Origin of the sequence: Helicobacter pylori (genome assembly GCF_014498195.1) — a bacterium.
Taxonomy (GTDB): Bacteria; Campylobacterota; Campylobacteria; order Campylobacterales; family Helicobacteraceae; genus Helicobacter; species Helicobacter pylori_DO.
This window is the reverse complement of record NZ_JACTGH010000008.1, coordinates 1-96,538: the sequence shown is the minus strand read 5'-3', so window position 1 is coordinate 96,538 and position 96,538 is coordinate 1. Positions and strand designations below refer to the sequence as shown.

Annotated in this window: 88 protein-coding genes, 5 tRNA genes, 1 other RNA gene and 4 pseudogenes; 61 read left to right on the top strand and 37 right to left on the bottom strand. The window is 39.4% G+C overall.

Annotation, left to right across the window (positions count from 1 at the left end; genetic code table 11):
- Positions 1-180: 180 nt before the first annotated feature.
- Positions 181-1,752 carry a phosphoethanolamine--lipid A transferase EptA gene (gene eptA, locus H7N67_RS05105; RefSeq protein WP_187939269.1) on the top strand — a complete coding sequence of 524 codons (1,572 nt, stop codon included), beginning with the start codon at positions 181-183 and terminating at the stop codon, positions 1,750-1,752.
- 49 nt (positions 1,753-1,801) lie between these two features.
- The gene (gene lpxE / locus H7N67_RS05100) at positions 1,802-2,338 is read left to right on the top strand and encodes a lipid A 1-phosphatase LpxE (RefSeq protein ID WP_232263019.1); all 537 of its coding nucleotides are present in this window, start codon (positions 1,802-1,804) and stop codon (positions 2,336-2,338) included.
- 4 nt (positions 2,339-2,342) lie between these two features.
- Here the strand turns inward: lpxE and nspC are convergent, their stop codons facing one another.
- The 3 genes from nspC to H7N67_RS05085 all read right to left on the bottom strand — a co-directional run bounded on the left by nspC (position 2,343) and on the right by H7N67_RS05085 (position 5,962).
- Positions 2,343-3,560, bottom strand: coding sequence for a carboxynorspermidine decarboxylase (nspC, locus tag H7N67_RS05095; protein ID WP_187939267.1), 1,218 nt, complete (start codon positions 3,558-3,560; stop codon positions 2,343-2,345).
- Entirely contained in the window at positions 3,557-4,522 is a 966-nt protein-coding gene (gene cheV1 / locus H7N67_RS05090; RefSeq protein WP_000785454.1) for a chemotaxis protein CheV1, read from the bottom strand. Before cheV1 ends, nspC begins: the two co-directional genes overlap by 4 nt.
- Before the next feature lie 99 nt (positions 4,523-4,621).
- Positions 4,622-5,962, bottom strand: a complete 1,341-nt coding sequence (locus H7N67_RS05085) for a COG3014 family protein (RefSeq protein ID WP_187939271.1) — start codon at positions 5,960-5,962, stop codon at positions 4,622-4,624.
- 176 nt (positions 5,963-6,138) lie between these two features.
- Between H7N67_RS05085 and ffs the strand changes: the two genes are divergently transcribed.
- Positions 6,139-6,236: signal recognition particle sRNA small type (ffs, locus tag H7N67_RS05080), an RNA gene on the top strand.
- Positions 6,237-6,266: 30 nt separating this feature from the next.
- Here ffs and H7N67_RS05075 read toward each other — a convergent pair.
- The 6 genes from H7N67_RS05075 to dnaG form a co-directional block, all read right to left on the bottom strand.
- Positions 6,267-8,630 carry a VirB4 family type IV secretion/conjugal transfer ATPase gene (locus H7N67_RS05075; protein WP_187939266.1) on the bottom strand — a complete coding sequence of 788 codons (2,364 nt, stop codon included), beginning with the start codon at positions 8,628-8,630 and terminating at the stop codon, positions 6,267-6,269.
- Between the two features lies 1 nt (position 8,631).
- On the bottom strand, positions 8,632-8,895 hold the full coding sequence (locus H7N67_RS05070) for a hypothetical protein (protein WP_021308243.1): 264 nt from the start codon (positions 8,893-8,895) through the stop codon (positions 8,632-8,634).
- Entirely contained in the window at positions 8,895-9,176 is a 282-nt protein-coding gene (locus H7N67_RS05065) for a TrbC/VirB2 family protein (RefSeq protein WP_001272686.1), read from the bottom strand. Before H7N67_RS05065 ends, H7N67_RS05070 begins: the two co-directional genes overlap by 1 nt.
- 146 nt (positions 9,177-9,322) lie before the next feature.
- The gene (locus H7N67_RS05060) at positions 9,323-10,150 is read right to left on the bottom strand and encodes a DUF5718 family protein (protein ID WP_187939265.1); all 828 of its coding nucleotides are present in this window, start codon (positions 10,148-10,150) and stop codon (positions 9,323-9,325) included.
- 89 nt (positions 10,151-10,239) lie between these two features.
- Positions 10,240-11,292, bottom strand: coding sequence for an MnmA/TRMU family protein (locus H7N67_RS05055; RefSeq protein ID WP_187939264.1), 1,053 nt, complete (start codon positions 11,290-11,292; stop codon positions 10,240-10,242).
- Positions 11,289-12,968, bottom strand: a complete 1,680-nt coding sequence (dnaG, locus tag H7N67_RS05050; RefSeq protein ID WP_187939263.1) for a DNA primase — start codon at positions 12,966-12,968, stop codon at positions 11,289-11,291. Before dnaG ends, H7N67_RS05055 begins: the two co-directional genes overlap by 4 nt.
- Positions 12,969-13,253: 285 nt before the next feature.
- Here dnaG and groES point away from each other — a divergent pair, with 285 nt between their 5' ends.
- From groES to H7N67_RS05010, 8 genes are all read left to right on the top strand, one after another.
- On the top strand, positions 13,254-13,610 hold the full coding sequence (groES, locus tag H7N67_RS05045) for a co-chaperone GroES (RefSeq protein WP_000671920.1): 357 nt from the start codon (positions 13,254-13,256) through the stop codon (positions 13,608-13,610).
- A gap of 25 nt (positions 13,611-13,635) precedes the next feature.
- Positions 13,636-15,276, top strand: a complete 1,641-nt coding sequence (gene groL, locus H7N67_RS05040) for a chaperonin GroEL (protein WP_001040281.1) — start codon at positions 13,636-13,638, stop codon at positions 15,274-15,276.
- Between the two features lie 307 nt (positions 15,277-15,583).
- The gene (gene hopZ / locus H7N67_RS05035) at positions 15,584-17,596 is read left to right on the top strand and encodes a Hop family adhesin HopZ (protein ID WP_187939262.1); all 2,013 of its coding nucleotides are present in this window, start codon (positions 15,584-15,586) and stop codon (positions 17,594-17,596) included.
- Between the two features lie 779 nt (positions 17,597-18,375).
- Positions 18,376-18,451 (top strand) — tRNA-Lys (locus H7N67_RS05030).
- Positions 18,452-18,461: 10 nt separating this feature from the next.
- Positions 18,462-18,536 (top strand) — tRNA-Glu (locus H7N67_RS05025).
- 41 nt (positions 18,537-18,577) lie between these two features.
- Positions 18,578-18,653, top strand: a tRNA-Val gene (locus H7N67_RS05020).
- A gap of 40 nt (positions 18,654-18,693) precedes the next feature.
- Positions 18,694-18,770, top strand: a tRNA-Asp gene (locus H7N67_RS05015).
- Between the two features lie 63 nt (positions 18,771-18,833).
- Positions 18,834-18,909: transfer RNA gene (locus tag H7N67_RS05010), tRNA-Glu, on the top strand.
- 13 nt (positions 18,910-18,922) lie between these two features.
- On the opposite strand, the gene panC is transcribed toward H7N67_RS05010, so the two are convergent.
- Both panC and pyrF read right to left on the bottom strand, forming a co-directional pair.
- A complete protein-coding gene (panC, locus tag H7N67_RS05005) occupies positions 18,923-19,753 on the bottom strand; it encodes a pantoate--beta-alanine ligase (RefSeq protein WP_187939261.1) in 831 nt (276 codons plus the stop codon).
- Entirely contained in the window at positions 19,754-20,437 is a 684-nt protein-coding gene (gene pyrF / locus H7N67_RS05000) for an orotidine-5'-phosphate decarboxylase (protein ID WP_187939260.1), read from the bottom strand. It abuts the gene before it with no gap.
- Between the two features lie 121 nt (positions 20,438-20,558).
- On the opposite strand from pyrF, the gene H7N67_RS04995 reads away from it, so the two are divergent.
- The 7 genes from H7N67_RS04995 (at position 20,559) to H7N67_RS08090 (ending at position 24,632) form a co-directional block, all read left to right on the top strand.
- Entirely contained in the window at positions 20,559-21,224 is a 666-nt protein-coding gene (locus H7N67_RS04995; protein WP_187939259.1) for a carbonic anhydrase, read from the top strand.
- Positions 21,211-22,041: a 3-deoxy-8-phosphooctulonate synthase gene (kdsA, locus tag H7N67_RS04990; RefSeq protein ID WP_187939258.1), complete on the top strand. Its 831-nt coding sequence runs from the start codon at positions 21,211-21,213 to the stop codon at positions 22,039-22,041. Before H7N67_RS04995 ends, kdsA begins: the two co-directional genes overlap by 14 nt.
- Positions 22,042-22,050: 9 nt before the next feature.
- The gene (gene ribH, locus H7N67_RS04985; RefSeq protein WP_187939257.1) at positions 22,051-22,521 is read left to right on the top strand and encodes a 6,7-dimethyl-8-ribityllumazine synthase; all 471 of its coding nucleotides are present in this window, start codon (positions 22,051-22,053) and stop codon (positions 22,519-22,521) included.
- Between the two features lies 1 nt (position 22,522).
- Entirely contained in the window at positions 22,523-22,939 is a 417-nt protein-coding gene (nusB, locus tag H7N67_RS04980; protein ID WP_000235738.1) for a transcription antitermination factor NusB, read from the top strand.
- Between the two features lie 294 nt (positions 22,940-23,233).
- Positions 23,234-23,995, top strand: a complete 762-nt coding sequence (locus H7N67_RS04975) for a YaaW family protein (RefSeq protein ID WP_000323694.1) — start codon at positions 23,234-23,236, stop codon at positions 23,993-23,995.
- Between the two features lie 84 nt (positions 23,996-24,079).
- Positions 24,080-24,220: a hypothetical protein gene (locus tag H7N67_RS04970; RefSeq protein ID WP_187939256.1), complete on the top strand. Its 141-nt coding sequence runs from the start codon at positions 24,080-24,082 to the stop codon at positions 24,218-24,220.
- A gap of 289 nt (positions 24,221-24,509) precedes the next feature.
- Positions 24,510-24,632, top strand: a complete 123-nt coding sequence (locus tag H7N67_RS08090) for a hypothetical protein (RefSeq protein WP_015645638.1) — start codon at positions 24,510-24,512, stop codon at positions 24,630-24,632.
- A 218-nt stretch (positions 24,633-24,850) separates the two neighbouring features.
- On the opposite strand, the gene flgG is transcribed toward H7N67_RS08090, so the two are convergent.
- The 4 genes from flgG to pdxJ all read right to left on the bottom strand — a co-directional run bounded on the left by flgG (position 24,851) and on the right by pdxJ (position 29,422).
- Entirely contained in the window at positions 24,851-25,639 is a 789-nt protein-coding gene (flgG, locus tag H7N67_RS04965; RefSeq protein WP_000946437.1) for a flagellar basal-body rod protein FlgG, read from the bottom strand.
- An 830-nt stretch (positions 25,640-26,469) separates the two neighbouring features.
- Entirely contained in the window at positions 26,470-27,492 is a 1,023-nt protein-coding gene (tsaD, locus tag H7N67_RS04960) for a tRNA (adenosine(37)-N6)-threonylcarbamoyltransferase complex transferase subunit TsaD (protein WP_187939255.1), read from the bottom strand.
- Positions 27,493-27,708: 216 nt separating this feature from the next.
- Positions 27,709-28,632, bottom strand: a complete 924-nt coding sequence (pdxA, locus tag H7N67_RS04955) for a 4-hydroxythreonine-4-phosphate dehydrogenase (RefSeq protein WP_187939254.1) — start codon at positions 28,630-28,632, stop codon at positions 27,709-27,711.
- A gap of 1 nt (position 28,633) precedes the next feature.
- Positions 28,634-29,422, bottom strand: coding sequence for a pyridoxine 5'-phosphate synthase (gene pdxJ, locus H7N67_RS04950; protein WP_187939253.1), 789 nt, complete (start codon positions 29,420-29,422; stop codon positions 28,634-28,636).
- 126 nt (positions 29,423-29,548) lie between these two features.
- On the opposite strand from pdxJ, the gene wecA reads away from it, so the two are divergent.
- The 4 genes from wecA to H7N67_RS04930 are packed head-to-tail and all read left to right on the top strand — an operon-like array spanning position 29,549 to position 32,757.
- Positions 29,549-30,556, top strand: coding sequence for an undecaprenylphosphate N-acetylglucosaminyl transferase WecA (gene wecA, locus H7N67_RS04945; RefSeq protein ID WP_187939252.1), 1,008 nt, complete (start codon positions 29,549-29,551; stop codon positions 30,554-30,556).
- Complete coding sequence (gene lpxF, locus H7N67_RS04940) at positions 30,556-31,152, top strand: lipid A 4'-phosphatase (RefSeq protein ID WP_120958728.1); 597 nt, start codon at positions 30,556-30,558, stop codon at positions 31,150-31,152. The genes wecA and lpxF overlap by 1 nt, the downstream gene beginning before the upstream one ends.
- Before the next feature lie 9 nt (positions 31,153-31,161).
- Complete coding sequence (locus tag H7N67_RS04935; RefSeq protein ID WP_187939251.1) at positions 31,162-31,590, top strand: hypothetical protein; 429 nt, start codon at positions 31,162-31,164, stop codon at positions 31,588-31,590.
- 48 nt (positions 31,591-31,638) lie between these two features.
- Positions 31,639-32,757: a glycosyltransferase family 8 protein gene (locus H7N67_RS04930; protein WP_042636817.1), complete on the top strand. Its 1,119-nt coding sequence runs from the start codon at positions 31,639-31,641 to the stop codon at positions 32,755-32,757.
- Between the two features lie 31 nt (positions 32,758-32,788).
- Here the strand turns inward: H7N67_RS04930 and metI are convergent, their stop codons facing one another.
- From metI to ribE, 4 genes are read right to left on the bottom strand one after another with little or no spacing between them, the layout of a single operon-like run.
- Positions 32,789-33,436: a methionine ABC transporter permease gene (metI, locus tag H7N67_RS04925; RefSeq protein ID WP_187939250.1), complete on the bottom strand. Its 648-nt coding sequence runs from the start codon at positions 33,434-33,436 to the stop codon at positions 32,789-32,791.
- 1 nt (position 33,437) lies between these two features.
- On the bottom strand, positions 33,438-34,421 hold the full coding sequence (locus H7N67_RS04920) for a methionine ABC transporter ATP-binding protein (protein ID WP_187939249.1): 984 nt from the start codon (positions 34,419-34,421) through the stop codon (positions 33,438-33,440).
- A gap of 21 nt (positions 34,422-34,442) precedes the next feature.
- On the bottom strand, positions 34,443-34,715 hold the full coding sequence (locus H7N67_RS04915; RefSeq protein ID WP_001044044.1) for a FlhB-like flagellar biosynthesis protein: 273 nt from the start codon (positions 34,713-34,715) through the stop codon (positions 34,443-34,445).
- Complete coding sequence (ribE, locus tag H7N67_RS04910) at positions 34,716-35,336, bottom strand: riboflavin synthase (RefSeq protein ID WP_187939248.1); 621 nt, start codon at positions 35,334-35,336, stop codon at positions 34,716-34,718.
- Between the two features lie 74 nt (positions 35,337-35,410).
- Here ribE and H7N67_RS04905 point away from each other — a divergent pair, with 74 nt between their 5' ends.
- The 9 genes from H7N67_RS04905 to mrdA all read left to right on the top strand — a co-directional run bounded on the left by H7N67_RS04905 (position 35,411) and on the right by mrdA (position 42,766).
- Entirely contained in the window at positions 35,411-36,175 is a 765-nt protein-coding gene (locus tag H7N67_RS04905) for a TatD family hydrolase (RefSeq protein ID WP_000469304.1), read from the top strand.
- An 83-nt stretch (positions 36,176-36,258) separates the two neighbouring features.
- Entirely contained in the window at positions 36,259-37,383 is a 1,125-nt protein-coding gene (locus H7N67_RS04900; protein ID WP_187939247.1) for a lytic transglycosylase domain-containing protein, read from the top strand.
- Positions 37,383-38,327 (top strand): septal ring lytic transglycosylase RlpA family protein, encoded by a 945-nt coding sequence (locus tag H7N67_RS04895; RefSeq protein WP_187939246.1) that lies wholly within the window; start codon positions 37,383-37,385, stop codon positions 38,325-38,327. The genes H7N67_RS04900 and H7N67_RS04895 overlap by 1 nt, the downstream gene beginning before the upstream one ends.
- Complete coding sequence (locus H7N67_RS04890) at positions 38,324-38,818, top strand: KdsC family phosphatase (RefSeq protein WP_050841497.1); 495 nt, start codon at positions 38,324-38,326, stop codon at positions 38,816-38,818. The genes H7N67_RS04895 and H7N67_RS04890 overlap by 4 nt, the downstream gene beginning before the upstream one ends.
- Positions 38,793-39,386, top strand: coding sequence for a hypothetical protein (locus tag H7N67_RS04885; RefSeq protein WP_147745687.1), 594 nt, complete (start codon positions 38,793-38,795; stop codon positions 39,384-39,386). Before H7N67_RS04890 ends, H7N67_RS04885 begins: the two co-directional genes overlap by 26 nt.
- A complete protein-coding gene (gene lptA, locus H7N67_RS04880; RefSeq protein WP_187939245.1) occupies positions 39,386-39,943 on the top strand; it encodes a lipopolysaccharide transport periplasmic protein LptA in 558 nt (185 codons plus the stop codon). Before H7N67_RS04885 ends, lptA begins: the two co-directional genes overlap by 1 nt.
- Positions 39,940-40,566, top strand: coding sequence for a ribosome biogenesis GTP-binding protein YihA/YsxC (yihA, locus tag H7N67_RS04875; RefSeq protein ID WP_001937540.1), 627 nt, complete (start codon positions 39,940-39,942; stop codon positions 40,564-40,566). The genes lptA and yihA overlap by 4 nt, the downstream gene beginning before the upstream one ends.
- A 9-nt stretch (positions 40,567-40,575) precedes the next feature.
- Complete coding sequence (locus tag H7N67_RS04870) at positions 40,576-41,019, top strand: hypothetical protein (RefSeq protein ID WP_187939244.1); 444 nt, start codon at positions 40,576-40,578, stop codon at positions 41,017-41,019.
- Positions 41,000-42,766 carry a penicillin-binding protein 2 gene (gene mrdA, locus H7N67_RS04865; protein WP_187939243.1) on the top strand — a complete coding sequence of 589 codons (1,767 nt, stop codon included), beginning with the start codon at positions 41,000-41,002 and terminating at the stop codon, positions 42,764-42,766. The genes H7N67_RS04870 and mrdA overlap by 20 nt, the downstream gene beginning before the upstream one ends.
- 496 nt (positions 42,767-43,262) lie before the next feature.
- On the opposite strand, the gene H7N67_RS04860 is transcribed toward mrdA, so the two are convergent.
- Both H7N67_RS04860 and H7N67_RS04855 read right to left on the bottom strand, forming a co-directional pair.
- Positions 43,263-44,078, bottom strand: coding sequence for a MetQ/NlpA family ABC transporter substrate-binding protein (locus H7N67_RS04860; protein ID WP_150202284.1), 816 nt, complete (start codon positions 44,076-44,078; stop codon positions 43,263-43,265).
- A gap of 145 nt (positions 44,079-44,223) precedes the next feature.
- Positions 44,224-44,820: a peroxiredoxin gene (locus H7N67_RS04855; protein WP_187939242.1), complete on the bottom strand. Its 597-nt coding sequence runs from the start codon at positions 44,818-44,820 to the stop codon at positions 44,224-44,226.
- Between the two features lie 239 nt (positions 44,821-45,059).
- Between H7N67_RS04855 and H7N67_RS04850 the strand changes: the two genes are divergently transcribed.
- On the top strand, positions 45,060-46,061 hold the full coding sequence (locus H7N67_RS04850) for an ABC transporter substrate-binding protein (protein WP_187939241.1): 1,002 nt from the start codon (positions 45,060-45,062) through the stop codon (positions 46,059-46,061).
- Between the two features lie 23 nt (positions 46,062-46,084).
- Here H7N67_RS04850 and H7N67_RS04845 read toward each other — a convergent pair whose 3' ends face one another.
- Positions 46,085-47,251, bottom strand: a complete 1,167-nt coding sequence (locus H7N67_RS04845; protein WP_187939240.1) for an FtsW/RodA/SpoVE family cell cycle protein — start codon at positions 47,249-47,251, stop codon at positions 46,085-46,087.
- A gap of 159 nt (positions 47,252-47,410) precedes the next feature.
- Between H7N67_RS04845 and flgB the strand changes: the two are divergent.
- The 6 genes and pseudogenes from flgB to H7N67_RS08245 form a co-directional block, all read left to right on the top strand.
- Positions 47,411-47,891: pseudogene (gene flgB / locus H7N67_RS04840) on the top strand (flagellar basal body rod protein FlgB).
- Positions 47,892-47,904: 13 nt separating this feature from the next.
- Positions 47,905-48,390: a flagellar basal body rod protein FlgC gene (gene flgC, locus H7N67_RS04835; protein WP_000480088.1), complete on the top strand. Its 486-nt coding sequence runs from the start codon at positions 47,905-47,907 to the stop codon at positions 48,388-48,390.
- A gap of 127 nt (positions 48,391-48,517) precedes the next feature.
- Positions 48,518-48,847, top strand: a complete 330-nt coding sequence (gene fliE / locus H7N67_RS04830; protein ID WP_001147918.1) for a flagellar hook-basal body complex protein FliE — start codon at positions 48,518-48,520, stop codon at positions 48,845-48,847.
- A gap of 23 nt (positions 48,848-48,870) precedes the next feature.
- Positions 48,871-48,996 (top strand): transcriptional regulator, encoded by a 126-nt coding sequence (locus tag H7N67_RS04825; RefSeq protein ID WP_080223727.1) that lies wholly within the window; start codon positions 48,871-48,873, stop codon positions 48,994-48,996.
- A 6-nt stretch (positions 48,997-49,002) separates the two neighbouring features.
- Positions 49,003-50,850 (top strand): peptidoglycan D,D-transpeptidase FtsI family protein, encoded by a 1,848-nt coding sequence (locus tag H7N67_RS04820; protein WP_187939239.1) that lies wholly within the window; start codon positions 49,003-49,005, stop codon positions 50,848-50,850.
- A 326-nt stretch (positions 50,851-51,176) separates the two neighbouring features.
- A pseudogene (locus H7N67_RS08245) lies at positions 51,177-51,242 on the top strand (AAA family ATPase); the annotation flags it as partial.
- 55 nt (positions 51,243-51,297) lie between these two features.
- Here the strand turns inward: H7N67_RS08245 and tsf are convergent.
- Together tsf and rpsB are read right to left on the bottom strand one after the other, a co-directional pair.
- Positions 51,298-52,365 (bottom strand): translation elongation factor Ts, encoded by a 1,068-nt coding sequence (gene tsf / locus H7N67_RS04815; RefSeq protein WP_187939238.1) that lies wholly within the window; start codon positions 52,363-52,365, stop codon positions 51,298-51,300.
- Positions 52,365-53,159, bottom strand: a complete 795-nt coding sequence (gene rpsB / locus H7N67_RS04810; protein WP_000258279.1) for a 30S ribosomal protein S2 — start codon at positions 53,157-53,159, stop codon at positions 52,365-52,367. The genes tsf and rpsB overlap by 1 nt, the downstream gene beginning before the upstream one ends.
- A 248-nt stretch (positions 53,160-53,407) precedes the next feature.
- On the opposite strand from rpsB, the gene H7N67_RS04805 reads away from it, so the two are divergent.
- The 16 genes from H7N67_RS04805 (at position 53,408) to H7N67_RS04730 (ending at position 72,943) form a co-directional block, all read left to right on the top strand.
- Positions 53,408-56,236, top strand: a complete 2,829-nt coding sequence (locus tag H7N67_RS04805; protein WP_187939237.1) for a RecB-like helicase — start codon at positions 53,408-53,410, stop codon at positions 56,234-56,236.
- A 23-nt stretch (positions 56,237-56,259) separates the two neighbouring features.
- On the top strand, positions 56,260-57,576 hold the full coding sequence (gene nhaA / locus H7N67_RS04800; RefSeq protein WP_187939236.1) for a sodium/proton antiporter NhaA: 1,317 nt from the start codon (positions 56,260-56,262) through the stop codon (positions 57,574-57,576).
- Between the two features lie 47 nt (positions 57,577-57,623).
- The gene (gene yajC / locus H7N67_RS04795) at positions 57,624-58,007 is read left to right on the top strand and encodes a preprotein translocase subunit YajC (protein WP_120993130.1); all 384 of its coding nucleotides are present in this window, start codon (positions 57,624-57,626) and stop codon (positions 58,005-58,007) included.
- Entirely contained in the window at positions 58,004-59,581 is a 1,578-nt protein-coding gene (gene secD, locus H7N67_RS04790; RefSeq protein WP_187939235.1) for a protein translocase subunit SecD, read from the top strand. The genes yajC and secD overlap by 4 nt, the downstream gene beginning before the upstream one ends.
- A gap of 8 nt (positions 59,582-59,589) precedes the next feature.
- Entirely contained in the window at positions 59,590-60,561 is a 972-nt protein-coding gene (gene secF, locus H7N67_RS04785) for a protein translocase subunit SecF (protein ID WP_187939234.1), read from the top strand.
- A gap of 9 nt (positions 60,562-60,570) precedes the next feature.
- Positions 60,571-60,909, top strand: coding sequence for a DUF6394 family protein (locus H7N67_RS04780; protein ID WP_000383774.1), 339 nt, complete (start codon positions 60,571-60,573; stop codon positions 60,907-60,909).
- Between the two features lie 9 nt (positions 60,910-60,918).
- Positions 60,919-63,339, top strand: a complete 2,421-nt coding sequence (gene leuS, locus H7N67_RS04775) for a leucine--tRNA ligase (RefSeq protein ID WP_187939233.1) — start codon at positions 60,919-60,921, stop codon at positions 63,337-63,339.
- Positions 63,336-63,848 carry an LPS assembly lipoprotein LptE gene (gene lptE / locus H7N67_RS04770; protein ID WP_042636839.1) on the top strand — a complete coding sequence of 171 codons (513 nt, stop codon included), beginning with the start codon at positions 63,336-63,338 and terminating at the stop codon, positions 63,846-63,848. Before leuS ends, lptE begins: the two co-directional genes overlap by 4 nt.
- A complete protein-coding gene (locus H7N67_RS04765; protein WP_187939232.1) occupies positions 63,838-65,007 on the top strand; it encodes a bifunctional folylpolyglutamate synthase/dihydrofolate synthase in 1,170 nt (389 codons plus the stop codon). Before lptE ends, H7N67_RS04765 begins: the two co-directional genes overlap by 11 nt.
- A complete protein-coding gene (gene csd2, locus H7N67_RS04760; protein ID WP_187939231.1) occupies positions 65,007-65,933 on the top strand; it encodes a M23B family cell shape-determining DD-metalloendopeptidase Csd2 in 927 nt (308 codons plus the stop codon). Before H7N67_RS04765 ends, csd2 begins: the two co-directional genes overlap by 1 nt.
- An 8-nt stretch (positions 65,934-65,941) precedes the next feature.
- Positions 65,942-66,880 carry a peptidoglycan DD-metalloendopeptidase Csd1 gene (gene csd1 / locus H7N67_RS04755; RefSeq protein WP_120809108.1) on the top strand — a complete coding sequence of 313 codons (939 nt, stop codon included), beginning with the start codon at positions 65,942-65,944 and terminating at the stop codon, positions 66,878-66,880.
- Positions 66,881-66,894: 14 nt separating this feature from the next.
- The gene (locus H7N67_RS04750; RefSeq protein ID WP_000384498.1) at positions 66,895-67,209 is read left to right on the top strand and encodes a bactofilin family protein; all 315 of its coding nucleotides are present in this window, start codon (positions 66,895-66,897) and stop codon (positions 67,207-67,209) included.
- A gap of 3 nt (positions 67,210-67,212) precedes the next feature.
- Positions 67,213-70,212: a transcription-repair coupling factor gene (gene mfd, locus H7N67_RS04745; RefSeq protein WP_187939230.1), complete on the top strand. Its 3,000-nt coding sequence runs from the start codon at positions 67,213-67,215 to the stop codon at positions 70,210-70,212.
- A 124-nt stretch (positions 70,213-70,336) separates the two neighbouring features.
- Positions 70,337-70,840: a ubiquinol-cytochrome c reductase iron-sulfur subunit gene (locus H7N67_RS04740; protein WP_000763657.1), complete on the top strand. Its 504-nt coding sequence runs from the start codon at positions 70,337-70,339 to the stop codon at positions 70,838-70,840.
- A gap of 10 nt (positions 70,841-70,850) precedes the next feature.
- Positions 70,851-72,089: a cytochrome b gene (locus H7N67_RS04735; RefSeq protein WP_187939229.1), complete on the top strand. Its 1,239-nt coding sequence runs from the start codon at positions 70,851-70,853 to the stop codon at positions 72,087-72,089.
- On the top strand, positions 72,086-72,943 hold the full coding sequence (locus H7N67_RS04730; protein WP_187939228.1) for a cytochrome c1: 858 nt from the start codon (positions 72,086-72,088) through the stop codon (positions 72,941-72,943). The genes H7N67_RS04735 and H7N67_RS04730 overlap by 4 nt, the downstream gene beginning before the upstream one ends.
- A 117-nt stretch (positions 72,944-73,060) precedes the next feature.
- On the opposite strand, the gene H7N67_RS04725 is transcribed toward H7N67_RS04730, so the two are convergent.
- From H7N67_RS04725 to H7N67_RS04710, 4 genes are read right to left on the bottom strand one after another with little or no spacing between them, the layout of a single operon-like run.
- On the bottom strand, positions 73,061-73,792 hold the full coding sequence (locus tag H7N67_RS04725) for a type II restriction endonuclease (protein WP_187939227.1): 732 nt from the start codon (positions 73,790-73,792) through the stop codon (positions 73,061-73,063).
- Positions 73,785-74,681 (bottom strand): SAM-dependent methyltransferase, encoded by an 897-nt coding sequence (locus H7N67_RS04720; RefSeq protein WP_187939226.1) that lies wholly within the window; start codon positions 74,679-74,681, stop codon positions 73,785-73,787. Before H7N67_RS04720 ends, H7N67_RS04725 begins: the two co-directional genes overlap by 8 nt.
- 12 nt (positions 74,682-74,693) lie before the next feature.
- Positions 74,694-74,897: a hypothetical protein gene (locus tag H7N67_RS04715; RefSeq protein WP_187939225.1), complete on the bottom strand. Its 204-nt coding sequence runs from the start codon at positions 74,895-74,897 to the stop codon at positions 74,694-74,696.
- Positions 74,897-75,769, bottom strand: a complete 873-nt coding sequence (locus H7N67_RS04710; RefSeq protein WP_187939224.1) for a class 1 fructose-bisphosphatase — start codon at positions 75,767-75,769, stop codon at positions 74,897-74,899. Before H7N67_RS04710 ends, H7N67_RS04715 begins: the two co-directional genes overlap by 1 nt.
- 70 nt (positions 75,770-75,839) lie before the next feature.
- Between H7N67_RS04710 and rpe the strand changes: the two genes are divergently transcribed.
- Positions 75,840-76,493, top strand: a complete 654-nt coding sequence (rpe, locus tag H7N67_RS04705; protein WP_187939223.1) for a ribulose-phosphate 3-epimerase — start codon at positions 75,840-75,842, stop codon at positions 76,491-76,493.
- The gene (locus tag H7N67_RS04700) at positions 76,471-77,334 is read left to right on the top strand and encodes a 3'-5' exonuclease (RefSeq protein ID WP_187939222.1); all 864 of its coding nucleotides are present in this window, start codon (positions 76,471-76,473) and stop codon (positions 77,332-77,334) included. Before rpe ends, H7N67_RS04700 begins: the two co-directional genes overlap by 23 nt.
- 56 nt (positions 77,335-77,390) lie before the next feature.
- On the opposite strand, the pseudogene H7N67_RS04695 reads toward H7N67_RS04700, so the two are convergent.
- The 5 genes and pseudogenes from H7N67_RS04695 to H7N67_RS04675 all read right to left on the bottom strand — a co-directional run.
- Positions 77,391-77,711, bottom strand: a pseudogene (locus H7N67_RS04695) (hypothetical protein); the annotation flags it as partial.
- A 116-nt stretch (positions 77,712-77,827) separates the two neighbouring features.
- Positions 77,828-78,124, bottom strand: coding sequence for a hypothetical protein (locus H7N67_RS04690; protein ID WP_000539097.1), 297 nt, complete (start codon positions 78,122-78,124; stop codon positions 77,828-77,830).
- Positions 78,125-78,142: 18 nt separating this feature from the next.
- Positions 78,143-79,450 carry an NFACT family protein gene (locus tag H7N67_RS04685; protein WP_187939221.1) on the bottom strand — a complete coding sequence of 436 codons (1,308 nt, stop codon included), beginning with the start codon at positions 79,448-79,450 and terminating at the stop codon, positions 78,143-78,145.
- On the bottom strand, positions 79,447-81,021 hold the full coding sequence (locus tag H7N67_RS04680; protein ID WP_187939220.1) for a DNA repair protein RecN: 1,575 nt from the start codon (positions 81,019-81,021) through the stop codon (positions 79,447-79,449). Before H7N67_RS04680 ends, H7N67_RS04685 begins: the two co-directional genes overlap by 4 nt.
- Positions 81,022-81,033: 12 nt before the next feature.
- Positions 81,034-81,888 carry an NAD(+)/NADH kinase gene (locus tag H7N67_RS04675; protein WP_187939219.1) on the bottom strand — a complete coding sequence of 285 codons (855 nt, stop codon included), beginning with the start codon at positions 81,886-81,888 and terminating at the stop codon, positions 81,034-81,036.
- A gap of 185 nt (positions 81,889-82,073) precedes the next feature.
- Between H7N67_RS04675 and H7N67_RS04670 the strand changes: the two genes are divergently transcribed.
- Positions 82,074-82,802 carry an outer membrane protein gene (locus tag H7N67_RS04670; protein WP_187939218.1) on the top strand — a complete coding sequence of 243 codons (729 nt, stop codon included), beginning with the start codon at positions 82,074-82,076 and terminating at the stop codon, positions 82,800-82,802.
- Positions 82,803-82,812: 10 nt separating this feature from the next.
- On the opposite strand, the gene H7N67_RS04665 is transcribed toward H7N67_RS04670, so the two are convergent.
- On the bottom strand, positions 82,813-84,585 hold the full coding sequence (locus tag H7N67_RS04665) for a DUF262 domain-containing protein (protein ID WP_187939217.1): 1,773 nt from the start codon (positions 84,583-84,585) through the stop codon (positions 82,813-82,815).
- A 123-nt stretch (positions 84,586-84,708) separates the two neighbouring features.
- The gene (locus H7N67_RS04660; RefSeq protein ID WP_156604767.1) at positions 84,709-85,851 is read right to left on the bottom strand and encodes an alanine dehydrogenase; all 1,143 of its coding nucleotides are present in this window, start codon (positions 85,849-85,851) and stop codon (positions 84,709-84,711) included.
- A gap of 204 nt (positions 85,852-86,055) precedes the next feature.
- Here H7N67_RS04660 and rocF point away from each other — a divergent pair, with 204 nt between their 5' ends.
- On the top strand, positions 86,056-87,024 hold the full coding sequence (gene rocF, locus H7N67_RS04655) for an arginase (protein WP_187939216.1): 969 nt from the start codon (positions 86,056-86,058) through the stop codon (positions 87,022-87,024).
- 347 nt (positions 87,025-87,371) lie between these two features.
- Positions 87,372-89,897 (top strand): TonB-dependent receptor family protein, encoded by a 2,526-nt coding sequence (locus tag H7N67_RS04650; RefSeq protein WP_187939215.1) that lies wholly within the window; start codon positions 87,372-87,374, stop codon positions 89,895-89,897.
- Positions 89,898-89,986: 89 nt separating this feature from the next.
- Here the strand turns inward: H7N67_RS04650 and H7N67_RS04645 are convergent, their stop codons facing one another.
- Entirely contained in the window at positions 89,987-90,694 is a 708-nt protein-coding gene (locus H7N67_RS04645; protein ID WP_187939214.1) for a YgjP family zinc-dependent metalloprotease, read from the bottom strand.
- Positions 90,694-93,672 (bottom strand): type I restriction endonuclease subunit R, encoded by a 2,979-nt coding sequence (locus tag H7N67_RS04640; RefSeq protein WP_187939213.1) that lies wholly within the window; start codon positions 93,670-93,672, stop codon positions 90,694-90,696. Before H7N67_RS04640 ends, H7N67_RS04645 begins: the two co-directional genes overlap by 1 nt.
- 58 nt (positions 93,673-93,730) lie before the next feature.
- Between H7N67_RS04640 and H7N67_RS04635 the strand changes: the two are divergent.
- A pseudogene (locus tag H7N67_RS04635) lies at positions 93,731-95,976 on the top strand (type I restriction-modification system subunit M); the annotation flags it as partial.
- A gap of 8 nt (positions 95,977-95,984) precedes the next feature.
- Positions 95,985-96,538: restriction endonuclease subunit S (locus H7N67_RS04630; protein WP_187939270.1), on the top strand; the 554-nt coding region annotated here is incomplete at its 3' end.

Genomic DNA, 96,538 nt, shown 5'->3' with positions numbered 1-96,538 from the left:
AACTTTGATTTTTAATAGAATGCACTAAAAAGCGAATGGATCTAGGTGAAACGATATTCAAATACCTAACAGATATGCACTTACATCTCCGCCCTAAAGGACGGAGTTTTTCGTGCTAGTGGGATAAAATCCCCATACCTACGATATAATCATAAGATTGATTGATTTTAAGGGGCGTGTTTGACATCATTATTCCATCTGAAGTTTTTAAAGCCCCTAAGTTGTCTGCAAGCCGGTTTGCTCTATAGCCTTATTTTTGGCGTTTTATACCATTTCCCCTTATTCGCTTATGTTTATAAAGAAAGCAACCAGGTTAGTTTTATAGCCATGATTATTATCGTGCTTTTTTGCGTTAATGGCGCTCTCTTTTTGGCGTTAGGCTTGATCTCTGCTTCTTTGATGCGCTTAAGCGCGGTTGTTTTTAGTTGGCTCAATTCCGTCGCTTTCTATTTCATTAGCACTTATAAGGTGTTTTTAAATAAGAGCATGATGGGTAATGTCTTAAACACCAACACGCATGAAGTTTTAGGCTTTTTGAGCGTTAAATTATTCATTTTTATCGTTGTTTTTGGGGTGTTACCTGGCTATATTATCTATAAAATCCCCCTTAAAAATTCTTCTAAAAAAGCGCCCTTTTTAGCGATCTTGGCGTTAGTGTTTATCTTTATCGCTAGCGCTTTAATGAACGCTAAAAATTGGCTGTGGTTTGACAAGCATGCGAAATTCATAGGGGGCTTAATTTTGCCCTTCGCTTATAGCGTGAACGCTTTTAGAGTGAGCGCTCTTAAATTTTTCGCCCCCACCATCAAGCCGCTCCCTCTCTTTTCGCCCAACCATTCCAATTCGTTTGTGGTGCTAGTCATTGGCGAAAGTGCCAGGAAACACAATTACGCCCTTTATGGCTATCAAAAACCCACCACCCCAAGATTAAGCAAGCGCTTAGAAAATCATGAACTCACCCTTTTTAACGCTACTTCTTGCGCCACTTACACGACAGCGAGTTTGGAATGCATTTTAGATTCTTCTTTTAAAAACAGCTTGGGTGTTTATGAAAACTTGCCCACTTACTTGACTAAAGCGGGTATCAAAGTCTTTTGGTATAGCGCGAATGACGGCGAAAAGAACGTTAAGGTTACAAGCTATCTTAAAAACTATGAATTGATTCAAAAATGCCCCAATTGTGAAGCGATCGCCCCTTATGATGAATCCTTACTCTATAATTTACCCAACCTTTTAAAAGAACACTCTAATGAAAATGTCTTACTCATCTTACACCTTGCCGGCTCGCATGGCCCCAACTATGACAACAAAGTGCCTTTAAATTTTAGGGTGTTTAAGCCCTATTGCTCAAGCGCTGATCTGTCTTCTTGCTCCAAAGAAAGCTTGATTAACGCCTATGACAACACCATTTTTTATAACGACTATCTGTTAGACAAAATTATTAGCATGCTTGAAAAAGCCAAGCAGCCCGCTTTAATGATTTATTTAAGCGATCATGGCGAAAGTTTGGGCGAAGAAGCGTTCTATTTGCATGGCATTCCTAAAAGCATCGCTCCTAAAGAGCAATACGAGATCCCCTTTATCGTTTATGCCAATGATCTTTTTAAAAAGGAGCATTCCATTATCCAAACCCAAACCCCCATTAATCAAAACACCATTTTCCATAGCGTTTTAGGGGTGTTTGAAGATTTTAAAAACCCTAGCGTTGTTTATCGCCCTTCTTTAGATCTGCTCAAACACAAAAAAGAGTGAAATAACACGCATGAAAAAATTCTTATTTAAACAGAAATTTTGTGAAAGCCTGCCGAAAAGCTTTTCTAAAACTTTATTAGCCCTCAGTTTGGGGTTGATTTTATTAGGCATTTTTGCGCCTTTCCCTAAAGTCCCTAAACACCAAAGCGTGCCTTTGGCGCTTCATTTCACCGAGCATTATGCGCGCTTTATCCCTACGATTTTATCTGTGGCGATTCCCTTGATTCAAAGAGATGCGATAGGGCTTTTTCAAGTCGCTAACGCCTCTATCGCTACAACCCTTCTCACGCACACCACCAAAAGAGCCTTAAACCATGTAATAATCAATGAGCAGCGTTTGGGCGAGCGCCCTTATGGGGGTAATTTCAACATGCCAAGCGGGCATTCGTCTATGGTGGGGTTGGCGGTGGCGTTTTTAATGCGCCGTTATTCTTTTAAAAAATACTTGTGGCTCTTACCCCTAATCCCTTTAACCATGCTCGCTCGCATTTATTTAGACATGCACACCATTGGTGCGGTGTTGGCCGGGCTTGGTGTTGGAATGTTGTGCGTGGGTCTTTTTACAAGCCCCAAAAACCTTAATTAAAGCTTTAATTCCTGTTTTTATAATCTTCATAAGAAAAGTTTTTAAGGATCTTAAAACCTTGCGAGTCTATTTTAGCCAGACTTGGGAGCGGCACGCCGTTAAACGAGTTGTTTTTGACAATCGTATAATGGAGCATGTCTTGAAACACGATTTTATCGCCCCTTTTTAAAGGCGTTTCAAAACTAAAGCTCCCCATAAAATCCCCCGCTAAACAAGTAGGGCCACCTAAAAAGTAAGAAAACGCCCCTTGATTTTCGCCCTTTTCAACTTCAATAATTTCTTCGTCATTTTCTACAGAAACCTTAAGAATACTAGGGCGATAAGGCATTTCTAAGCAATCGGGCATGTGAGCGCTAAAAGAAGCGTCTAAGATCGCAATTTCTTGATCGTTTTTAACGATGTCTATCACGCTTGCGATTAAAAACCCGCATTGCCACCCTATGGCTTCCCCGGGCTCTAAAATCACTTCTATATCGTGGTAGTGTTCTTTAAAGTCCTTAATCGTTTGGATGAGCAAATTCACATCATAATCGCTCCTAGTGATATGATGCCCCCCACCAAAATTCACCCACGCCATGTTTTCTAAATAAGGCTTGAAATGCCTTTCCACATGCTCTAAAGTCCGGCACAAAGCGTCGGCGTTTTGCTCGCAATGCGTATGGAAATGCAACCCGCTCACCCCCTCTAAGCCATGCTCTTTCACCCCCTTTTCAAATTCGCTAGGCGTAATCCCTAACCGGCTCATTTTAGAGCATGGGTTATAAATCGCTGGGGTTACTTCGCTATAAAGAGGGTTAATCCTCAAACCCATTTTAATGGGGCTTAAGCCCAAGTTTTCTAACTGCTTGTTTTTGTCTAAAATCCTGTCTTTATAGGTAGCGTATTGGTAAAAAGAGTTGAAAATGATGCTTGTCGCTAGGGGTAAAATCGCGCTCATTTCAGCCTCTTTAAAGGCCGGGCTATAAACGCAAATTTCCTTATGGCTCTCTCGCCCCCCAAACTCTTCAAAAGCGAGCTTAGCCTCATAAAGACCGCTCGCGCAACACCCGTTCAATTTTTGCCTTAAAATCCCAAACTCACGCCAAAACGCATACCCCTTTAAAGCGAGCAAAACCTTTGCCCCACTTTGTTGGCGCACGATTTCTAAAATCTTGGCGTTTTTTTCTAAGCGTTCGCTCTCTAGCGCATAGCAAGGGGTGGGGATAGCGCTGTATTTTTTCATGCTAATTCCAAAAATTGCTTAACCACCCGCTGGATGTCTTTAGGGTTAGACTTGGAGATGAAATCATCGGCCTTTAAGCTCCTGGCCATGTCTTCATTAGAACTGCCGCTCATAGAAGAATTGACCACAATGGGGATTTTTGAAGTCAAAGGATTGTTTTTAACCTGCTTGATCACTTCAAAACCGCTCGCTTCTGGCATTTCTAAATCGGTAATAATCAGGCCAATATTACTCACATCGGTTGTGGGGTTGAACAAATGCTCTAATAAGGTTTTACCATTGATAAAATCAATGTGCTTGACGCCCAGCTTGTCTAAAATCATTTGCATGGTTTTTAAAACGCTTGGGGAATCATCAGCGAGTAAAACGCATTGGTTAGAATGGATTTTAGAAAGCGTCTCTAAATCGTTGTGTTTTTCATCTTCAATCCAAGGGAACACGTCTATAAGCATTTTTTCAATATCCACCACTTGCACCAAGCGCCCGTCAAAATAGCGCGTGCGGCTCACGAGCTTGTTATTGCCTGCAGATCCCCCTAACCCGGCGCTTTGCTCCATTTCAGTCCATTTCTTGCTCAAAATCCTATCCGCTTCATAGATCCTAACCCCTATGGTCCAGCGAGAAAACTCACAAATCATGACAATATCGTCTTCGCCTTTTTCTTTTTCTATCCTATAAGGGCGTAAATCCTTGTTTTTGTTTTGGCTGTCATAATAAAACCATTTTTTCATATCAATCAAGGGAATGGTGAGCTCTCTTATAATGATTAGCCCCTCAACGAGCGAATTGTTTTCGTGGCTAATGATGGTGAGATTGCCATGGTATTTCACCACTTCACGGATCTTAAAAACATTGACCGCATACAAATCCTTGTTTTTACCCAGCCTGAAACACAACAATTGCAACTCGTTATTTTTATGCAAACTCGTAACTTGATCAATGCCCGCTAAACTATCAGCCATGACTTCCCCTTAATTTAGGTTTTCGTATCGTTTTATAATTATATCGTGTTTGTGTTTAATGCCAACGACACTTAAAAACTATCTTTGGGGTTTTTTAAATCATTTTAAATGACTCAAAACAAACCCATTTTTAAAACTGCGGATGTATAAAATATTATGGTGGTTAGAGCAAAAGATTTGTGGGGCTGCTACAAACCCAGAAAGCAATTCCCTAGCGTCAATGACTTTAGGGTTTTCAAGCGATCTTTTACAAGGCTTTAATGAAAACGAAAAAGCGTCAATGGAATCAGCTCGAACTTCATAATTTTCAAAAGCTTTGTTTTTGATGCGCATGAGATAGATTTTATGGGCAAAAATGCTCGTGTTCCTGGTATCTGCAAAGGTGCTAACACCTGAATACAACGAAGTTACTAGCCCGCCAACAAACCCTAAATAATAGTTCGCCACCGCTTGCATGCCCACTTTAAAAGTGGCCGATAAAATGGCTCTGGTGATAATGTAGGGCAATTGCTTCCTAAACTCGCTAGCGACTACTGCATCTATTGAGGCTAAAGTGTCAAAGGGCGTTACTTTTTCTCCATCTTTAAGAGTGAAATTTTGATAAAACGCTTCCCCTTTTTCTAGCTTGGGCAAGGCTATACTCACGTTATAAACCGAATCAATCATAAAAATAGGCACATCAATTTTAAATTCGCTTTTTTGCGGCTCTTTACCATCTTCAATGATGATCCAAGTGAAATGGCTCCTGTTAGGGTTTTTGAAAAAAACCAAGTCTTTAGCCACGAAAGGGCTTTGACTGATCCCATAGGCTTCATTAAGATAGCCTAACCCCTTATTCTTATCCCCATCTAAAGCGTAAAACAACCCTGAGAGATACGAAACCGCCGGGTTAAGCAAACCTTGATAAGCTTCGTATTTGTCTAAATTAGAATAGGTGTTGTTTAAAATCTCGCTCACTTCCACCCTAGAGCGTTCCATATTAATATTGTGCTTTTTGCTAGAATCGATCTCTTTAATGGCTTTTTGAACTTCCTCATAATAAAATTCCTTAGCCCTGCGCTGGCGTTCATTCGCGCGGTTGAATTGCACCCTAGCTTTCGCGCTATCGTTTAAAAGCATGTAGTCTATCGCTTTGTAATAATTGATTAAAACGCCCTCATAAATATTCCCCCCATAAGCGCGCACGTTATCATTAATCATGGTAGCGCCCACATAACCAGCCCCTCTTGTGAAAGCGCTTTGGGTTTTATCAAAGCGTTGCTCGGCTTGATCTAACACCCCTAAAGAAGTCTTATAATCCCTTGCGTATAAAGCGCTCAAGCCGTTTTGCAAGTCCCATAAAAGAGCGTTCTTTTTTTTCTTAGTGAATTGTTTGGAATATTCATAAGCTTGTTTGGGGCTTTCTTCATAATAGAGCGTGTTAAAATGTTCTAAGTCCATACGATAGCCTATGCAACCTGTTAATGATATTCCTAAAATTACCGACATCAACAGAACGAATATTTTCAATCTAACCCTTTTAATTTTTTTGCTTGTTTGCTTGACTAATTTGAGCGTATCATAACATTTTTAATGAAAACATAAGCTTTTTATGGTTAAAATGATCCCTAAGCTCTTATTTGGACCTATGCAATAGGATTTTAGGGTAACGCTTCAGGGTAGGAATACAGCAGAGTCCCCTAATTTCTTGTGTGCCTTAGCCATCTGAATAGGAGTGCTTCAAAATGATATTGACTTTTTAAAACTAGCTCTTCAAAAGTTTCTCACGCCACTCTGTAGGGTGGTCTTTTTGTAACGCTTTCACTTTATTGACATGGCTAGAATCCGAATTAAAGATTTTCAAATAACGCCCCAAGCCCTCCAAACTCACATCAATCATGTTGGAACTCCCATTACCCAGATTTTTGACTAAAACCTGCCTGGCATACAAAGGGGTGTTTTCTAAAAAAGAAATTTCAGTCTCGCTCAAAGGCACATTGAAATGGTGTTTCAACTCCCTAGCGTTTTTTTGCGGATACAAAATAAGAGTCCCCATGTTGCTTAAAAAACTATGAGCGTTTTTAACCCCGCTTAATTGGTAAATATCTTGCAAAGCCAACACCACCACGCCATTAGCTTTCCTGGCTTGCGTGATTAAAGCGTTGATTTTAGCGTTCAATAAATCGTTTTCCACATAGGATTTAAACTCGTCTAAAAAAACCAAAAAACCGCTGTCGTTTTTCCTGGATTCTTCTAAGATTTTATAAAACAAGTAATAGGCTAAAAGCCCTAAGTCTTTAGGGTTTTGGGTGATAGCGTCTAAGTTGATTACATTTAAAAAAGCACTGGAGTTGAACGCGTCATTCAAAGCGTTAAAAAGGGGGTTATTCAAATACGGCTCTAAACTCAAGCCCAATTGATTAGATGAGGTTCTTTTAAGCGTTTCTTTAAAATCCAGCAAACTAAAGGCTTTAGGGTATAAGGTCTCATAAAGGCTCTTAATCGCGCTAAAAACCGCATTCATATCTTCCAAGGCTTCTTTATCCCTTGAAGGGGCAAGATCAAACATGCTCAAAAAGAAGGATTGCAAAAATTCTAAATTCTGCAAATTAGGCTCTAAACAAAAGGGGTTGATGCTAAAAGATTGGCCGTCATGGTAATGCCCTTTAAAAAATTTTGTGAAAGAATACAGCCCTTGCATCCTATCAAATGCTAAAAGGCGCATGTTTTGGTATTTTAAAGTGCTCATCATTAAAAAGCTAATCAGCGTGCTTTTACCGCTTCCGGTTGCCCCTATAACTAAAGTATGCCCATTCACCCTAGCGATTTCTTTAGCGTTATTGTGGCTCACTTCTTGGTTGTGGAAATTGAATAAAAAAGGGGAATAATCCAAATTTTTAAACACGCTCAAAGGGCTATTCCCCCATGAATTAGCCTTAAAACCTAAATTTTGCCTTTCAAACACCATTAAACACGCTAGGGCTTTAGAGGTTAAAAAACGCAAGCGGTGGTTTAAATGGATGCGTTCAGGGAAAAAGGAAAAATACCCCCCTTTCAAGCCAAAAGTTTCTATAACGCCCACTAAATTTTCTTTAAATAAAAGCCCTAAAACTAAGCTTGTTTGAGCGTCTAAATCCTCTAATCTAGGGGCTTTGATAAGAATGTTTAGGGCGAATTTTTGCATGGATAGGCGTTTGGTTTTGACTAATTCTTGGTATTCTAGCAGCTCGTTTTTAACGAGATTGGACATGCTAAACTTGGCCCTCTCTTTTAAAAAACTCAGCGTTTTATGCACACTCATAGGCTCTATAGAAAAGATAATGTCTAAAGGCGTTTCTTGGTATAAAAGCGCTCCCACCGCTATAGAAGTGATGCGTTCGCTCTCATAAGCTTTAATGCCAATCAAGCGGTTGTAGGTTTTTTGATTAAAACTTTCTTGAATGAAATAATCTTTTTCAAAAGTGGTAGAACTAGCAATATAGCTATCGCTCAAATACCCCCCTACTAGGGGCTTTAGGGGGAGATCAAACCCGTTAATGTATTCCGCATAAAAATTCAAAACCTCTTTAGAGCTTAAGAGTTTGGGGGCATAATTTTTGAGCTGGATTTCTAAGCTTTTTAAAGTTTCTTGCAAAAAATGCGCTTTATAAGAGAGAATATCCTTAAAATTTTCCCTATTGGCATGCATGAGAGATTTTTTCTTATGCTCCAAAACGCCCTGTAAGGAATGCGCGCTTTCTAAAACTAAAAAATACTGATTTTCATACACTTCTTTGTTTTCAAATTGATTCAAAATCGCTTGCAAATATTTAGAGTCAGATTGAATGTTTTGTTTATAATCAATTTTACGCCTTTTAACCACCAGGCGCGCCACGACTTTTTCTAAAGAATCCAACGCCATTTGGCGCTCGGTGAAAAGATCTTGCAATTGCTCTGTGCTTAAATGGGTGTAACTCACCCCTTCTAAACGGAGGATGCCCACTAAGTTTTCGTTTTTAGTGAGCAAGAAATGCTCATCATACAAGCCTAAAATGTTGTTTTCTTCGCTCATAGAATAGCTTTTAGGCAAAACCCCTAAAAAATAGTTTGAAACTTTTTGTTTGACAGCGTTCAAAAGCTTTTCTAACATCCTACGCTCTATAACATTTGGTTTTAGTCTTTATTTTGCTTTTAGCGATAATAATATCTGCAATGTCTTCATCAAAAAATTCCAGCACGCTAAAGAGCACTAAAAACCCTAAATACAATAAAAAAGCGCTCAACAAATCAATCCAAGGGAGCAAGATAAAAGGCGCAAAAACAGAAATCAAATAAGACTTGGCGTTCAGCCATAAAAATTTTTCTTTAACCGAAATTTCACGCAAATTCTTCACGCTCGCTGAGAGGATAATCATTAAAAAATTCCCATAAACCAATTCGCCAAACTCGGGGCTTTAAAGAATAAAAAGATCCCAAACACCACGCCAAGGATCGTGAATAAAATCTCTTTCCACCGGTCTAAATTCCTCCACACATAAATAGCGATCCCTATGAAAATCACCATTAAAATCCCCTTAGCGATGGGGCTTTTGAGCTGGGCTTCTAGGGCGTTAAAAAACCCCTCTAAACCTTCAGCGAACAAACTTGAAACGCACATGCCTACTAAAAAAATGATTTTTAAAAAATGAGCGGACATCAAAACCCTTTTGTTTAATTTTAATTAACTTTATAACGCTTTATTATCTCAAAAAAACCATAAAAATTCTCTAAAAGGGGGTTAAAAGGGGTGCATTTAATCTTTAAAAGGGTAAAAAAGCAAAGCCAAAGAGTGTAAAAGCCTTACTATTCTACGATTTGATAGACATAAGAAAGATTAGCGTGTTCTTTGGTTTGTAGGGCGTCTTCTTCTAAGAGGTTTTGAATCTTTTCAAAGCTGTATTGTAAATGGTTGTAAGCGATAATCACCACCTCATCGCCTTTTTGTAAGAAATGCTCTTGTGCAAAAGGCATATAAGGGGTAGCCCCGATCGCAAAAATCATTTTAGTAGGGAAATTATGGCGTTCTAAAAAAGGTCTTAAAGCCTCTAAAGAATCGCCATCTTGTTGGTGGTTCAATCTGTCTTTGATCCAGTCTAAAAGCTTTTGATAAAAAAACTCGTATTTGAGCAATTTGCTGTTTTCCCCATAAATGTGCCAAACATTATTGTATTTCAAAAAAGATGCGATAGAGAAATTGTTACACACCCCCCCATAAGCAAACCTGTCAATAGGCAATTTCTGCCCTATACCTTTAGAAGCTGGTGAAAAATTCTTTTTTTGGGAGAGCTTTGTGGCTTCTAAATTACGCACAGAAGCGTCATTAAACGCCATGAAAAAATTAGGCACAAGCTTGGTTACCAAATGTTTTTCATCGTATTTAACATCGCATTCTAAAGCGATTTCTGGCTCTGCTTGCACTTTCAAATTCAAATCATTTGGCAAAATAATCTTATGGTTATTAATGCAACAACGCCCCAAATAGCAATTCTCATACGGGATATAAAAAGGGAACAACCCCTTAGGGGCGTCCTTTTCTTCGCTTTTCATGTTAATAAAACTATGACTCTCTCCTGCTTGCTCCAAATGCCCTGCAAAATTCCCCACCACACCAAAACCTAAAAACTCTTGCATGCAAACCTCCTAGCAAATAGCTTAATGATTAGAGCTTTTTCCATTATAGCATAAAAGAAAACCCCTAAAACCCTCAAAAAAACTCCCTTTTAAGCGAATAAATACTCTCTAGCGCTCTCTTTATCCAAAGGGTAAAGCTCGCGTTTTTCGTTCCCTATTTGAATGAGATAAGCTTGATTTTTTAAAGTCTTAGCATAGCCTAGAGCGATACGACCGGCCAATTCTTTATCTTCTTTGCTAGCGTTTTTATCCACTAAACTCAAAGGGCCTTTACAGCTTAGCAATTCAATCTTATCCATTAAGGGGTGTTGAATATCCAACTTATGGTTTTCTTCTTCATTCCTTGCCACCACCAAACGAGCGTTATGGGGTAGGACAAAATAGCGCCCAATTTTAACAATCACGCTGTCTTCAAACACCATTTCTCTGTATTCTTTCAAATTCTTAATCTTATTACTCACTTGAATGTCCGTAAGCAAGCACCCCCCACCTGGCTTTTCATAATATTTCAAGCCGTAATCTTTGATCATTTGCAATTGCCTAGTGCGCCCCCTACCGCTCACATCTAAAAGCTTTTCCCTATCAACAAAACCCTTTTCTTCCATAAAAGTAGGCTCTAAGAGTTTAGCGCTCATGGGTCTTAAGAGCAATTCGTCTAAAAATTGCGGTTTTTCACCGCTTGCTTGCGTTCGGTCTAAAATGGGATCAAAACGAGCCTCTTTGCCCACTTCTCTGACTAATTTCCTCACCTGATTGAGCGCTTCTTTCCTTTGGGATTTAGGGCGTTGCCCTAGCACTTCCCCGCTCAAAACAAAATCCGCGTTCAATTCAAGCATTTTATAAAAAGCGTTCCTAAACATGTTGGCATGGCAGTCAATACAAGGGTTGAAATACTTCCCATAGCCGTATTTGGGCTTGAACAACACATCGTTAAAGAACTGCTCTCTAATATCGCACACCAAGAGTTTAGCCCCAATTTGCGCGGTGGCGTTTTCAAAATACTCTCTTTTATCTTTATTCCCCCCAAACCCTATATTGAAGTGTAAAGCGATTACTTCAATGCCTTGATCAATGAGTAATTTCATGGACAACAAACTATCCAACCCCCCACTAAATAGGGCTAAAGCTTTTATTTGTTTCATATGGCGACTAATTCTCCTTGTTTTAATTTCATAATGGCCTGGCGAGCCTTTTTTAAACAGATCATTTTTTCGCTAAAAGGGAGCGAACTCTTAGGGATTTCTTTGAGTTGCCGCTCAAAATAGCGCAAAATCAACAAACGCAATTCCTTTTCAAACCCCCCTTTTTTTAGGGGTAAATTCGCGTCTAATAATAACGCAACTAATTTAGGGTCGTCTAATTTTTCTTGACACAAAGCGTCAAATTCTTGTTTTTTATGCAAGAACACCCCACTATGGATATAACCCACCGCTAAATCCAACAAGCTCCTGTCTTCTAAAAGATAGCGGATCACTAATTTTTCTAAAAATTCCAAACTGGGCGCGCTAGGAACATGCGCGAACTTTTGAGAGCGATTGGGTTTTTCTGTTTTGGGGTAAAAAGGCTGAAAAGAGATTGGCTCTCTAATCCCTAAAACATGCAAAGGCGCTTGCAAAAGCGTAGCGATTAAGGGCTTGTATTCATTTTGTAAAAGCAAGGAAAAGTTTTTCAAAAACCCTAACATTTCTTTAAGGGCCTTATCTTTTTCTAAAGGATCGTCTAAAACATAAGAACCCGCCATGCGCCTTAAAACAAATTCAATAAAAGCCATGGGGCGCGATAACAAGTCTTTTAAGGTTTCAATCTGGCCATTAGCGATCATCTCCGCAGGGTCTAGGTTGTTTTCAAACAAAATCACCCCCCCCCTCCTTTGCTCTTTAGCCAACATCAAGCTCGCTTTATAAGCCGCATTCCGCCCTGCCTTATCCCCATCATAGCTTAAGAGAATTTCTGGATCGCCTTTTTTAAGCAAGGGCAAATGCGATGGCGTTAAAGCTGTCCCAAGCGTGGCTATGGCGTTTTTAAAACCCGCCTGGTGCAATAAAATCACATCCAAATACCCCTCTGTTACAATGACTTGCTTTTGTTTATAAATGTGTTCTTTAGCCAAATGATAGCCATAAAGCAAGCTGGATTTATCAAAAAGCTTACTTTGGGGCGAATTGATATATTTGGCCGCTTTTTCTTTTAAGGTGCGCCCTCCAAAACCCACCACTTGAGCGCTAGGGCTATAAATAGGGAACATGATGCGATCCAAAAAGCGCAAATAGGTTTTATCCTTTTTATCGCTCTTGCCTAACACGCCTAATTCAATGAGCTTGTCTTTATTCAAGCCTTTATTTTCAATGCCGTAATCAATTCTATGCGTGCATAAGCCTAATTTAAACGCTTTGATGCTCTCCATGCTAAGCCCTCTTTTTTGCAAGTAATTTAAAAAAAACGGAGCGTTAAAAAGCTCTTCTTGATACAACGAGCTCACCATTTCTAAAAGGTGGTAATCTTCTTTATGATCGTAATAAACGCCTTTGTCATGCTCTAAAACTATATTGAATCGGTGGGCTAATTTCTCAAGCGCTTCCACAAACGAAAGTTTTTCAAACGCCATCACAAATTTAATGCTATCCCCGCTCGCCCCACACCCAAAGCAATGGTAAAACCCTTTAATTTGATTGACGCTAAAACTCGCGCTCCTTTCTTCATGAAAAGGGCAACAAGCCATGTAATTCGAACCTGATTTCCTCAAATCCACATAAGAGCTAATGACTTCTACAATGTCTATCGTTTGCAAAAGGCGATCAATGGAACTTTTAAGAATCATTTTTCATGCTTTCTTCATCGTGCTTTCTTGTTTTAAGCTGTTTGAATGAATTATACTCAATAAATAAAATCTTCAAAAAGGTTTGTTGATAACGCCCCTTTTTCTAATCCTTATATTTTTAAACTAATGAAACTTTATATAAATAGACTTAATAATCCTTATAGTTATAGTCTTATATTTGTTTTTATGGCTTGACTTATCCCTAAAAATGCGCTATAGTTGTGTAGCTTAATAACAATAAGCGCTAAATTTCTATTTTATTTATCAAAACTTAGGAGAACTGAAATGAAGTTTCAACCATTAGGAGAAAGGGTCTTAGTAGAAAGACTTGAAGAAGAGAACAAAACCAGTTCAGGCATCATCATCCCTGATAACGCTAAAGAAAAGCCTTTAATGGGCGTAATCAAAGCCGTTAGCCATAAAATCAGTGAAGGTTGCAAATGCGTTAAAGAAGGCGATGTGATCGCTTTTGGCAAATACAAAGGCGCAGAAATCGTTTTAGACGGCACCGAATACATGGTGCTAGAATTAGAAGACATTCTGGGCATTGTGGGCTCAGGCTCTTGCTGTCATACAGGCAATCATGACCATAAACATGCTAAAGAGCATGAAGCTTGCTGTCACGATCACAAAAAACACTAACAAACATTATTATTAAGGATACACAATGGCAAAAGAAATTAAATTTTCAGATAGCGCAAGAAACCTTCTATTTGAAGGCGTGAGACAACTCCATGACGCTGTTAAAGTTACCATGGGGCCAAGAGGCAGGAACGTGTTGATTCAAAAAAGCTATGGCGCTCCAAGCATCACCAAAGACGGCGTGAGCGTGGCCAAAGAGATTGAATTAAGTTGCCCGGTGGCTAACATGGGTGCTCAACTCGTTAAAGAAGTGGCGAGCAAAACCGCTGATGCTGCCGGCGATGGCACGACCACAGCGACCGTGTTGGCTTATAGCATTTTTAAAGAAGGTTTGAGGAATATCACGGCTGGGGCTAACCCTATTGAAGTGAAACGAGGCATGGATAAAGCCGCTGAAGCGATCATTAATGAGCTTAAAAAAGCGAGCAAAAAAGTGGGCGGTAAAGAAGAAATCACCCAAGTGGCGACCATTTCTGCCAACTCCGATCACAATATCGGGAAACTCATCGCTGACGCTATGGAAAAAGTGGGTAAAGACGGCGTGATCACCGTTGAAGAAGCTAAGGGCATTGAAGATGAATTGGATGTCGTAGAGGGCATGCAATTTGATAGAGGCTACCTCTCCCCTTATTTTGTAACCAACGCTGAGAAAATGACCGCTCAATTGGATAACGCTTACATCCTTTTAACGGATAAAAAAATCTCTAGCATGAAAGACATCCTCCCGCTATTAGAAAAAACCATGAAAGAGGGCAAACCGCTTTTAATCATCGCTGAAGACATTGAGGGCGAAGCTTTAACGACTCTAGTGGTGAATAAATTAAGAGGCGTGTTGAATATCGCGGCGGTTAAAGCTCCAGGCTTTGGGGACAGAAGAAAAGAAATGCTCAAAGACATCGCTATTTTAACCGGCGGTCAAGTCATTAGCGAAGAATTGGGCTTGAGTCTAGAAAACGCTGAAGTGGAGTTTTTAGGCAAAGCCGGAAGGATTGTGATTGACAAAGACAACACCACGATCGTAGATGGCAAAGGCCATAGCGATGACGTTAAAGACAGAGTCGCGCAAATCAAAACCCAAATTGCAAGCACGACAAGCGATTATGACAAAGAAAAATTGCAAGAAAGATTGGCTAAACTCTCTGGCGGTGTGGCTGTGATCAAAGTGGGCGCTGCGAGTGAAGTGGAAATGAAAGAGAAAAAAGACCGGGTGGATGACGCATTAAGCGCGACTAAAGCGGCGGTTGAAGAAGGCATTGTGATTGGCGGCGGTGCGGCTCTCATTCGCGCGGCTCAAAAAGTGCATTTGAATTTACACGATGATGAAAAAGTGGGCTATGAAATCATCATGCGCGCCATTAAAGCCCCACTAGCTCAAATCGCTATCAACGCTGGTTATGATGGCGGTGTGGTCGTGAATGAAGTGCAAAAACACGAAGGGCATTTTGGTTTTAACGCTAGCAATGGCAAGTATGTGGACATGTTTAAAGAAGGGATTATTGACCCCCTAAAAGTAGAAAGGATCGCTCTACAAAATGCGGTTTCGGTTTCAAGTCTGCTTTTAACCACAGAAGCCACCGTACATGAAATCAAAGAAGAAAAAGCGGCCCCAGCAATGCCTGATATGGGTGGCATGGGCGGTATGGGTGGCATGGGCGGCATGATGTAAGCCCCCTTGCTTTTTAATACCATTTTTTATAAAAGCTCTCTTCTTGGGGGGCTTTTACCTCACAAAACCGCTCGTTTTGAAAAACGCGCAAACAAAAATCCCCATTAAAATCAAGCTTTTATCATTAGCGTTCCATTAAAATAAAACCTAAAAACCCTTTCAATACCACCCAAACAAACGCGTAAAAAATGCAAAATTCTAAAATTTTCTCTAAATGACAAAAAAAAACGATTTCATGCTACAATGTTCCAAATACATTCTTAATGTATAAAATTCCAATCACTCAATTTTATTTCAAGGAGAAAACATGAAAAAAACCCTTTTACTCTCTCTCTCTCTCGCTGCATCGCTTCTAAACGCTGAAGACAACGGCTTTTTTATCAGCGCAGGCTATCAAATCGGCGAAGCCGCTCAAATGGTGAAAAACACCGGCGAATTGAAAAAACTCTCAGACACTTATGAGAATTTGAGCAACCTTTTAAGCAATTTCAACAACCTCAATCAGGCGGTAACGAACGCGAGCAGCCCTTCAGAAATCAATGCTGCGATCGATAATTTAAAAGCAAACACGCAAGGGTTGACCGGCGAAAAAGACAATTCCCCCGCCTATCAAGCCGTCTCTTTAGCGCTCAATGCGGCGGTGGGGTTGTGGAACGTGATAGCTTATAATGTCCAATGCGGTCCTGGTAAGAGTAGGGAAGCAAGCGTAACTTTTGAGGGCCAGCCAGGACACGAATCAAGCTCCATTAATTGCAATTTAACCGGTTATAATAACGGGGTTAGCGGCCCTTTAAGTATTGATAACATGAAAAAGCTTAACGAAGCTTATCAAACTATCCAACAAGCTTTAAAACAAGATAACGGATTTCCTGTTTTGGATAGTAAAGGAAAACAAGTAACTATAACTATAACAACGCAAACTAACGGGCAAAGCGAGAAAACTACTACTACTACTACTACTACTACTACTAACAACGCTCAAACCCTTTTGCAAGAAGCCAGTAAAATGATAAGCGTCCTCACTACAAACTGCCCATGGGTCAATCACAATTCAGGACAAAATGGAGGGGCGCCGTGGGGTTTAGATACGGCAGGGAACGTGTGTCAGGTGTTTGCCACGGAGTTTAGCGCCGTTACTAGCATGATCAAAAACGCCCAAGAAATCGTCGCGCAAGCTCAAAGCCTTAACCAGCAAAGCAATCAAAACGCGCCACAAAATTTCAACCCTTACACCTCTGCTGATAGGGCTTTCGCTCAAAACATGCTCAACCACGCGCAAGCGCAAGCGAAGATGCTTGAACTAGCCGATCAAATCAAAACCAATCTTAACACTATCCCGAAACATTTCACCAAAGACTACTTGGCAGCTTGCAAAAATGGGGGTGGGACACTGCCTAATCAAGGGGTTACTAATAACACTTGGGGAGCCGGTTGCGCGTATGTGGAAGAGACGATAACGGCTTTAAATAACAGCCTTGCGCATTTTGGCACTCAAGCCGAGCAAATCAAGCAATCTGAGTTGTTGGCGCGCACCATACTTGATTTTAGAGGCAGTCTTAGCACTTTAAACAACACTTATAACAGCATCACCACGACCGCTTCAAACACGCCCAATTCCCCATTCCTTAAAAATTTGATAAGCCAATCCACTAACCCTAATAACCCTGGGGGTTTACAGGCCGTTTATCAAGTCAACCAGAGCGCTTATTCGCAATTACTAAGCGCCACGCAAGAATTAGGGCATAACCCTTTCAGACGCGTTGGATTGATCAGCTCTCAAACCAACAACGGCGCGATGAATGGGATCGGCGTGCAAGTGGGCTACAAGCAATTTTTTGGCGAAAAAAGAAGGTGGGGATTAAGGTATTACGGCTTTTTTGACTATAACCATGCTTATATCAAATCCAGCTTTTTCAACTCCGCTTCTGATGTGTTCACTTATGGGGTAGGGACAGATGTCCTTTATAACTTTATCAATGATAAAACCACCAAAAACAATAAGATTTCTTTTGGGGTGTTTGGAGGTATCGCCTTAGCGGGCACTTCATGGCTTAATTCCCAATACGTGAATTTAGCGACATTCAATAATTTTTATAGCGCTAAAATGAATGTGGCGAATTTCCAATTCTTATTCAATTTAGGCTTGAGAATGAACCTCGCTAAAAACAAAAAGAAAGCGAGCGATCATGTTGCGCAGCATGGCGTGGAATTGGGCGTGAAGATCCCCACGATCAACACCAATTACTATTCTTTGCTAGGCACTCAACTCCAATACCGCAGACTCTATAGCGTGTATTTGAATTATGTGTTTGCTTATTAAAAGCTTGCGTTAAACCCTTTATGGAACTCCCTTTTTTGGGGTTTTCTTTTGAACCCTCTTTCTTTTTGGGGGGTTTTTGTTTTGAAGCCTTTGTTTGGGGGTTTCTTTTTTAAGGTCTTTCTTTTTTAAGGTCTTTCTTTTTTAAGGTCTTTCTTTTTTAAGGTCTTTCTTTTTTAAAGTCTTTCTTTTTTAAAGTCTTTCTTTTTTAAAGTCTTTCTTTTTTAAAGTCTTTCTTTTTTTGGGAGGGGGGCTTGATTAAAAATTCTTTTTAGCATTTTTTATAACTAACAATAAAAAAGCTTGTCGTTAGTTAAGCGATAATTTCTCAAAAAAGCGCTCTTTTTAGGGGGATTTTAAAAGCTTTGTAGGGGGGGAATGGTTTCAAAATACCCCCTACTTCCTTAAGGGAATGCGTTTTTAAATACTTTAAACAAACTCAATGAAATGATTTTCACAACAAAATGAGATCTAAAACGATAAAACAAAAACCCATTTTTTAAAAATGGAATTTTTTAAACAAAAAAAGCATTGAATCCTAATAAGATTTATTAGCGCTTGGGAGAAACAAAGCCTTTTTAAAACCCCAAAACTAACGCTAACCAACATTAAAACGCATGGCGTCTATGTGATCCTTGCAGCATTAAGCGCAACCAAGTTTTAAGCGTAATAGTTGTTATCCATGCCGTTTTGAGAGCGTGTCACTTCTATGAAAACCGCAATATTTTTCAATTATTCTTGACAAGCGTTAAAAAAAATTGTATCATTATCTTTTTTTGTGAGACCCGTTAGCTCAGCTGGTAGAGCAATTCCCTTTTAAGGAATGGGCCGTTGGTTCAAATCCAACACGGGTCACCATGAGCATCGTGGCTCCTTCATCTAGTGGTTAGGATACCACCCTTTCACGGTGGTTACAGGGGTTCAAATCCCCTAGGAGTCACCACTCTTTTATACGGGTTTAGTTGGATTTTATCTCAATATTTTGGTCGCTTAGCTCAGTTGGTAGAGCGCTACCCTTACAAGGTAGATGTCATAAGTTCGAGTCTTATAGCGACCACCATGACTAAAGCATGCATTTTTAGGCTATGGAGTTTGGATAGGGAGCGGTAGTTCAGCTGGTTAGAATATCTGCCTGTCACGCAGGGGGTCGCGGGTTCGAGTCCCGTCCGCTCCGCCACCAAGCGCTTTTTAAATCATTTTCTACGCTTTATTTCCAATATAATAGTCAATCGTTAAAAATGACCCTTTCATCTAGTGGCCAAGGATACCACCCTTTCACGGTGGAAACGGAAGTTCAAATCTTTCAAGGGTCGCCATAAAAATTCCAAACTACACCCATAAATTGTCTAAAAGCCTGGTTTTACCCACACGAGCCGCCACTAAAACCAGCGTGTTAGTTGGCTCTATGGTTTTTAAAGGCTCTAGCTTGTGGTTGCAAAATTCCAAATAATCCACTTCTAAAGTTTCTAAAATTCCAAGCCCTAGTTTTTTAAGCTTTTCGCACGCTTTTTCGCCCTTATCTATGGCTTGCTTGATGTTTTCTAGAGCTTTTGGAATGGCTAGAGCTTGTTTTCTTTGTGTTGCATTCAAATACACATTCCTAGAGCTTAAAGCCAAATTATCGCTATCGCGCACGATCTCGCATGGCACTATTTCAATGTCTAAAAGCAAATCTTTGACTAAATGCTGGATGATTAAAAGCTGTTGGGCGTCCTTTTTGCCAAAATACGCTCTAGTAGGATTAACAAGATGGAACAATCTTAACACGACCTGAACAACCCCATCAAAATGCCCTTTACGCATTGCTCCCTCTAAAGAGTGGGATAAAAATGTAGGGGCGTAGAGTTTTAAGCGTTGCTCTATCTCATAGGGATACATTTCGCTCGTTTTAGGCACAAACACCGCGCTAACGCCCAATCCTTCACACAAGGCCAAATCCTTTTCTAAAGGGCGCGGATAAGCGCTAAAATCTTCGTTAGCCCCAAATTGCGTGGGATTGACAAAAACGCTCACTATCGTGTGGGAATTTTCTTTCAAACTCCTTTCTATCAAGCTTTGATGCCCTTTGTGTAAAGCCCCCATAGTCGGCACAAACCCCACGCTTTCTTTCAAACTTTTACGATATTCTCTTAAAGCAGCAATCGTTTCTAACGCTCGCATTTAACAATCCTTTAAAAGCTCTAAAACCACTTCTCTAGGCTCTTTAGCCTGATAAATGGGGCGGCCCACCACGATAAAATCGCTTAAATTTTGTTTAGCCTCTTTAGCGTTCGCTACCCTTTCTTGATCTTCTTTATCATTTTTATCCAGCCTGATGCCAGGGGTTAAAGTCAAAAAGTCCTTACCTAAATTCTCTTTGATTGCTAAACTTTCAAACACCGAACACACCACCCCATCAATCCCGCTCTCTTTACCCATAGCGCTTAATTTGATCGCTTGAGTTTTTAAAGGAGCGTTATACACGCTCCAAAATTCCTCTTCGCTAAAGCTGGTTAAAGCGCTCACGCCCATGATTAGGGGGCGTTTTTTAAGAGCGTTTAGGCGTTGCATTAAAATTGTTAGCGCGCTTTTAGCGCTGCTTAAATGCACGGTGAGCATATCAACTTCTAATTTCGCGCACTCTAGCGCGGCATTTGCCATCGTATAAGGAATATCATAGAGCTTCAAATCCAAAAAAATCTTAAAATTCCCATCAACCTTTCTGATTTCATCTAAAAAAACAGCCCCATCTCTTATAAAAGATCTAAGCCCCACCTTAGCCCACAAATCTAAGCCTTTCAATTCTTGCAATAAAGAAAGATTGTCCTCTTTTTTTTCTAAATCCAATGCGACACATAATTGCATGAAAGCCCTTTAAAGTGTAAAATAACGCCATTATAACAAAAAGAAATGCAAGATTTTTAGCTATGATAAGCGTTTTAAAAACAAACGAATTTTAATCAAAATAAGATTTAAGGATTAAAGAGTGAAAGCGTTTTTAGGAGCGTTAGAATTTCAAGAGAATGAATATGAAGAGCTTAAAGAGCTTTATGAGAGCTTAAAAACCAAGCAAAAGCCCCACACTTTGTTCATTTCTTGCGTGGATTCACGAGTCGTGCCTAATCTGATCACCGGCACCAAACCGGGCGAATTGTATGTGATCCGCAACATGGGCAATGTGATCCCCCCTAAAACAAGCTATAAAGAATCCCTTTCTACCATTGCGAGCGTTGAATACGCTATTGTGCATGTGGGGATTCAAAACTTAATCATTTGCGGGCATAGCGATTGTGGGGCTTGCGGGAGCATTCATTTGATCCATGATGAAACCACCAAAGCTAAAACCCCTTACATTGCAAACTGGATACAATTCTTAGAGCCTGTTAAAGAAGAATTAAAAAACCACCCGCAATTCAGCAACCATTCCGCCAAGCGTTCATGGCTTACAGAGCGTTTGAACGTGCGCTTGCAACTCAACAACCTCTTAAGCTATGATTTCATTCAAGAAAGAGTGATGAATAACGAATTGAAAATTTTTGGTTGGCACTATATCATAGAAACAGGCAGGATTTATAATTATAATTTTGAAAGCCATTTTTTTGAGCCGATTGAAGAAACCATTAAACAAAGGAAAAGTCATGAAAACTTCTAACACAAAAACCCCTAAATCCGTTTTAATCGCTGGGCCATGCGTCATTGAGAGTTTAGAAAATCTAAGAAGTATCGCTACTAAATTGCAACCCCTAGCCAACAACGAGCGGTTGGATTTTTATTTTAAAGCGAGTTTTGATAAGGCTAACCGCACGAGTTTAGAGAGTTACAGAGGGCCTGGTTTAGAAAAAGGCTTAGAAATGTTACAAACCATCAAAGAGGAATTTGGTTATAAAATTTTAACCGATGTGCATGAGAGCTATCAAGCAAGTGTGGCAGCCAAAGTAGCGGATATTTTACAAATCCCGGCGTTTTTGTGCCGCCAAACGGATCTGATTGTAGCAGTGAGCCAGACTAATGCTATTGTCAATATCAAAAAAGGGCAATTCATGAACCCAAAAGACATGCAATATTCTGTCTTAAAAGCCCTTAAAACGAGGGATAAAAGCATTCAAAGCCCCACTTATGAAACGGCGTTGAAAAATGGCGTGTGGTTGTGTGAAAGGGGGAGCAGCTTTGGGTATGGGAATTTAGTGGTGGATATGCGCTCTTTAAAAATCATGCGAGAGTTTGCCCCTGTGATTTTTGACGCTACCCATAGCGTGCAAATGCCGGGGGGAGCGAACGGGAAAAGTTCAGGGGACAGCTCTTTTGCCCCTATTTTAGCCAGAGCTGCGGCTGCGGTGGGGATTGATGGGTTGTTCGCTGAAACGCATACTGATCCTAAAAACGCCCTAAGCGATGGGGCAAACATGCTAAAACCTAATGAGTTAGAATATTTAGTAACTGATATGTTAAAAATCCAAAATTTATTTTAAAGGAATTTCATGCGAACCATAGAAGGGAAATTGCAATTACAAGGGAATGAAAAAATCGCTATTTTAACCTCGCGCTTCAACCATATCATCACAGACAGATTAAAAGAAGGGGCGATGGATTGCTTTAAAAGGCATGGGGGCGATGAGAATCTTTTAGATCTCGTGCTGGTGCCTGGGGCTTATGAATTGCCTTTCATTTTAGAGAGGTTGTTAGGGAGTGGAAAATACGATGGCGTGTGCGTTTTAGGAGCTATTATTAGAGGGGGGACTCCGCATTTTGACTACGTGAGCGCGGAAGCGACTAAGGGCATTGCCAGCACGATGTTAAAATACAGCATGCCGGTAAGCTTTGGCGTGCTTACCACAGACAATATTGAACAAGCGATTGAAAGAGCGGGCAGTAAAGCCGGCAATAAAGGCTTTGAAGCGATGAGCACCCTCATTGAATTGTTGAGCTTGTGCCAAACTCTCAAGGGTTAAAATGGCGACACGAACTCAAGCCAGGGGGGCTGTGGTTGAATTGTTGTATGCGTTTGAGAGCGGTAATGAAGAAATTAAAAAAATCGCTTCTAGCATGTTAGAAGAAAAAAAGATTAAAAACAACCAGTTGGCTTTCGCTTTAAGCCTTTTTAATGGCGTGTTAGAAAAAATCAATGAAATTGACGCCCTCATTGAACCGCATTTGAAAGACTGGGATTTCAAGCGATTAGGGAGCATGGAAAAGGCGATTTTACGCTTAGGAGCGTATGAAATTGGCTTCACGCCCACACAAAACCCTATCATCATCAATGAATGCATAGAGCTTGGCAAACTCTACGCTGAGCCTAACACCCCTAAATTTTTAAACGCTATCTTGGATTCTTTGAGCAAAAAGCTCGCTCAAAAACCCTTGATTTGAGGGCGTTTTATGCTAAATTTAAAAAATGATGCTATAACCGCTTTATTTTCTTTTTAGCCATTATTTTATTAGTTGTTTTTTATAAAAAGAGGACATTATTCAAGCAATAACCAAAGAATTGATGCTTTAAAGCAATCTTAAGAGCGTTGGGCTTTTGAGTTTAAGCCTTTTTAGAATATTAAGTATAGTTTTAGACAAATGATATTAAAATCAGTAATCACTTTAGAAAAACAGCGATGAAGTGCGAAAAGTCGTTTGTTTTTAATAAGTGATAAAACAATATAAAGGAATAATATGGCATACAAATATGATAGAGACTTGGAATTTTTAAAGCAACTGGAATCTAGTGATTTATTGGATTTGTTTGAGGTGCTTGTTTTTGGTAAAGACGGCGAAAAAAGACACAATGAAAAACTCACAAGCTCCATAGAATACAAAAGGCATGGCGATGATTACGCTAAATACGCAGAAAGAATCGCTGAAGAGTTGCAATACTATGGGAGCAATAGTTTTGCGAGTTTCATTAAAGGCGAAGGAGTCTTATACAAAGAGATTTTATGCGATGTGTGCGATAAATTGAAGGTCAATTACAACAAGAAAACCGAAACGACTTTAATTGAACAAAACATGCTTTCTAAAATCTTAGAAAGAAGTCTAGAAGAAATGGATGATGAAGAAGTGAAAGAAATGTGCGATGAATTGTCCATAAAAAACACGGACAATTTAAACAGACAAGCCTTAAGCGCGGCGACTTTAACGCTGTTTAAAATGGGAGGCTTTAAATCTTATCAATTAGCGGTCATTGTTGCGAATGCGGTCGCAAAAACCATTCTAGGGCGTGGTTTATCGCTTGCGGGCAATCAGGTGCTTACAAGAACTCTGAGCTTTCTAACAGGCCCTGTTGGCTGGATCATTACAGGCGTATGGACAGCGATTGATATTGCAGGGCCGGCTTATAGGGTAACCATACCGGCATGCATTGTGGTTGCCACTTTACGCCTAAAAACGCAACAAGCCAATGAAGATAAGAAGTCGTTGCAAATAGAATCCGTTTAAGCTTTTTTTTAGGGAAAAAGGTATAGAACGGAAACCTAGATGCGAAAACGCATCTAGTTTTTATTTTAATTTAAGGGAGACACAATGAGTAACAGTTGCAGTAATCAAAACCACAATCAAAAAGGTGATTCTAAAAATCAAGACAACGGAAGTTGTCAAAAAAATAGCCAAAACCAAGCCAATCAATGCAACGCTAACCACGAACATAAAAACGATAAAAAGTAAGGGTTAGAGGGTTAAAGGAGGGGGTTTTTGTGCCAAAAATCGAAGTAGCGTTTCATTAAATTATACCTAAAGAAAGATCAATAGTTTCCTACTTTCAAATCAGATTTATCGTATCTAAAATGATAAGTGTATCAAAATCTTTTAATTATTATCATCATTCTCTAAACACATCAATAAAGGTGAAAAATCGTTGTAAATAGATTCCTTTTAAGCTTTTCTTTAGGAAAAAGATATACAATGGATAAGCAAAAACGCATCTGATTTTTATTTTATTTTAAAGGGAGAAAAAATGGGTAAAAGCTATAGTCAAAGAAGCAACACTAAAAACCCTAACAATCCGGCTTATAAAAAGGCTATGGACAATCGTGCCAACCAGCTTAACCCTAACAACTCTAGATACAAGGGTAAGTAAAAAGTAAAGGGTAGGATTTTAATATATTCTCTACTTATCTATTGGATTTAAAATAAAGGAAATAAATATGGATAGTTCAACTAGGTTGTTATAGTAGGAGTAATTGGAACTTTAACTGCAGTTATGGGATTAATATGGTAGATTTTAAAAGATGACTTTTAAACTATAGTAACTAGAAAATATAAAATGATAATTAAAAAGGAGAGTAAAATCCCCTTTTAGCGTTTGAGAGAATTGACTGTTTGGAGCATGGCGTCAGCGGTTTGAATGCTTTTAGAATTGGCTTCATAAGCCCTTTGGGCGGTGATTAGATCCGTCATTTCTTCTACCAATCTCACATTGCTCAATTCCAAAAAGCCTTGCCTTAACTTGCCTAAGCCTTGAGAATCCGGGTTGCCCACAATCGCATCGCCGCTAGCGTTGGTGATGGAAAACAAATTATCCCCCATAGAATGAAGCCCCGCTGGATTGACAAAATTAGCCAAAGTGATTTGCCCGATCACATTAGAAGTCGTTTGCAAGCCTTGAGTCACGCTCACCGTGCCATCCACACCGATATTTACTTGCGTGGTGTCTTCAGGTAAAGTGATTTGAGGGATGAGAAGATAGCCTTCGCTCGTTACAAGATTGCCCTGTTCGTCTAGCTTAAAATTCCCACTCCTTGTATAAGCGGTGGTGCCATCAGGCAACTGGACTTGAAAAAAGCCTTTACCCGTGATGGCGACATCTAAATTATTTTCCGTCTCTTTAGGGCTGCCTTGCGAAAACATTTTAGTGATCGCGCTAGGGCGCACGCCTAAGCCCACTTCCATACCATCTGGCGATAAAGTCGTGTTGCTTGTGTTGGTGCCAGCGTATTGCATCGCTTGATAAAACAAGTCGTTAAAATCCGCACGAGATTTTTTAAACCCAGTGGTATTGACATTGGCGATATTGTTTGAAGTGGTGTCAATATGCGTCTGTTGGGCGAGCATCCCTGAAGTGGCGCTATAGAGAGAGCGGAGCATTTTTTCCCTTTAAACTAAAACTTAATAACCTAGAATTATAACAAAAATAAGATTAAATTTGACTAAAAACGCTCTTTTAATAAAAATTTAAACCCATTCAAGCAAGAAATCCCAAACGCTTTTAGCGTTTGAAATGAATGATTAGCATTTTTAAGCGCTATAAAAACCTTGTTAGTAGAATTAACTCTGCTCTTCTCAGTGTCTTGTAATATTATGTTTTTCACAAGTAAGTATGTCAAAATTCAGCTTGAGATCAGTAGTTTATAGAAATTTTTTATTTTATGCTTAATACCTTATTCTAATGGGATTTAGACTGAAAAATATTATTTTATGATACAACAAAACATGTGGCTGTGTTTTTGCATACACTTGAAACTAACTTAATGGTTTGAAGAATAATAATGCATGTTAAGAAACATGCCACAAATTAATAAACAAGGAGACAAATATGAAATTAATCATGATTATCATAGTGTTAATGGTGCTCGCAACACCACTATACTAAACTACAAATCCTCGAGAGTTAATAGCTCTTAAGGTTTTTTAAACCCTTTTTTATGACGAAACTATAATACAATAATCATTAAAGTTAGCTTAAAACTTATAAAAAAGTATGAGAATAATACTGAATACAAAATTATTATAAAACATAGGTTCAAAATAACAAGCGTTACGCTTGGGACTTTATTCTTGTATCTCGTCAAGCGTTTCAAGGCTTTTTGCTTACTCGTTAATTCAGTTTAATGCGTTTTTATTCAATAATCATCTCAAATACAGATAAAAGGTTGATAAATTTTAGGGCGTTTTAGCGCTTTCTTTTTTGTATCCATTCATTCAAAACTTTTTAACAGCGTTCTTGGCGAAATGTTGGCCTTTTCTAAAGGGACAAAGCACTTTTTTTGATAAGCTTCTAGGCTGGATCGCCCTATCATGGCGGCATTGTCGCTGCAAAATTCTAAAGGGGCTAAAACAAGCTTGCAATCAAACTCATCGCACAAATTTTCAAACGCCTTTCTTAAGGCTAGATTTTGGCTCGCTCCCCCCACAATACCAAAAATTTTAGGGTGCTTGATTTTAAAATAGCGTTTGGTTTGCTGGATTAAATGCTCAATAGCCGCGCTTTGAAAATGATAGCCAATCTTTTGTTTTACCTCATCGTTCAAATCATGGGCGTTTTTTTCAATCTCCAAACGCACCGCATTTTTTAAACCTGAAAAGCTAAAAGCCAGATTCGGGCTGTTTTTTAAAGGGATAGGGAACATTAAAGGCTCGTTTGGATGCCTATAATCAAGGGCTAATTTTTCCACTATGGGGCCTCCTGGATAGCCTAAATCAAGCATTTTAGAAACCTTATCAAAACTCTCCCCAAAGCTATCGTCCAAACTCGTGGCAACGATTTTAATGTCTTCATAATCTCTAGCTTCTAAAATCAAAGAATGCCCCCCAGAGACTAAGAGCACGCTTAAAGGCATGCAGGTTTGTTTTTCATTGATGAATAGCGAATACACATGCCCTCTCAAATGATCTTCTAAAATTAAGGGTAAATTCAAAGACAAACTCAAGGCTTTCGCCATCATCAAACCTTCTATTAAAGTAACGCTCAAACCTGGCTGATTAGTAATAGCGATGGCTTTAATTTTGGAAAAATCCTTATTCAAGCTTATTTTAATGCGTTCTAATAAGAGCGGCAAATTCTCAGCATGCAAGCGCGATGCAAGCTCAGGCACAACGCCCCCATAAGAGCTGTGGTGCTTTTCTTGAGAGATTTTAAAATGAGCGATAAGTTTGGCGTCCTCTATTCTTGTAAGGGCTAAAGAGCTGTCATCGCAAGAACTTTCAATGCTTAAAATCATGTCTTTATCTTTGGGTGGTGTTTTTGCTTGAATTATACCTTGTTAGCGGCATTCTAAAGCCTTTAAACCAAAACTAAAAAGTGGATTTACAAAAATACCAATGACAAAAATACCAATGAATAGAAAGCTAGAATTAAACATTGAGCATGAAGAATAAAGAGATGAAATCTAAAATTAAAGCTTTGAATGAAATAAGCCCCTTTTTAGAAAAAGCCTTTAAGCTAAGTATTTGATCGCATTCAAATAGCTTTTGTTGTTCGCTTTGTTTTGATAAGCGATATCAAACGCCGTGCCGTGGTCAGTGGAAGCGCGTAAAATGGGAGCGTTCAAACTCACATTGATGCTTTCATCAAAATAGAGTGCTTTTAAAGGAGCTAGCCCCACATCATGGCTCATGCTCACATAAAAGGGGGTTATCTTGCGTTTATTGGGGGCAAAAGCGCTATCAGCGGGCAATGGCCCTAAAAAGCATTCAAAACCCAGCGTTTGGTTGCTCTTTTGAATGGCTTTTAAAATCTTTTCATCTTCTTCCCCAAACAAGCCCTCTTCGCCCGCATGGGGGTTAAAGCCACACACTTGGACGATTTGAGCTTGAGTGCTTTTTTGAAACGCTAATAAAAACTTAACTAACGCCTCTACTTGAATGAGTTGAGAAACCGCCCCTAAAGGCACATGGTCGCTAAATAGCCCCACAAAGAGTTTTGAACACCCAAGCATCATAATAATTTGATGATCTTTGTAGCGTTGCTTTAAAAAATCGGTATGCCCCACAAAAGGGATTTGAGCTTGTTGCCATGCGAGTTTGTTGATAGGCAAAGTGCAAATGCCATCCACTTCTTTACTATCCGCTAACTCGCAAGCCTTTTTAAAACTCTCAAAACTATACGCCCCGCTTTGAGCGCTGACTTTGCCTATCGTGCTAGAGTTCAATAAGGGTAAGGGGGAATCAATAGCGAGCGTGTTAAGCGTTTTAGTTTCATAAGCGTTATGAAGCAATTGGTTGGCCCGCTCTAAAAGTTCGCTATCAGTGAGATACAACGGCTCACAAATCGCGCTCACTTCCTTATGGCTTTTTAAAATCAATTCTAAGCCTACGCCTTGAACATCCCCGCAACTGATCGCAATTTTCTTTTTAGCCATTTTATCGCTTAATAAGTTGTGCCATTTCTAAAATCGCTTTTTCTAAACCCACTAAAACCGCCTTTGAAATCACGCTATGACCGATATTAAGCTCTCTTAAAGAGGGGATTTTTAACAATTCTTTCACATTAGTATAATTCAACCCATGCCCTGCGCACGCCGTGATGCCCATAAAAAACGCTTCTTTACTCATTCTTCTTAATTGCAAAAAGGCGTTGTGCAATTCTTCTTTCAATTCTTTAGGGCTTTTGTCTTTGAGCACGCTAATGGCATGGATTTGATTGTTAGCGTTAGAATATAAAGCGTTGTGCAAATTCGCATACACCCCAGTGTGGAACTCCACTTGCTTGACTTGATGCTCCCTTGCAAAATGCAGAGCGTCTTTTAAAGGATCAATAAACAAAGACACTTCAATGCCCTTATTGTGATACGCTCTAATCACCTCTTCTAAACCCTTTAATGAGCAATCCAATCCCCCCTCTGTCGTAACCTCATTTCTGTTTTCAGGCACGATCGTAACCTTACTTGGCTTATTTTTCAAAGAGCATAAAAAATCAGTGATTGCTGCATTGATAGAGCATTCAATATTGATAGGCAAAGGGCTTATTTCAAGCAGCCTCAAAACATCTTCATTTTGAATGTGTCGTTTGTCTTCTCTTAAATGAATGGTGATTAAATCCACTTTATGGGTGTTTTTAGCAATAAATAGGGCTTCTAAAATCTCAGGCTCATAAGTCTTTCTCACTTCTCTTAAAGTAACAATGTGATCAATATTCAATCCAAAACGCATGACTATCCTTTATTTTATAATAATGATTTTTGGAATTGTAACATAAAACCCGCCTCTTACACCTATAAGATTTTATCATCAAGCTATCTTTTGCTATAATAGTGAAAATACTAAATCCAATAAAAAGTGTTGTGGGTGCTATATTTTTTAACCAGTTTATTTATTTGCTCTTTGATTGTTCTGTGGTCTAAAAAATCCATGCTTTTTGTGGATAACGCTAATAAAATCCAAGGCTTTCATCATGCAAGAACCCCACGAGCCGGGGGGCTTGGGATCTTTCTTTCTTTTGCGTTGGCTTGTTATTTTGAACCTTTTGAAATGCCTTTTAAGGGGTTTTTTGTTTTTTTGGGTTTGTTGTTAGTCTTTTTAAGCGGTTTTTTAGAAGACATTAACCTTTCATTAAGCCCCAAAATACGCCTTATTTTGCAAGCCGTAGGGGTTATTTGCATCATCTCATCAACGCCTTTAGTGGTGAGCGATTTTTCGCCCCTTTTTAGCTTGCCTTATTTTATCGCTTTTTTATTCGCAATTTTTATGCTAGTGGGCATCAGTAACGCTATTAATATCATTGACGGGTTTAACGGGCTTGCATCAGGGATTTGCACGATTACTCTTTTAGTCATCCATTATATAGAGCCTAGCAGTTTGGCGTGCCTATTAGCTTACATGGTGCTTGGGTTTATGGTGTTAAATTTCCCTTTAGGAAAGATTTTTTTAGGCGATGGAGGGGCGTATTTTTTGGGCTTGGTGTGCGGGATCTCCCTTTTGAATTTGAGTTTGGAGCAAAAAATCAGCGTGTTTTTTGGGCTCAATTTAATGCTTTATCCGGTCATAGAGGTGCTTTTTAGTATCCTTAGGCGCAAAATAAAACGCCAGAAAGCCACCATGCCGGATAACTTGCATTTGCACACCCTTTTATTTAAATTCTTGCAACAACGCTCTTTCAATTACCCCAACCCTTTATGCACGCTTATCCTTATTCTGTGCAACTTGCCTTTTATTCTAATCAGCACCTTTTTTCGCTTAAACGCTTATGCGCTCATTGTCATTAGCCTAGTCTTTATCGCATGCTATTTAATGGGCTATGCTTATTTAAACAGGCGGGTTTATGCTTTAGAAAAGCGAGCGTTTTAATGAAAAAACTCAAAGGTCTTTTTTTGAGCCTACTCTTATGGGTCTATCCTTTAAGGAGTGAGCCGATCAATGAGGGGGCATACATTTTAGAAGAGATCGGTGATGTGCTTAGGTTTTTGCCTATTTTTGTGGGCACGGTCAGTTTGGCGATGCGCGATTATAGAGGTTTAGGGGAATTAGCGGTCGGCACATTGGTTACTCAAGGAGTGATTTATGGCCTTAAAGGAGCTTTTAATAACGCCCATAAAGATGGGGCTAGAGTGGAATTTGCTAAACGCCCGTGCTGTAATTCTTGGAGAGGCATGCCAAGCGGGCATGCTGGGGGGGTGTTTAGCGCGGCTGGGTTTGTGTATTACCGCTATGGGTGGAAGCCGGCTCTTCCTGTGATCGCTCTTGCAATCCTCACTGACGCTAGCAGAGTGGTGGCAAGACAACACACGATCTTGCAAGTTACGATCGGCAGCCTTATCGCATGGGGGTTTGCTTATTTATTCACTTCACGCTACAAACCCAAGCAATGGATGCTCTATCCTGAAATTTCTAGCGATTTTAAGGGCAGTAGCCGCTATGGGGTGAGCTTTTCTTATCAATGGTAAAGGGATAAAGTGCTAAAAAAATTATTATTCATTGTGCTCTTTTTAGGGTTTTTAAGAGCGGAAGGCGAACATTATGAAATCATTGTTGAGCTTTCAAAGGCTTTTTTGAAAGCCCAAGAAGTTTTGACTACGATCCATCAAGCTTATAAAACCTGCATAGAAACCGGGCATGATCGCACCCAAATACGCCTTCAAAGCGCTTTTTTAGAGAACTTGTCTCAAACAGAACAGCAATTTGATGACTATTTTGAAAAGGATTTTAAAAGCGTAGAAGTTTTAAAAACCTTGCTTAAAAACCTCCAATCGTTAGAAAAAGCTTCCAACAAACTCGCATGCGTTGCCCCAAAAAACGCTAAAAATTTTGAAATTTTAGAAGGAGCGATAACGCAAATCATAGACTTAGAAAAACAGATGGATAAATTTATCAATAAAAACTAACATAAGCTATGATATAGTTTATTTTCACAAAATCTCCAAGGAAAATTGATGCAACATGAAATCCCTATTGCCTTTGCCTTTGATAAAAACTACCTAAAAACAGGGGCTGTGGCTCTCTACTCTTTATGCATTGCCCATCGTGCAGTTGAAGGGGTATTTTTCAGTATCTATATATTCTATAGCGGTTTGAATGAAGATGATCTAAACAGGCTCCAAGAAACTATCAAACCTTTCAAACATTTTGCCGCTTTAAAATGCCAAGATATTAGCGCCACTCTTGATTCTTTGCCCACCATCACGGATAGTGCATGGGTTAATCGCTATTCTAGAATGATTTTGGTCAAATACCTTCTCCCTAGTTTATTCCCCCAATACAGCAAAATGATTTGGTCTGATGTGGATGTGGTCTTTTGCAGAGCTTTCGCTGATGATTTTATCGCTTTAGACACAAGCGAATCTTTTCATTTGAGTGGTGTGATAAGTTTAGTATCACAATCAGTTACAGAGGGGTTTTGGTTTTGCAATTTGGATTACATGCGAGAGCACTCTTTCACCCAACAGGTCTTAGAAAAATTTAAAATTCAAGTAATGCGTCCATATTTTAAAGAACCTACATTAATACACCATTTGCATGCTTATATTAAAGAACTTCCCTTACACTATTGCGTTCTGCCTTATTATTATCAAGAAGAACTTGATGATTTGAGACATAAAGCTTCCTTACCCATTCGGTTTGAAATCATCCACCAAGACAAACCCAATGAATTTATCCATCGCCAGCAAATCCCCTATGAGATCTCTCAAATTCAAGACATTCTTTCAAACCCTATTATCATGCACTATGAATCTGATAAAGATGCTCTTGGAATTTACAATGGCAAACCTTGGGAGTTCCCTTTGGGGAATCAATACCACCTGTGGTTAGAGATGCTTGCACACACTCCATTTTGGAAAGACTTCACTCTGGAAATGCAAAAAAAACGCGTAGAATACCGAGATATTGCTCAAAAAATCCATTATTTTTCTCAAGACAAGCATCTCTATGAAGTGAGCATACGCTCCATTAAAGTTTTTGCATCTCATTACTATAATTTAGTGGTTAAAGAACGATGGTCTAAACCAATAAAAACTTTCTTTCAAAAAAATTTTTTTCAAAAAAAGTTCTAATTTGTTGGAATCACAGGGCGAAACCAAATCCCTAATACTTATGCTTTCTCAGGCGTTTCACCACATAATCCCCTACGCTTTGAATGATTTGCACCAAAACAATAATCACAACCACCGCATAAAAAAGCACATCGCCCCTATAACTTTGATAGCCAATCCTAATGGCTAAATCCCCCAAACCTCCAGCCCCTAACGCTCCTGCCATAGCCGAATAGCCTATTAAAGAAATTAAGGTGATGGTGATATTGTTCACTAAAGAGGGCAGGCTCTCTAAAAGCATCATTTTAATGACTCCCAAGTGAGACGCTCCTAAGCTTAAAGTGGTTTCAATCTTGCCATGCTCTACTTCCATTAAAGAATTTTCAAAAAGCTTTGCGACAAAAGGAATGGCTGAAATGGCTAGCGGGATAATGCTCGCGCTAGAGCCAATGCTTGTGCCAATCAAAAAGCGCGATAAAGGCAGGAGCAAAATAATGAGAATGATAAAAGGGAAAGAGCGAGTCATGTTGATGGAAGTGTCTAAAATTTTATGCAAAAGGGGCTTGTTTAACAAATGCCCTTTTTTACTCACTAACAATAAAACCCCCAAAGGCAAGCCAAAAACAACCGCCAAAAAGCTCGCCACAAACACCATATAAAGCGTTTCTAGCGTGGCTTGAATGAGCATTTGAGAAATCATTTTAATCCTTTAATTTTTCCACTTGTAAGCCTAAAGCGTTTAGATACTCTAAAGCCCTTTGAGTCTCTATAGTGCTGCCTAAAAACCGCACCACTAAATACCCTATATCTTTAGTCGTAAGCTCTTCAATGTTGCCTGAAATGATGCTCATGTCTATTTTAAAACGCCTGATCAAATTAGAAATGATCGGCTCGTCTAAATGCTCCCCTAAAAACACGATACGATAAACGTCTTGCGATTTTTGATCCCCATGCTCGTTTTTGATGCCAAGCAATTCTTTAGTAACGGCATATTTAGGGTTGGCAAAAATTTCTTCCACCGAGCCTCTTTCCACGATTTCGCCGCTGCTGATCACGCACATTTGATTGCACAATTCTTTAACCACTTCAATTTCATGCGTGATGAAAACGATGCTCAAATTAAGCTTTTTTTGAATGCCGCTTAGAAGCGTTAAAATAGAATGCGTGGTTTTAGAATCCAAAGCGGATGTGGCTTCATCGCAAAGCAGTAAATCAGGGCAATTCGCTAAACTCCTAGCGATCGCCACTCGTTGCTTTTGCCCACCGCTGAGCTGTTTAGGATAAAAATGCATTTTATCTTCTAACCCCACTAATTCCAACAATTCATGCACCCTTGATTTAATCTTAGTTTTTTCCCATCGGGCGATTTCTAAAGCGAAAGCGATGTTTTCAAACACGTTTTTAGCGCTCAATAAATTGAAGTGCTGGAAAATCATGCCTATTTTTTGGCGCGCTTTTTGCAATTCTTTAGGCTTTAATTTTAACAGATTGACCCCATTGACTAGAACTTCGCCAGAACTGGGGCGCTCCAAACAATTAATCAAGCGAATGAGCGTGGATTTCCCCGCCCCTGAATAGCCTATCACGCCTAAAATATCGCCTTTTTTCAATTCCAAATTCACGCCTTTTAGAGCATGGAATCCGTTTTCATAAATCTTTTCAATGTTTTTTAATTCTACTACCATCGTTTTAACTTTATATCCCGATCACTTGGACATTTGCGCGTTATTTTCCACGCTATTGAGCCATAAAAACACTTGCACCACGCTTTCATACAATTCTTCAGGTATCGCGCAGTCTAATTCCACCTTTAAAAGCGAATCCACTAGCATGGGGTTAGAAAAGAGCGCTATATCGCATTCTTTAGCTTTTTGAATGATCCTTTTAGCCACTTCGCCCACCCCGCTTGCGATCACTTTTGGGGCATGATCTTGCCCCATGTTATAGGCTAGAGCGGCGGCTTTTATGGTTTTATTCATCTAATACCCTAAAGTCAAAGAATCCGCGTCATTCCAAGAGAAATTTTTTTCAAACCCTTTTATTTTTTTCAAAATAGACGCAACGCTGCGGACTAGCATGTCTGTTTCAATATTCACGCGCCGTTTGAGTGGGTAAGTTTTAAAAAGGGTGTTTTCTAAAGTGTAAGGGATAATCGTTAGCCAAAACCCCTTTTCTTCTACCTTGCTTAAAGTCAAACTCACCCCATCAACTGCAATAGAGCCTTGCTCAACGCACAACAAAAGCGTTTCTTTAGAAGCGCTGATGAAAAAATCCACTTGATTAGAGTTGTGAATGATTTTTTCAATGACCCCGATAGCGTCAATATGCCCTTGCACAAAATGCCCGTCTAAACTAGCGTTCGCTTTTAGGGCTGGCTCAATATGGACTAAATCCTTGTAATTTTCTAACGCTACGCTGTTTTGGGTTTTTTGGCTCAATTCCACGCTAAAATGCGTTTTTGAACTTTCTATAGCGGTCAAACACGCCCCATTAACCGCAATGCTGTCGCCAAGCTTGGGATTGAGATCGCTCTCTATGCTTAAAATATTGTTGTGGAAACTCTCCACTTTAGCTATTTTATGGATTAACCCACTAAACATAATTGATTGTTATTCTCCTTATGTTAGAATGTTTGATTATTGTAACATACTAAATAAAACCATAGGATAAAAGCATGTTTATAGACACGCATTGCCATTTGGATCACAAGGATTATGAAAACGATTTAGACGAAGTGTTAAAAGAAAGTTTAGAAAAAGGCGTTACTCAATGCGTGATTCCGGGCGCGGACATGAAGGATTTGAATAGAGCGGTAGGGATTAGCGAAAAATTTGAAGGCGTGTTTTTTGCCATAGGCGCTCACCCTTATGATGTGGAAAGCTTTGATGAAAATTTGTTTGAAAAATTTGTCAGTCATCAAAAATGCGTGGCGATAGGCGAATGCGGACTGGATTACTACCGCTTGCCTGAATTGAATGAAAGAGAGAGTTATAAAAGCAAACAAAAAGAAATTTTCACCAAACAGATTGAGTTTTCTATCCAACACAACAAACCCTTGATTATCCATATTAGAGAGGCGAGTTTTGATAGTTTGAATCTTTTAAAAAGCTATCCTAAAGCTTTTGGGGTGTTGCATTGCTTTAACGCTGATAGCATGCTTTTGGAATTGAGCGATCGTTTTTACTATGGGATAGGAGGGGTTAGCACTTTTAAAAACGCTAAAAGACTGGTAGAGATCCTCCCTAAAATCCCTAAAAACAGGCTTCTTTTAGAAACGGATTCGCCTTATCTAACCCCACACCCTTTTAGAGGCACTAGGAATAGCCCCACTTATATCCCTTTAATCGCTCAAAAAATTGCCGAAATCATCCACATAGAAACTGAAGAGCTCGCTTCTTTAAGCACGCATAACGCTCAAACGCTTTTTAACTTCCCCTAAAATTAGGGCTGTGTTAGAAAGCGTTATTCAAGTTTAGTTATAATCAAGGCTATTTTAAAAGCTAGATTAATTATTAGGATATGATGCCAAAAAGAATGAAGTGTTTTAGTCAAAAATGGTTGGTTTTTTTTGTTGCCCATTGGCTTTTGTTGGCTTCTTTAAGTCATGCGAAGATGGCTTTTGAATCTAATATTGACACCAAAGCGTTAGAGGCTTTTGGGGTCAATGCGAGCTTTTTATCCCAAATGCCAGGCGTTTTAAAAAAGGTGAATAAAGAAGAGGAATGGAAAAAGTTAGTCAAAAGATTTGATGTGAATTACCAATTCATCCCTATCATTAAAAACATGCTCATAGAAGCGAGCGTGCCGCAAGAATTTTTATTTTTAGCCATGGCCGAATCTAAGTTTTCATCAAGGGCTTATAGCAGGAAAAAAGCGGTAGGGATTTGGCAATTCATGCCAAGCACGGCCAAAGAGTTAGGGCTTAAGGTCAATCATTACATTGATGAAAGGAGAGATCCCATTAAAAGCACTCAAGCGGCGATCACCTATTTGAAACGGCTCTACAAACAAACCGGGGAGTGGTATTTGGTCGCTATGGCGTATAATTACGGCTTACGAAAGGTTCAAAACGCTATTAAAGCCGCCGGCACTTCAGACATTAAAATTTTGTTAGATGAAGATAAAAAATACCTCCCTAAAGAGACACGAGAGTATATCCGCTCCATTCTAAGCCTAGCGTTAAAGTTCAATAGCCTAGACAACCTCAAAGATAAAGAGTATTTGCTCAATCGTGGGGCGAGGGTGAGTTTAGTGGGCGTCCCGTTTAAAAGGCACACTTCTTTAGTCCAAGTGGCCAAAAATTTGAATTTGAGTTTAGAAACCTTAAAATCTTACAACCACCAATTCCGCTATAATATCCTGCCTTCTAAAGACCCCACCTACACCATTTATATCCCTTATGAAAAACTCGCCCTTTTCAAACAACGCCAACTCAAACAAAATAAAAACGCTCAAGCTAATCCTAAAAACCCTTTCATCACCCATGTGGTCTTGCCTAAAGAAACCTTATCTTCTATCGCTAAACGCTATCAAGTCAGCATTTCTAGCATCCAATTAGCCAATAACCTCAAAGATTCTAGTATTTTTATCCACCAACGCTTAATCATCCCCACTAACAAAAAGTTACTCGCTACAAGGGAATTTTAATGGGTTGGGCGTTGAAAAGAGTTTGTTTTTTAGGCGTTGTTTTTTTGATTAGCGCTTGCGCGGTTAAAAAAAATGGGGTAAAGAATTTGTCTTACAAGCATGAAAGCTTGCGCGCTTATGAAAACGCTAAAGATTATGACCCAACAACCAAAAAAGCCACCTATAAACGCAATTTTTTTGAACGCCATTTCAAACACCACACCGATTCGCAAGGTAACAATACAAAACAACCCCTAGATAACGGCATGCGCGATTCTAGCGCGATCCAAAGAGCCACCATGCGCCCTTATCAAGTGGGGGGTAAGTGGTATTACCCCACTAAAGTGGATTTAGGCGAGAAATTTGATGGCATTGCGAGCTGGTATGGCCCCAATTTCCATGCCAAAAAAACCAGTAATGGGGAAATTTATAACATGTACGCCCACACCGCCGCGCACAAGACTTTACCCATGAACACCGTGGTGAAAGTCATCAATGTTGATAATAATTTAAGCACCATTGTGCGCATTAATGATAGAGGGCCTTTTGTGAGCGATCGCATCATTGATTTGTCTAATGCGGCCGCTAGGGATATTGACATGGTTAAAAAAGGCACAGCCAGCGTGCGTCTTATTGTTTTGGGTTTTGGTGGGGTTATCTCCACGCAATACGAACAATCCTTTAACGCCAGCTCTTCAAAGATCTTGCACAAGGAATTTAAAGTCGGCGAGAGCGAAAAAAGCGTGAGCGGAGGGAAATTTTCTTTGCAAATGGGGGCTTTTAGAAACCAAATAGGCGCTCAAACTTTAGCGGATAAATTGCAAGCAGAGAATAAGAATTACAGCGTCAAGGTTGCTTTTAAAGACGATTTGTATAAAGTTTTAGTTCAAGGGTTTCAAAGCGAAGAAGAGGCTAGGGATTTTATGAAAAAATATAACCAGAATGCGGTTTTAACGAGAGAATGATTAAGTTATTGCTTTTAGATGTGGATGGCACGCTCACAGACGGATCGTTGTATTTTGATGAAAATTTTCACGAATTCAAGGCTTTCAATGTCAAAGACGGGCTTGGCATGACGCTATGGCAAAAATTAGGCAAAAAAATCGCTATCATTACAGGAAGAACTTCAATCATGGTGAAAAAACGCATGGAGAGTTTGGGCGTTCAGTTTGTTTTTATGGGCGTTGAAAATAAAAGCGTGGTTGTGGAGCGGCTCAAAAAAGACTTGCAATTGAGTGCGCAAGAAATCGCATGCGTAGGCGATGATTATAACGATTTAGGCATGTTTAAGGCATGCGCTTTGAGTTTCGCCCCTTTTGATGCGCACCCCTTGCTTAAAAGCAAGGCCTATAAAGTGTTGCAAAACTCAGGGGGTAAGGGGGCCGTTAGGGAAGCGATTGATTATCTTTTAGAATTAGAAGGTTTGCAAGATGAAGCGCTCAAGCTTTACCTCTAATAGCGTTTTAAATTTTTTTGTGGTTTTGTCTTTCATCACGATAGGGCTAGTGTTTTTCTTTTTGCGTTCCCAACCCACTAGCGTGGTCTCTAAAGAAAATATCCCTAAAATTGAATTAGAAAATTTTAAAGCGTTTCAGATCAACGATAAGATCCTTGATCTGTCCATAGAAGGCAAAAAAGCTCTACAATACGATGATTACGAAATCTTTTTTGATTCCAAAATCAAGCGCTATGATGAAGACACCATTGAAAGCGTTGAATCCCCTAAAGCCAAGCGGCAGCAGGATTTGTATTTCTTCCCTAATGGGGTTACTTATAAAAGAAGCGATGATTCCAGTTTTTGGAGTGAAACAGGGATTTACAACCATAAAGAGCAAAATTTTAAAGGCAAGGGCCGTTTCATTCTCACTTCAAAAGATAGCAAGATTGAAGGGCTTGACATTTCTTATTCGCATGCTTTAGCTATTATTGAAGCTCAAAGCATTCAAGCGTATTTATTCTTAGATGAAATCAAACAAAGCCAGAAAGAAAAGAAAAAACTCCCCACTTTCAAAGGAGGATTTTAATGCGTTGGTGGTGTGTTCTTGTGTGTTGTTTTGGTATTTTAAGCGTGATGAGCGCTCAAAAAACAGATAATAAAGGTTTGAAAAAAGAAAGAGAGCTTTTAGAGATTACTGGCAACCAATTTGTGGCGAACGACAAAACCAAAACCGCCGTTATTCAAGGCAATGTGCAGATCAAAAAAGGTAAAGACCGGTTGTTTGCGGATAAAGTGAGCGTGTTTTTAAACGATAAACGAAAGCCAGAGCGTTATGAAGCCACAGGGAACACGCATTTTAACATCTTTACAGAAGATAATCGTGAAATCAGCGGGAGCGCTGACAAGCTCATTTATAACGCGCTGAATGGGGAATACAAATTATTGCAAAATGCGGTGGTTAGAGAAGTGGGGAAATCTAATGTCATCACCGGCGATGAAATCATTTTAAACAAAACCAAGGGTTATGCTGATGTGTTGGGGGGCGCGAAACGGCCCGCTAAATTTGTGTTTGATATGGAAGACATTAATGAAGAAAATCGTAAGGCGAAACAAAAAAAGAAGGACGCTAAGGCAAAACCATGATTGTCATTAAAGACGCTCATTTTCTCACTTCTTCTAGCAATCTTTCGCAATGCCCTGCGAGCCTGACTTCTGAAATGGTCATTTTAGGGCGCAGCAATGTAGGTAAAAGCACTTTTATCAATACTCTATTAGGAAAAAATCTCGCCAAAAGCTCAGCGACGCCTGGAAAAACCCGTTTAGCGAATTTTTTTTCCACCACTTGGGAAGATAAAGAAAACGCTTTAATAACAACCTTTAATGCGATTGATTTGCCCGGGTTTGGCTACGCTAAAGTTTCTAAAAGCTTGAAAAAAGAATGGGAGGGGTTTTTATGGGAATTATTGAGCGTTAGGGTTTCTATCAAGCTCTTTATCCACTTGATAGATGCGCGCCATTTGGATTTAGAAATTGACAAAAACGCCAAAGAAAGCATTCAAGCCCTTTTAAGGCCCGATCAAGCCTATCTCTCTCTTTTTACGAAATTTGACAAGTTGAATAAAAACGAACAACACCGCCTTTTTTTAAACGCCCCTAAACCCTTTTTAATCAATACCACCCATTTTAACGCCCTTTCTTCAAAATACCCAACCCTTGAAATAGTGCGCCAAACCTTATTAAAACACTTGCTCACTAACCCTTTATAAGCCACAAGAATGCTCTCTTTAAAACAAGATTCTTTTTTTTTCTTATGTTTAGGGATCTTTGGTTTTTATTTTTATAGCCTTTTAAGGGACTTGATGCCTTTTTTACCCCCTATGATTGGGTTTTTATTTTTGTTTTATGCGAAAAAATACGACCATTTTCTGCCAAGTTTGAGCGTGTTTGGTTGCTTGTTTTGGTTTGAAAGCATGCATTTAAAGACTTTAGGCGTTTTAGCTTTATTGTTTTTAATCTACCATCAAATCGTCTATAAAAACTCTTTAAAGTTTTTTAATGACGGCTTTTTATTCAAAACTTTGCATGCGTTTTTTATTTATTATCTCTATCTATCGCATTTTTTTTCTGTGTCTTTGGGCTTGAAAACGCTAGGTCTTTTCGCTCTTTTTGCACTCATAGAGGGCGCTTTGTGGGGTTTAAATGAAAAGTCTTCGCTATAAGCTTTTGCTCTTTGTTTTTATAGGGGTTTGGGGGTTATTAATCTTAAATCTGTTTATTCTAAGCGTTAAAAATCAAGAATACTATGAAAAACTGGCCGAACGCAACATGACCAAAAAGGAATTTTTAGTCCCTACAAGGGGCAATATTACAGACAGAAACCATGAGTTTTTAGCCATTAATGAATTGGTGTTTGGCGTGTTTTTGCCCAGCAGATTGAAACAAAAAGAGCTTTTAGAAAAAATTGAGGTGATCCAAAAGTTTTTCCCTAATTTTTCCAAAGAAACGCTTTTAAACAATTACCAAAAAGAAAATTCGCTCTATAACCATAACCTCATCAAAGTGGTGGGCTTCATTCCCTATGCCACCATGCAATCCCTTTATACCAAACTCATCCAAACTCAAGGCATTTTTGTGCGCCCTTTAGACAAGCGCTACTACCCTAATAACGCTTTAGCTTCGCATGTTTTAGGTTATGTGGGGGTGGCAAGTTTGCAAGATTTAAAAGACGATGAAGAGAATCAATACAGCCAGATTGTAGGCAAAACCGGCATTGAAAAAGAATACAACAAGCTTTTACAAGGCAAGGTGGGTTATAAAATCGTGCATGTCAATGCACTCAATCAGGAATTAGCCACCTTAGAAGTCGTGCCACCAAGCGCCAATAACCACTTGCAATTGAGTTTAGACAAACGCTTGCAAAAAGAAGCGGACAAGCTCTTTGAAAATAAAAGGGGGGCTATTTTAGTGATGAACGCAGAAAATGGGGAATTGCTCGTTGCAGGAAGTTACCCTGAATACAATTTGAACGATTTTGTGGGCGGGATCAGTCAAGACAAATGGCAAAAACTCCAAGATGATATTTATAACCCCTTATTAAACCGCTTCGCTAACGCTTTATACCCGCCGGGATCTGTGGTTAAAATGGGCGTGGGCTTGAGCTTTTTAGAAAACCTTCATATCACAGAAAACACCACCATACCCACCCCCCCTTTTATTGAAGTGGGTAAGCGCAAATTCAGGGACTGGAAAAAAACAGGGCATGGCAATTCTAATTTGTATAAAGCGATTAGGGAGTCCGTGGATGTGTATTTTTATAAATTTGGGCTTGAAATCTCTATAGAAAAACTCTCTAAAACCTTAAGGGAAGTGGGCTTTGGGGAAAAAACGGGCGTTGATTTGCCGAATGAATTTGTGGGGATTGTGCCGGATAATTTGTGGAAGCTCAAACGCTTCAATCAAGACTGGCGCGTTGGGGACACGCTCATTACCGCTATTGGGCAAGGCTCTTTTTTAGCCACCCCCTTACAAGTGCTAGCCTACACGGGCCTCATTGCGACAGGCAAACTGGCGACGCCTCATTTTGCTATCCATAACCAACAGCCGCTCAAAGATCCCTTGAATAGCTTTCAAAAAAAGAAACTCCAAGCCTTGCGCGTGGGCATGTATGAAGTGTGCAACCATAAAGACGGCACGGCTTATCATTCCACAAGAGGTTCTAAGGTTACTTTAGCGTGTAAAACCGGCACCGCGCAAGTCGTAGAAATCGCTCAAAACATCGTCAATCGCATGAAAGAAAAGGATATGGAATATTTCCATCGATCCCATGCGTGGATTACGGCATTCTTGCCCTATGAAAAACCCAAATACGCTATCACTATTTTAGTAGAACATGGGGAGGGAGGGTCAAAACTGGGGGGGTTGTTAGTGAAAATGAGCAACAAACTCTATGAGCTTGGCTATCTTTAATAAACCCCAAATCTTTTCAAAAACGCATTAACCCAAACGCTAAAGACAATCAGCCAACTTGTTTCCAACTGATTCTATCGCTCTATAACTCACTCAGTCTAATAATTGTTTAAAACTAGCCTCTATTAGAGGAAAATCTAAAAGGGTAACTTCAGTTAGATTTAGGCTTGTTGTATTTTTGGCTTTATTCTAATCAAATGTTGATAACTAAAGTCTTATTTAATGTTTTTTAAAAAATGGTTTTTAGTCAATCGCTTCATTGTTTAAAATTTTTTAATAGCAACAATTTTTCTGATAGGGGGTTATTTTGCGCCATTCCTCCCCCCCCTCAATCAATAGCACTTTTTAAGAAATTATCGCTTGATTAGCGCAAGCTCTTTTCGTTTTATTTTAAAAATACTTTTAGTATTTTTGATCAATGTCCAATGAGAACAAAGCCTTTTATTAGCGCCTAAAACACCCCATTCATCTTAAAGATGAATTTTATCCAAATGGCTTAAAAAGCCGGGATAATCGCCCCTTTATAGGTATCCAAAATAAATTTCCTGGTCTTTTCGCTTTGTAAGGCTTCAATCAGCGCTTTTATGGCTTCATCTTGCGCGTTATCCTCACGAGCGGCTACAAGATTAGCATAAGGCGAGTCCTTGTCTTCTGAAAATAAGGCTCCGGTGAGTTTTGCTTGCAAGGCATAATTCCCTGTTACAATAGCCCCATCCACATCCCCTAAAACTTTAGGCAATAGCGCGGCTTCTAAAGGCTTGATTTTGATGTTGTAAGGATTTTTGACAATATCAAACTCCGTAGCGTATAGATTGCTTGGGTCTTTGAGAGCGATAAGGCCTTGTTTATGGAGTAAAATCAACGCCCTGCCTTGATTGGCCGGATCGTTTGGCACGGCAATCACTGAGCCTTTTTTAAGGTTTTTAATGTCTGTGATTTTTTGAGAATAAAATCTTAAAGGCTCCACATGGATATTGGCCAAACCAACAAGGTGCATTTTTCTGTCCAAATTAAATCTGTCCAAATAAGGGCGGTGCTGGAAGTAATTCGCGTCTAAAGAGCCGTCATTGAGCGCTAAATTAGGCAACACATAATCCGTAAAAGACACGATCACTAATTTGATCCCTTTCTCTTTCAAATCGTCCACGACTGATTGCAAGATTTGCGCATGCGGCACAGGGTTAGCGCCCACTTTAAGCTCACGAGTGATTTTGTGGTTTTCTTTTTTTTCTTTGTGGTGTTTGGCGTCTAAAAGGTTAAACAAACCTAAAGCAATTACCCCCACACTAATAATACGCTTGAATGCATTCATAAAAACCCCTTTATTAAAAAAATTAATTCAAAAATGATAAAAAGATAAAACGATACGAAAATTTTAGAAACTGGCAAAGAATAAAAAGAAAAGGATTCAACCAAGAAAAACGAAGTTTCTCTTGATCAAACAGCGAATCAAACCATTAAAGGTTAATGGAATTTTCTTTAAGATATTCTGCAACGCCTTGATGAGTCGCTTTCATGCCTTTATCGCCTTTTCTCCAACCTGCTGGGCATACTTCGCCATGTTCTTCAAAGTGTAAGAGAGCGTCTACCATGCGAAGCATTTCATCAGCATTCCTACCCAATGGCAAGTCATTGATCACTGCGTGTCTTATTTTCATGTTTTTGTCAATCAAAAAAGCACCTCTCAAAGCGATCGCTTCTTCAAACAGCACATCATAGTCTCTAGAAATGCTCTTAGTAATATCAGCCACCATAGGGAAAGACACTTGACCAATACCGCCTTTTTCCACAGGGGTGTTTTTCCATGCGAAATGCACTTGTTCGCTGTCAATAGACACGCCAATCACATTAAAGCCTTTTTCTTGGAAGTCTTTCACTCTTTTGTCAAACGCAATGATTTCTGTAGGGCATACAAAAGTAAAATCTTTTGGCCAAAAGAAAAGAATCGCACCGCTTCTACCTAAATTTTTAGAAAGCTCAAAGTGTTCATCAACCTCATTGTTTCCTAAAACGGCAGGTGCTTTAAAGTCTGGGGCAAGTTTTGTAACTAACATATACAACTCCTTAAGTGTTTTAAAATTTTGTTGGATCAAAATTAAACCTAAAACAGATTTAATTTATTATGCTTTCCACTCAATCAGCGGAAACATGGTGGAGTATAATCTTAAAAAGTTAATGAAAAAATATTTTCTTTAATATTTTAGGATTTTGTGAAAAATAGTTTCATTTTTACTGCTTGTATTTCCTTGAATAGTGTTATAATCGCTTCATAAATCATACGAAAGGAATTGTCATGCTAATCGCTCGCTTTAAAAAAGCTTTAATCTCTTATTCTTTAGGTGCACTTATTGTTTCATCGTTATTAGGCGTGGCTAACGCTTCAGTGCAAGAAGTCCAAGTCAAGGATTATTTCGGGGATCAAGCCATCAAGCTTCCTGTTTCTAAAATAATCTACTTGGGTAGCTTTGCAGAAGTGCCTGCTATGCTCCATACTTGGGATAGGGTCGTGGGTATTTCGGATTACGCTTTTAAATCTGATATTGTTAAAGCCACTCTCAAAGATCCTAAACGCATTAAATCCATGAGCAGTGATCATGTGGCGGCGTTGAATGTGGAGCTTTTAAAAAAGCTTGGTCCCGATCTTGTGGTAACCTTTGTGGGCAACCCTAAAGCGGTAGAGCATGCGAAAAAATTTGGGATTTCATTCCTTTCTTTCCAAGAAAAAACCATTGCAGAAGTCATGGAAGATATTGACGCTCAAGCTAAAGCCTTAGAAATTGACGCTTCTAAAAAACTAGCCAAAATGCAAGAAACTTTGGATTTTATTGCTGAGCGTTTGAAAGGCGTTAAAAAGAAAAAAGGGGTGGAGCTTTTCCATAAAGCCAATAAAATCAGCGGCCATCAAGCCCTTGATTCAGACATTTTGGAAAAAGGGGGCATAGACAATTTTGGCTTGAAATACGTCAAATTTGGGCGCGCTGACATTAGCGTGGAAAAAATCGTTAAAGAAAACCCTGAGATTATCTTTATTTGGTGGATAAGCCCGCTTAGCCCTGAAGACGTGTTAAACAACCCCAAATTTGCTACCATCAAAGCCATTAAAAACAAGCAAGTTTATAAGCTCCCCACAATGGACATTGGCGGGCCTAGAGCCCCGCTCATTAGCTTATTTATCGCTTTAAAAGCCCACCCTGAAGCGTTTAAGGGCGTGGATATTAATGCGATGGTGAAAGACTATTATAAAGTGGTTTTTGATTTGAATGATGCAGAAGTTGAGCCCTTTTTATGGCATTAATTTTTAAAAAAGGCTGATATTTTTTAGCCTTTCGTGTATCGCGCTAGGCTTAGAACAAGCCCTATAGCGATACAATTCGCTAAAAGCGAACTCCCTCCATAGCTCAAAAACGGCACTGCAAGGCCTTTAACCGGAAAGATTCCGCCCACCCCAAAAGCATTAATCACCAAAGAAAACCCTAAAAGCAGCACCACGCCCACGCAAAATAGCGAATATTTTGGCTCTTTCAAGCGGTTAGCGATCCTAAAAATCAAAACAATCATGACAGAAAACAAAATAAAACAAACGCATAACCCCAAAAACCCCCATTCTTCGGCGATCCCAGCTAAAACCATGTCCGTATGCACTTCGCTCAAAAACCCAAGCTTGATTTGCCCAAGCCCAAGCCCTTGCCCTAATAACCCCCCATTATGCATGGCATTGCCTGCATGAAAGACTTGATAGGATTCGGGCAAGTCGCTTATTCTAAGAGCGTTCGCTAATTTGTCCGGCAAAAGCGTGAAAAGCGAATTTTGTAAATTAGACCACCATAATTTTAGGCGTAAAATCCTATGTTCGCTTGTAACAATCGCTAAAACGCTAATCGCAAACGCCCCTGAAACAATCAAGCCAAATAAATGCGTGCTCCCCCCAGAAAAGACCAATAACACCGCTAAAACCGCCCCCAAAAGAACAATCTGCCCCAAATCGTTTTGCAAAATCCCCACCCCAATCGCTAAGGCCACAAACACAAACGAATAAGGCACAAAAGCGATCAGCTCTTCTTTGACATTAGCCTTTTCTTTTGCCACAAAGGTGCGAGACAAACTCCACGCAAGAAAAAAGGTGAAACCAATCTTTAAAAACTCCAAAGGCGCTAGAGAGAAAAACCCCAAACGGATCCAGCGCTTCGCCCCCCCTGCGCTGCTGGAAAGGCTTTCTGGCAAAAAAAACATGCCAATAATAAGTAATGATGGGACAAAAAGGAGAAAAAACCCCAAACGGCTAAACCACTTGCTAGGATCAACCCTAGACAACCCCCACATGATAATAATGCCCATGATAGCGCTCACAAGCTGTCGTATAAAAAAATGGAATTCCCCATAATGATACAGCACCACTGTGGTGTAAGTTGAGAGCGAATAGCTCATCAATACCCCTAAAAAAATCAACAACGAAGCGCAAAAAAACAGGTTTCTGTCTGTAGTCATTAGGATTTCCTTATTTTGGTTTTTTGAATAGGCGTTATTTTAAGGTATTTTAGGGGTATTTTACACTATAATGGCTCTGAATTGGCTTATCGCTCCAACTTTAAGCATGCTGTGAAATTCATCGCATTCTTTAATGAGAAGCGAGAAAAAAGCGAGCCGATTTTGGAATGCTTTTTGCATGTTATTAATTTGCAAGGGTTTAAAAAAGGGGTTTTGTATGGATTTTTCTAAAGCGTTTGGGTTGGTTTATAAAGCGTTAGATTATAGGGCTTTAAGGCAGGATATGATCGCTTCTAACATCGCTAATGTGGATACCCCTTTTTATAGGCCAAAGGATTTGGATTTTGAAAGCGTTTTAGCGGAGAAAAAAGCGGAAATTTTTGAAAACCAATCCAGTAAAGTTTTGCCTTTAGCCCACACTAATCCTAGGCATTTAGACTTTGAAAATAGCGCTAAAGATGGGGCGAGCCTTTTTTTTAGAGATGGGCATTTGGCTAAGAATGATGGCAACAGCGTGGATTTAGACATTGAAACGAGTGAAATGGGCAAGAACTCTACCATGTATTTAGCCTTGAGTTCAGCCTTAAAAAAGTATCGAGGCGTGATCAATTACGCCATTGACTCTAGTAAGAATTTATAATTAGGAGAAAAGCATGTTTTTATCTTCTTTTGATATTAGCGGTTATGGTTTGTCCGCCCAACGCTTAAGGGCTAATTTGATTTCTTCTAATATCGCTAACGCTAACACCACGCGCACGAGCGAAGGAGGCCCTTATAGGAGGCAAGAAGCGGTGTTTAAGGCTTTTGATTTCAATGAGATTTTAAACCAAAAAATCGCCCAAAACAATCAAATTACCCCCTATGAAGATCCCTTAGATGAAGGCGATGACAACCCCTTAATCCCCATTACAAGCGTGGTGGTGGATAAGATTGCGCGCGATGATAGCGAGCCGTTAATGAAATATGATCCCAGCCACCCTGACGCTAACGCTCAAGGCTATGTGGCTTACCCCAATGTGAATGCGGTGGTTGAAATGGCGGATCTAGTGGAAGCGACTAGGGCTTATCAGGCTAATGTTGCAGCCTTTCAAAGCGCTAAAAACATGGCGCAAAACGCGATTGGCATGTTACAAACATGAATGATTTGTAACAATTTATGGTAGTATAAGAAAATTTAGGTAGCATTAGCCAAAGATCAGTAGAATACAGAAATGAATAAGATATTTAATAGAGTTAAATTTTTAAAAAAGAGCTTAAGGAGGTTCTATGCAAGCCATACACAATGATAAAAGCTTATTGAGTCCTTTCTCTGAGCTTAACACGGACAACAGGACTAAAAGAGAAGAATCGGGTAGCACCTTTAAAGAACAAAAAGGTGGGGAGTTTTCTAAACTCTTAAAACAATCTATCAATGAGCTTAACAACACTCAAGAGCAGTCTGATAAAGCCTTAGCTGACATGGCGACAGGGCAAATCAAAGACTTGCACCAAGCGGCTATCGCTATAGGGAAGGCTGAAACGAGCATGAAACTCATGCTTGAAGTGCGCAACAAAGCGATTAGTGCTTATAAAGAGCTTTTAAGAACGCAGATCTAGTCTCTTAAGTGGCTTCTCTTTAAATGATCGCTTGGTCCTTTTTAAAGAGAGAGTTTGTTGTTGCTACACCCCATTTTAACAGGTTTTACCATCAAAAATTCATGTTCTCATGCGTTGTGAAAAACCGAAGCTACGCCATTTTCAAGTAAGCGTTCATGGATAAAAATAACATTGACTCCCACTCCAACCCAGAGCAATTCTTAGAAACCCAAAGAGACAAGGGCTCTGTTACAGCATTAATCTTTTTATTGCTTTTTATCGTTTTTTTAATGGTGGCTTTTAAAAAAGCTTTTTTTGCCCAAGCCAACATGCCCACTCTAGTGATGAGCAAACAAGACACTGCGACTAGAGGGACTATCTATAGTCAAGACAACTACAGCCTGGCCGCTTCGCAAACCCTTTTCAAACTGGGCTTTGATACAAGGTTTTTAAACCCGGATAAAGAAGATTTTTTCATTGATTTCCTTTCTATTTATAGCAATATCCCTAAAAAGTCCTTAAAAGACGCCATCAATACGAAAGGTTATATTATTCTAGCCTATGATCTCACGCCCAATATGGCCGCTAATATTAGGGACTTGAATAAGAAATTTTTAACCTTTGGGGTTTTTCAAAATTTCAAAGACATGCACGATAAAGTGTGGCAAAAGCAAGGGCTAAACATTGAAGTGAGCGGCGTTTCTAGGCATTACCCTTATCAAAATAGCCTAGAGCCAATCATTGGCTATGTGCAAAAACAAGAAGAAGACAAACTCACTTTAACTACCGGTAAAAAAGGCGTTGAAAAATCTCAAGATCATTTGCTTAAAGCCCAACAAAATGGCATAAGAACAGGCAAAAGAGACGTGAGTTTTAATTTTATCCAAAACCACTCTTACACAGAGGTTGAACGGCTTGATGGCTATGAGGTGTATTTGAGCATTCCTTTAAAACTCCAAAGAGAAATTGAAACCCTATTGGATAAAACCAAAGACAAACTCAAGGCTAAAGAAATCCTGGTGGGCATTATCAACCCTAAAAGCGGGGAAATCTTATCGCTGGCTTCAAGCAAGCGCTTCAATCCTAACGCCATTAAAACCAGCGATTATGAAAGCTTGAATTTGAGCGTTGCTGAAAAGGTTTTTGAGCCAGGCAGCACGATTAAACCCATTGTTTATTCCTTGCTGTTGGATAAGAATTTGATCAACCCTAAAGAACGCATTGATTTAAACCATGGCTATTACCAATTAGGAAAATACACCATTAAAGACGACTTTATCCCCAGTAAAAAAGCCGTTGTGGAAGACGTTTTGATCCAATCTAGCAATGTGGGCATGATAAAAATCAGTAAAAATCTCAACCCAGAGGATTTCTATAACGGGCTTTTAGGCTATGGATTTTCTCAAAAAACCGGCATTGATTTATCCTTAGAAGCCACAGGGAAGATCCCTCCTTTGTCCGCTTTCAAGCGTGAAGTGTTAAAGGGCAGCGTCTCTTATGGCTATGGGTTGAACGCGACTTTTTTGCAGCTTTTAAGGGCTTATGCGGTGTTTTCTAACGAAGGCAAATTGACTACCCCTTATTTAGTGCAACGAGAGACCGCCCCTAATGGCGATATTTACATCCCTAGCCCCAAACCCACTTTTCAAGTCATTAGCCCCAAAAGCGCTAGGAAAATGAAAGAAACCTTAATCAAAGTGGTGCGTTATGGCACAGGCAAAAACGCTCAATTTGAAGGGCTATACATAGGGGGCAAAACCGGCACGGCTAGGGTTGCCAAAAACGGGAGTTATAGCGCGGAATCCTACAACAGCTCTTTTTTTGGGTTCGCTGAAGATGAAAGGCAGGTTTTCACTATCGGCGTGGTTATCTTAGGCTCGCACGGCAAGGAAGAATATTACGCTAGCAAGATTGCAGCCCCCATTTTTAAAGAAATCACCGAAATTTTAGTGCGTTACAATTATCTCTCTCCCTCTATTGCGATTCAAAACGCTTTGGAGAAAAACCGCTTTAAAATAAAATAAAAGGCTCTTTTCAACCCAAACTCCAAAAAAGGAGTCTTAAGTTGCCGGCTCTGCGATTCGGGGCTAAATTTAGAGGCTAGATTAGAAAAGATCTGTTCAAGTTAGATTGAACCCAATTAAATAAAATGAGACTTGCATGATCCCTAGAAAGACAATCAAAACTAACCCTTAAACCAAAAAAGAATGCGGATTAACTTGTTATTGTAATTTAAACGCAAGGTTTACAATAGGCGAGTGTTCAAAATTTAATCAAAATAATGTAAAATTAGAGCAACTATGCCGATGTCTAGTGGCATCAATTCAAGCTAACTAAAAGGCGAATTTAAATGATTAAAAGCATAGAGATTGAAAATTACAAAAATTTCAAGCACTTTAAAATGGAAAATTTTAAATAAAGAAAGTTGAAAGGTTAGAATAAACAACCTTTAAAGGTTGTTTGCTAAAATCTCACTTCATTTGCAAAGCCACTTCTTCAGCGAAATTTTCTGCCTTTTTCTCAATGCCTTCGCCCAATTCAAAACGCACATACTCAGTGATTTTTAAATCGTCATTCCATTCTTTGGAACAATCAGCAACCACTTGAGCGATAGTTTTTTTATCGTCCATGACATAGAATTGCCCTAAAAGGGTCAGGCGTTGATCAATAAGGGTGTTATCAGCGATAAACCTTTCCATCTTTCCAGGAACGATTTTATCCCAGATTTTTTCAGGCTTGCCTTGCGCTTTTAATTCGTCTTCAAAAGCTTTCTTTTGATGGGCTAAAACTTCATCGCTCAATTCAATGCGACTCCCAAAAGTGGGGATGTTTTTTAAAGGTTTGCCCAAGCGTTTAGCCTCTTCATTGTCTTTTTCAATTTCAGCGATCAAGACTAAAGTTTCTTTTTTGACAAAATCAAGGCTAAAGTCTTTGCAATCTAATACTTGAGGTTTCATCGCTGCGGCATGCATAGCGATGTTTCGGGCTAATTCCACCACTTTTGGAGCGTTTTTCTCATTATCGTATTTTATACCGATTAACACGCCCACTCTAGCGTTAGAATGCGCATAACCATTGATGATATGAGAGCTAGGGGCTTTTAAATGAGCGATTTTTCTCACTAAAATGTTTTCACCAATCACAGCGATTTGAGAGTGCAAATATTCTTCAAAAGGCTTGTTGTCTAACGGGCTTTTAAGCAGTTCTTCTGGGGTATGAATGTTATGGGCTTTGATCGTTTCTAAAGTTTTTTTAACCAATTCCTTAAAGCCCTCATTTTTAGCCACAAAATCCGTTTCGCTATTGATTTCTACCATCATCGCGCTTTTAAAATCAGGCGCTACTTTTAAAGCGACCACGCCCTCAGCAGCGATCCTATCGGCCTTTTTAGCGGCTTTACTCAAGCCTTTTTCGCGCAAGAAATCAATGGCCTTTTGCAAATCCCCAGCCACTTCCACAAGGGCTTTTTTGCAATCCATCATGCCCGCATCGGTTAAGTCCCTTAATTTTTTGACTAATTGAGCGCTAATTCCTGACATTATTCGGCTCCTTGAGTGATTTCTTTTTGGATTTCAGCGAGCATTTCTTCTTTTTCTTCATTGCTCACATACTCTATCTCTTCGCTATTTTCATCCGCATGGACGATTTCTTCTTGCATGAGTTCTCGCCCCTCTAAAATCGCTTCGCTCATTTCTTTACAAAATAGCCTAATAGAGCGGATCGCATCGTCATTTCCAGGAATGGGGTAATCCACTAAATCAGGATCGCAGTTGGTGTCTAAGGGAGCCACGATAGGGATATGGAGTTTTCTTGCTTCAGCGACAGCGATTTTTTCTTTAGCCACATCAATCACAAAAATCATATCAGGGATTTTTTTCATGTGGCGCACCCCACCAAGATACTTATCCAGCTTTTCTTTTTTCCTTAAAATCATGAGCTTTTCTTTTTTAGTCAATAGATCAATTTGACCGCTATTTTCCATTTCTTCAATAATTTCTAATTTCCTAACCGACTTTCTAATGGTGCTAAAATTAGTCAGCATGCCACCAAGCCAGCGGTAATTGACATAAGGGACTTGAATGCTTTCAGCAAATTCTTTCAAAGTCTCGTTGGCTTGTTTTTTAGTGCCTACAAACATGATGCTCTTGCCTTGAGCGCTCGCATCGCGCACGATATTATAAGTGTATCTAAAATAGCGCAAAGTTTTTTGCAAATCAATAATATGGATATTTTTCCTAACGCCAAAAATGAATTTCTTGGTTTTAGGGTTCCAACGCCTTGTTTGGTGTCCAAAATGCACACCGCATTCTAATAAATCTTTCATGGTTACCATGAGAATATTCTCCTTAAAGTTATTTTGGTTCTCTTCCTCCATGCTCATTTGATTCTTAAATTCTTAAGAACACCTAAATACAAGGATTAGCATGTGTGAATTTGACGCTGTCTTTGCCTTGTTCCTAAAATGATAGAAAAAACGACAAAACCCTATGATTATAGCAAAAGATTAGGGTTTTTTAGCTTAAGTAAAAAAGGCTTTTAGGTTATAATAAAGACAAAACAGAAATTTTAGGATAGATCTCAATGGATACAAAAAGACAATGCATGGCTTTAAAGGCTTCAGCAGGGAGTGGGAAGACTTTCGCTTTGAGCGTGCGGTTTTTGGCCCTATTGTTTAAGGGGGCTAATCCTAGCGAGATTTTAACGCTCACTTTCACTAAAAAAGCCACCGCCGAAATGAAAGAGCGCATTTTAGACTATTTAAAAATTTTGCAACAAGAAAACCTTGAAAATGAAAAAGAAAAATCCCAAAATATCCTAAAAGAATTAGAAGAAAAATACCATTTAGACCCTAGCTTGGTGCAAAATAGCGCTCAAAAAATCTACCAACGCTTTTTAAACGCTGAAATTAGAATCAGCACCATTGATGCGTTTTTCCAAAGCATTTTAAGGAAATTTTGCTGGTTTGTGGGGTTGAGCGCGAATTTTGAAGTCAATGAAGACACCAAAGCGCACCAGCAACAGCTTAATGAGGGTTTTTTGAGCGCTTTAAATGGCGAACAGCTTGAAGAATTGAGCGCTTTTATCGCTCAATGCTTAAGTTATGAGAGTTACACAAGCGATTCCATTTTAGAGCGGTTGCGTTTTTTAAAAAACAAGCTCTATTTATTTGATCCTAATAAGAAAGAACCTGCATTTGATGAAGAGGGTTTTTTAGAAAAACTAAGGAGCTTAAACGAACAAATTCAAAGCATAGAAACAGCGTCAGATAGGGCTAAAACAGCCATTAAATGCGATAGTTTTAGGGGATTTTTAAACAGCTCTTTAACCTGGCTTGAAAAAAAGAGCGAATATCAATCTTTCAAAAAACTTAAAAGTGAAATCCCCACTTTAGAGAGGGAGTGCGAAGAGATTGAAAACGATTTAAAACGCTATTATGAAGCCAAAGAAACCGCAATATTTAAAAAATTCCCTAAATTCATCCAGCTTTATGATAACGCCACTTCTAAAATCCAAGCCCTAGATTTTGATGCGATTAAAGATAAGGTTCATGTCTTATTGAATGGTTATGAAGAAATGCCGGCGGAGTTTTTTTATTTCAGGTTGGACAGCAAGATTGCGCACATTTTGATTGATGAATTTCAAGACACGAGTTTGAACGATTATAAGATTTTAGCCCCTTTTATTGATGAGATTAAAGCCGGGATAGGGCAAGCAAAATGGCACAGGAGCGTGTTTTTTGTGGGAGATGTCAAGCAGAGCATTTATGCCTTTAGGGGGAGTTTTAGTTCCTTGTTTGAAAGCGTTTCTAAGGATTTTTACCACGATAATCTGGAATTCAACCACCGCAGTGCGCCTTTGATTATTAATTATGTGAACACCATTTTTAAAAAGGCTTATCAAAATTCCCCCACCACTTATTTGGAGCAAAAATACCCTAAAACTTCTCAAAATAAACATGTTACAGACGGCTATGTTAAAGTCTCTTTAGTGGCTGATGAAAGAGAATTGCTATTAGATCAGGTCTTACAAGAAGCTCAAAACCTTTTAGAGCATCGTATTGAGCCTAAAGACATTACCATTTTATGCGCCACTAATGACGACGCTTTAGAAATCAAAAATTATTTGCAAGAGCGTTTGAGTGCAATCCACCCAAGCACGGAATCTAGTGCAAAATTGTCTCAATTTGTAGAGTCTAAAATCATTAAGAACGCTTTAGAATACGCTCTAGCGGAAGAACCTTACAAGCCCTTTTATAAGCACAGCGTTTTAAAACTCGCTGGATACTTGCATGATGATGCGATCGCTTTAGCTGGTTTTAACCCCAAAAAAGAGAGCGTGGCAAGCTTTGTGTGGAAGGTGATGGAATTGTTTGAGCTTTATGGAGAGCCTGCGCAAAGCTGCTTGGAATTAGCGGTTGGGTGCGAAGACGCTGATGGATTTTTGGAAAAATTAGAGGCTAAAGCGATCGCTTCTTCCCATTCAAAAGGTGCACAGATCATGACCATTCATAAATCTAAAGGCATGCAATTCCCTTATGTGATCGTGTGCGAACGCTTGGGCAAGCCTAATTCAAGCCATTCCAATCAACTCCTTGAAGAATATGACGGCGCAGAGCTTCTTCGCCTTTATTACAGAATGAAAAATCGTGAGGTGGTGGATAAAGATTACGCTAGGGCTTTAGACAAAGAAGAAGCGGCTAAAAATCATGAAGAAACCAATGTGTATTATGTCGCATTCACTAGGGCTGAGTTAGGGCTGATTGTCGTGGCCAAAGACAAAAAAGAAAGCAAAAATAAAGGAATGCACGAAAAATTGGATCTTGTGCCTTTAGAAGAGGGGGAAATTATGCCGGTTATTTCTCCTCAAAAAGAGCCTTTAATTACAAGCACTCTCATCAAGCCCCATGCCTATGGCGAGCAAGTCCAAGAGATAGAAGAAGAGCCAGATAGCGATTATGAAAAGAATAACGACCAGGAAGCGATCAACTTTGGTATCGCCTTGCATAAGGGATTGGAATACCAATACGCTTATAACATTCCTAAAAAAAGCGTTTTAGAATATTTAAACTACCATCATGGTTTTTATGGTTTGGATTATCAGGCGTTAGAAGAGAGTTTAGAGCTTTTTGAAAACGATGCAGAGATACAAGCTCTTTTTAAAAATTATGCCTTAAGGGGTGAAGTGGCTTTTTTATTTGAAGGGGTTGTGTCTAGGATTGATGTTTTGTTGTGGGATAAGGGGCAAAATTTGTATGTTTTAGATTATAAAAGCTCTCAAAATTACCAGCAAAGCCACAAGGCTCAAGTGTCTCATTACGCTGCGTTTTTAAAAACTCAAGCCCCCCATTTTAAGATACAAGCGGGCATTATTTACGCTCATAAAAGACTGCTTGAAAAATTATGGGTTTGAAAATAAAAATTTTAAGGTTGTCTATGAATCTCAAAAAAACAGAAAACGCGCTCAGTGTGACGCTTAAGAACTTTATTAAAAGCGAGTCTTTTGGAGGGATTTTCCTCTTTTTAAACGCTGTTTTAGCGATGGTGGTGGCTAATTCGTTTTTAAAAGAAAGTTATTTTGCGCTATGGCACACCCCTTTTGGGTTTCAAATAGGGGATTTTTTTATCGGCTTTAGTTTGCACAACTGGATTGATGATGTTTTAATGGCGTTATTTTTTTTAATGATAGGCTTAGAGATCAAGCGAGAATTGTTGTTTGGGGAATTATCCAGTTTCAAAAAAGCTTCTTTCCCTGTGATCGCGGCTCTTGGGGGCATGATAGCTCCAGGATTGATTTATTTTTTTCTTAACGCTAACACGCCTTCTCAGCATGGTTTTGGGATCCCTATGGCGACGGATATTGCGTTCGCTTTAGGCGTGATCATGCTTTTAGGCAAGAGGGTGCCAACCGCCTTAAAGGTTTTTTTAATCACTCTAGCGGTGGCTGATGACTTGGGGGCTATTGTGGTGATCGCGCTCTTTTATACCACGAATTTAAAATTCGCATGGCTTTTAGGGGCTTTAGGGGTGGTTCTTATCTTAGCGGTATTGAACCGCCTGAATGTCCGCTCGCTCATCCCCTACTTGCTTTTAGGGGTGTTGCTTTGGTTTTGCGTGCATCAAAGCGGTATCCATGCGACGATTGCTGCAGTGGTTCTAGCTTTTATGATACCGGTGAAAATCCCTAAAGATTCTAAAAATGTAGAGCTTTTGGAACTAGGCAAACGATACGCAGAGACGAGTTCAGGAGTGCTTTTGACCAAAGAGCAGCAAGAAATCTTGCATTCTATTGAAGAAAAAGCGAGCACTTTACAAAGCCCCTTAGAGAGATTGGAGCATTTTCTAGCCCCCATTAGCGGGTATTTCATCATGCCCTTATTTGCGTTTGCAAACGCTGGGGTGAGCGTTGATTCTAGCATCAATTTAGAAGTGGATAAGGTGCTTTTAGGGGTTATTTTAGGGCTTTGTTTGGGCAAGCCTTTAGGGATTTTCTTAATCACTTTTATAAGCGAAAAGCTTAAAATCACCGCACGCCCTAAAGGCATCAGTTGGTGGCATATTTTAGGGGCTGGGCTTTTAGCAGGGATTGGCTTTACCATGTCTATGTTTATTTCTAATCTGGCCTTCACGAGCGAGCATAAAGACGCTATGGAAGTGGCAAAGATTGCGATTTTGCTCGGATCTTTGATTTCTGGAATCATAGGGGCTTTGTATTTATTTGCACTAGACAAAAGAGCGGCTTTAAAGAAATAGCTAAAAATGCTATAATTTGAGATTAAAACATCTTTTAAGGAAATTAAATGGGACAAATTAGAGACATTCTAACAACGCTTTTACCCTTTTTGGTGTTGTTTCTTATTTTTTATTTTTTGATCGTTCGCCCGCAACGCCAGCAACAAAAAAAGCACAAAGAAATGATAGAGGGTTTGACTAAGGGCGATAAAATTGTTACTCAAGGCGGGCTCATCGTTGAGGTGCTTAAAGCGGAAGCGAATTTTTTTAGCGTGAAGCTCAATGATGACACCACCGCCAAACTTTCTAAAAACTATATAGCGTTCAAATTAGACGAATTGGATCAATTTGGTTTGGCAGAGCCTATAGTTATCCAACAAGGCAGAGAAGAAATCTCGGCAAAATTATCTGGTACTAAAACTTTGAAACAACGCCAAATAACAACTAAATGAAACTTTTTAACTCTCGTTTAATCGTTTTTATTTGCGCGCTTCTTTTAGGGGTAGGGTTTTCTGTGCCTTCTTTACTAGAGACTAAAGGCCCTAAAATCACTTTAGGGTTGGATTTAAGGGGGGGGTTGAACATGCTTTTAGGGGTGCAAACCGATGAGGCTTTAAAAAACAAGTATTTAAGCTTGGCGTCCGCTTTAGAATACAACGCTAAAAAGCAAAATATCTTGCTTAAAGACATTAAATCCAGTCTAGAAGGGATCAGTTTTGAGCTTTTAGATGAAGATGAGGCGAAAAAATTAGACGCGCTTTTATTGGAATTGCAGGGTCATAGCCAGTTTGAAATCAAAAAAGAAGCGGAGTTTTATAGCGTGAAGCTCACCCCTTTAGAGCAAGAGGAATTGCGTAAAAACACGATTTTGCAAGTGATAGGGATCATTCGTAACCGCTTGGATCAATTTGGTTTGGCAGAGCCTGTAGTCATTCAGCAAGGTAGAGAAGAAATTTCAGTGCAATTGCCTGGCATTAAGACTTTAGAAGAAGAACGGCGCGCTAAAGACTTGATTTCAAGATCCGCTCATTTGCAGATGATGGCGGTGGATGAAGAGCACAATAAAGATGCGATGACAATGACGGATTTAGAGGCTCAAAAATTAGGCAGCGTGTTGTTGTCTGATGCGGAAATGGGGGGTAAAATCTTGCTCAAAGCGATCCCTATTTTAGATGGCGAAATGCTTACAGACGCGAAAGTGGTGTATGACCAAAATAACCAACCGGTGGTGAGCTTCACGCTAGATGCGCAAGGGGCCAAGATTTTTGGGGATTTTTCAGGCGCGAATGTGGGCAAACGCATGGCGATTGTTTTAGACAATAAGGTTTATTCAGCCCCGGTGATCAGAGAGCGTATTGGCGGAGGGAGCGGGCAAATTAGCGGGAATTTTAGCGTGGCTCAAGCGAGCGATCTAGCGATCGCTTTAAGGAGTGGGGCGATGAGCGCTCCCATTCAGGTTTTAGAAAAAAGGATTATAGGCCCAAGTTTAGGGAAAGACAGCGTTAAAACTTCCATTATCGCTCTCATAGGGGGCTTTATTTTGGTGATGGGTTTTATGGTGCTTTATTACTCTATGGCGGGAGTGATCGCTTGTTTGGCGTTAGTGGTCAATCTTTTTTTGATTGTGGCGGTCATGGCGATTTTTGGAGCGACGCTGACTTTACCGGGAATGGCGGGGATTGTTTTAACCGTGGGGATTGCCGTGGATGCTAATATCATTATCAACGAGCGCATTAGAGAAGTCTTAAGAGAGAATGAGGGTATCGCTAAAGCGATCCATTTAGGCTATATCAATGCGAGCCGGGCGATTTTTGATTCTAATATCACTTCTTTGATCGCTTCAGTGTTGTTATACGCTTATGGCACAGGAGCGATCAAAGGCTTTGCCCTAACCACAGGCATTGGGATTTTAGCCTCTATTATCACCGCCATTGTAGGCACGCAAGGGATTTATCAAGCCCTTTTGCCTAAACTCACTCAAACAAAAAGCCTTTACTTTTGGTTTGGCGTGAATAAAAGAGCTTAGGAGGTTTTATGGAATTATTCAAACAAACTAGAATCTTAAGCTTCATGCGTTATTCCAATTATGGGGTGGTTGTTTCAGCGATCTTAGTTCTTCTAGCGTTAGGGCTTTTGTTTTTTAAAGGGTTTTCTTTAGGGATTGATTTTGCGGGGGGGAGTTTGGTGCAAGTGCGTTACACCCAAAACGCTCCCATTAAAGAAGTGCGCGATCTTTTTGAAAAAGAAGCTCGCTTCAAAGGCGTGCAAGTGAGCGAATTTGGCTCTAAAGAAGAAATTTTAATCAAATTCCCTTTTGTAGAAACGGCTGAAAATGAAGATCTGAACGCTATTGTGGCTAACATTCTAAAACCCAGTGGCGATTTTGAAATCCGTAAATTTGACACCGTGGGGCCTAGAGTGGGGAGTGAATTGAAAGAAAAAGGCGTTTTGTCGCTGATTTTAGCTTTAATAGCGATCATGGTTTATGTGAGTTTCCGCTATGAATGGCGTTTTGCCTTAGCGAGCGTTATTGCGCTTGTGCATGATGTGGTTTTAGTGGCAAGTTCAGTGATTGTTTTTAAGATTGATATGAATTTGGAAGTGATTGCGGCCTTGCTCACCTTGATCGGGTATTCCATTAATGATACGATCATTATTTTTGACAGGATCAGAGAAGAGATGCTCTCTCAAAAAACCAAAAACGCCACTCAAGCCATTAATGAAGCCATTTCCAGCACGCTCACGCGCACGCTTCTAACTTCTTTAACCGTGTTTTTTGTGGTGTTGATTTTGTGCGTGTTTGGGAGTAAGATCATTATTGGCTTTTCATTGCCCATGCTAATAGGCACGATTGTAGGGACTTATAGTTCTATTTTCATCGCCCCTAAAGTGGCGTTATTGTTAGGCTTTGATATGGATAAATATTATGAGAATGAGGCTAGAAAAATCAAAAAAGCTCAAGAGAAAGAAAAAATGCGCCGTTTGTATGAGGGCGGTCAAGTTTAAGGAGTTTCTATGGATTGGGGTCGGGTCGTTCATGTGCTGTTCAGCCTTATTTCTTTAACCACCATTGCAGGGTTTTTGTATGAGCCTAACACGGTGGTGTTGTTTGTAGCGTTAGCTTTAAACCTTATTTCTGTTACGCTCAAAATTGGGGTGTGCAAGCGTTTCGCTTCAGAGCTATTGGCCAGCTCTTTAGCCACCGTGTTGCACCTCATACCGGCATTTGTGTTTTTACAGATTTTAAATAATTTGGTTACAGCTTACATGCTCATGATTGGGGCTTTGATTAGCAACGCTTTCAGCCTCATCTTTTTGTTGATTGAAAGCGTTGTAACGAGCGAAACGGATTAAGGGGTAACGATGGATTTTATCAATATAGAAAAAAAATGGCAAGAATTTTGGTGGAAAAATAAGAGTTTTGAGCCTAAAGACGATTTTAACCTCCCTAAAAAATACATTTTGAGCATGCTGCCTTATCCTAGTGGGGAAATCCACATGGGGCATGTGCGCAATTACACCATTGGCGATGCGTTGGCGCGCTATTATCGTTTGCACCATTACAATGTGTTACACCCTATGGGGTTTGATTCTTTTGGTATGCCTGCAGAAAATGCGGCCATTAAGCATGGTATCCACCCTAAAACCTGGACTTATGAAAACATTGAAAACATGCAAAAAGAGTTTGAAGCTTTAGGGTTTTCTTTTTCTAAAAACAGGGAATTTGCCACTTCAGATCCGGATTACACGAAATTTGAACAGCAATTTTTCATTGATTTGTGGGAAAAGGGGCTAATTTATCGCAAGAAAGCCATGCTCAATTGGTGCCCTAACGACAAAACCGTTTTAGCTAATGAGCAAGTCATTGATGGGAGGTGTTGGCGTTGCGATACGGAAGTCATTCAAAAAGAACTCTATCAATATTATTTGAAGATCACAAATTACGCTGAAGAATTGCTAAAAGACTTAGAGGCTTTAGAAGATCATTGGCCTTCTCAAGTCCTAATTATGCAAAAAAACTGGATAGGGAAATCTAGCGGGTTGCAATTTGGTTTTAAAATCGCTGATGAGTGCTTGAAGGCTTGCAATGGCATTCAAGAAATTGAAGTTTTTACCACAAGAGCGGACACCATTTATGGCGTAACTTACATCGCCATCGCCCCAGAACACCCTTTAGTAGAGCATGCCATTAAGCGAGTGAGCCAAGAAGATTCAAAGATTATTAAAGCGATTTTAAACACGACTCAAAGAGAAAGAGCCTTAGAGAAAAAAGGGGCGTTTTTAGGCATTTACGCTATCCACCCTTTAACGAAGCAAAAAATCCCTGTTTGGGTGGCTAATTTCGCCCTAGCCAATTATGGCTCTGGAGCGTTAATGGGCGTGCCAGCCTGCGATGAAAGGGATTTTGAATTCGCTAATCTTTATCATATCCCTATTAAAGTGATCACGCAAAGCCCTCAAAATTTGCCCCACACTAAAGAAGAGGTTTTAAAAAATAGTGGGGAGTGGAGCGATCTTTCTAGCTCAGTGGCCAGAGAGCAAATCATCGCTTATTTTGAAAAAGAAAATCTCGGTAAAAGGGTCATCAACTACCGCTTGCAAGATTGGGGAGTGAGCCGTCAAAGGTATTGGGGAGCGCCCATTCCTATGATTCATTGCAAACATTGCGGGATCGTGCCTGAAACCCAACTGCCGGTAACTTTACCTGAAGACATTGTGATTGATGGGGAGGGCAATCCGTTAGAAAAGCATGCGAGTTGGAAATTCGCTCAATGCCCCAAATGCCACAAAGACGCTTTAAGAGAAACAGACACCATGGACACTTTCATCCAGTCCAGTTGGTATTTCTTGCGCTACACCACCCCCAAAAATCAGCGTGAAAATCAAGCGTTTGATCAAAATTACTTGAAGTATTTCATGCCGGTGGACACTTATATTGGCGGTATTGAACATGCGATTTTGCACTTGTTATACGCGCGCTTTTTCACTAAGGCTTTAAGGGATTTGGGCTATCTTCATTTAGATGAGCCTTTCAAACAGCTTATCACTCAAGGCATGGTCTTAAAAGATGGCGCTAAAATGAGCAAGTCTAAAGGCAATGTCGTCAGCCCTAAAGAAATACTCAAAAAATACGGGGCCGATGCGGCAAGGCTCTTTATCCTTTTTGCTGCCCCACCGGCTAAAGAATTGGAATGGAATGACAGCGCTTTAGAAGGCGCACACCGGTTTATCAAGCGCTTATATGATAAAGCGAACGCCATTAGCCCTACTACTTCTAAGCCTGAATTTAAAGAAGTGGGCCTGAATGAAGCGCAAAAACTAGGGCGTAAAAAAGTCTATGAAGCGTTAAAAAAATCGCATGAAATTTTCAATAAGGCTGAAAGCGCTTACGCGTTTAACACTTTGATCGCAAGTTGCATGGAGGCTTTAAACGCTTTGAGTGCGCAAAGTAATGAGCAAATTTTATGCGAAGGCTATTTTGTGTTGTTGCAAATTTTAGAGCCTATTATCCCGCACACCGCATGGGAGTTGAGCGAGAGGCTTTTTAAAAGAGAGAATTTTAAGCCTATAGAAGTAGATGAAAGCGCTTTGATAGAAGACTTTATGACTTTAGGGCTTACCATTAATGGCAAAAGGCGTGCGGAATTGAAAGTCAATATTAACGCCAGCAAAGAAGAAATCATTGTTTTGGCTAAAAAAGAATTAGAGAAATATTTAGAAAAGGCGAGCGTTAAAAAAGAAATTTATGTGCCTAATAAGCTTGTTAATTTTGTTGTCGCATGAGGGCTTTACTTTTTTTTATTTTGTTGCTTTGGTTCAAGGGTTGTGGGTATAAGCCCATTGCGGCTTACGCTCAAAACGCTTTAGGCGATAGCGTATACGTGAAACTCATTGTGAATTTGCCTAACCCTGAAAATTCTGTAGAGTTTAAAGACTTGATGAATCGTTTAGTCATGCAACGCTTCCAAAACCGCTTAGCGAGTGAAAAAGATGCGGATTCTATCATTATTATAGAAATCACGAATGTAACCGATACGAGTATCACGCAAAATAAAGAAGGCTTTACGACTTTCTATCGCGCAACCGTGTCTGTGAATTACACCTACGATAATAAAAGAGGCACACAAAAGACTTTTCAAGATAGCGGGTATTATAATTACGCTGTGAATTTGCAAGACCCCCTTAATACCTACCAGAACCGCTATTATGCTATCAATCAGGCTGTGGAACAGACTTTGACTAAATTTGTGGCTCAAATCGCTTATGAGGGGAAATTCAATAATGAAAAATAGCCATGGATTAAAGGCGTTTTTAGAAACAAAGCCTAAAGAATACCATAAGTTTGACCCTAGCCGTTTCATTCAAATTTATAAAGATTTTAAAAACGCTTTTTTTGAGATTCAAGCGAAAGTCATTCATGTGGTAGGGACTAATGGTAAGGGCAGCACAGGGCGGTTTTTAACCCTTTTATTAGCCGATCAAAATTTTAAGGTGTTGCATTTCACCTCCCCTCATGTTTTTGAATTTAGGGAGCGCTTTTTTTTGAATGATTCTGTTGTTGAAGAAAGCGTTTTAGAAAACGCCCACCAGCAATTGCAATCGCACGCTTTCAGCAGCGCTTGCTCGTATTTTGAATACGCCACCTTACTAGCCGTCATGCTCGCTAAAGATTGCGATTATTTGGTTTTAGAAGCGGGGCTTGGGGGGGAGTTTGACAGCACGAACGCATTAGAAAAAACCCTAAGCGTTTTCACCCCCATTGATTACGATCATAAGGAATTTTTAGGGGATAGTTTAGAAAGCATTGCGACCACTAAATTAAAAGCGATGGATTCTCTTAATATCATCGCTCCCCAACAAGAACTGGTTTTAAATATCGCTCAAAAAATCGCCAAAGACAAACACGCAAAATTGATTGTGGTTCAAAACGAGATTTCAAAAGGAGTCAAGGATTATATTGAACGCTACCATTTAGCCCATTTTTTAGCGATGAATTTAGAAGTGGCTCTAAAAGCGTTTGAAACGCTTATGCCATGCAATAAACAAGAAGTTTTAAAAAACCTAAAACCCCTAAATTTAATCGGCCGTTGCGAGCTTTTAAGCCCTAATATCTTAATAGATGTGGGGCATAACCCCCATAGCGCTAAAGCCTTAAAAGAAGAAATCAAACGCATTTTTAACGCTCCAATCGTTTTGATTTATAATTGCTATCAAGATAAAGACGCTTTTTTGGTGCTAGAAATTTTAAAACCTGTCATTAAAAAGGTTTTGATTTTAAAATTGCATAATGAAAGAATTATCCAATTAGAAAAGCTTAAAGGGATTTTAGAAACTTTAGGGTTAGAACACGCTTTGTTTGAAGATTTGAAAGAAGATGAAAATTATTTGGTGTATGGCTCATTTCTGGTAGCCAACGCTTTTTATGAACGCTATCCAAAGAAGAGGGATTGATGCCGCAAAACCAGCTTGTGATCACCATCATTGATGAATCAGGCTCTAAACAGCTCAAATTTTCTAAAAATTTAAAACGCAACCTCATCATTTCTGTTATCATTCTTTTATTGATCGTGGGGCTTGGCGTAGGGTTTTTAAAATTTTTAATCGCTAAAATGGATACGATGACAAGCGAGAGGAATGCGGTTTTAAGGGATTTTAGGGGTTTGTATCAAAAAAATTACACTTTAACAAAAGAGATTAAAAACAAGCGAGAAGAGCTCTTTATTGTGGGGCAAAAGATTCGCACGATAGAATCCTTGATTGAAGTCAAAAGAGGGGCTAATGGGGGCGTGCATCTTTATGATGAAGTGGATTTAGACAATTTGAATCTGGCTCAAAAACATTTAGCGCTCATGCTCATTCCTAATGGCATGCCCTTGAAAACTTATAGTGCGATCAAACCCACCAAAGAAAGGAACCACCCCATTAAAAAGATTAAGGGCGTTGAATCCGGGATTGATTTTATCGCACCATTAAACACGCCTGTTTATGCGAGTGCTGATGGGATTGTGGATTTTGTGAAGACCAATTCTAATGTGGGGTATGGGAACTTGGTGCGCATTGAACATGCGTTTGGTTTTAGCTCCATTTACACGCACTTAGATCATGTCAATGTGCAGCCCAAAAGCTTTATCCAAAAAGGGCAGTTGATTGGCTATAGCGGGAAGAGCGGTAATAGCGGCGGCGAAAAATTGCATTATGAAGTGCGCTTTTTGGGTAAAATTTTAGACGCAGAAAAATTTCTGGCATGGGATTTGGATCATTTTCAAAGCGCTTTAGAAGAAAATAAATTTATTGAATGGAAGAATTTGTTTTGGGTTTTAGAAGACATTGTCCAGCTCCAAGAGCATGTGGATAAAGATGTGCTAATAAGCCAGTAAGGATTTTGGTGTTTTTAGACAGGCGTTTGATTGTGATGGTTACGGACTCTAAAGGGAGCCGTTACATTAATGTTCATATCTTATTCCGTCAAATTGGCTTGTATGCGCTGTTGAGCGTTGTGGGATCTTTATTGTTTTTAGGCATTTCGTTACTGGTTTTAAATAAAGAAATTAGAAATATTGAAAAGCAGCATGCCCTAATCACTAAAGAATTTGAGAAAAAAAAAGAGACGAATGAAAAGCTTTCCTTGCAAATGGATGAATTTTTAGACGATTTGCAACTTTCAGGGGAGCGCATCAACGATTTAGAAGAAGTGGTGGGGGTGAATAGGCCTGAAGAAGAAAAAGAAGAGGGCAATTTTTCCAGCCGTCTGGATGTCGCTGGGATTACCGGGCTTCAAAAAAGCTTTATCATGCGCCTTATCCCTAATGACTACCCGCTAGAATCCTATCGGCGCGTTTCAGCCGCTTTTAATAAAAGAATGCACCCTATTTTGCATGTGTTGCACAACCATACCGGGCTTGATTTAAGCACCGCCATTAACACGCCTGTGTATGCGAGCGCGAGCGGGGTAGTGGGGTTAGCGAGTAAGGGGTGGAATGGGGGGTATGGGAATTTGATTAAGGTTTTCCACCCTTTTGGTTTTAAAACCTACTACGCCCATTTGAATAAAATCGTCGTAAAAACGGGCGAATTTGTCAAAAAAGGGCAGTTGATTGGGTATAGTGGTAATACAGGAATGAGTACAGGACCGCATTTGCATTATGAAGTGCGCTTCTTAGATCAACCCATAAACCCCATGAGTTTCACCAAATGGAACATGAAAGATTTTGAAGAAGTTTTTAATAAAGAAAGGAGCATCAGATGGCAATCTTTGATAACAATAATAAATCGGCTAATGCAAAAACAGGACCAGCGACTATCATCGCTCAAGGCACAAAAATAAAGGGTGAGCTTCATTTGGATTACCATTTGCACGTAGATGGCGAATTAGAGGGGGTGGTGCATTCTAAAAGCACGGTGGTGATCGGGCAAACCGGCTCGGTAGTGGGTGAGATTTTTGCTAATAAATTAGTGGTCAATGGCAAGTTCACTGGCACGGTGGAAGCGGAAGTGGTAGAAATCATGCCTTTAGGGCGCCTTGATGGTAAGATCTCTAGCCAAGAGCTTGTGGTGGAAAGGAAGGGGATTTTGATTGGGGAAACTCGCCCTAAGAATATTCAAGGGGGGGCGTTGTTGATCAATGAGCAAGAAAAGAAGATTGAAAATAAATAGGGAATGATCCAATCTAGCCTTTATAGAGCCTTAAACAAAGGCTTTGATTATCAAATACTCGCTTGTAAGGATTTTAAAGAGTCCGAGCTCGCTAAAGAAGTCATAAGCTATTTTAAGCCAAATATTAAAGCCGTTCTTTTCCCGGAGTTTAGGGCTAAAAAAAACGACGATTTGCGTTCGTTTTTTGAAGAATTTTTACAGCTTTTAGGAGCTTTGAGGGAATTTTATCAAGCCTTAGAAAACAAACAAAAAACTATCATCATTGCCCCTATTAGCGCGTTATTACACCCTTTGCCCAAAAAAGAACTTTTAGAGAGCTTTAAAATCACTCTTTTAGAAAAATATAACCTTAAGGATTTGAAAGACAAGCTCTTTTATTATGGCTATGAAATTTTAGACTTAGTGGAAGTGGAAGGCGAAGCGAGCTTTAGAGGGGATATTGTGGATATTTATGCGCCCAATTCTAAAGCATATCGCTTGAGTTTTTTTGACACGGAGTGTGAGAGCATTAAGGAATTGGATCCCACCACTCAAATGAGCCTTAAAGAAGAGTTGTTAGAAATTGAAATCCCCCCCACGCTTTTTAGTTTGGACGAACCATCTTATAAGGATCTAAAAACAAAAGTGGAACAAAGCCCCTTAAATAGCTTTTCTAAAGATTTAACCAGTTTTGGTTTGTGGTTTTTAGGAGAAAAAGCGCAAGACTTGCTAAGCGTTTATAAAAGCGTTATAAGCCCTAGAGCTTTAGAAGAAATTCAAGAATTAGCGAGCTTAAACGAATTGGATTGTGAGCGTTTCAAATCTTTAAAGGTTTTAGAAAACGCGCAAGGTTATGAAGATTTAGAAATCCATGCGCATGCCCTAGAAGGCTTTATCGCTTTGCATTCAAATCATAAAATCACGCTCCTAGCCCCCAATAAAACGATTTTAGACAATGTATTAGGCGCGCTTGAAAAAAGCAGCATTCAATGCGTCATCGCCCCCTTTGTGTTAAATTTTAAAACCCCTGATGGGATTTTTATTTCGCTCAATTCCTTTGAAAGGAAGAAAAAACGCCAAAAATCCAAGCTCGCTTTGAATGAATTGAATCCGGGCGAATGGGTGGTGCATGATGATTATGGGGTGGGCGTGTTTTCTCAATTAGTCCAACACAGCGTTTTAGGGAGCAAGAGGGATTTTTTAGAAATCGCTTATTTGGGCGAAGACAAACTGCTATTACCGGTAGAAAATTTGCATCTCATCGCTCGTTATGTGGCGCAAAGCGATAGCGTGCCTATTAAAGACCGGCTAGGGAAAGGGAGTTTTCTCAAATTAAAAGCTAAAGTCAGGACTAAGCTTTTAGAGATTGCAGGCAAGATCATTGAATTAGCGGCTGAACGCAATTTGATCTTGGGTAAAAAGATGGATGTGCATTTAGCGGAGTTGGAAGTCTTTAAATCGCATGCGGGGTTTGAATACACCAGCGATCAAGAAAAGGCTATCGCTGAAATTTCAAAGGATTTAAGCTCTCACAGGGTGATGGATAGACTTTTGAGTGGGGATGTGGGTTTTGGGAAAACAGAAGTGGCGATGCATGCGATTTTTTGCGCGTTTTTGAACGGCTTTCAAAGCGCGTTAGTTGTGCCTACCACTTTATTAGCGCACCAGCATTTTGAGACTTTAAGGGCGCGTTTTGAAAATTTTGGCGTTAAAGTGGCTCGTTTGGATCGGTATGCGAGCGAAAAAAACAAGCTTTTAAAGGCGGTGGAATTAGGGCTAGTTGATGCGCTAATAGGCACGCATGCGATTTTAGGCGCGAAATTTAAAAACTTGGGCTTGGTGGTGGTGGATGAAGAGCATAAATTTGGCGTGAAACAAAAAGAAGCTTTAAAAGAATTGAGTAAGAGCGTGCATTTTTTAAGCATGTCCGCCACGCCTATCCCGCGCACTCTAAATATGGCGCTCTCTCAAATTAAAGGCATTAGCTCTTTAAAAACCCCACCCACAGACAGAAAGCCCAGCCGCACTTTTTTGAAAGAAAAGAATGACGAACTCTTAAAAGAGATTATTCATAGAGAATTACGCCGTAACGGGCAAATTTTTTACATCCATAACCACATCGCTAGCATTTCAAAAGTCAAAACCAAGCTAGAAAATTTAATCCCTAAACTCAAAATCGCTATTTTGCATTCCCAGATTAACGCTAATGAGAGCGAAGAAATCATGCTAGAGTTTGCTAAGGGGAACTATCAGGTTTTATTGTGCACTTCTATTGTGGAATCAGGGATCCATTTGCCTAACGCTAACACGATTATTATAGATAATGCGCAAAATTTCGGGCTGGCTGATTTGCACCAATTGAGAGGGCGTGTGGGGAGAGGTAAAAAAGAAGGCTTTTGTTATTTCCTTATAGAAGATCAAAAAAACTTGAACGAACAGGCTTTAAAACGCTTGCTCGCTTTAGAAAAAAATTCGTATTTGGGTAGTGGGGAGAGTATCGCCTATCATGATTTAGAAATCAGGGGGGGCGGGAATTTGCTTGGGCAGGATCAAAGCGGGCATATTAAAAACATTGGTTATGCACTCTATACGCGCATGCTTGAAGACGCGATTTATGAATTGAGTGGGGGGAAGAAAAGGCTTGAAAAAAGCGTAGAAATCCAACTTAGCGTGAGCGCTTTTTTAAACCCTGAACTCATTGCAAGCGATAGTTTGAGGTTGGATTTGTATCGCCGTTTGAGTTTGTGTGAAAATGTAGATGAGGTGGGGCAAATCCATGAAGAAATAGAAGACAGGTTTGGCAAAATAGACGATTTGAGCGCTCAATTTTTACAAATCATTACGCTTAAAATCTTAGCCAACCAGCTTGGCATCCTTAAACTTTCTAATTTCAATCAAAACATCACCCTTACTTATAGCGATGAACATAAAGAAAGCTTAAAAGCCCCAAGCAAAGACGATAACGATATTTTAGAAACCCTTTTGAAACATCTGCGCGCTCAAATTTCTTTAAAGCGGCGGTGAAAAGCGTTTGATTTTAGCCTCAATTTGTTATTTTAAAAAAATTATTAAGAGAGTTTGTTGTAAAATAGGGATTTGCTAGGCCTTTAGTCGTTAAAAGGTAATTATCATTAAGGAGTTTTTAATCATGGCAGATATTCAAAGGCGTGATTTTTTAGGAATGAGCCTTGCTAGCGTTACAGCTATAGGGGCTATAGCCAGTCTAGTAGCGATGAAAAAGACTTGGGATCCGCTTCCAAGCGTTGTTTCAGCCGGTTTTACAACCATAGATGTGGCGAACATGCAAGAAGGGCAGTTCTCCACGGTGGAATGGCGTGGGAAACCGGTCTATATCCTCAAGCGTTCTAAAAAAGAGGGCTTTAATGAAAGGCGCGATTTTAAAATTGGCGAGAGCGTTTTTACCACAGCCATTCAAATTTGCACGCATTTAGGGTGTATCCCCACTTATCAAGATGAAGAAAAAGGTTTTTTATGCCCATGCCATGGGGGGCGTTTCACTGCTGATGGCGTGAATATTGCCGGCACTCCCCCTCCACGCCCTTTTGATATCCCGCCTTTTAAAATTGAAGGCACTAAAATCACTTTTGGTGAAGCCGGGGCTGAATACAAGAAAATGATGGCTAAAGCGTAAGGAGAGTTCCATGGCAGAGATAAAAAAAGCGAAGAATTTAGGCGAATGGCTGGACATGTGCCTTGGCACTAACAAGCTTGTTAAAGTGCTAATGACAGAATATTGGATCCCTAAAAACATCAATTTCTTATGGGCGATGGGGGTGATTTTATTAACCCTTTTTGGCGTGCTTGTGGTCTCAGGGATTTTCTTGCTCATGTATTACAAGCCTGATGCGAAAATGGCGTTTGATAGCGTGAATTTCACGATCATGCAAGAAGTGGCTTATGGCTGGCTTTGGCGCCACATGCATGCCACGGCAGCGAGCATGATTTTTGTCATCATTTATATCCACATGTTTGTTGGCATCTATTATGGCTCTTACAAAAAGGGCCGTGAGATGATTTGGATTAGCGGGATGATTTTGTTTGTGGTCTTTAGCGCGGAAGCCTTTAGCGGGTATATGCTGCCTTGGGGGCAGATGAGCTATTGGGCTGCAGCGGTTATCACGAATTTATTTGGAGGCATTCCTTTCATTGGGGCTGATGTGGTGGAGTGGATTAGGGGCAATTATGTTGTGGCGGATTCCACTTTAACGCGCTTTTTCATGCTCCATGTGTTTTTACTGCCCATTGCGATCATTCTACTTGTTGGGGTGCATTTTTATTCTTTACGCATCCCGCATGTCAATAACCAAGAAGGCGAAGAAATTGACTTTGAATTGGAAGAAAAGAAATTCATTGAAGGCAAGAAAAAAGAATCCAAAGTCATTCCTTTTTGGCCGGTGTTCTTGTCTAAAGATATTTTTGTGGTTTGCGCATTCATGGTTTTTTTCTTTTACCTGGTGTGTTACCACTACGATTTTGCGATGGATCCTATTAACTTTGAAAGGGCTAACAGCCTTAAAACGCCGCCTCACATTTACCCTGAATGGTATTTCTTATGGAGCTATGAAGTCTTAAGGGGCTTTTTCTTTAGCGCTGATTTAGGGCTAATGGCCTTTGGCGTGGCGCAAGTGATTTTCTTCTTACTGCCCTTTTTAGACAGAAGCCCAGTCGTCGCTCCCGCGCACAAACGGCCAGCGTTTATGGTGTGGTTTTGGCTTTTAATCATTGATATGATTGTTTTAACGATCTATGGTAAATTGCCTCCGCTTGGGATTGGTAAATACATCGGCTTATTTGGTTCAATCACTTTCCTAGCCCTTTTCTTTGTGGTATTGCCCATTATCACTATCGCTGAGAGCAAGAAACAAGGGGGTGTTAGATGAAAGAATTTAAGATTCTCATCATCCTTATTGTGGTGGTAGGCGTGATTTATTATGGGGTTGAGCCTTATGCGCATTCGGTGATGCACCCTAAAGTCGCTCCGGTAGATTTTGCGTTCAAGGATTTAGAGCCGATTGATTTAAAAAATGGCGACGCTAATAAGGGCAAACAGCTTGTAGCCGAAAATTGCACCGCTTGCCATGGCATTAAATCCCAAAACATTCCAGCCCCTATGGACAGCCTTAGCGCGAGCAACTCTTTTGGGGTCGTGCCACCAGATTTAAGCCATGTGGCGGGGGTTTTGAACGCGAATTTCTTAGCCCACTTCATCAAAGATCCTGTGAAAACGGCGAAATTGAGCCATAAATTCAACGATGAAAGGCCCTATCCTATGCCGGCCTTTTCTCAATTTAGCGATCAAGATTTGAGCGATATTGTGGCGTATCTCACTTCTATTTTGCCTAAAAGTTTGAGCGATAAGGAAGTGTTTGCCCAAAGCTGTCAAAGGTGCCATAGCCTAGATTATGCGAAAGATAAGGCCTTTAGCGATCCTAAAGATCTAGCCAATTATTTAGGCTCTCATGCGCCTGATTTGTCCATGATGATTAGAGCTAAGGGCGAACATGGCTTGAATGTTTTCATCAACGATCCGCAAAAGCTTTTGCCTGGCACGGCTATGCCCAGAGTGGGGTTAAGTGAAAAAGCTCAAAAACAAGTCATCTCTTATTTGGAAAAAGCGGGCGATAGGAAAAAACATGAAAGGAATACCTTAGGGATAAAAATCATGATTTTCTTTGCGGTGCTGTCGTTCTTGGCTTATGCATGGAAAAGAAAAGTTTGGAGCGAAGTGCATTGAATTAAAAAAGGGGGGGAGAGCATGTAAGGGGCTTTTTCTATGAGACTAATCATCAATTTCTTTACGCTAAAAATAAACTCGTGTTTTACAAGAAATAGATAAATGGGTGCAAATATGCTAATGAGTGAGCGTTTTCAAAAATTCTAAGACATTCTGCTCTCTTAAAATGTGATTATGCGAAAAGAAGCTTTCAATCTGGTGGTGGTTAGAAAATTCCTTTTTATGCTCATAAGCTTTTCTGATGTAGGGGGCAAACCCAAAAGGGTTTTCTAAATCCTTTAAGGCGTTTTTCAAACTTTCTTCATCTTTATCTAAAGTATCAAAATACTTGAGTAAGATCTCTCTGGTTTCATAACTCAAAATATCTGAGCCTTTAAAAAAAGTGATGTTTGCATTAGCAACTCCATACACATAAATCGCATTGGGTTTAGGCAGGTTTGAATTCCACATGGGGCGAGATGTTTGAAGATTTTTTTCACCCTTATCGTTTTTAGAAAACTTGATTTCAATCCCCACCACATGATCAAAAATAAAAACCAAAAAATCAGGGTAAGTTTGTGAGCCAAAAGGCTGGTATAAAAAATGGCTTGTAAGGTTTGAAAAAGGGTTTTTAAGGGTGTGTGGGTGGTTTTTTTCTAAAACTTGCTTTTTGAGTTGGTTAAAAGCGGTTTTAATTTCCTTATTAGGCTTTTCTTCGATATGGCTTAATTCTTCTGTTAAATCGCCATTGATTTCGCTAAAGTGTTTTTTTAATTCATCCCTAAATTGGTTTTCAAACTGCTCCCCTGTGCTAGAACTTGCAAAAAACTTTCTTTTATTGGTAATTTCTTGGAACACTTTTTCAAGCATGCATTTCCTTTAATTTGCAATATTCTTCCACAAAATCATAAGTAGAAAACCCTAAAACTTGCGTGTTTTTATGGGCGAGTTTGTTAAAATCAATTTTATGGATAATCCTTAAAGCTTCTTTAGAGTGGGCTTTGATGAAAAAATATTGTCGGTTTTTAATCAGTAAATTTGCATTGGTGATCTTTTCGTTGTAATCATAAAAGCCTTGTCTCACCACCGCAAAATCCCATTGGTATTTTTCTTTGTTGAAATACTTAAGGGTGTGTGGCGTGTTGTTATGAATGTAAGTAATAAAGTCACTATGGCGGATTTTTGGGGGAGCAATGATGCGCTCGTCTTTAAGATTTAGGGCGATATTTTTATGCATATAGATTTGAAAAACGCATTTCACATCATAGGGTCGTTCATTAAAAATAAAAGCGTTTTTCTCTAAAGGGGCGTTTAAAACCAATTTTGCACGCTTATCAATGTGTTTTTGAATGGAATAGCGTTTGAATAAATTGGGCAAAATAAACGCTGTAATAGGCGCTTCGTTTAAAGATTTGTTTAAAAAATCTAGGGCTAATTTCCCTCTATGCCCAAAAGGAGGGTTGCCAACAATGACACGCTTTTTATCAAACTCAATCAATTCCAACAGATAATCTTTTTTTTGAATGCCTTGAGCTTTAGGGGCAATATCAAGGGCGATGCAATCAGCAATCCCTAACTCTTTTAATGCATCAACAAAGCTCCCACTCCCTGCACTTGGCTCTAAAAAATGGAATGCGTTTAAGTCTAGCCCTAGATTTTGAGCGGTGAGATCTCTTAATAAATCCAAGCAAAATCGCGCGATTTTGGGGTGGGTGTAAAAAGCGTCTAAATTCTTTTGCAAGGTAGTGTTACTGACCATTTTAATCCCATTTTAATTGAAATCAAACCCGCCCGCTTCGCCTAAACTCATGCTTTCATAAGCCGCATCCACATAGCTGTTGCGGATTTCGCATTTTAAAACCTGCTCGCATTTCAAGCAACTCGCTACTTGCCTTTCTTCTTGGCATGCTTGTAATTTCAAAAGAGCGTCATTAAAACGCTCTTCATATTCTAATTTTTTAGCGCTATTTTGCATCATTCTCCCTTTAAATATTTTTCTAAAATCTGAGCTTCATGCTGGCTGGCTAAATAGCATTCGCTTTTTTCATGGTAGCTTTCTACGCTTTGCTCTAGCAAACGCTTTTTAACCCCTTTATCAAAATAAAACGCTTCCCCCTTAGCTTTTTCAACCATCAAGGCCAAAGGAAAGACTTCAAAAAGCTTTCGCAATTTCTTTTGCGGGTAGGAAAACATTCCGCCTTTTTTGATCAACACATGATGGACATCAGCCACCATAGACCCTGAGTATCGTAAGCGGTAATTTTCTGCAAAAAACCTCTCTAAAGCCTTTTTTAAGCCCAAAGAAAAATCCTTTTGATTGCCTCCGCTAGCGATGATTTTACCCTTATTTTCTAAAACGATGGTTTCTATAAAATGAAACTTGTTCTGGTAAAACGAGTAACGATAAACTTCTTCTAAAGCCACCACTAATTCTATTTTATGCCCAAAAACCACATAAAGGCTTGCAACTAAATTTTGCGCCTTATAATCCTTTTCATAAACCCCTATAATCGTGCCTACTAAGAAATTCGCCTCCATCACTGAGCTCCCGTCTAAGGGGTCATAAGCGATCAGATAAAAGCCGTTTTCTTTAGTAACAGGCGTTTCTTTTTCTTCGCTAAAAACGCTTTTGATGTTTTCTAAACTCAAAAAAGCTTCTTCTAAAAATTTGTCTAGGGCTAAATCCGCTTTAATAGGCGTATCCCCGCTGCTGTTTTCTAACTTAGTGTAACTCCCAGCGTCCGGCTTTTCTAAAATCTCTTGGGCTTTTTTAACCCCTTTTTCTAAAAGACTGATGATTTCTATAACGATGTTCGCATGCTTGCCTTTAAAATGTTTGTAATCCATAAAAACCCTTTTATGATTTGATTAAAGATGCTAATATTTTACTTGAAAACATTGAAAATAGGGAAGTATTTTGAAAGTAGCTCCGAGCCTTTTGAGCGCTGATTTTATGCATTTGGCCAAAGAGATAGAGAGCGTGAGTAACGCTGATTTTTTGCATGTGGATGTGATGGATGGGCATTATGTGCCTAATTTAACCATGGGGCCTGTGGTTTTAGAGGATGTTACTCAAATGAGCCAAGTGCCTTTAGATGTGCATTTAATGGTAGAAAACGCGAGCTTTTTTGTAGAATTATTCGCCCCTTTAAACCCGCAAATCATCAGCATTCATGCAGAAAATGAAAAACACCCCCATAGGGTGTTGCAACTCATTAAAAATTCAGGCATCACGCCAGGCGTTGTCCTAAACCCCCACACGCATGAAGAAAGTATTAAATACTTGCTAGAAAGCGTGGGGCTAGTGCTTTTAATGAGCGTGAATCCGGGCTTTGGCGGGCAGAAGTTTTTAGATCTGGTGCTAGAAAAGTGTTTGAAAGTTAAAGAATTGATCAAACGCTACAACCCTAGCTGTCTTTTAGAAGTGGATGGGGGCGTGAATGATAAAAATATCTTTGAACTCCAACAAGCGGGCGTGGATGTGGTGGTTTCAGGGAGTTATATTTTTAAATCTAAAGATCGTAAGCTGGCTATTGAAGGCTTACAGAATGCTAGACAGCCTCTTGCATAAAGACATTCAAGCCCTAATCGCTCACTTAAAGCACCAGGATTTAAGCTTAGGCATGCTAGAAAAATCGCTCTCTCGCCTTATTTATGATGAAATCAATTTGGAATATTTAAAAGCGTGCGGGCTTAATTTCATAGAAACGAGCGAAAATTTAATCACGCTCAAAAACCTTAAAACCCCCCTTAAAGATGAGGTTTTTTCTTTTATTGATTTAGAGACCACCGGCTCTTGCCCCCTAAAACATGAGATTTTAGAAATCGGGGCTGTGCAAGTGAAGGGGGGGGAAATTATTGATCGTTTTGAAACCCTTGTGAAAGTCAAAAGCGTGCCTGATTATATCGCTGAGCTTACAGGCATCGCTTATGAAGACACCCTAAACGCCCCAAGCGTGCATGAAGCTTTGCAAGAACTGCGGCTTTTTTTAGGCAATAGCGTGTTTGTGGCCCACAACGCTAATTTTGATTACAACTTTTTAGGGCGTTATTTTGTAGAAAAATTGCATTGCCCCTTATTGAATTTAAAGCTTTGCACTTTGGATTTATCCAAACGAGCCATTTTGTCCATGCGTTATTCTTTGAGCTTTTTAAAAGAGCTTTTAGGGTTTGGCATAGAAGTCAGCCACAGAGCCTATGCGGACGCTTTAGCGAGTTATAAACTCTTTGAAATATGCCTGTTAAACTTGCCCAGCTACATCAAAACCACAATGGATTTGATTGATTTTTCCAAATGCGCTAACACTCTTATCAAAAGACCCCCAAGAGCCAGACACCAAGAGACTCCACCGCCGTTTTCTCTTTTTGAAAGGACAAAGGGTTTGTTCAATATCATAAAAGCGACCAGTTAAACGAAAGCTGTTTGATTAGGTTTGATTAGGGATAAAATTTGATTCCATTATTTTTGTTCTTTGAGAATACCGCATGCTTCTCTTAATTCTAATTCGCAAGCTTTAGCAGTAGCAGTGTGTTCAAGAGCTTTTTCAATGCTTTCTCTTGCATTTTCTCTCATTATAGCTTTAGAATAAATCTCTCTTAAGATTATGCAACCATCAGCATCGTTTAATTCGCAAGCTTTTTTTAAAATATTTCTTGGCTCTAGTGGAATTTTTATCCGTGTAAATAGTTATACCTGAAAATACAAGCTCTTTAGGATCTTATTCTGTCATTAACCCACACATAAACACAACGCCAATAAAACCCTAAAAACCGCTTTTTTGACGCTCATGGCACTTCTTTTTTATGCTCAAAACTTTAATGTTTAAAAGGTAGGGTTTTAGTCGCTTTGTTTTCATCGTTTTATAGCAAAAACTCATAAAAAGATAGGGGGTTATTTGCGATACCCTACCCCACAATATCCAGCAAATGCTCTTCATGCCACAATTCAATTTCTTCTTCTTCCAAGCCAAACGCCTTAGCCCTTTGGCTGTTTGGATAGCGGTTTTTGGAGCCTTCTTTAGGATCTTTATCGCTAATAGCTTGCATGTTTTCTAACGCCCTTGTTTCTTGGGCTAATTCAAGCTTGCTTTGAAAACTTTGCGCTAAATCCAGCATATCACTTCTTGCACCCTGTTGGATAGCAGAATTTAAAGGAGCGTTTTGGTTGATATAAGTTACATTGCCTAAAGCTGAAACACCCATGCTAACCTCCTTAAGTGTTTAAGTGTCCTTTAGACTAATAGTTCGGTATTTTGAGTAAATGACATTAGCTCCTTTGATGATTTTGACAAATTTTCGTTGCGTGTAGTCAATTTCGTAACTATTAAACACATCTTTTTGCATTTTAATCAACATTTTGGCTAATTCCATAATGACCTCATCTTTGGGTGCGTTCTTTTGGCAAAAAACGATCAAATGCGATCCGGGAATATCTCGCACATGCATCCATAAATCATTCGCTCTTGCGTCTTGTAAAAGCTTGATATTCTCTTTTTGGTTTTTCCCTAAACCGATTTTAAAATCCTTATAATACAGCACTTCATACCCGCTCATCGGGCGTTTGATTTTAGAATTTTTAAAGGGCATAAACATTTCTAAAACGCTTTCTTCTTGCGCTCCTTTAACATAGTTGATTTGATTTTCCTTAAAAGCGATTTTTTCTTTTAGATTCTCTTCTTCTAAATACAAGAATTGCGATTTTTGTTTCTTTTTTTTGCTGAGAGTGAATTTTTTATTGATAAAAGCGTTTAAGGGCATGCTCTTATCAATTTCAATTGCACATTCTTTATCTTCAAAATCCTTTAAAACCACGCGGCTTTCATGCTTATGGATTAAATGCTGGTAAGTGAGCAACAATGAGGCTTGAGTTTGCAATTCTTTCGCTTCCAATTGTAAATTTTTAGAATCTTCTAGTTTTTCTAATTTTTCTTTCAAGCGTTCTTTTTGAATATTTAATCGCTTGATGATTTGATTTTTTTTGTGTTCCAATTCTTTGTGTTGGTAAAATAAAAAATCTTTTTCTAAAATTTCTAACAATCCCTTAAAGTCCAAATCCTCTTCTTGATGCTCGTAAATATTAGGAGGCAATGCCCCTAAAATATCGTTTTTAGCGACCCTGTCATTAAAACGAAAGGCTTCTATCACGCATTTTTCTTTATCTAAAATCATGAGATTGGCTTTTTTAGGGATCATTTCTAAACGCAAAATAAAATTTTCACTCTTATAAGCTAAATCTTTAGCGCCTGTGATTTCTAAAATCCGATCGTTATCAATGACGTTTGCTTGTAAAATTTTGGCGTTTTTGGTGAATTTATTCAAACAAAAATCTAGTGCTAGGGTGTTTTTTAAAACGCTCTCTGGGAGTTTTTTGGACAAACCGATATAAGGTGCGCTCAAATCTACAACAAAGGCGTGTTTTTCTTTAGAAAAAGTCTCTAATAAAAAGCTAGACGCGTTCAAGCGTTTGAGGCTAAAATGCGTTTGAGCGTTTAAAAATTCGCTGAATTTCTTTAAAAGAAAAAATTTCATTCTTGCGCCTTTAATTTTTCCTTAGCGAAAGAAATCGCACTCTCTATATTCTCGCTCCCCCCTATCATGCGCGCGATTTCTAAAACCCTTTCTTCGTTATTAAGGGTTTTTGCAAGGCTTTTGTGGTTTTCTTTGAAGACTAAAATATGGTTTTTAGCGAGCGCTGGGATATGGACTTGGTGCGAAATGGCAAAGATTTGCGAATGGCTGCTTAAGGTTTCAAGGGCTTTAGAGACCGCCAAACTCTCTTCACCGCTCAAGTTGGAATCCATTTCATCTAACACCAACACGCCTTTAAAATCCTTTAAAAACTCCATTTCTAAAAGCATGAACGCCAGCCTCAAACGGCTGTATTCTCCAGAGCTTAAGGTTTCTAATTGGGAATTTTGTAAATTCAAAACGAGTTTTTGAGCGCCTTTTTCGCTCATGGGGGCTTCTTCTAAAACCAAACTAGGGCTTTTTAGGAGCAAATCTTTAGCCTTAACGCTTAAAAGAGCGTTAAAACCGGCTAAATACTCTTTTCTAAAGCCGCCTATTTCTTCGCACAATTTCAAGCATTCGGCTTTCAATCGCTCTATTTCTTTGTGGTAAGTTTCGCAATAATGGTCAATTTCTTTTAGGTTATGCAATTCGTTTTTAACATGCCCTAATCGTTCTTTAGCATGCATAATACTCCCGTAATCCTTAATGATCCCACTTAGCACACCAAGCCTTTCTAGCACTTTTTCAATATCCAGACGCTCGCACTCTTCTAATTTAGCCTGCTCTTTTTCCAATAGAGCGCTCGCTTCTAATAAAGCGCTTTTTAAAAATTCAGCGCTATGGCCCACACTCTCTAAAGCATGCGTGATCTTGTGGGTATTTTCTAGCACATCTAACGCCAGGGCGATTTTATCGTTCAATTTTTCCTTACTAGAGAGCAATTTTTTCTGCTCCAAAAGGCGTTCGTATTCGTCTTCTTTTAAATCTAGCCTCTCTAATTTCATTTTTTCAAAATTCAAACGCTCTTCTAAATCCTTTTGGAAACGCTTTTTATCTTCTAACGATCGCCTTTTTTTTTCCAGATTCTCTAAATGGGTGAATTTTTCTTCAAGCGTGCCTAAAAGGGGGCTAAACGCCTTATTTTTATTTTGGATATAGCCATCCAGTAAGGAGAGCATTAAAATATCATTGAGTTCATTCTGGCTGAATCTATCGTTAGACAAGCGTTTAATCAAACCTTTTAATAACGTTTTGAGCGTGTTTTTAGACAGGCTTGTTTGGTTTAAAAAATAGCGCGTTTTTTCTTTTTTAATCACGCTGATGACTAAGGGCTCATGTTCATCTTCTCTAAAAATGCCGTATTCTTCAGTGTCTAAAAAAGGCGCGATCAATTCCACTTCAATGTTTGAAGCGTTGCTCTCTTTAAGCCCAAACGCCCCTAAAAGGCTCGCAATCAGAACGCTTTTTCCCACCCCGCTAGCCCCACTAATCGCGCTCAAGCCGTCTTTAAACTCCAAATCCAATTTTTCAAAAACAGCGTTTTGACGCACTTTTAAGCGTGTGATTTGAGCGTTATTAAAATCTCGCATGTTTTACCCTTTTTATCTTTTTTTGCTAGGGCTTTCCCCCCATAAGAGCTTTTCTTTAAGCACTTTAAAATAATCCCTTGAATTTTTTTGTAAGAGTTTGGTGGTCGTGGGGCTTTTTTGAATGTATAGGGGTTGGTTGGCTTTTAAATCATAGGTGGCTTGCCCATCAATGACCACAAGAGCGTCTTCATGAGCGCAAAAATTCAAGCAAAATTCCGCCCCTAACACTAGGGGGCGTTGCGTTAAAGAAAAATCGCACAAGGGCGTTAAAATATAGCTCTGGCTCAAAGCATGCACAATCGGCCCATGAGCGCTCAAATTATAAGCGGTCGAGCCTAGGGGCGTGGCAATGATAAGCCCATCGCCTTTATAGGTGTTAAAGGGCGTATGGCCTGCATAAGCTTGGATGTCTAAAACCCCTAAAGCTTTTTTTTTGGCGATCACAATTTCATTGATCACATAAAAAGAGGTTTTCCCGATACGGCCCTCTAAAGCCAAATGCTCTTCTAATTTGATCTTATCTTGCTTGAGATCTTGTAAGAAATCTTTCAAGCCATTCAATTCAACCGCGCTCAAAAACCCTAAATTCCCTATTCTAACCCCAAAACATGGCTTATTGTAAGAATGCGTCATTCTTAAAGCCCCTAAAATCGTGCCATCGCCCCCTAAACATAAAAACGCGTAAGCTTTTTCTATCAATCGTTCATCTTTTGATCCATCAAGGCTATCAATTATGAAGCTTTCAAACCCCTCATCTTCTAAAAGCGTTAAAACCCATTCTTTAGCCTGCTCTAGCTCTTTAAAAAGAGCGTTTTGATAATGGGTGGGCCGCACAAACACGCCGATAGTCTTGTTTAAATCTTTCATGCGTATATTGTAGCTTAAAGCTTGAAACAAAATTTTAAAAAAGGGGGTTTTAATTGCTTTTTTATCATCTTGTGTAAAGTTCATGAAAAGTTTTTATTGTGGTTAATGTTTCATTTTTTAAACTTTTTTAATTGTTTTTTGGGTATTCTTTTTAAGAATGTAAACATTATGTTAAGGAATTATCCATGAAAAAATTTTTTTCTCAATCTTTGTTATCCCTTATTATCTCTATGAATGCGGTATCTGGCATGGATGGTAATGGCGTTTTTTTAGGGGCGGGTTATTTGCAAGGACAAGCCCAAATGCATGCGGATATTAATTCTCAAAAACAAGCCACTAACGCTACTATCAAAGGCTTTGACGCGCTCTTGGGGTATCAATTTTTCTTTGAAAAACACTTTGGCTTACGCCTTTATGGGTTTTTTGACTACGCTCATGCCAATTCCATTAGGCTTAAAAACCCTAATTATAACAGCGAAGCGGCGCAAGTGGCGGGTCAAATTCTTGGGAAACAAGAAATCAATCGTTTAACGAGCCTCGCCGATCCCAAAACCTTTGAGCCAAACATGCTCACTTATGGGGGGGCTATGGACTTAATGGTCAATGTCATCAATAACGGCATCATGAGTTTGGGGGCTTTTGGCGGGATACAATTGGCCGGTAATTCATGGCTTATGGCGACGCCGAGCTTTGAGGGCATTTTAGTGGAGCAAGCTTTGGTGAGCAAAAAAGCCACTTCTTTCCAATTTTTATTCAATGTGGGGGCTCGCTTAAGGATCTTAAAGCATTCCAGCATTGAAGCGGGCGTGAAATTCCCCATGCTAAAGAAAAACCCCTATATCACTGCAAAAAACTTGGATATAGGGTTTAGGCGCGTGTATTCATGGTATGTGAATTATGTGTTCACTTTCTAGGGGCACATCCCTAGAGCGTTAGAACGCTCTCAATTTTTTGAATCAACTCTTCTTTTCTCTTTTCTAAACTTGTGGGCGTCCATTCTGTGTATTGTGCAACATCTATGGTCATCTTATAACAAGTCATCACCTTAAAAGTTTTTTCCCTACCTCGCTTGTCCTTACCTAGCTTGACAGCGTTTCCCATATAGATTTCTTTTTTCTCTTTGAAATCTTTATTTGAAGCTTGAGTGTTTTTCTTGCCCCCCAAAAGCGTGAGGTTGGCTAAAGAATGCGTGTATAATCCTCTTTCTTCTTCGCTAAAGTCTTTCACCCATTGGCTTGAAGGATCGGGGTTTTGGGGCAAAATACGTTCAACATGCAAATCGTCATCCATTTTAATATAAGCGGGGTTGGCGTTATCGCTCATGAAATATTCCACTAAAATGAGAATGGGTCTGAGCCATGAATTTTTTGAAGCCTTTTTGTGTTTTTCATACAAATGGTCATCTTTTAGTTTTTCTCTAAAGTTTTGTGTTATCTTATTATTATCATCATCTAAATATTCTTTCACAATAGAAGCGATGTTTTCTACGCTTTGCTTTTCTTTTAGGGCTTTAATAATATTGCAATTAGTTTGTTTTTTAGGTTCTGTTTGCTCTGCAACCCAATTTTGGTAGTAAAACTTGACCAACAACTCCTTTAAAGCCTCTATGTCTTGAGAGCTATAATGGTGCAATATGCTAGTGCACAAAATAACGCGCCAAAAATCAGAAGCTAGATAAGAAAGCAAATGAGCATGCCAATCTTGCATTTCCAATACCTTACAATAAGCATTGTAAAAATCCTCTACGCCCTTAAAGTATTCTAAAGGGGGTTTATTAAGCCTTTCAAACTGATCGGCAAGTCTTTCTTCCATGCTTTTCCCACTAGTTACCGGATTGAGATAGGTTAAATACCAGCTGAATAAGGTTTCTGTGGCATTCTTCTCTCGCTTGTTCTCTTTTCTCTTTGGAAATTTTGACTCATTCTCTGAGCATTTTTGATGCAAGGCACTCCAACGAGACACAAACTCTTCTTGATCCTTTTTGTTAGCGAGTTTTTTTAGTAACTCCACCTTAAAAACATCTATCGCATGCAAGGGCAAACCTCTAGCGTTTAAAACACTAAAAATCCTTAACGCCATACTTACATTGGGGCAAGTGGTTTTGATAAATACGACCTTAAAATACAGCCACTTAATGAAATCGTTAATGTCTTTAATCTCTTTCTCTTTAAGATAGTTTTTTAAACAAACCGCATTTTTTAGGTAATTGTTCTTATTATTTTTATTCTTGCTTGCTTGAGAGTCATTGAAATGTTCTAATGCATACACAAAATCATCTTTAGCGTTAAGCCCCATAGCGTTAAAATGCAACCGCTCTCTTTTTTCTCCATCAATATCGCCCAAACTCTTTTCTAAAAGTTCTCTGCTAGTTGGGTTTAAATCTTTATCATAGAGGGTGGCTAAAACTTTTGCCAGCAGAATGAAAGTGCTTAAGCGTTGCTGGCCATCCACAATATCATAGGTTTCAGCGTTAGTTTCGGAATCTGTGTTAATTACGATTAAAACTAATGATCCGCAAAAATAACCGCTTTCTTTATAATATTCATAGCTAGAAAACAAATCGTCTAAAAGCTTTTCGCAGTTTTTTTCTGTCCATTGATAAGGGCGTTGGTAATCAGGGATTTGGTAATAAGAAACAAGTGCTGTAGCTAAAATATCTTTTAATGGACAATCTATGCCTTTGACTTCATTCGCCATAAAAACCCCTTGTATGATTTAGGATAGATTATAACATTAAAAAGTGTTTTTTTTTTTTTTTGAAATATTTCTACGCATTAAAACGCATGGTCTATCGCCATGCTCTTTTTTACAACTTATTTTTTAAAGCTCCTTTAAAATCTCTAGAGGCGATTTGAACGCTAGATTGAACGCTTTAGCGATGCCTTCTTGGGTGATATAGCCGTTATAAGCGCTCAAGCCTCCAAGCGTATTCGCCACGATTTTAGTGTTGGCTGTTAAAAAACCTTTTAAGCCATGCTCTAAATAATACAACAAATACGGCACGCTCGCATGGCTATAAGCCGTAGAACTCGTTTTAGCGACAATCCCTGGCATGTTCGGCACGCCATAATGCAACAAATCCTCTTCCACATACACCGGGTTAGAATGGCTTGTCTGGTGTATGGTCTCTATGCACCCCCCTAAATCGCAAGCCACATCAATGACTACCCCTTGTTTTTGCATGTATTTTAAATGCTTTCTTAAGATCACTTTAGGGGTTTGGCTCGCTGTAACCAGCACCGCTCCCACTAGCCCCACCGCCCCCTCTAAAGCGTGAATGATATTGGCTTCATTCACGCTTAAAACTTCTAAATCATACAGATGATAATAGGGGTGGTTTTGCAATTTGGCGTAGTCTAATTCTAAAATCGTTACTTTAGCCCCCATTTGGCCTAAGACTTTCGCGCTCTCCATGCCAACCACACCGCCCCCAACCACGACGATTTTAGCCCTTTGCGCACCCGACAAACCCCCTAGCATGACCCCCTTACCCATAAACCCCTTAACATGCTCTAAAGCCAATAAATAATGTTGGACTAAATGCGCGGCCAACCTCCCAGCCACCACGCTCATAGGCGCTAAAATAGGGTAGTCGTTTTTAGGCCCGGCAATGGTTTCAGTGCAAATAGAAGTGATTTTTTTATCTATAAACATTTCGCACAAGCTTTTTTGATACGCTAAATCCAAATAACTAAACAGAGTCGCTTTTTCTTTGAGCAAAGGGTATTCATGCTCTAAAGGCTCTTTGCATTTGACCACCAAATCCTGCCCCCACGCCGTTTTAGAATCCACGATTTTAGCCCCCACGCTTTCATACGCTTCGTTACTATAACCGCTATTAGCGCCCGCGCTATTTTGAACTAAAACCTCCACGCCCTTTTGAATGATTAGCGCCACATCATCAGGCACTAAAGCCACTCGGGATTCCAAATCCATGCTTTCTTTGACTAGCCCAATAGTCATGTTAATCCTTTAAATAGTAGTGTCAGTTATGATTATATTCGCTCAATAAGACTATTTGAGCGTTTTTCTGTCAAAAACTTGAATGGCTTTACTCTTTTACACAATGAAATTGTTCTATTTATTATCCATTTGCTTATTAATAATTGGTTGTTAATTTTGGTTTAGAATAAAAATATGAGTGGGGATTTAAAAAGGAGCAATAAAATGATTTTAGTAGGATTAGAAGCGGAGTTAGGAGCGTCAAAAAGAGGCACCGATAAAGGGGTTAGGCGTTTGAGAGAAGCTTTGAGCGCAACGCATGGCGATGTGATTAAAGGCATGCAAACGATCATTCAAGAGCGGTGCGTGCTTTATAAGGAGTTTAGATACGCTAAGAATTTTGAAGATTACTACCTTTTTTGTAAAGAAAATCTGATCCCTTGCATGAAAGAAGTGTTTGAAAAAAAAGAATTCCCTTTGATTTTAAGCTCAGAGCATGCGAACATGTTTGGGATTTTCCAAGCCTTTAGGAGCGTTCATAAGGACAAAAAAATAGGGATTTTGTATCTAGACGCGCATGCGGATATTCACACGGCTTATGACAGCGATACAAAGCATATCCACGGCATGCCTTTAGGCATGGTTTTAAATCGTGTCCATAGCGGGGTTAATCGCATGAGCGAGAGTGAAGAAAAGGCATGGCAAAAGCTCTGCTCTTTGGGGTTGGAAAAGGGAGGGTTAGAAATTGATCCTAAATGTTTGGTGTATTTTGGGGTAAGAAGCACCGAACAGAGCGAAAGAGATGTGATTAAGGAATTAGAAATCCCTTTATTTAGCGTGGGCGCGATAAGAGAAAACATGCAAGGAGTGGTTCAAAAAACCAAAGAATTGTTAAAAGCGGTGGATATTATTTACCTTAGCTTGGATTTAGACATTATGGATGGCAAGCTTTTCACTTCTACCGGCGTGCGTGAAAATAACGGGCTGAGTTTTGATGAATTAAGGCAATTACTGGGCTTGCTTTTAGAAAGTTTTAAAGACCGATTAGGAGCGGTTGAGGTAACCGAATACAACCCCACGGTGAGCGTCAAACACAATAACGAAGAAGAAAAGCAGGTTTTAGAAATCCTGGATCTCATCATCAATCGCTGTAAAATTAAAGACAAGGAGCGATCTTTTGCAATGAGTAGCTGATCGCTTTTCAAACCAAACGATAAAAGGTTGAAAAAAGGGGCAGTGTTTTGAAAAGTTAAACCACTCAAATATTTAATACAAAAGAATGTCTTCTGTGTTTTAGGGTGTGTGAGACTCGTTGTGTGTCAAAAATGGGTATTTTCTACTAAAACCAAGCGAAATCAAAAAAAAAAAAAAAAAAAAGATTTTCATGGGAATAATAAAATTTTAAGAATTTTATGACAAAATTCTGCATGTTATTAAGTTTTTTTGTTTTTATTACTTAATAATTGGCGTTCGTTATTGGTGCGATTTTACTTGAAAAATTTAAACCATTTTTTAATCTTTCAAAACATAAGGAGCTTGTTTTGCATAAAAAAGTTCTGTTGGCTTTAACTGCCAGTTTGATTTGCCAAGAGTCTTTGTCCGCTAAGGAAAAAGACTACACTTTGGGCAAGGTTTCTACTGCCGGGAAAAAGGATAGATCTGATTATTCTGGGCAGGTCAATTTGGGTTATAGCGGGATTACCGCGCCTAAGAGTTGGCAAGATGAAGAAGTGAAAAAATACACAGGAAGCCGCACGGTGATCTCTAATAAAGCGCTCACCCAACAAGCTAACCAAAGCATTGAAGAAGCTTTACAGAATGTCCCGGGTCTGCAAATTAGGAATGCGACCGGTGTAGGGGCTATGCCTACTATCCAAATCCGTGGCTTTGGGGCTGGGGGTTCAGGGCATAGCGATGCGACGCTGATGTTAGTTAATGGTATTCCTGTTTATATGGCCCCTTACGCTCACATTGAGCTAGACATTTTCCCCGTTACCTTTCAGGCCATTGATCGCATTGATGTGATCAAGGGTGGAGGCAGCGTGCAATACGGGCCTAACACTTATGGGGGTATTGTCAATATCATCACTAAGCCTATCCCTACTCAATGGGAAAACCAAGCGGCTGAAAGGATCACTTATTGGGCTAAGGCTAGAAACGCCGGGTTTGCCGCTCCCCCTGATAAAACCGGCGATCCTTCTTTCATCAAGTCTTTAGGCAACAACCTCCTCTATAACACTTACGTGAGAAGCGGAGGGATGATCAATAAGCATGTGGGTATCCAAGCGCAAGCTAACTGGGTTAGAGGACAAGGCTTTAGGGACAATAGCCCCTCTAATATTTCAAACTATTGGCTAGATGGGGTCTATGACATCAATGAAAACAATGGGATTAAAGCCTATTACCAATACTACGATTTTGCTATCGCTCAACCGGGATCACTCAGCGAGCAAGATTACAAAATAAACCGCTTCGCTAATTTGCGCCCCTTAAATCAAAAAGGCGGGCGCTCACAACGCTTTGGGGCTGTGTATGAAAACCGCTTCGGGGATTTAGACAGAGTGGGCGGGACTTTTAGCTTCACTTACTACGGGCAGTTGATGACTAGGGACTTTCAAGTGAGCTCTAGTTATAATAGTGCTAACATGGTTACTTGTTTTAGCGAAGCGGCATGCAGGGCGGCAGGACTTCCGGCAGGGTATAACTTGGCTGTGCCTTATTATGCCACTAACTACAATGGCTGGGCAGAAGTAGAAAACCCTGTGCGTTCCATTAACAACGCTTTTGAGCCTAAAGTGAATCTGATCGTCAATACCGGGAAAGTCAAGCAAACCTTTATCATGGGCTTGCGTTTCATGACCACCACCTTTTTACAACGCCAATACTTAAACACCAATGAATGCGCCACTAAAACGAGCGGTGAGGGGGCAGGATTCTTGTGTGAGGGTGCTAATGTGATGAGCGGTTGGAAACCCCACATCAAGCATGGCGTTTATAGAAACTGGAATAACTGGCGTAACAATTACACAGCAGTCTATTTGAGCGATCGCATTGAAGCTTGGGATGGGCGCTTTTTTATTGTGCCTGGTTTGCGCTACGCTTTTGTGCAATACAACAACGAAAATGCGGCTAACTGGATGCAAATCCCTGAGAAGGATTTAAGAAAAATCAAGCACATGAACAATTGGATGCCCTCAACCAACATTGGCTTTATCCCTGTGCAAGGCGATCACAATGTGCTTACCTACTTCAACTACCAACGCTCTTTCGTCCCGCCTCAATTAGACGTTTTGAGCTATGGAGGAGCGGAGTATTTCACCCAACACTTTGACACGGTGGAAGCAGGAGCACGCTACACCTATAAAGATAAATTCAGCTTCAATGCGGACTACTTTAGGATTTGGGCGCGCGATTTTGCCACCGGGCAGTATTCAGTCTATACAAGCGGCCCCATGAAAGGTAATGTGCGCCCCATTAATGGCTATTCTCAAGGCGTGGAGCTGGAATTGTATTACAGGCCTATTAGAGGGTTGCAATTCCATGCCGCTTTCAACTACATTGACACTCGTGTAACCAGCCATGGTCCTTTAACCGACTTGAACGGGGATGTGCTAAAAGGGACTAGCTATAACAAGCATTTCCCTTTTGTAAGCCCTTTCCAGTTCATTTTTGACGCTCGTTACAATTGGCGTAAAACCACCATTGGTATTTCTAGCTATTTTTACAGCCGCGCTTATAGCGGGATTAGCAACAGCGCAGCAGGAGGCTATTATGGGATGCAATATTATAGTGGGGGGAACAACTATGAAAGCGTTCTTAATAGCGGCTATCAATGCGAAGCTTGGTGTATGACCCAACATGAAGGGCTCTTGCCTTGGTATTGGGTGTGGAATATCCAAGTGAGCCAAATTTTTTGGGAAAACGGAAGACACAGAGTTACAGGAAGCTTGCAAATCAATAACATCTTCAACATGAAGTATTATTTTACAGGGATTGGCTCTAGCCCTGCAGGCTTGCAACCCGCGCCTGGAAGATCGGTTACAGCGTATTTGAACTACACTTTCTAAAGGCTTTTAAAAGGAGGGGGATTGTTGAGCGATGATGAGCCGCTCAAATCAGCCGCTTAGCGGTTTTGTTGAAATAATGGAATCTTTATTTAAGAATACTCCAAATAAGTTTCTTTGAGGCTGGCCTTAGCCCTTTGCCAATCAGGCAAATACAAACTCAGCAAATCCCTAAAATATTCGTTATGGTGGCGCGCTTTTAAATGCAATAATTCATGCACAACCACATATTCAATGCCCTTTCTAGGTGCTTTAGCCAATTCCAAATTAAAAAGTAGGGTGCGTTTAGCAATGTTGCAACTCCCCCATATCCGTTTCATTTTTTGGATTCTAAAGCTTTGTATGCTTTCGTTTAAAATCTTTTCGTATTGGTTGATGTAGGTTTGTATTTTTTCTCTTAAGACTTGTCTGTAATAGTTTTCTAACACTTTTAAGCGGTTTTCTAAGCTTGTTTTTTTCTGGACATGCAAGATTAAATATTTAGGGCTTTGGAGAACGAAGTGTTTTTTTATAGTGTGTTCAATCTTTAATAAATAGCGTTTCCCAAAAAGATAATGGCTTTCTCTCTCTAGCATTCCTCTTTGGCTCTGTCTGTTTTGGTTTAAAAAATTTTGTTGCTGTTCTTTTATCCAAGGGAGTCTTTTAATCAAAGAAAGCCTAAGGCTCTCATCGTTTAAAGCTAGGGGGCAAGACACATGCACAGAGCCATCAGGCGGGCAAACGCTAACGTGTAAATGCTTAATATCCTTTTTTTCTATAGCGATGTTGGTATTATTTAAAGTCAAACAATAAGCGTTCATTAATGATACTCCTCTATGTGTTTGGCTAAATTAAAGATGTTTTCCAACAAACCCTCATCGTTTATGATTTTTCTTAAAGCGATTTTAAGGTTTTTTTCTTTTTGATTGTGCCCCACCCAACCATCTTTTTTATTACCCCTTATGCATGCGTCTGTCTCTAGGGCTAAGGCTTCATTTTCATCTAAATTATCATAGAGGGTTTTTAAAGCCTTAGTGTTGATCTTTTTAGGGTAATTTCTATCTTCTTTATCAATAACTTTTTTGGCTAAGTCGTGGATTTGTTGCAAGTATTCTAAATAGGTTAATTTCTTTTCCCTAAACTGGTTGATCAAATCGTTTAAAAGCGAAGATAATTTTTCGTAATACTTAGGATCGCTCGCTTCTTTTTCTATAATGCGTTTTTTAGTGTTGTTAGCGATGCTTTCTGCCATAGAGCTTTCATTTTTAAATACTTGAGATAACGCCTTATTAAAATCATCAATATTCATTTGGGCTAAAACTTCGCACAGCCCTTGATCTTCTATTTTAATTAGCGTCTCGCTATCCGTGGCTTTAATGTAAGCGTCTAAGATCCGGCGCATGTCTTCATTATAGCTTTTTAAATCCACGCTATCCCCACTACTCAAGCCAACCGCTTTTTGTAAATGCCTATAAAATTCCGCTTCTTGTTTGATTTGTCGCGTTTCTTCTTTAGAATAAATGGGCTTTTCTAAATTGTTCAATTCCACAAACATTCTTAAAAACGCACCAACAAGCTGGTAAAACAACCGCCTTTTTTGAGCGTTTTTTTCTAAATCGTTCCCACAAAAATAAGCGATATAATCCATTTCATCTTTTGGCTCTTTCACGCTTTCGCAAAGCGATTTTAACTGATCTCTAGTTTCTTCTAATTTTTTCTTAATCTTTTGGGCTTTGTCAGAGATAAGCCCTTGAATGTCTTCTCTTTCGTAGTTTTCAAACGCTTTATTGGTGTAATCGCTGTGCGCTTCTTGTAAGCTGTCAAACAAATCCTTATAGTCTATGATACAGCCAAAATCCTTATCTTCGCTATCTAGTCTATTCACCCTGCACACCGCTTGAAAAAGCCCATGATCTTGCATTTTCTTATCAATATATAAATAAGTGAGGCTTGGCGCATCAAAACCGGTCAATAGCTTATCCACCACGATCAATAGCTTCATTCTATTAGGCTCATTAATAAAACGCTCTTTAACTTTTTCTTCAAACTCTTTAATTTGATTAAGGGCTTTTTTCTCATCTTTTTCATTAAAAAAGTTTTGCAGCATTTTGCAATAAATGCGGTATTGATAACTCTCTTCGCTCTCATCGCTCCCGCAATCTTTAAGATCAGCGATATTGGGTTCATAGCTTGTGATCACAGCCACCTTATCCTTTAATTCTGTTTCTAAAAAGAGTTCAAAATACCGGCATGCGTTATACACGCTTTCAGCCACCAGCATGGCATTCCCCTTTTCACTCCTTAATCGTGGGAGTTTTGCCATATCCAATACAATATCTTGCACAATATTTTCCAATCTGTCTTTAGTGGAAAAAACTTTTTGCAAATTAACCCATTTCTTTTTAAGCTCTGTTTTAGCCGTCTCATTCAAGCCTTGGGTTTTCAATTCAAAATATTCATCTAGCTTTTCAGGGCTACTGACATATTGATCCACGCTTCTGGCTTCATAGTTTAAATCTAACACCACCCTATCGCTAACGGCTTCATTGAATTTATAGCAATGGATATAATTCCCAAACACTTCCTGGCTTGTCTTTTTATCTTGCTTCAATAAAGGCGTGCCGCTAAAGGCGATAAAAATCGCATTAGGGAGCAGGCTTTTCATGGCGTTGTGCAATTTACCGCCTTGGGTTCTGTGGCATTCATCCACTAAAACAACCCATTCCTTTAAAACAGGTTGTTTTTTTAAATCTTCTAAGTCGTTGTCATCAAATTTATGGACAAGCGCTCCAACCAAAGATTTCTTATTTTCAAACAGCGCACTCAACAAATCCTTCTTGCTGTCTGCGCGATAAAGATTCTTCTCGCCTATCCCACTAAACACGCCTTGAATTTGAGCGTCTAATTCCCTCCTGTCCGTAACGATTAAAATCCTTGGCTGTTTGATATTTCCTCTTAGCCATTGAGCGAGCCACACCATAGTAAGGCTCTTACCGCTGCCTTGCGTGTGCCAGATAATCCCCCCTTCTTTTCTTTTGATAAATTCTTGCGTTTTTTTAATTGCAAAATACTGATGGAACCGGGTGCATTTCTTTTGCCCCTTATCAAAAATCAAAAAATCATGGATAAATTCTAAAAACCTTTCTTTTTCTAAAAAGCATTCAATCGTCTCAAACAAATTTTTTAAAACGCCTTCTTCTTTCCAAGAAAGGTAGTGTTTTTCTTTAGTTTCTATGACGCCATATCTTAGCCCTTGACTTTCATTGCCCGCCATAACCAATTGGATCGTTTTAAAAAAATCTCTAATAAACTCTTTCTTCTGGTTGTCTAAATTTTGCCGGATACCGCTTTCCACGCTCACGCTGGATTTTTTCAATTCTAGCACCCCTAAAGCGATCCCATTAACATAAAGCACCACATCCGGCCGTTTCGTGTTTGGCCCTTTAACGCTCACTTCTTCAGCCACGCTAAATTCATTCTTAGAAACGTCTTTCCAATCAATGAGATAAGTCGTTTGATTGTTTTCATTCTGGCTTATTTTAGTGTTCACGCCATAAATCAAAAGGTTGTAAAATTTTTGATTCGCTTCGTATAAATCGTTTTTTAAAGCTGTATGGATTTTATGCTCAATTTTATGCCACCTTTCAGGCTCAATTTTTTGATTTTTAATTAGCCATGCTTTCAAGCTTTCTTTATTGATGTTTTTATTATCGCTCTTTGTTAAATCCCCTAAATACGCATAGCCCATGCTTTTAAAAGTTTCTATGACTTGTTTTTGAACTTCTCTTTCTGTTTTCATCATAAACCCTTAAGAACGCTTTTTATCGCTTTATATTATAATCCTAAAAACAAAATAGGGCGATAAAGAAATAGGCGACAAGCTCAATAAAATCATCGCCAAGATCGCAGAGCGAAACGACTTAAAAGGCGTGATTGACAGCGTGGATTTTAACGATAACACCAAGCTTGGAGAGGGTAAAGCGATGATAGACACCCTTTCTAATTTGGTTAAAATCTTTGCGGATTTGAGTTTGGGCGCGCATGGGGCTTTAGACGATGATTTATTGGGCGATGCTTACGAATATTTAATGCGCCACTTTGCCAGCGAATCCGGTAAATCCAAAGGGCAGTTTTACACCCCTAGCGAAGTTTCGCTTTTATTGTCCCTTTTGCTTGGCATTGATGCAAACACCAGACAGGATAAAAGCATCTATGACCCCACTTGCGGGAGCGGTTCGTTATTACTAAAAGCTTCTAGCTTGGCGGGCAAAAACGGCTTAACTATCTATGGTCAAGAAAAAGACATTTCCACAACAGCCCTTTGTAAAATGAATATGATTTTACACAATAGCACTGATGCTGATATTGCTAAAGGGGGTTCTAGCACCCTTTCTAACCCCTTTTTTATTAAAAACGGCATGCTGCAAACCTTTGATTATGTCGTGGCTAACCCTCCCTTTAGCTTGAAAAACTGGACTGATGGGTTAAGCATAGACCCTAAAAGCAAGCAAGTCATTAACGATAGTTTCAATCGTTTTGAAGACGGCACGCCCCCTGAAAAAAATGGCGATTTCGCTTTTTTGCTCCATATCATCAAATCCTTAAAAGACACAGGCAAAGGGGCAGTGATTTTGCCCCATGGGGTGCTATTTAGGGGGAATGCTGAGGCGCAATCAGAAAAAATCTTTTAACAAAAGGCTATATTAAAGGCGTGATAGGCCTAGCCCCTAATCTTTTTTATGGCACTTCCATTCCTGCATGCGTGATTGTTTTAGACAAAGAAAACGCGCGCACCAGAAAGGGCGTTTTTTTGATAGATGCGAGCAAAGATTTTAAAAAAGACGGCAATAAAAACCGCTTAAGGGATCAAGATGTCCAAAAAATGATAGACACTTTTAACGCTTACAAAGAAATCCCTTATTATTCCAAAATGGTAAGCCTAGAAGAAATTAGCGCTAACGACTATAACTTGAATATCCCGCGCTACATTGCCGCTAAGCAAGAATTGGAAAAAGACTTATTCGCTTTAACCAACAGCCACAAGGCCAGTTATTTGCCCAAAAACGAGATTGAAGCCTACGCCCCTTATTTTAGAGTGTTTAAAGAGCTTAAAAACACGCTTTTTAAAAAGAGCGATAAAGAGGGTTATTACGCTTTAAAAACAGAATGCGAAAACATTAAAGAATTAATCATTCAAAGCTCAGAATACCAAACCTTCCACGCTTCTGTTTTGAGCGCTTTTGACCGATTGGAACTATTTACAACTTTTAATGATTTAGAGCCAGGTTTTAACCCAAAAACCCTTATAGAAAGCGTTTGTTCAAAGGTTTTAAAAGAATTTGAAAAAGTGGAAATTTTAGACAAATACGGCGTGTATCAGCTCTTCAAAGATTACTACAACGAAGTCTTGCAAGACGATTGGTTCCTCATCTCATTCAATGGCTTTGAAAGCGCTAAAAATTTAAGGAAATTAACTCCCCTAAAAGACAAAAACAAAAAAGCCAACTATTTAGAGGAGCCGGATTTTGTCATTCAAAAAACCTACTATAAAAGCGATCTAATCCCTAAACATTTGATCAAACAACGCTTTTTTGAAAAAGAAACGAAAGAATTAGAAGAATTAGAAAACGCCCTTAATGAAAAAGAGGCCAATTTTGAAGAATTTATAGAAGAGCATTCTAACGAAGAAGGGCTTTTTTATGAGTTGAAAATCAATGAAAGCGTTTTGAAAAAAGAGCTAAAAAACGCCACCGATTTAGAAGATAAAAAAATCCTAAAAACCGCTTTAGAATGGCTAGAAGCTAAAAACAAGGCGCTAAAAATGAAAAATAAAGCTTATGAGGAGTTGGAATTAAAAGCGTTCCACCAGTATAAAAACCTTGAAATCAATGAAATTAAAGATCTCATCATCAAAGACAAATGGCTTAACAGCCTAAAAAACGCCCTAGAAAACAAAATTTTAAAACGCATCAACGCTTTGACTAGCACCCTTAATGAAATCATTTCAAGCTACTCTAACAGCTTGTTAGAATTAAATAAAGAAGTCAAAGAGAGCGAATCAAAAGTTTTAGAGCATTTGAAAGATTTGGGGTTAATGGGGTGACAGAACGCATGGACGCGTTAACAACGCCCTCAAATTGGCAAAGAGTAAGGCTTGGGGATGTTGGCAAACCATGCATGTGTAAAAGAGTTATGAAGCACCAAACAACACGATATGGTGAAATTCCATTCTATAAAATAGGCACATTTGGCAACACCGCTGATGCCTTTATTTCAAAAAAGCTATTCTTAGAATACAAAGCAAAATATTCTTTTCCAAAAAAAGGCGATATTTTAATTTCTGCTTCCGGAACTATTGGTAGGGCAGTCATTTATGACGGAAAACCCGCTTATTTTCAAGACTCAAATATTGTTTGGATTGACAACGATGAAACATTAGTAAAAAATGATTTTTTATTTTATGCCTATTCTAATATTAAATGGGATACAGAACATACAACTATCTTAAGACTTTATAATGATAATTTTAGAAATACTTTAATCCCCCTACCCCCCCTAAACGAACAAATCGCTATCGCTAACGTTTTAAGCGATTTGGATCATTATCTTTATTCTTTAGACGCCCTCATTCTTAAAAAAGAGAGCGTTAAAAAAGCTTTAAGCTT

What these genes read in the sequence shown, in the direction of transcription:
- nspC (WP_187939267.1), bottom strand. Translation starts at nt 3,560, where the DNA reads ATGAAAAAATACAGCGCTATCCCCACCCCTTGCTATGCGCTAGAGAGC.
- cheV1 (WP_000785454.1), bottom strand. Translation starts at nt 4,522, where the DNA reads ATGGCTGATAGTTTAGCGGGCATTGATCAAGTTACGAGTTTGCATAAA.
- H7N67_RS05085 (WP_187939271.1), bottom strand. Translation starts at nt 5,962, where the DNA reads ATGGACTTAGAACATTTTAACACGCTCTATTATGAAGAAAGCCCCAAA.
- H7N67_RS05075 (WP_187939266.1), bottom strand. Translation starts at nt 8,630, where the DNA reads ATGTTAGAAAAGCTTTTGAACGCTGTCAAACAAAAAGTTTCAAACTAT.
- H7N67_RS05070 (WP_021308243.1), bottom strand. Translation starts at nt 8,895, where the DNA reads ATGATTATCCTCTCAGCGAGCGTGAAGAATTTGCGTGAAATTTCGGTT.
- H7N67_RS05065 (WP_001272686.1), bottom strand. Translation starts at nt 9,176, where the DNA reads ATGTCCGCTCATTTTTTAAAAATCATTTTTTTAGTAGGCATGTGCGTT.
- H7N67_RS05060 (WP_187939265.1), bottom strand. Translation starts at nt 10,150, where the DNA reads ATGCAAGAGTTTTTAGGTTTTGGTGTGGTGGGGAATTTTGCAGGGCAT.
- H7N67_RS05055 (WP_187939264.1), bottom strand. Translation starts at nt 11,292, where the DNA reads ATGAAACAAATAAAAGCTTTAGCCCTATTTAGTGGGGGGTTGGATAGT.
- dnaG (WP_187939263.1), bottom strand. Translation starts at nt 12,968, where the DNA reads ATGATTCTTAAAAGTTCCATTGATCGCCTTTTGCAAACGATAGACATT.
- groES (WP_000671920.1), top strand. Translation starts at nt 13,254, where the DNA reads ATGAAGTTTCAACCATTAGGAGAAAGGGTCTTAGTAGAAAGACTTGAA.
- groL (WP_001040281.1), top strand. Translation starts at nt 13,636, where the DNA reads ATGGCAAAAGAAATTAAATTTTCAGATAGCGCAAGAAACCTTCTATTT.
- hopZ (WP_187939262.1), top strand. Translation starts at nt 15,584, where the DNA reads ATGAAAAAAACCCTTTTACTCTCTCTCTCTCTCGCTGCATCGCTTCTA.
- panC (WP_187939261.1), bottom strand. Translation starts at nt 19,753, where the DNA reads ATGCGAGCGTTAGAAACGATTGCTGCTTTAAGAGAATATCGTAAAAGT.
- pyrF (WP_187939260.1), bottom strand. Translation starts at nt 20,437, where the DNA reads ATGCAATTATGTGTCGCATTGGATTTAGAAAAAAAAGAGGACAATCTT.
- kdsA (WP_187939258.1), top strand. Translation starts at nt 21,211, where the DNA reads ATGAAAACTTCTAACACAAAAACCCCTAAATCCGTTTTAATCGCTGGG.
- ribH (WP_187939257.1), top strand. Translation starts at nt 22,051, where the DNA reads ATGCGAACCATAGAAGGGAAATTGCAATTACAAGGGAATGAAAAAATC.
- nusB (WP_000235738.1), top strand. Translation starts at nt 22,523, where the DNA reads ATGGCGACACGAACTCAAGCCAGGGGGGCTGTGGTTGAATTGTTGTAT.
- H7N67_RS04975 (WP_000323694.1), top strand. Translation starts at nt 23,234, where the DNA reads ATGGCATACAAATATGATAGAGACTTGGAATTTTTAAAGCAACTGGAA.
- H7N67_RS04970 (WP_187939256.1), top strand. Translation starts at nt 24,080, where the DNA reads ATGAGTAACAGTTGCAGTAATCAAAACCACAATCAAAAAGGTGATTCT.
- H7N67_RS08090 (WP_015645638.1), top strand. Translation starts at nt 24,510, where the DNA reads ATGGGTAAAAGCTATAGTCAAAGAAGCAACACTAAAAACCCTAACAAT.
- flgG (WP_000946437.1), bottom strand. Translation starts at nt 25,639, where the DNA reads ATGCTCCGCTCTCTCTATAGCGCCACTTCAGGGATGCTCGCCCAACAG.
- tsaD (WP_187939255.1), bottom strand. Translation starts at nt 27,492, where the DNA reads ATGATTTTAAGCATTGAAAGTTCTTGCGATGACAGCTCTTTAGCCCTT.
- pdxA (WP_187939254.1), bottom strand. Translation starts at nt 28,632, where the DNA reads ATGGCTAAAAAGAAAATTGCGATCAGTTGCGGGGATGTTCAAGGCGTA.
- pdxJ (WP_187939253.1), bottom strand. Translation starts at nt 29,422, where the DNA reads ATGCGTTTTGGATTGAATATTGATCACATTGTTACTTTAAGAGAAGTG.
- lpxF (WP_120958728.1), top strand. Translation starts at nt 30,556, where the DNA reads ATGAAAAAACTCAAAGGTCTTTTTTTGAGCCTACTCTTATGGGTCTAT.
- H7N67_RS04930 (WP_042636817.1), top strand. Translation starts at nt 31,639, where the DNA reads ATGCAACATGAAATCCCTATTGCCTTTGCCTTTGATAAAAACTACCTA.
- metI (WP_187939250.1), bottom strand. Translation starts at nt 33,436, where the DNA reads ATGATTTCTCAAATGCTCATTCAAGCCACGCTAGAAACGCTTTATATG.
- H7N67_RS04920 (WP_187939249.1), bottom strand. Translation starts at nt 34,421, where the DNA reads ATGGTAGTAGAATTAAAAAACATTGAAAAGATTTATGAAAACGGATTC.
- H7N67_RS04915 (WP_001044044.1), bottom strand. Translation starts at nt 34,715, where the DNA reads ATGAATAAAACCATAAAAGCCGCCGCTCTAGCCTATAACATGGGGCAA.
- ribE (WP_187939248.1), bottom strand. Translation starts at nt 35,336, where the DNA reads ATGTTTAGTGGGTTAATCCATAAAATAGCTAAAGTGGAGAGTTTCCAC.
- H7N67_RS04905 (WP_000469304.1), top strand. Translation starts at nt 35,411, where the DNA reads ATGTTTATAGACACGCATTGCCATTTGGATCACAAGGATTATGAAAAC.
- H7N67_RS04900 (WP_187939247.1), top strand. Translation starts at nt 36,259, where the DNA reads ATGCCAAAAAGAATGAAGTGTTTTAGTCAAAAATGGTTGGTTTTTTTT.
- H7N67_RS04895 (WP_187939246.1), top strand. Translation starts at nt 37,383, where the DNA reads ATGGGTTGGGCGTTGAAAAGAGTTTGTTTTTTAGGCGTTGTTTTTTTG.
- H7N67_RS04890 (WP_050841497.1), top strand. Translation starts at nt 38,324, where the DNA reads ATGATTAAGTTATTGCTTTTAGATGTGGATGGCACGCTCACAGACGGA.
- H7N67_RS04885 (WP_147745687.1), top strand. Translation starts at nt 38,793, where the DNA reads ATGAAGCGCTCAAGCTTTACCTCTAATAGCGTTTTAAATTTTTTTGTG.
- lptA (WP_187939245.1), top strand. Translation starts at nt 39,386, where the DNA reads ATGCGTTGGTGGTGTGTTCTTGTGTGTTGTTTTGGTATTTTAAGCGTG.
- yihA (WP_001937540.1), top strand. Translation starts at nt 39,940, where the DNA reads ATGATTGTCATTAAAGACGCTCATTTTCTCACTTCTTCTAGCAATCTT.
- H7N67_RS04870 (WP_187939244.1), top strand. Translation starts at nt 40,576, where the DNA reads ATGCTCTCTTTAAAACAAGATTCTTTTTTTTTCTTATGTTTAGGGATC.
- mrdA (WP_187939243.1), top strand. Translation starts at nt 41,000, where the DNA reads ATGAAAAGTCTTCGCTATAAGCTTTTGCTCTTTGTTTTTATAGGGGTT.
- H7N67_RS04860 (WP_150202284.1), bottom strand. Translation starts at nt 44,078, where the DNA reads ATGAATGCATTCAAGCGTATTATTAGTGTGGGGGTAATTGCTTTAGGT.
- H7N67_RS04855 (WP_187939242.1), bottom strand. Translation starts at nt 44,820, where the DNA reads ATGTTAGTTACAAAACTTGCCCCAGACTTTAAAGCACCTGCCGTTTTA.
- H7N67_RS04850 (WP_187939241.1), top strand. Translation starts at nt 45,060, where the DNA reads ATGCTAATCGCTCGCTTTAAAAAAGCTTTAATCTCTTATTCTTTAGGT.
- H7N67_RS04845 (WP_187939240.1), bottom strand. Translation starts at nt 47,251, where the DNA reads ATGACTACAGACAGAAACCTGTTTTTTTGCGCTTCGTTGTTGATTTTT.
- flgC (WP_000480088.1), top strand. Translation starts at nt 47,905, where the DNA reads ATGTTTTTATCTTCTTTTGATATTAGCGGTTATGGTTTGTCCGCCCAA.
- fliE (WP_001147918.1), top strand. Translation starts at nt 48,518, where the DNA reads ATGCAAGCCATACACAATGATAAAAGCTTATTGAGTCCTTTCTCTGAG.
- H7N67_RS04825 (WP_080223727.1), top strand. Translation starts at nt 48,871, where the DNA reads ATGATCGCTTGGTCCTTTTTAAAGAGAGAGTTTGTTGTTGCTACACCC.
- H7N67_RS04820 (WP_187939239.1), top strand. Translation starts at nt 49,003, where the DNA reads ATGGATAAAAATAACATTGACTCCCACTCCAACCCAGAGCAATTCTTA.
- tsf (WP_187939238.1), bottom strand. Translation starts at nt 52,365, where the DNA reads ATGTCAGGAATTAGCGCTCAATTAGTCAAAAAATTAAGGGACTTAACC.
- rpsB (WP_000258279.1), bottom strand. Translation starts at nt 53,159, where the DNA reads ATGGTAACCATGAAAGATTTATTAGAATGCGGTGTGCATTTTGGACAC.
- H7N67_RS04805 (WP_187939237.1), top strand. Translation starts at nt 53,408, where the DNA reads ATGGATACAAAAAGACAATGCATGGCTTTAAAGGCTTCAGCAGGGAGT.
- nhaA (WP_187939236.1), top strand. Translation starts at nt 56,260, where the DNA reads ATGAATCTCAAAAAAACAGAAAACGCGCTCAGTGTGACGCTTAAGAAC.
- yajC (WP_120993130.1), top strand. Translation starts at nt 57,624, where the DNA reads ATGGGACAAATTAGAGACATTCTAACAACGCTTTTACCCTTTTTGGTG.
- secD (WP_187939235.1), top strand. Translation starts at nt 58,004, where the DNA reads ATGAAACTTTTTAACTCTCGTTTAATCGTTTTTATTTGCGCGCTTCTT.
- secF (WP_187939234.1), top strand. Translation starts at nt 59,590, where the DNA reads ATGGAATTATTCAAACAAACTAGAATCTTAAGCTTCATGCGTTATTCC.
- H7N67_RS04780 (WP_000383774.1), top strand. Translation starts at nt 60,571, where the DNA reads ATGGATTGGGGTCGGGTCGTTCATGTGCTGTTCAGCCTTATTTCTTTA.
- leuS (WP_187939233.1), top strand. Translation starts at nt 60,919, where the DNA reads ATGGATTTTATCAATATAGAAAAAAAATGGCAAGAATTTTGGTGGAAA.
- lptE (WP_042636839.1), top strand. Translation starts at nt 63,336, where the DNA reads ATGAGGGCTTTACTTTTTTTTATTTTGTTGCTTTGGTTCAAGGGTTGT.
- H7N67_RS04765 (WP_187939232.1), top strand. Translation starts at nt 63,838, where the DNA reads ATGAAAAATAGCCATGGATTAAAGGCGTTTTTAGAAACAAAGCCTAAA.
- csd2 (WP_187939231.1), top strand. Translation starts at nt 65,007, where the DNA reads ATGCCGCAAAACCAGCTTGTGATCACCATCATTGATGAATCAGGCTCT.
- mfd (WP_187939230.1), top strand. Translation starts at nt 67,213, where the DNA reads ATGATCCAATCTAGCCTTTATAGAGCCTTAAACAAAGGCTTTGATTAT.
- H7N67_RS04740 (WP_000763657.1), top strand. Translation starts at nt 70,337, where the DNA reads ATGGCAGATATTCAAAGGCGTGATTTTTTAGGAATGAGCCTTGCTAGC.
- H7N67_RS04735 (WP_187939229.1), top strand. Translation starts at nt 70,851, where the DNA reads ATGGCAGAGATAAAAAAAGCGAAGAATTTAGGCGAATGGCTGGACATG.
- H7N67_RS04730 (WP_187939228.1), top strand. Translation starts at nt 72,086, where the DNA reads ATGAAAGAATTTAAGATTCTCATCATCCTTATTGTGGTGGTAGGCGTG.
- H7N67_RS04725 (WP_187939227.1), bottom strand. Translation starts at nt 73,792, where the DNA reads ATGCTTGAAAAAGTGTTCCAAGAAATTACCAATAAAAGAAAGTTTTTT.
- H7N67_RS04720 (WP_187939226.1), bottom strand. Translation starts at nt 74,681, where the DNA reads ATGGTCAGTAACACTACCTTGCAAAAGAATTTAGACGCTTTTTACACC.
- H7N67_RS04715 (WP_187939225.1), bottom strand. Translation starts at nt 74,897, where the DNA reads ATGCAAAATAGCGCTAAAAAATTAGAATATGAAGAGCGTTTTAATGAC.
- H7N67_RS04710 (WP_187939224.1), bottom strand. Translation starts at nt 75,769, where the DNA reads ATGGATTACAAACATTTTAAAGGCAAGCATGCGAACATCGTTATAGAA.
- H7N67_RS04700 (WP_187939222.1), top strand. Translation starts at nt 76,471, where the DNA reads ATGCTAGACAGCCTCTTGCATAAAGACATTCAAGCCCTAATCGCTCAC.
- H7N67_RS04690 (WP_000539097.1), bottom strand. Translation starts at nt 78,124, where the DNA reads ATGGGTGTTTCAGCTTTAGGCAATGTAACTTATATCAACCAAAACGCT.
- H7N67_RS04685 (WP_187939221.1), bottom strand. Translation starts at nt 79,450, where the DNA reads ATGAAATTTTTTCTTTTAAAGAAATTCAGCGAATTTTTAAACGCTCAA.
- H7N67_RS04680 (WP_187939220.1), bottom strand. Translation starts at nt 81,021, where the DNA reads ATGCGAGATTTTAATAACGCTCAAATCACACGCTTAAAAGTGCGTCAA.
- H7N67_RS04675 (WP_187939219.1), bottom strand. Translation starts at nt 81,888, where the DNA reads ATGAAAGATTTAAACAAGACTATCGGCGTGTTTGTGCGGCCCACCCAT.
- H7N67_RS04670 (WP_187939218.1), top strand. Translation starts at nt 82,074, where the DNA reads ATGAAAAAATTTTTTTCTCAATCTTTGTTATCCCTTATTATCTCTATG.
- H7N67_RS04665 (WP_187939217.1), bottom strand. Translation starts at nt 84,585, where the DNA reads ATGGCGAATGAAGTCAAAGGCATAGATTGTCCATTAAAAGATATTTTA.
- H7N67_RS04660 (WP_156604767.1), bottom strand. Translation starts at nt 85,851, where the DNA reads ATGACTATTGGGCTAGTCAAAGAAAGCATGGATTTGGAATCCCGAGTG.
- rocF (WP_187939216.1), top strand. Translation starts at nt 86,056, where the DNA reads ATGATTTTAGTAGGATTAGAAGCGGAGTTAGGAGCGTCAAAAAGAGGC.
- H7N67_RS04645 (WP_187939214.1), bottom strand. Translation starts at nt 90,694, where the DNA reads ATGAACGCTTATTGTTTGACTTTAAATAATACCAACATCGCTATAGAA.
- H7N67_RS04640 (WP_187939213.1), bottom strand. Translation starts at nt 93,672, where the DNA reads ATGAAAACAGAAAGAGAAGTTCAAAAACAAGTCATAGAAACTTTTAAA.